General features: G+C 52.5%; 79 protein-coding genes and 3 tRNA genes. 38 read left to right on the top strand and 44 right to left on the bottom strand.

Annotated elements, in window-relative coordinates; genetic code table 11:
* The first annotated feature begins 53 nt into the window (after positions 1-53).
* The 15 genes from HN413_06010 (at position 54) to cdd (ending at position 17968) form a co-directional block, all read left to right on the top strand.
* Entirely contained in the window at positions 54-2423 is a 2370-nt protein-coding gene (locus HN413_06010) for a hypothetical protein (protein MBT3389946.1), read from the top strand.
* A 204-nt stretch (positions 2424-2627) separates the two neighbouring features.
* On the top strand, positions 2628-3539 hold the full coding sequence (rsgA, locus tag HN413_06005) for a ribosome small subunit-dependent GTPase A (GenBank protein MBT3389945.1): 912 nt from the start codon (positions 2628-2630) through the stop codon (positions 3537-3539).
* Positions 3540-3758: 219 nt separating this feature from the next.
* Positions 3759-4340 (top strand): RNA polymerase sigma factor, encoded by a 582-nt coding sequence (locus HN413_06000; GenBank protein MBT3389944.1) that lies wholly within the window; start codon positions 3759-3761, stop codon positions 4338-4340.
* Positions 4327-4590: a hypothetical protein gene (locus HN413_05995; GenBank protein ID MBT3389943.1), complete on the top strand. Its 264-nt coding sequence runs from the start codon at positions 4327-4329 to the stop codon at positions 4588-4590. The genes HN413_06000 and HN413_05995 overlap by 14 nt, the downstream gene beginning before the upstream one ends.
* A gap of 98 nt (positions 4591-4688) precedes the next feature.
* Entirely contained in the window at positions 4689-6629 is a 1941-nt protein-coding gene (locus HN413_05990) for a hypothetical protein (GenBank protein ID MBT3389942.1), read from the top strand.
* Between the two features lie 372 nt (positions 6630-7001).
* A complete protein-coding gene (locus HN413_05985; protein ID MBT3389941.1) occupies positions 7002-9086 on the top strand; it encodes an ABC transporter substrate-binding protein in 2085 nt (694 codons plus the stop codon).
* Positions 9087-9397: 311 nt separating this feature from the next.
* Positions 9398-10561 (top strand): ABC transporter permease, encoded by a 1164-nt coding sequence (locus HN413_05980; GenBank protein MBT3389940.1) that lies wholly within the window; start codon positions 9398-9400, stop codon positions 10559-10561.
* Between the two features lie 22 nt (positions 10562-10583).
* On the top strand, positions 10584-11534 hold the full coding sequence (locus HN413_05975; GenBank protein ID MBT3389939.1) for an ABC transporter permease: 951 nt from the start codon (positions 10584-10586) through the stop codon (positions 11532-11534).
* 32 nt (positions 11535-11566) lie between these two features.
* Entirely contained in the window at positions 11567-12538 is a 972-nt protein-coding gene (locus HN413_05970; GenBank protein MBT3389938.1) for an ABC transporter ATP-binding protein, read from the top strand.
* Positions 12538-13533 (top strand): ABC transporter ATP-binding protein, encoded by a 996-nt coding sequence (locus HN413_05965; protein ID MBT3389937.1) that lies wholly within the window; start codon positions 12538-12540, stop codon positions 13531-13533. The genes HN413_05970 and HN413_05965 overlap by 1 nt, the downstream gene beginning before the upstream one ends.
* Before the next feature lie 105 nt (positions 13534-13638).
* Positions 13639-14703, top strand: coding sequence for a response regulator (locus HN413_05960; GenBank protein ID MBT3389936.1), 1065 nt, complete (start codon positions 13639-13641; stop codon positions 14701-14703).
* A 64-nt stretch (positions 14704-14767) separates the two neighbouring features.
* Positions 14768-14838: transfer RNA gene (locus HN413_05955), tRNA-Gln, on the top strand.
* Between the two features lie 125 nt (positions 14839-14963).
* The gene (glmU, locus tag HN413_05950) at positions 14964-16307 is read left to right on the top strand and encodes a bifunctional UDP-N-acetylglucosamine diphosphorylase/glucosamine-1-phosphate N-acetyltransferase GlmU (GenBank protein ID MBT3389935.1); all 1344 of its coding nucleotides are present in this window, start codon (positions 14964-14966) and stop codon (positions 16305-16307) included.
* A 1-nt stretch (position 16308) separates the two neighbouring features.
* Positions 16309-17577, top strand: coding sequence for an HlyC/CorC family transporter (locus HN413_05945; protein ID MBT3389934.1), 1269 nt, complete (start codon positions 16309-16311; stop codon positions 17575-17577).
* Between the two features lies 1 nt (position 17578).
* Positions 17579-17968, top strand: coding sequence for a cytidine deaminase (cdd, locus tag HN413_05940; protein ID MBT3389933.1), 390 nt, complete (start codon positions 17579-17581; stop codon positions 17966-17968).
* A gap of 9 nt (positions 17969-17977) precedes the next feature.
* Here cdd and HN413_05935 read toward each other — a convergent pair whose 3' ends face one another.
* Positions 17978-19183 (bottom strand): DUF389 domain-containing protein, encoded by a 1206-nt coding sequence (locus HN413_05935; GenBank protein MBT3389932.1) that lies wholly within the window; start codon positions 19181-19183, stop codon positions 17978-17980.
* Positions 19184-19469: 286 nt separating this feature from the next.
* On the opposite strand from HN413_05935, the gene HN413_05930 reads away from it, so the two are divergent.
* The 4 genes from HN413_05930 (at position 19470) to HN413_05915 (ending at position 24794) form a co-directional block, all read left to right on the top strand.
* Positions 19470-20522 (top strand): hypothetical protein, encoded by a 1053-nt coding sequence (locus HN413_05930; protein MBT3389931.1) that lies wholly within the window; start codon positions 19470-19472, stop codon positions 20520-20522.
* Positions 20523-20660: 138 nt separating this feature from the next.
* Positions 20661-22184 carry an ABC transporter ATP-binding protein gene (locus HN413_05925; GenBank protein MBT3389930.1) on the top strand — a complete coding sequence of 508 codons (1524 nt, stop codon included), beginning with the start codon at positions 20661-20663 and terminating at the stop codon, positions 22182-22184.
* A gap of 103 nt (positions 22185-22287) precedes the next feature.
* A complete protein-coding gene (locus HN413_05920; GenBank protein MBT3389929.1) occupies positions 22288-23535 on the top strand; it encodes an ABC transporter permease in 1248 nt (415 codons plus the stop codon).
* 2 nt (positions 23536-23537) lie between these two features.
* Positions 23538-24794 (top strand): ABC transporter permease, encoded by a 1257-nt coding sequence (locus HN413_05915; GenBank protein ID MBT3389928.1) that lies wholly within the window; start codon positions 23538-23540, stop codon positions 24792-24794.
* Positions 24795-24925: 131 nt separating this feature from the next.
* On the opposite strand, the gene HN413_05910 is transcribed toward HN413_05915, so the two are convergent.
* From HN413_05910 to murJ, 3 genes are all read right to left on the bottom strand, one after another.
* A complete protein-coding gene (locus HN413_05910; GenBank protein MBT3389927.1) occupies positions 24926-26083 on the bottom strand; it encodes a hypothetical protein in 1158 nt (385 codons plus the stop codon).
* A 113-nt stretch (positions 26084-26196) separates the two neighbouring features.
* Entirely contained in the window at positions 26197-26439 is a 243-nt protein-coding gene (locus HN413_05905) for a hypothetical protein (protein ID MBT3389926.1), read from the bottom strand.
* 83 nt (positions 26440-26522) lie between these two features.
* On the bottom strand, positions 26523-28064 hold the full coding sequence (gene murJ, locus HN413_05900; protein ID MBT3389925.1) for a murein biosynthesis integral membrane protein MurJ: 1542 nt from the start codon (positions 28062-28064) through the stop codon (positions 26523-26525).
* Positions 28065-28252: 188 nt separating this feature from the next.
* Here murJ and HN413_05895 point away from each other — a divergent pair, with 188 nt between their 5' ends.
* The 6 genes from HN413_05895 (at position 28253) to HN413_05870 (ending at position 32921) form a co-directional block, all read left to right on the top strand.
* A complete protein-coding gene (locus HN413_05895) occupies positions 28253-29347 on the top strand; it encodes a zinc ribbon domain-containing protein (protein MBT3389924.1) in 1095 nt (364 codons plus the stop codon).
* Positions 29348-29390: 43 nt separating this feature from the next.
* Positions 29391-29463, top strand: a tRNA-Arg gene (locus HN413_05890).
* Positions 29464-29663: 200 nt separating this feature from the next.
* Positions 29664-30512, top strand: coding sequence for a DegV family protein (locus HN413_05885; GenBank protein ID MBT3389923.1), 849 nt, complete (start codon positions 29664-29666; stop codon positions 30510-30512).
* 103 nt (positions 30513-30615) lie between these two features.
* Positions 30616-31464 carry a DegV family protein gene (locus tag HN413_05880; GenBank protein ID MBT3389922.1) on the top strand — a complete coding sequence of 283 codons (849 nt, stop codon included), beginning with the start codon at positions 30616-30618 and terminating at the stop codon, positions 31462-31464.
* A 168-nt stretch (positions 31465-31632) separates the two neighbouring features.
* A complete protein-coding gene (locus tag HN413_05875) occupies positions 31633-32475 on the top strand; it encodes a ParB N-terminal domain-containing protein (GenBank protein ID MBT3389921.1) in 843 nt (280 codons plus the stop codon).
* Between the two features lie 56 nt (positions 32476-32531).
* Complete coding sequence (locus HN413_05870; GenBank protein ID MBT3389920.1) at positions 32532-32921, top strand: hypothetical protein; 390 nt, start codon at positions 32532-32534, stop codon at positions 32919-32921.
* Positions 32922-32941: 20 nt separating this feature from the next.
* Here the strand turns inward: HN413_05870 and HN413_05865 are convergent, their stop codons facing one another.
* The 22 genes from HN413_05865 to infA all read right to left on the bottom strand — a co-directional run bounded on the left by HN413_05865 (position 32942) and on the right by infA (position 56928).
* Entirely contained in the window at positions 32942-33856 is a 915-nt protein-coding gene (locus HN413_05865; protein ID MBT3389919.1) for a hypothetical protein, read from the bottom strand.
* On the bottom strand, positions 33849-34703 hold the full coding sequence (locus tag HN413_05860; GenBank protein MBT3389918.1) for a hypothetical protein: 855 nt from the start codon (positions 34701-34703) through the stop codon (positions 33849-33851). The genes HN413_05865 and HN413_05860 overlap by 8 nt, the downstream gene beginning before the upstream one ends.
* A gap of 86 nt (positions 34704-34789) precedes the next feature.
* Positions 34790-35269, bottom strand: coding sequence for a YbaK/EbsC family protein (locus HN413_05855; protein ID MBT3389917.1), 480 nt, complete (start codon positions 35267-35269; stop codon positions 34790-34792).
* An 18-nt stretch (positions 35270-35287) separates the two neighbouring features.
* Positions 35288-35839 carry a hypothetical protein gene (locus tag HN413_05850; GenBank protein MBT3389916.1) on the bottom strand — a complete coding sequence of 184 codons (552 nt, stop codon included), beginning with the start codon at positions 35837-35839 and terminating at the stop codon, positions 35288-35290.
* 1 nt (position 35840) lies between these two features.
* Entirely contained in the window at positions 35841-36890 is a 1050-nt protein-coding gene (recA, locus tag HN413_05845; protein ID MBT3389915.1) for a recombinase RecA, read from the bottom strand.
* A 142-nt stretch (positions 36891-37032) separates the two neighbouring features.
* On the bottom strand, positions 37033-37488 hold the full coding sequence (locus HN413_05840; GenBank protein MBT3389914.1) for an NUDIX domain-containing protein: 456 nt from the start codon (positions 37486-37488) through the stop codon (positions 37033-37035).
* 105 nt (positions 37489-37593) lie between these two features.
* Positions 37594-38751: a peptidoglycan DD-metalloendopeptidase family protein gene (locus HN413_05835; GenBank protein ID MBT3389913.1), complete on the bottom strand. Its 1158-nt coding sequence runs from the start codon at positions 38749-38751 to the stop codon at positions 37594-37596.
* Entirely contained in the window at positions 38748-40721 is a 1974-nt protein-coding gene (locus HN413_05830) for a hypothetical protein (GenBank protein MBT3389912.1), read from the bottom strand. Before HN413_05830 ends, HN413_05835 begins: the two co-directional genes overlap by 4 nt.
* Positions 40722-40823: 102 nt before the next feature.
* The gene (locus tag HN413_05825) at positions 40824-42200 is read right to left on the bottom strand and encodes a hypothetical protein (GenBank protein MBT3389911.1); all 1377 of its coding nucleotides are present in this window, start codon (positions 42198-42200) and stop codon (positions 40824-40826) included.
* 57 nt (positions 42201-42257) lie between these two features.
* Positions 42258-43571, bottom strand: coding sequence for a hypothetical protein (locus HN413_05820; protein ID MBT3389910.1), 1314 nt, complete (start codon positions 43569-43571; stop codon positions 42258-42260).
* 243 nt (positions 43572-43814) lie between these two features.
* Positions 43815-45755, bottom strand: a complete 1941-nt coding sequence (locus HN413_05815; protein ID MBT3389909.1) for an ABC transporter ATP-binding protein — start codon at positions 45753-45755, stop codon at positions 43815-43817.
* 213 nt (positions 45756-45968) lie between these two features.
* A complete protein-coding gene (locus tag HN413_05810; protein ID MBT3389908.1) occupies positions 45969-47387 on the bottom strand; it encodes an adenosylhomocysteinase in 1419 nt (472 codons plus the stop codon).
* A 9-nt stretch (positions 47388-47396) separates the two neighbouring features.
* A complete protein-coding gene (locus HN413_05805; protein ID MBT3389907.1) occupies positions 47397-48353 on the bottom strand; it encodes a carbohydrate kinase family protein in 957 nt (318 codons plus the stop codon).
* 66 nt (positions 48354-48419) lie between these two features.
* Entirely contained in the window at positions 48420-49523 is a 1104-nt protein-coding gene (mtnA, locus tag HN413_05800) for an S-methyl-5-thioribose-1-phosphate isomerase (GenBank protein MBT3389906.1), read from the bottom strand.
* Between the two features lie 49 nt (positions 49524-49572).
* A complete protein-coding gene (locus HN413_05795; GenBank protein MBT3389905.1) occupies positions 49573-50487 on the bottom strand; it encodes a CBS domain-containing protein in 915 nt (304 codons plus the stop codon).
* 88 nt (positions 50488-50575) lie between these two features.
* Positions 50576-51037, bottom strand: a complete 462-nt coding sequence (locus tag HN413_05790) for a universal stress protein (GenBank protein MBT3389904.1) — start codon at positions 51035-51037, stop codon at positions 50576-50578.
* Between the two features lie 126 nt (positions 51038-51163).
* Complete coding sequence (locus HN413_05785) at positions 51164-52876, bottom strand: TRAP transporter large permease subunit (protein MBT3389903.1); 1713 nt, start codon at positions 52874-52876, stop codon at positions 51164-51166.
* The gene (locus tag HN413_05780; protein ID MBT3389902.1) at positions 52876-53316 is read right to left on the bottom strand and encodes a universal stress protein; all 441 of its coding nucleotides are present in this window, start codon (positions 53314-53316) and stop codon (positions 52876-52878) included. The genes HN413_05785 and HN413_05780 overlap by 1 nt, the downstream gene beginning before the upstream one ends.
* 33 nt (positions 53317-53349) lie before the next feature.
* A complete protein-coding gene (locus HN413_05775) occupies positions 53350-54219 on the bottom strand; it encodes a hypothetical protein (GenBank protein ID MBT3389901.1) in 870 nt (289 codons plus the stop codon).
* A complete protein-coding gene (locus HN413_05770; GenBank protein MBT3389900.1) occupies positions 54216-55172 on the bottom strand; it encodes a 30S ribosomal protein S1 in 957 nt (318 codons plus the stop codon). Before HN413_05770 ends, HN413_05775 begins: the two co-directional genes overlap by 4 nt.
* A gap of 251 nt (positions 55173-55423) precedes the next feature.
* A complete protein-coding gene (locus HN413_05765; GenBank protein ID MBT3389899.1) occupies positions 55424-56665 on the bottom strand; it encodes a sigma-70 family RNA polymerase sigma factor in 1242 nt (413 codons plus the stop codon).
* Between the two features lie 26 nt (positions 56666-56691).
* Complete coding sequence (gene infA, locus HN413_05760) at positions 56692-56928, bottom strand: translation initiation factor IF-1 (GenBank protein ID MBT3389898.1); 237 nt, start codon at positions 56926-56928, stop codon at positions 56692-56694.
* 567 nt (positions 56929-57495) lie between these two features.
* Here infA and HN413_05755 point away from each other — a divergent pair.
* On the top strand, positions 57496-59889 hold the full coding sequence (locus tag HN413_05755; GenBank protein ID MBT3389897.1) for a tetratricopeptide repeat protein: 2394 nt from the start codon (positions 57496-57498) through the stop codon (positions 59887-59889).
* Between the two features lie 42 nt (positions 59890-59931).
* Here the strand turns inward: HN413_05755 and HN413_05750 are convergent, their stop codons facing one another.
* Positions 59932-61107 carry a PDZ domain-containing protein gene (locus tag HN413_05750; protein MBT3389896.1) on the bottom strand — a complete coding sequence of 392 codons (1176 nt, stop codon included), beginning with the start codon at positions 61105-61107 and terminating at the stop codon, positions 59932-59934.
* Between the two features lie 287 nt (positions 61108-61394).
* Here HN413_05750 and HN413_05745 point away from each other — a divergent pair, with 287 nt between their 5' ends.
* Positions 61395-62561, top strand: coding sequence for a response regulator (locus HN413_05745; GenBank protein MBT3389895.1), 1167 nt, complete (start codon positions 61395-61397; stop codon positions 62559-62561).
* Positions 62562-62575: 14 nt separating this feature from the next.
* Positions 62576-64489: a GAF domain-containing protein gene (locus HN413_05740; GenBank protein ID MBT3389894.1), complete on the top strand. Its 1914-nt coding sequence runs from the start codon at positions 62576-62578 to the stop codon at positions 64487-64489.
* 197 nt (positions 64490-64686) lie between these two features.
* On the opposite strand, the gene HN413_05735 is transcribed toward HN413_05740, so the two are convergent.
* The 7 genes from HN413_05735 to HN413_05705 form a co-directional block, all read right to left on the bottom strand.
* A complete protein-coding gene (locus HN413_05735) occupies positions 64687-65169 on the bottom strand; it encodes an 8-oxo-dGTP diphosphatase (GenBank protein ID MBT3389893.1) in 483 nt (160 codons plus the stop codon).
* Between the two features lie 78 nt (positions 65170-65247).
* Positions 65248-65334, bottom strand: a tRNA-Ser gene (locus tag HN413_05730).
* 24 nt (positions 65335-65358) lie between these two features.
* A complete protein-coding gene (locus tag HN413_05725) occupies positions 65359-66756 on the bottom strand; it encodes an MBL fold metallo-hydrolase (protein MBT3389892.1) in 1398 nt (465 codons plus the stop codon).
* Positions 66757-66826: 70 nt separating this feature from the next.
* Positions 66827-67966 carry a ribonuclease D gene (locus tag HN413_05720; GenBank protein ID MBT3389891.1) on the bottom strand — a complete coding sequence of 380 codons (1140 nt, stop codon included), beginning with the start codon at positions 67964-67966 and terminating at the stop codon, positions 66827-66829.
* Positions 67967-68033: 67 nt separating this feature from the next.
* A complete protein-coding gene (locus HN413_05715; protein MBT3389890.1) occupies positions 68034-68507 on the bottom strand; it encodes a GNAT family N-acetyltransferase in 474 nt (157 codons plus the stop codon).
* 63 nt (positions 68508-68570) lie between these two features.
* Positions 68571-69485: an SPFH/Band 7/PHB domain protein gene (locus tag HN413_05710; protein ID MBT3389889.1), complete on the bottom strand. Its 915-nt coding sequence runs from the start codon at positions 69483-69485 to the stop codon at positions 68571-68573.
* Between the two features lie 36 nt (positions 69486-69521).
* Positions 69522-70121 carry a hypothetical protein gene (locus HN413_05705; protein ID MBT3389888.1) on the bottom strand — a complete coding sequence of 200 codons (600 nt, stop codon included), beginning with the start codon at positions 70119-70121 and terminating at the stop codon, positions 69522-69524.
* Between the two features lie 98 nt (positions 70122-70219).
* On the opposite strand from HN413_05705, the gene HN413_05700 reads away from it, so the two are divergent.
* The 4 genes from HN413_05700 to HN413_05685 all read left to right on the top strand — a co-directional run bounded on the left by HN413_05700 (position 70220) and on the right by HN413_05685 (position 74096).
* Positions 70220-70951: a hypothetical protein gene (locus tag HN413_05700; protein ID MBT3389887.1), complete on the top strand. Its 732-nt coding sequence runs from the start codon at positions 70220-70222 to the stop codon at positions 70949-70951.
* Between the two features lie 58 nt (positions 70952-71009).
* Positions 71010-71864 carry a carbon-nitrogen hydrolase gene (locus HN413_05695; protein MBT3389886.1) on the top strand — a complete coding sequence of 285 codons (855 nt, stop codon included), beginning with the start codon at positions 71010-71012 and terminating at the stop codon, positions 71862-71864.
* A 133-nt stretch (positions 71865-71997) separates the two neighbouring features.
* Positions 71998-72822, top strand: coding sequence for an NAD+ synthase (locus tag HN413_05690; GenBank protein ID MBT3389885.1), 825 nt, complete (start codon positions 71998-72000; stop codon positions 72820-72822).
* Positions 72823-72866: 44 nt separating this feature from the next.
* Positions 72867-74096, top strand: a complete 1230-nt coding sequence (locus HN413_05685; protein ID MBT3389884.1) for an MFS transporter — start codon at positions 72867-72869, stop codon at positions 74094-74096.
* A gap of 226 nt (positions 74097-74322) precedes the next feature.
* On the opposite strand, the gene HN413_05680 is transcribed toward HN413_05685, so the two are convergent.
* Genes HN413_05680 through HN413_05670 form a run of 3 tightly spaced genes read right to left on the bottom strand, consistent with a single transcriptional unit; the run spans position 74323 to position 78355 of the window.
* Complete coding sequence (locus HN413_05680) at positions 74323-75942, bottom strand: alpha-glucosidase (protein ID MBT3389883.1); 1620 nt, start codon at positions 75940-75942, stop codon at positions 74323-74325.
* Positions 75935-77944 carry an ABC-F family ATP-binding cassette domain-containing protein gene (locus HN413_05675; GenBank protein MBT3389882.1) on the bottom strand — a complete coding sequence of 670 codons (2010 nt, stop codon included), beginning with the start codon at positions 77942-77944 and terminating at the stop codon, positions 75935-75937. Before HN413_05675 ends, HN413_05680 begins: the two co-directional genes overlap by 8 nt.
* Before the next feature lie 30 nt (positions 77945-77974).
* The gene (locus tag HN413_05670) at positions 77975-78355 is read right to left on the bottom strand and encodes an HIT domain-containing protein (GenBank protein MBT3389881.1); all 381 of its coding nucleotides are present in this window, start codon (positions 78353-78355) and stop codon (positions 77975-77977) included.
* Between the two features lie 146 nt (positions 78356-78501).
* Here HN413_05670 and HN413_05665 point away from each other — a divergent pair, with 146 nt between their 5' ends.
* The 4 genes from HN413_05665 (at position 78502) to HN413_05650 (ending at position 84694) form a co-directional block, all read left to right on the top strand.
* Entirely contained in the window at positions 78502-79944 is a 1443-nt protein-coding gene (locus tag HN413_05665; protein MBT3389880.1) for an LCP family protein, read from the top strand.
* Between the two features lie 264 nt (positions 79945-80208).
* Positions 80209-81510 carry a hypothetical protein gene (locus HN413_05660; protein ID MBT3389879.1) on the top strand — a complete coding sequence of 434 codons (1302 nt, stop codon included), beginning with the start codon at positions 80209-80211 and terminating at the stop codon, positions 81508-81510.
* A gap of 42 nt (positions 81511-81552) precedes the next feature.
* Positions 81553-83874 (top strand): ATP-dependent RecD-like DNA helicase, encoded by a 2322-nt coding sequence (locus tag HN413_05655; protein MBT3389878.1) that lies wholly within the window; start codon positions 81553-81555, stop codon positions 83872-83874.
* A 142-nt stretch (positions 83875-84016) separates the two neighbouring features.
* Positions 84017-84694 carry an FHA domain-containing protein gene (locus HN413_05650; protein MBT3389877.1) on the top strand — a complete coding sequence of 226 codons (678 nt, stop codon included), beginning with the start codon at positions 84017-84019 and terminating at the stop codon, positions 84692-84694.
* 73 nt (positions 84695-84767) lie between these two features.
* On the opposite strand, the gene HN413_05645 is transcribed toward HN413_05650, so the two are convergent.
* Positions 84768-86471 carry a hypothetical protein gene (locus HN413_05645; GenBank protein MBT3389876.1) on the bottom strand — a complete coding sequence of 568 codons (1704 nt, stop codon included), beginning with the start codon at positions 86469-86471 and terminating at the stop codon, positions 84768-84770.
* A 93-nt stretch (positions 86472-86564) separates the two neighbouring features.
* Between HN413_05645 and HN413_05640 the strand changes: the two genes are divergently transcribed.
* A complete protein-coding gene (locus HN413_05640; GenBank protein MBT3389875.1) occupies positions 86565-87632 on the top strand; it encodes an alanine--glyoxylate aminotransferase family protein in 1068 nt (355 codons plus the stop codon).
* A 58-nt stretch (positions 87633-87690) separates the two neighbouring features.
* On the opposite strand, the gene HN413_05635 is transcribed toward HN413_05640, so the two are convergent.
* The 3 genes from HN413_05635 to HN413_05625 all read right to left on the bottom strand — a co-directional run bounded on the left by HN413_05635 (position 87691) and on the right by HN413_05625 (position 90236).
* Positions 87691-88413 carry an HAD family hydrolase gene (locus HN413_05635; protein ID MBT3389874.1) on the bottom strand — a complete coding sequence of 241 codons (723 nt, stop codon included), beginning with the start codon at positions 88411-88413 and terminating at the stop codon, positions 87691-87693.
* Positions 88414-89427, bottom strand: coding sequence for a GTP 3',8-cyclase MoaA (gene moaA / locus HN413_05630; GenBank protein MBT3389873.1), 1014 nt, complete (start codon positions 89425-89427; stop codon positions 88414-88416).
* Positions 89428-89627: 200 nt separating this feature from the next.
* Positions 89628-90236: a hypothetical protein gene (locus HN413_05625; protein ID MBT3389872.1), complete on the bottom strand. Its 609-nt coding sequence runs from the start codon at positions 90234-90236 to the stop codon at positions 89628-89630.
* Positions 90237-90418: 182 nt separating this feature from the next.
* Here HN413_05625 and HN413_05620 point away from each other — a divergent pair, with 182 nt between their 5' ends.
* Positions 90419-90619, top strand: a complete 201-nt coding sequence (locus tag HN413_05620; protein ID MBT3389871.1) for a hypothetical protein — start codon at positions 90419-90421, stop codon at positions 90617-90619.
* Positions 90620-90746: 127 nt separating this feature from the next.
* On the opposite strand, the gene HN413_05615 is transcribed toward HN413_05620, so the two are convergent.
* From HN413_05615 to HN413_05605, 3 genes are all read right to left on the bottom strand, one after another.
* A complete protein-coding gene (locus tag HN413_05615) occupies positions 90747-91259 on the bottom strand; it encodes a hypothetical protein (GenBank protein MBT3389870.1) in 513 nt (170 codons plus the stop codon).
* A 13-nt stretch (positions 91260-91272) separates the two neighbouring features.
* Positions 91273-92967 carry a tetratricopeptide repeat protein gene (locus tag HN413_05610; GenBank protein ID MBT3389869.1) on the bottom strand — a complete coding sequence of 565 codons (1695 nt, stop codon included), beginning with the start codon at positions 92965-92967 and terminating at the stop codon, positions 91273-91275.
* Between the two features lie 147 nt (positions 92968-93114).
* A partial coding sequence (locus tag HN413_05605; protein ID MBT3389868.1) for a hypothetical protein occupies positions 93115-93523 on the bottom strand: 409 nt, incomplete at its 5' end.

The raw sequence follows: 93523 nt of genomic DNA, 5'->3' as shown, positions 1-93523 counted from the left end.
GCAACGCTTGGATATCACTGCCCGATGTATGATTCAATTCTGGATGATCCGTTATGAAACATCAAATAAAGAAAATTTACTACGATACCCTAACGGGTACAGGCGATACAAAAACTCCGAATTTTTCTTTGTGTCTGCGTGTCTTTGTGGTGAATTTGCGCGGCGTAAGCGTTTCGTTGATTCTGTTGGCGCTTCTTCTGGCAGGCTGCACCGCCTTCGGGCCAGAACCCACCGCTACCCCCAGCGTCACGCCCGAACCGACCGCAACCGTGCTGCCCACGGTTGGGCCGCAAATCACTCCGGCGCCCGATGTGGATGAAACCGTGCGCGCCTACCTGGATGCCTGGAAACTGGATGACTACGCGGGTATGTACAACTTGCTTACCAGCATCAGCCGCGATGCCATCAGCCTGGAAGATTTCACGGCGCGTTATACGAGCGTGAACGCCGAGATGGCGCTGAGTACCGTGGAATATGAAATTCTCTCTTCGTTGGTGCGTAACGCGCAGAGCGCTCAGGCCAGTTACCGCTTGACTCTAAATAGCGTTTTGGTGGGCGATATTCAGCGTGACACGTTGATGAGCCTCAGCCTGGAAGAAGGCGACTGGCGGGTGCAGTGGAGTGATGAGTTGATTCTGCCCGAATTGGCGGGAGGCAACAGCCTGTGGATGGATCGCCATGTCCCCTCGCGCGCTAATATTTACGATCGTGATGGCGAGCCGTTGGTTGCATATGGCGAAGCCGTTTCGGTGGGCATTATCCCGGGGCGTCTCGACCCTGAAAACTCGCTGGGCTTCTTGGAAGACCTGCAATGGCTTACGGGTTTGCATCCGGGAACGATCCAGGCTATGTATGCCGATTTTCCCTTTGGTGTAGATTGGTACTTGCCCCTGGGTGAGGCCCTGCGTGAGCGCGTCGAGCGTTTTTATGGTGTAGATCCGCTCTATGACGACGGCCTGCTATATATGTACCCTTACGAGGGGCGTTACTATTTCGATAACGGCATTGCTCCGCAGACTGTTGGCTATGTATCCTTAATCCAGGCCGAAGAAGTGGACGAGTATCTGCGCAAAGGTTTCCGCCGCGACGAGATGGTAGGCCGCCAGGGGGTTGAATATTGGGGCGAGCAATATCTCACTGGCAATCGGGGCGGTTCCTTGTATGTATTAGGCCCCGATAGCGAGGTTATTACACAATTAGCCGATGTGGAAGCCAAACCCTCGCTGCCGGTTTACACTACGCTGGATGCCGATTTGCAGCGCGCCGCCCAACTGATGTTGTCGAAATATGCTGGCGCTATTGTAGTTATGGAAGTCGATACCGGGCGTGTGCTGGCAATGGCCTCCTCGCCCTGGTTTGACCCGAATGCCTTCAATCCGAATAACTATAATTCTGGCTACCTGCTCGAGGATATTTACTCCCCCTATGGCGGCAACCCACTTCTTAATCGCGCCACACAGGGGCAGTATCCCCTCGGTTCGGTTTTCAAAATCATCACCATGGCAGCCGCGTTAGAGAGCGGCCTCTACACAACCGAATCCACCTATGACTGCCAGTACGCCTTTACCGAAATTACCGATATTGCCCCGCGCTACGATTGGACCTACGAACACTGTCAGGACGAACTGGCAACCGAGGGGGAGTGTAAAACTGAACCTAGCGGTCTGCTGACGCTGCCACAAGGGTTGATGCGTTCTTGTAATCCCTACTTCTGGCATATTGGTTTGGATTTGTACCGCCAGGGGTTGACAGATGCGATCTCTGAGATGGCGCGCGGTTTTGGGTTGGGCAGTCTCACTGGAATTCAAGGTGTGGAAGAAGAATCCGGGCAAATTCCTGATCCCAATGAAGAAATTGACGCTATCAATAATGCCATTGGTCAGGGCGATACCCTGGTCACGCCCTTGCAAGTGGCACAATTTATCGCTGCGCTCGGTAATGGCGGCACGATCTACCAGCCGCAGTTGATCGACCAGATTGGATTGCAGGGCGAAGAGCCAGTTTATCAATTTGAGCCGATCATCACTGGCGAATTGCCAATTAGTGAAGATACGCTCGAAACGCTGCAACGCGCGATGGTGAGCGTAGTGGAGAGCCGTCGGGGTACAGCCTATTCGGTACTGGGTGCATATAGTTCCAATATTACGCCCTTTGCCGGGAAAACAGGCACCGCCGAGACAGGCCTGGGCGAATCGCACGCCTGGTTTGCCGGATATACTCGCCGCAACCGCGCCGACAAACCCGATATTGCCATTGTTGTAGTTGGCGAATTTGCGGGTGAAGGTTCTGAAGTAGCCGCGCCCATTTTCCGGGCAGTGGCACAGCAATATTTCGAAGGACGGCGCAATTACCTGTTGCCCTGGGAGTCGTCGGTTGGCGTTATAGCTCTTCCAGAAGAAGAAACACCTACCCCGGAGCCTTAACGCAAGCAGCCAAAGCGGGAAGGCGCGATTTCGTGATATTTGTGTTGAAAAACAGCGCTTTCCTTCAAAGTGTACGGTAGAAAATAGGCTCTTTGGGAAGGGGTATCCGGGGAATGTCCCGCCAGTTCTTAATGAACCATAATTTGCGATCAATTCGAATGGTTTTGTAATGAGGAGCATCGCCTGACAGAGAAAGAAAAAACTTTGCGTGGATTAGTTATTCGCTCACAATCTGGGTTCTTAACTGTGCAAACGGATGATGGCTTGGTTGTGTGTCGCTTGCGTGGCCGGCTCAAGCGCGGCCGCCGCCGGGGGGATATTATTGCCGTTGGCGATTGGGTTCAAATCAGCGTGTTGGAGGACGGCAGCGGTATGATTGAAGAAATTGAATCGCGTCGCACGATGTTCTCGCGCCTGGCCCCCACCGCGCGCGGTGAATATCGCCAAATTCTCATTGCTAACCCCGATCAAGCCGTTTTTGTGTTTTCCTGCGCAGAACCTGAGCCTCGCCTGCGTATGCTCGACCGATTTTTGATTGTCGCAGAGAAGGCCGAAATTAACCCCCTGATTGTATTTAATAAAGTTGATCTGATCGGGATGCGCGCCGCGCGTAAATTATTTGGCCATTACAAAGATATTGGCTATTCAATCCTGTTTACCTCAGCAAGTTCTCGCCGGGGAATTTCTGCCCTGCAAAAACAACTGCTGGGGAAAATTTCGGTTTTAGCAGGTCCTTCTGGGGTGGGGAAATCGAGCCTGTTGAACGTGATTCAGCCTAATTTAGGTTTGGCGGTAAAAGAGGTCAGTCAATCCTCCAGCAAAGGACGGCATACAACTGTGGTGCGCGAATTATTTCCTTTGGAAGGTGGCGGTTACGTGGCGGATACCCCAGGGTTAAAAGCCCTGGCTTTGTGGGATATTGAACCCGAGGAAGTTGACGGATATTTCCCTGAGCTGCGCTATCTCGTCGCAGATTGTAAATTTAGCGATTGTATGCACTTACACGAACCCGATTGCGCTGTTAAAGCGGCTGTTGAAGAGGGTTCTGTCCATTTTGAGCGTTATGAATCATATATTCGTATGCGTTATGGTGAAGAAGACGATGATTTCTACTAAAAACAGGTCATTGCAAGAAGCACTAGCGAACGAGATCATCCTCCGGCTCGTAATGACAGTGGATATATTTGACAGATGCGTAAGGATAATGTTTAATTCTGTTTACAGAATAAGAAATAGGTTCTTGGTGTTTCCCTGATGGTGGTCCTTTGAGTGATTTTTTGAACCTTTATCGAGGTAGAGAGTATTAAGTGCGAATACCAATTAAGGAAATTCCTATTGAATAGCGACCGCGAATTGGTTTTACAGCTCCAGAGCGGAAACCTGGATGCACTAGGTACTTTATACGACCGGTATCAGCATATCGTTTATCGTACCGCGTTGGCAATTACTGGCGATGATGCTGCCGCCGCCGATTTGTTGCAGGATGTGTTTTTGCGCATTCATCGCTTTTCACACCATATTGATCCGGAGCGACCATTAGAACCCTGGTTATATCGGGTAACGACCAATTTAACCTATACCTGGATCAAGCGCCGCAAACGATGGCTTTTTCATTCCATTGATGAAATGGCCGAATGGCTTAAGGGAAGTAAAAAGCAATCACCTGCTTTCCAGGTAGAAAAAAACGAAGAGTGGCAGCATGTTGCCTCCGCAGTTGCTACATTACCGTTTCGACACCGGGTAGTAATTGTGTTGCATTACTTTAGTGATCTGTCATTAGATGAGATTTCAGCAGTGCTTGAAATCCCAGTTGGAACCGTCAAATCGCGTTTACATTATGGACGCAAAACGCTCAAAGCACAACTGGAAGTGGAAAACGACATCAGCATTAGGAAAGTTCAATATGAATTCACATAAAAAACAGAATCAAGAACTTTTCGATCACAGGCTGCGTCGTAGCATGAAGCAGTGGCTGAATCAAAAGTCGCCCCCCGTCGATATAAAAACGCGCATACTGCGAACGGTGCAGAAAAAATCATCCACCCAAATTTCCTGGTTTATTCCAATGGTAAATTTGGTATTCAACCGCGAATATAATGCTTCTTCATTTGACCGTTTTGCTCATGCAACAGCCTATTCGCTCCAGATGGGCGTATTGATTTTATAGGTATTGCCTTGCCAAAAATTGGGAGATTATCGAAAAGCGGCTGCGCATAAGGGCGCACCCCTTATGCGCAGCCGCTTTTCGTTTTTTATTTTGAAATTATGTTCAAAGCCATCCGTCCATTCTTCGTCCTGACCATCATTTTGGGAATATTAACAGCCTGTACTCCTGCACCAACACCCGAAGAACCCGGTGTGGATCTTACAGTACAAGCGTTGGTTGAAGCCATTACTTCAGCTACCCCGGAACCTAGCCCCACACCTGAACCACCCAGTGTGCTAACGGTGTGCATGGGGCAGGAGCCTTCATCGCTATTCATGTATGCCGATACAACCGCGGCAGCCCGCGGCATTTTACAGGCCATTTATGATGGCCCCTTTGATCGCAATCATGGTCAAGTTCAACCGGTTATTCTGGAGCGCATCCCCTCCCTGCAAAATGGGGATGCAGAACTGCGCCCGGTTGAAGTCGTAAAAGGCGATGTTATTGTAGATGCGGAGGGTCATTGGGTTACTCTTAATGAACAAACTCGCTATCGCCCTAGCGGATGCACCAGTGCAGATTGCGCTCAGGCATATGCCGGAGACCAATCCGTGCTGATGGACGCGTTAGCTGTGCGTTTTCGCCTTTTGCCGGGTTTGCTCTGGTCGGACGGCACTCCCCTTACGGCGCAAGATTCAGTTTATTCATTCAATATTGCGCAGGCTTTTTATGGCAACGTATCAGATGCTTTGCGGTATACGCAAAGTTACACCGCACTCGATGCCCAAACTGTCGAGTGGTTCGCCATTCCGGGGTATCAGGGGGCCTACGCTACCAATTTCTTCTCTCCGTTGCCAGAGCATATTCTGGGCGCAATCGATATGAATATCTTGCCGACTTCCGAGTTGGCTGCTCGCAATCCTTTGGGATGGGGAGCCTATGCGTTCGAAGAATGGATCTCCGGCGATCATATTACCTTGCATCGCAACGAAAATTATTTCCGCAGTGCGGAGGGTTTGCCGCGTTTCGAGTATCTCGTCTTCCGCTTTGTCGATGGCGGTTCGGCCGCAGTTGATACGTTACTGGTTGGCGAGTGTGATTATATCGACCAAACCGCCCTCACGCTGGATGATGCCCCGCGGCTGCTCGAAGCCCAGTCAGGCGGTCAGATTGGTCTGTATGTTGAAAATGACACTTCGTGGGAGCAAGCCGTGTTTGGTCTGGATACTTTCAGTGAAGAACGGGCGGATTTCTTTGCCAGCCGGGAAGTGCGCCAGGCGATTGCTATGTGCATAGATCGTCAGGGGATGGTGGACGGACTCCTTTCAGGGTTGGCAGCCGCATCCGATGGCTATCTACCCGCGGAGCATATACTGTTTCCCGCCGAATTACCCACCTATCCCTACGATCCCCAGGCGGCTTTGGAACTTCTCGCCAGCGTCGGCTGGGTAGATAGCGATCAGAATGCAGATACACCCCTCACTGCGCTGGGCCGCACCGATATTGCCGATGGTTCCCCCTTTGCGTTTGATTATTGGGTGCCCGAAGACCCCCCGAGACAGGCAGCCGCCAATTGGGTGCAGGCCTCACTGAGCGAGTGCGGCATCCACGTCAATATAAAAACTCAACCCTGGGAGCAATTCCTCAGCCCTGGCCCAGATGGTGCAGTCTTCGGACGGCGCTTCGATATGGCGCAATTTGCCTGGTCGATCGGGCAGATCGCGCCTTGTTTCCTGTTCACCAGTGACGAAATCCCCGGCCCGTTGCCCGATTTTGCAAAAGGTTGGGGCGGCGGGAATATTGCCGGTTATAGCAACCCTGAATTCGATCAGGCTTGTCGCACCGCGCAAACAACCTTGCCCGATACGCCGGAATATTTGCAAGCCCAACAGCGGGCACAGATGGTTTTCGCGCAAGATTTGCCTGCCGTGCCATTGTATTGGAACCCGGAAATTTCCGCATACCACACGGATATTTGTGCAAGACCCGGCACAATGGATATACAATTGAATTTAATGAATATTGAAAGTTTTGCCGGTAAGGATGATTGTAGACCGTGATGAAGATTTAGCGCCATTTTTTGGCGTTGCTTATGGCTATTAGGCAAGTTTTAGTTATGTTATAATCGCTTGGCTAGTAAGTGGGCGCTGTACCACAAAAACGACACAATCGCAGCATAGCGCCCGAGAAATTTTGGCTCTTTAGGAATTGAATAGTGGGTGTCCGTATTTAGGGGTATGCAGCGGGTTTTGTCTGCTGCGTACCCCTAAATATGAGATTTCTCACAGTAGATCCTGAAGTTCTAGAAATTTACTGCATAGTGTAACCCATAAGGAGGTGGTGCCTGCCAAGATTGAGACTGTAATCTGAACACACACCTGTACGAAAAAAATCAAACCCATTTACCTAATCCAAATGGAGGAGTAAGGAAAATGTCTAAAAAATTCTATTTAGTTCTCGGTATCCTAGTGATCGCCAGCCTCGCATTGGCGGCCTGCGCTCCCGAGACTGTCACAGTCATTGAAACTGTGATCGTTGAAAAAGAAGGCGAGACCATTGTTGAAACCGTGGTCGTCGAAGTTGAAGCCGAAGCCCCGGCAATGGAAGAAGTTCCCGCTGGCGGCGAATGCTGTGATGCTTATCGCATTGCTATCTTCGAAGAGCCTGTTTCGTTGAACTACTGGAACTACCTTGGACCAGGCAGTTCGGTTTGGACTCAGTACGTGCTTGCTGGTCAGGCTCCTGCTCTGTTCGGCCTCTCCGATGTTCGTTTCGATTTCATCCCCTCCCTGGCTAAGGCAGTTCCCGAAGCTGTGGACAATGGCGATGGCACCTGGACGATCACCGTTGAGATGGTTGCATCAACTTGGAGCGATGGCGAAGCCCTCACCGCTGATGACGTGGTCTTCACCCACAACGCTTGTAAAGACCTCAAATTGACCCAGAACTGGCCCAACCAGTGTTCACCCAATGGTGTTGACGTTACCGCCGAAGCGGCTGACGAATATACTGTTGTGTACACCTTTGCCGAAGCCCCCTCCCTGGGTACTTGGCAGGCTGGTATTGCTTTGGCTCCGATTCTGCCCGAACACTACTGGGCTGCTGGTGTTGCTGAAGCTTATGCCTTCATTGATGGCATAGTTGCTCCTGAAGTTGAGCGCCCCGAAGACTGCGAAGCCGAAGGCGCCGATGCTGATGCTTGTGCCGCCTATGCTACCTATGATGAAGCATATACCAATGCTCGCACCACCTTGTACGAAGCCGATGCGACTGACGCTCCCTCCGCTGGTGGTTATACCACCGACAAATGGGAAGCTGGCGCGTTCGTGCAGCGCACTGCCAATGAAGGCTACTACTTCAAGGGCGCCGAAATCGTTGAGTACGAAGATGGCACCTGGATGTTAGTCATGCCCGATGGCACCGAAATGATGCTCTACGGCGCCGCCGAAGGCGAAGAAACTTTGCGCTACACTTCTGGCCCTTACAGCCCCAACATTATCTTCTCCATCTACGGTTCTCAGGATGCTGCTTTCCTGGCTCTGGCCAATGGCGAAGTTGACTACGTAATCAACCCCCTCGGCCTCTCCCGCGGTTTGCGCGAACAGGCTGAACGCGGTGAAGGTATTAAAACCTACACCAACGCCGACTATGGCATGTACTACATTGCCTTCAACATGAACAAATTCCCCATGTCGGATTACGCGTTCCGCCAGGCTATGGATATCGTGATTGACAAAGAATTTGTTGTCAACAGCGTACTTGGTGGCGTTGTCTTCCCCATGTACTCGGCCATGCCTCCTGGAAATGGTTTCTGGTACAACCCCGATGTTGAGACTCCTTACGTTGGTATGACCCGCGAAGAACGCGTCAACTTGGCCGTTCAGGTTCTTACCGATGCTGGTTGGTCTTGGGAAACTGCCCCCGCCTACAATGCTGATACCGAAGATGTTGATCCTGGTGTTGGCGTCACAGGCCCCGATGGACAAGAAGTTCCCGAACTGACTATCCTCGGCCCTGGCCCCGCTTACGATCCCCTGCGCGCAACCTTCAACCAGTGGATCTCCGAGTGGGCTCGCGAGCTGGGTATGCCCGTTCAGTCTGAACTGACCGGTTTCAACACCATCCTCGGCCCCGTGTTCGTTGAAGCGAACTACGATATGTATATCCTCGGCTGGAGCCTCGGCAACGTGGCCTTCCCCAGCTACTTCTTCGATTTCTGGCACAGCAGCCAATGTACTGCCGACACCGGCAACTACAACACGCCGTGTCTTAAGAGCGATACGTATGATGCCTTGGTAGAAGAATTCATGAGCACTGGCGACCTCGCCCGCGCCCAGGAACTTGTTTACCAGATGCAGGTAGTTCTGGCTGACGAACGCCCTTACATCAACTTGTTCTACAAGCAGACCCACGATCTCGCCAACGAGCGCGTGGTGTTCCCCTACACCGAATCCCTTGGTGGCATTGAGTTCCAGACTGGTATGCAGACTGACGCTCAAGTTATGCTCTCCAAGTAGTTTTTGGATGTAAGAGATTACGGGAGCGGGCGGATTTCCGCCCGCTCCTAAATCAAAGCTTCTCCCAAAATAAAAAAACTGAAATCATTGCTCTCGCTGATAGTGGGAGAAACACAAAAAAGGGTGTGCATTGGGGTAGCACCCTCTATGCACACCCTTTTTTGTGAACTTCTTGCTGCGCAGGTTTGGATTTGCGCAAGCACAAATAATTCAGGAATTATCCTTTGGTTTGCGTGTTCCGCACTCCGCTTCGCATCGGTGAGGGGTGCGGAGTGCAGAGTACGCAAAAATTTGAAGGAGACAATAAAAATATGTGGAAATTTTTAGGTAAACGTCTTTTACAGATGTTCATAACCCTGCTGATGTTCCAGACTGTAACCTACTTCTTAATGGATGCACAGCCTGGCGACATCGCAGACTTGCTCACGATGAACCCGGATATTCCTCCGGCGGAACGTGATCGTATCCGCCAAGATTTGGGTTTAGACCGCCCCCCCGTGGAGCGCTTTTTCAAATATGTCGGCAATTTTTATCGCGGCGATATGGGGGTATCATTTTCCCAGTTCCCTCGCCCCGTTACTGAAATTATTTTCGAACGTCTTCCCCGAACGCTGGTGCTGTTTTTGACTGCATCGGTGATTTCGTTTTGGGCAGGTTACGTCTCAGGAAAAGTGCTGGCATGGAAGCGTGGCGGTGCGCTGGAGTACTCATCAACCCTGGTTGGCGTAATTTTGTATACCGTCTTCACGCCCTGGTTTGCTCTGATGATGATCTGGCTCTTTGCCGTTTATCTGGATTGGTTGCCACCGGGCAAATTCCTTGATCCAATTATCTGGTTGGATGCCCCTGAAGGCCTTCACGCCAACAATGTCTTTTTGCGAATGATCTGGTCGGCGTTGATTGCTTCGGGTGTCTTAGTGGCTGGGTTGGTATTTACCGCTCGCTTGTCGACTCAACTTCGCAGGTTGGGACGCTGGATCAGTTTTATTGTCCCCATGATTGGCCTGTTTGTATATTGGCGCTTCGTGGCTGTGGGCTTCAATTCTTATGCCTGGGATATTTTACAGCACCTGGTACTGCCGGTGCTAACTGTCACCCTGATTGCTTATGGCGGTACGATGTTGTTGATGCGCACCAGTATGCTGGAAACCCTGCGTGAAGATTATATTCTTACCGCACGCGCCAAAGGTCTGTCTGAAAAAGTTGTACGCGACAAACATGCCGCACGCAACGCCTTGCTACCTGTGTGGACTGGATTGGTCTTTAGCATCGGCGGTTCGGTGAGCGGCGGTATTATTACAGAAACCGTCTTTTCCTGGCCGGGACTTGGCCTGACTCTGCTTACAGCTGCGCAGGTTGAGGATATTCCCCTGGCGATGGGGGCGCTCACCATTACTGGTTTATTGACGCTGGTAAGCCACCTGGTGGCTGATGTTGGCTATGCCTTCCTCGATCCGCGTATTCGCTATAACTAGGATGAGACTTAGGAGATAAATCATGAGTACACTTTCATCCTCTGCCGAAATAATCTATGTCCCACTCTGGCGGGTTCGTCTGCGCCTGTTTTGGCGGTCTGTAAAAACAAACTGGGCTACATTTACCGAAAACCCAATCGGATTGCTCGGCCTGGGTCTGATCATTTTCTTTGGATTATTTGCTTTGGCACATCCAATTTTGATGAATACGGCCTGGGAACGAAAAGTTTACGATCCTGTCAATGGGTTTGATATCGAAATTCCTTTTCACCCATCACCTCCCTCCGCCAAACATCTTTTGGGTACGGATCCTATGGGGCGCGATGTGCTCAGCCAACTCATGTTTAGCACGCGCTTTGAGTTTGCCCTGGGCATGATATCGGCCCTCGTAACGGTTTTGATCGCGACTACCATTGGAGCAGTATCCGCCTATTATGGCGGTGTGATTGATGTAATCTTGATGCGTGTGGTCGATTTGGTGATTATGGTGCCGTTCTTGCCCATTCTAATTGTGATGAGCGCCTTGATGCATGTTGGTATGCTCGAGTTGGCGCTTGTGATTGGGATCCTATCTGGGTTTGGGGGAACGGCTATTGTGATCAAATCTCAGGCGCTTACCGTGAAGGTGAAACCCTATATCGAAGCCGCCCGCATCTCGGGTGGTGGCGATTTCCACATCATCTTTACCCACATGGTGCCGAACTTGCTGCCCATTGCTCTACTCTACATGATGTTTGTTGTCACCAGCGCCATTTTCTCTGAGGCTGTGCTTTCCTTCTTTGGTCTCACCGAGATCGATATGAGTTGGGGTCTGATGATCAACACCACGCAAGTTTTCGGGTATCTCATGCGTTTCGATACCTGGTATCTGTTAATCCCGGCCAGCTTGGCGATCACCCTTCTGTGTGCGGCTTTCTATCTGGTTGGACGCGCGCTTGACGAGGTAGTGAATCCCCGGTTGCGCGAACGGTAACCAGAACTGGCTAGAAAACAGGATTATTACAAATGACAGAAAAAGTTCTTGCAGTAAATGACCTGACGATGCATTATATGACCCGCAAAGGCCCCGTGTTTGCCGTGGATGGTGTTACCTTCCATGTTGACCGCGGTGAAGCTATTGGCCTGGTGGGCGAATCCGGCTGTGGGAAAACATCAATCGCGATTTCCTTGTTGAAATTATTGCCCAATAATGCAAAAATTCTCAATGGCGAGATCAGAATTAACGATACAGATGTTGTGCCCCTGACCGATAATGAAATGAATAAATATCGCTGGAAGGATATCTCAATGGTATTCCAGGCGGCGATGAATTCCATGAACCCGGTCTACACAGTTGAAGAGCAGATCCTTGAAGCGATGCGTGAGCATATGCCGCAACTCAGCGACAAGGAAATGGACGAAAAAATTGACCATCTTTTCACTCTTGTGGGTTTGGACCCAACTCTGAAAGATCAGTATCCTCACCAATACAGCGGCGGTATGCGCCAGCGTGCGGTGATTGCTATGGCGCTTTCGTGTGATCCCGATATTATTATTGCTGACGAACCGACGACCGCGCTGGATGTAATCGTTCAGGATGCCATTCTGAAGCGCGTGCGCGAAATTCAGGAAAAACTGAATATGGCAATGATCTATATCTCTCACGATATTGCCGTGATCGCCGAAGTCAGTAAACGTGTGGGTGTCATGTATGCCGGAAAACTGGTCGAAATGGCGAGTACCGAAGCTATCTTCCATCGCCCTGTTCACCCTTATACCATGGCGCTGATGTCTTCGTTTCCATCTATCGTAGGTGAGAAGGCTGATTTGGTAACACTAGCCGGGGAACCGCCAGACCTGCTAAACCCGCCCTCTGGCTGCCGTTTCCATCCGCGCTGCCCCTATGCTACAGAAATCTGCCATGAACAAGAACCGGAATTTAGAGATCACGGCGCAGACCATTTTGCCGCTTGCTGGCATCCGGGAGGCGAAAAATAATGACACAAGATAATAATATTCTCGTTGATGTGCAAAATCTGTCAAAACTCTTCCCTATTGGGCAGGGCGTTTTCAAACAGGCAGCTTCTTTTGTTCATGCAGTGAGCGAACTAAACTTGCAGATCAAACGTGGTGAAAGCGTAGGCTTGGTTGGCGAATCAGGTTGTGGCAAAACTACGACCGGGAAGCTGCTGACCCGTTTGCTCGATCCCACCGATGGAAATATCATTCTGGATACGGATGAAGGCCAAGTGGATATTGCTCACATGCGCGGTAAGAAAATGAAAATTTTCCGCCGCCGTGTGCAAATGATCTTCCAGGACCCTTACGAATCGATGAACCCCCGTTTGACGATTTATGATACTGTTGCTGAACCGCTCAATGTTCAGGGAGTGGGTTCTGTGGCCGAGCGTGAGGCCCGCGTAGCCGATCTACTCGAAACTGTCGGTCTGGCTCCGGCATCCAGCTTCTTATTCCGTTATCCTCACGAACTTTCGGGTGGTCAACGCCAGCGTGTTGCCATTGCGCGCGCTCTGGTGATTAACCCCGACTTTGTGGTTGCTGACGAACCTACCTCCATGCTGGATGTGTCGGTGCGAACAGGCGTGATGCACCTGATGCAGGATTTGGCCGATCGCTTTGGCGTAACGTATCTCTACATCACACACGACTTGGCCGTGGCTCGTTATATGTGTGATCGTATCGCAGTTATGTATCTGGGTAAAATTGTAGAGATTGGTGATACCGAAGATGTGTTGCAGAATCCACAGCACCCCTATACTAAAGCGCTGATTTCGGCTGTGCCGGTGCCTGATCCTACCTACACGCGTGAGCCCATCAAGATTAAGGGGGGCGTTTCACGCCCTGTCGATCCGGCTCCGCGCTGCCGTTTCTATGACCGCTGTCCGCTGGCCGACAAAGTTTGCGAAAGCAATGACCATCCACCGTTGGAAGATAAAGGTGGCGGGCATCAGGCAGCTTGCTATCACGTGTAGCCCCGATTGATTGCTTAGACGCCAGCGAATTTTGCTGGCGTCTTTTGCTATTCAGGATAATTTTTCGTTCTGCGTGGTTACTTCCATGTTACAATAATTTTCATTATGGCTGATTATCGAGTTTTAATCGTAGACGACACACGCGAAGTTCGCAGGGCGCTAGTCAGCGCCATCGAAACTTTGGACGCCAACATCGAAATCAGGGATGTGCCATCGGGTGAAGAAGGGTTGCTGGAATTATCCTCTGGCCCCTTTGATTTATTGGTATCTGATGTGCGCCTGCCGGGCATATCTGGCCTGGAATTGCTGACCAAAATTCGCATCCGTCAGCCGGAACTGCATGTTATTTTAGTCACTGGGATGGTAGATGCGCATGTGCGTCAGGCAGTTGCCGATGCGGGCGCAGCCGCTTTTTTCCTGAAACCAATTGAAACTGCCGATTTTCTGGACGCCGTTGAACGTGCATTGGGCTTGATCGATGCCGTGATCGTTGAACCGAATATCCCGGATGATGATCTGGAGAAACCTGCCGAAAGCGTGGCCGAGCGTTTGACCAGCCTGCGTAAAGATTTGAACGCCATCTCGGCAGTGATGCTGGATGAGCGCAGCCGTGTACTGGCCCGTGCGGGTGACCTGCCCGATGCTTCAATTGAAACCGCGCTGTTCCCTGCTCTAATGACCGCCTTCAGCGCCAGTAATCGGATTTCTAAGTTGCTGAATACCAAGCCGCCGCGCGATATTCTCTTTTTCGCGGGTGTTAAATATGATATTTTCTTGGCACATGTGGGCGAATCTTATGCGTTGCTGGTTGCAGCTAACCCTGGGACGAGCAGCGACCAGATGGCAGAAGCCATGCGCCTGGTTCATAGTGGCTTGCAAGATTTGTTAGCCATCCTCTCAAAGATGGGTGTCCGCCTCACCAGCAGCAAACAACCCACCCGTCAGGAAGTCGAGCCGGAGCCCCCGTTTGCAGAAGATGCTGAAGTCGCCCCCGAGATGGCGGCTCTATTCGAAGAAGTTGCCTCATCCGAAATTGAACAAGATGCGAACGTGTTCTGGGATACTGCCTCAACCGATGCCTCGCACGATGGCCTCACGAATGCCGATTCGTTGAGCTATGATGAAGCCCGCCGCCTGGGGCTGACCCCGGAAGAAGATGCTGAGCAATAATATTGCCACCCTCTTGGGCTTGTGATACAATCTCGCTCGCCTCGTGAGCGGCAAGCATACTCGTAGGGGAGTGGTGCAATGGCAGCACAGCAGTCTTTGGAACTGTTGATCATGGTTCGAATCCGTGCTCCCCTGCCTTTTTTTGTAATGAACGAACTATCTGACGACGACCCCCATTTAGATTGCCAATTGAAGAACAGCATACTGACAACTTCGTGTAGCGCAACCGCGGCACGATGTTTTTTCGTGTGGAGTAATATATGAAAACAAGCGTTGTGATTTTAGCGGCAGGCAAAGGCACTCGTATGCACTCAGACCTGCCGAAAGTTTTGCACCCCATCCTGGGTCAGCCGTTGATCCGGTATCCGGTTGCTGTAGCTCAGGCAATTACCCAATCGCCGTCTGTGTTGGTGGTGGGGCATGCAGCCGAACAGGTGCGCGCCGCTGTTGGCGAGGCTGCCGAATATGTGCTGCAGAAACCACAGTTGGGCACAGGTCACGCTGTGCAACAGGCCGAAACGCTCCTGCGGGGTAAGAGCGATTATGTACTCATACTGTATGGCGATATGCCCCTGGTGACCGCTGAAACCGTGCAGGAGCTCCTTGAAGTGCAGCAAAATCATACGGGGCCGATTAGTGTGCTGACTCTGATTGCCGATGATCCGCGTGGCTTTGGGCGGATTGTGCGCGGCGAAGATGGCTCAGTGAGGGCCATTGTGGAAGAAGCGCAAGCTACGCCCGAAGAACTTGCCATAAAAGAACTGAATACCGGTGTGTTCTGTTTCTCGGCAGATTGGTTATGGGATACGCTCAAACGGGTTGAACTTTCTCCCAAAGGCGAATACTACCTTACCGATCTGGTGGAAATTGCGGTAAAAGAAGGCCACTCCGTGCAGGCCATCCCCACAACCGATGAAACCGAAATGATCGGTATTAATACCCGCGTGCATCTTTCCGATGCCGCCGCAAGTATGCAGCAGCGCATCAACCGTGCCTGGATGCTGGCAGGTGTCACCCTTCAAGACCCTGCCACAACCTATATTGAGCCAACAGTTCAGATTGGCCGTGACACCGTCATTGCCTCGAACACCCATCTCATCGGTTCAACCGACATTGGCACAGCCTGCATCATCGGGCCAAACTCCTTCATCCGCGATTCGAAATTGGGCCACCGCTGCGAAGTCTTTGCTTCCGTAGTCGAGGCAGCCTTGCTCGAAGATGATGTGGATATTGGCCCCTTTGCCCATTTACGCAAAGGCGCTCATCTGGCTGCGGGTGTCCACATGGGGAATTTTGGGGAAGTAAAAAACTCTTACCTCGGGCCGGGCACCAAAATGGGGCATTTCTCCTATCTTGGCGATACCACCACTGGAGCCAAGGTCAACATTGGGGCTGGGACGATCACCTGTAATTATGACGGTGAACACAAACATCCTACAGAAATCGGCGATGATGTATTCATCGGCAGCGATACCATGCTGGTTGCGCCATTAAAAATTGGCGCAGGTGCGCGTACCGGAGCAGGCTCTGTGGTAACGAAAACAGTTGCAGAGAAAACCCTGGTTGTGGGCATGCCTGCCCGCACAATACGGAAATTGGATTAGTATGCATACTTCAGTAATTGTTTCAGGTTTATTATTTGTATTAGCTGTTGATCTCGTTGTTATCGCGGCGCGTGCCGCGTTGCGTCATGCCAGCCTGGCGCGATTGATTCACATGCGCGAGTTGAATGAGCCTAATGCAAAGCGCACTCTTGAATTGATCGAAAAAATGCCGCGCCCCTATGCAGGTTTGCATCTTTTGCAATCCTTATTACGTTTTTTCCAAATTGGCGGTATCTATCTGGTAGTTCAAGCCGATGCAGGTATCACTACACTCTGGGGTAAGTTCGGTGTGTTGCTGGCGGCTGGCTTGTTGGTAGCCTGGGTAGAGTGGATCGCAGAGCGTAACGTGTTACGCGATCCCGAAAGTTGGATATTGCGTTTATCGGGCTTTGTGCGTCTCGTGACGCTGCTTTTTTTCCCGTTAATCGGGGCCAGCTTATTCTTGTCGCGAGAAATTGCCAAATCAAATGAACACACTAGCATGGTTACAGAAGATGCGTTGAGAACGCTGGTGGATGTGGGGCAAAAAGATGGCATTCTTGAACAAGAAGAGCGAAAAATGATTCACTCAATCTTCCAGTTGGATGATACTCTGGCCCGCGAAATTATGGTGCCGCGCATCGATGTTCATGCCCTGGAAATTGGCGCTCCATTATCTGTTGCTGTAGATACCCTGCTCAATTCGGGTTATTCGCGCGTGCCCGTCTATGAGGAAAATATCGATCATATATTGGGCTTGCTCTATGCTAAAGATTTATTGCAAGTTTGGCGTGAAGGTAATGGGCAAACTGACCTGCGCCGCGATCTACTGCGTGAACCTTATTTTGTTCCCGAAGCGAAAAAATTGGATGAACTCCTGGCTGAAATGCAGCAAAAACGCGTCCATATGGCGATTGTCGTGGACGAGTATGGTGGCGTTGCCGGTGTGGTAACTTTGGAAGACATCATCGAAGAAATTTTCGGTGAAATTCAGGATGAATACGACGAAGAAGAACTGCCCTACCGCCGATTGGAGAATGGCGATTATGTTTTTCAGGGCCGCATTGATCTGGATGACTTCAATGAGATCATGGACTGCGATTTGCCCAACGATGAAGCCGACACGCTTGGTGGGTATATCTACACGCGCCTGGGACAAATTCCTGTTGCCGGTGAAAGCCTCACCCAAGCTAATTTAACCCTGACCGTGGAACTGGTGAGCAAACGGCGCATCCGCAAAGTGCGTGCGCAGCGGGTTTGGTCAACAGGGCAAATCAATGAAAATGAATAAAATGCAAAAAACTGAATTGATTCAAAAAGCTGTGAAGGCGCGCAAGAATGCTTATGCCCCTTATTCAAATTACCCGGTTGGGGCGGCGCTCTATACGGCCACTGGCAAAACTTATCTTGGGGCGAATGTGGAAAACGCTGCCTATCCGGTGACGATGTGCGCCGAGCGGGTGGCGATCTTCAAGGCAGTTTCGGAAGGTGAGCGAGAATTTGAAATGATCGCGGTGGTCACCGAGAATGGCGGCTCCCCCTGCGGATCATGCCGTCAGGTGATGGCGGAATTCGGTCTGGACACCCTGGTGTTGATCGCCGACGAACAAGGTAATCTTGTCGAAGAGCTGCGCGTGGGCGAGTTACTCCCCAAAGCCTTCACCCCTAAAGATTTAATCTAACCCAAATTATTACCAATTGGGCACGGGGGTAGCGACAGAAATCACCGATTGCAGCATCCAGCCTTCCGGCCCGCCAGGGAGGCGCACATTCAGCCATTGCCGGTTATCGGCCTCCGCGGGGACATCCGATAAAAGCTCGATCAAAGTACCATTCAGGAAAGATGTAAGTGCGCGGCCGTCAAAGCCGGGTTCGCTTCGCAGAATGGCCCCGCCATACTCTTCGGGAGCGTTGACCCGCGCATAAACCGGTGTAGGGCTGGGTGGCAGCGTATTTGTGGGCGATGGCGTAATCGAAGCCGTCAACGTAACAGGTAGTGTAGCCGTGACAGGGAGAGGGGTTTCGGTAATGGTAGGTGAAAGTGTTGGCGTAAAAGTTTGTGAAGGAGTGGGTGTTTTGCTGGGTCGTGCGGTTGGGATTGCAACCTGCCCCCCCACGGCTGCGCCTGCGCCGCCCAGCCCAATGATTAGAATCAACCCAATCAGGCTGAGCATCCCCCCTGCCGTGTAGCCAAAGAGAGTCAGCGGGCGAAAACCGAGTACAACCAGCGTAAAAGTACTCAAAATGATTGCCCAGGCCATATGAATGATAAATACCACCAGCCCATCGGGCCATAAATGGAGTGTGCCGCTGCCCAGCCCATAACCGGCTGCACACAGTGGCACATAGATTTCGTAGGCCAGCGCCACACTGGCAACCGCCGTGCGTTTACCCCCGCGGGCGATCGCAATCGTGGTCAGCACGCTACCGATAGTCAGCACAACAAAATGATGCCAGGCAATGCGCGTGTGTAAATAAGCCTGGGTGATCTCAAATACACCACCGTTGCGGGCAACCAACCCCAGGCTCAGGCTGGCAATAAAGACCAACCCGCTGCCCATAACCAGCCCCAGTAAATTGCGCCCAAAAAACTGAGCGGAGCCGCTAATTGCGCCCAGCGCTATCCCCACCAGCGGTGCCATTGTCGGAGCCAGAACGGCTCCGAGTACAAGTAATGCCGGTAAATCAAGCAGCAGGCCAATACCGACCGTCAGCCCCGCCAGCACAGAAAAGAGAAAGAAATCAAATGATGGCGATGTACGCTGTGCAATTTCGTCGAGAAAAGCCTCGCGCTCATCCGGAGCCAGCGGGAGCAACTTGCGCTGGGCGCGTCGTCTGCGCGCGGCTGGCAGGCGCTGGGGATCATCGGGGGTTTGCTCGGTTTTGGGGAGAGTCATTTTTTTGCTAAAATAGTGTGTACTAAATTGCTTTGTGATGCCGCCATGGAATCGTATAGCTCGAGTCTGTGCTTATTATACAATACGCGCCACGGCTCAGGGTTACAAGATTACAGGCGCGCTGAATGCCCGAATGAAGTAAAATACAGGTTCATTAGGAACTGGCGGGACATTCCCCAGATATAGGGGTGTACGGGGTGCGAAGCACCCCGTACACCCCTATATCTGGGGGCAACCCCGACGATTCCCAAATAGCCAATAATTTTCTTACGGGAGTAGTGAACGAATGAAGTCTACCCGAATATTTGTTGGAATATTCTTCATAATCTTGCTGATTGGCCTGGCCGGATGCAGTGGCGCAGACGCGGAGCGCACTGCGGCGACTCAACCTCCGGCGGAGGCAGAACCAACTTCTTTGCCCACAGAGCCTCCTCCACCTGCAGCCACGCCGCTCCCACCCGTGGGGGTGCTGTTTGCTCCCGATGGCGCGGATCCAGCCCTGGTGGATGCGCTTCAAACTCACCTGACACAGGCCATTCCCGCAGCCGGATTGCGCTATCAAATGCGCCCCTCACTGTCTATCGAGAGCATCCAGGCCGATGATATTCAGTGGGTGATCGCATTGCCCCCTGCCCCCGATTTGGCGATCTGGGCCGCGGCTGCACCGGAAACGCGTTTTCTGGCTGTTGGCGTAAATGGCATTGAGGCTGCCTCAAATATCAGCGTGATCGGCGCCGATGGCGGGCGTTTCGATCAGCAGGGCTTTTTGGCCGGATATATCGCCGCCATGCTTACCCCCGATTGGCGTGTGGGGGTGATTAGCGTGGCGGATACCGAAGCCGGACAATTGGCGCGGCGTAGTTTTCTGACTGGCGCAAAATTTTACTGTGGCGCGTGTTCGCCTACGTACCCGCCTTTTTTGGAGTACCCTTTATATTATCAAGCGAATGCGGGCGCGGATGCAGCCGAATGGCAGGCCGCGGTCGATTTTTTGTTGCAGCGCAATGTGGAGATGATCTATCTTGGCCCGGGGGCTGGGGATGAGAACCTGATGCGCTATATCGCTCAGGCAGGCGCGCAGATGATTGGCACGAGCCTGCCCCCCGAAAATGTGCGCGCCTCCTGGGTGGCTTCACTCATATTTTCTCCCCTCGAAGCCTATTATAATTTTTGGCCTGAGTTCGCAGCCGGAGTAAATGGGCAAGTTGTGGATGTTTCGCTGGCCTTCAGCGAGATTAACCCGGATTGGCTGAGCATGGGGCGCTTGCACAGCGTCGAAGAAATGTACACCGAGGTGCAAAGCGGGACGATTGAATTGGTGGCAGAGAATATTCCGTAGTATTTTTGGTGTTTTTTTTCGCGTCCGTTTCCGAGCTTGTGCAGCCCAAATAGGCGAGACACGCATCTTTTTTCAGAATCCCCATGATATAATCACCCGATAATCAGTCAAAATTTATTGAGACATGATGAGGTATCTATGGCGCCGATTCTTGAATTACGTGGAATTACCAAACGGTTTCCTGGCGTACTGGCAAACGATCATATTGATCTCACGCTAGAAAAGGGAGAGATCCACGCCTTGCTGGGGGAAAACGGAGCAGGAAAATCCACCCTGATGAATATTTTATATGGCCTGTATGCGCCCGATGAGGGCGAAATTTTTGTTAACGGGCAAAAAATTGTTGTCACATCGCCGCGTGATGCCATCGCAGCCGGTGTGGGGATGGTTCATCAGCACTTTATGCTCATTCCGGTGTTTACTGTAACCGAGAACGTGATGCTGGGCGACGAGAGCCTGCGCATGGGTGGATTGCTGGATCGCCGTTCGGCGGCCAAGCGCATTCGCGAGATTTCGGAACAGTACCGGCTCGAGGTGAATCCGAACGCATATGTGAAAGATCTGCCCGTGGGTGTGCAGCAGCGCGTCGAAATTATCAAGCTGCTCTACCGCGAAGCGGATATTTTGATCTTGGATGAACCGACTGCCGTACTTACCCCTCAGGAAGTAGACGAATTATTCACGATCATGCGCTCATTAGTTGAGAGCGGCAAATCGATTATTTTTATTACTCACAAATTACGCGAAGTACTCGAATTTGCTGACCGGATTACCGTGATTCGCGGGGGCAAAGTGGTGGGTTCGGCTCTGCCCGAAGAAGCCGATCAAAATTCACTGGCTGCCATGATGGTCGGGCGAGCGGTTGATCTGCATGTCGAAAAGCAGCCCGCAGACCCGCAAGAAGTGGTACTCGAAGTTGAAGATATTGTTGTTCTCGACGAGACAGATCAGGTCATGGTCAAGAAAATCTCCTTTGATGTGCGTGCCGGTGAAATTTTGGGTGTGGCCGGCGTGCAAGGCAACGGACAGACCGAATTGGTCAAAGCGCTGACCGGATTGACACACCCCGTCAGCGGCGAAATTACTCTGTTGGGCGAATCAATTGCCAAGGCTTCGCCACGTACCATCACCGAGTTGGGGTCGGCGCACATCCCTGAAGACCGCCAGAAAGACGGCTTGGTGCTGACTGCGCCAATTGCAGATAATCTGGTGCTGAACACCTATTATCTGGAGCCATTTGCGAAAGGCGTTATGCTGCAACAGGATACTGTATTGGAATCAGCGGATAAAATTGTCTCGAATTTTGATGTGCGTACACCAAGCTCTTTGATTCCGGTGGGTTCGTTATCGGGTGGCAATCAGCAAAAAGTGATTGTCGGACGCGAATTTTCCCGTCCGATCAAATTCCTGGTAGCCGCACAACCAACGCGCGGCCTGGATGTTGGTTCGATTGAATATATTCACAGTCGGCTGATTGAAAAACGCGATTCGGGTTGTGCTGTGTTGCTGGTTTCAACGGAACTTGACGAGATTATGGAACTCTCAGATCGCATCGCGGTGATGTATCGTGGTGAGATCATTGCCATTGTAGACGCGCAGGATGTTACCAAAGAACAAGTCGGCCTGCTGATGGCGGGGGTGGTTGAGAACGCTGTCGCATAAATGATATTCACCACAAAGACACGAAGACACAAAGAGATAAAAATCTCTTCCTTTTATCTTCGTGACTTTGTGTCTTCGTGGTAAGTACTTTGAGGAATAATCTATGACCAATAAAGAAAGCGAACAACCCAACAAGAAAGATGGCGGCAAAATCTTTCTGGAAGAGTTGTCCAAAAGCCCCCTAACCGTCACTGTTTTGGCAATTCTCACTGGATTGCTGCTGGGCGGGTTGCTGGTTGCCATTACCACCGAAGAAGCGTATGCTGCGTTCTCTGCCTCGCCCTGGGAAGCGATCAAAATTGGCGCCAATGCTGCCTGGAAAACTTATCAGGCTTTATTTACTGGCTCGGTAGGCAACCCAGCCAAGATCGTGGCAGCCTTTCAGGGCGGCGATGCCGAAGAAATTCGCCGGGCGATCAATCCGTTTTTTGAGAGTCTGGTGGCTTCCACGCCTTATATTTTCGCCGGGTTAGCCGTTGCGCTGGGTTTCCGGGTAGGTTTGTTCAACATCGGTGCGGAAGGCCAGCTTTTCATTGGTGCGACAACCACCGTGATCGCGGCGATCTTTCTCAAAGGATTACCTGCCATCATCCACGTGCCGATTTCGCTGCTGGCGGGTTTTATCGGCGGCGGCTTGTGGGGGTTTATCCCCGGCTGGCTCAAAGCGCAGACCGGTGGGCACGAGGTCATCAACACGATTATGATGAACTATATTGCCTTCCGTTTGAGCGAATTTTTGCTGCGCGGCCCGTTGAAAGACCCCGATGGCTACACCCCCGTCAGCGCCGATATTCAGGATTCAGCCAAACTTTTCCGCTTTTTTGAGAATCCCATTCGTTTCCACATTGGCTTTTTCGTTGCCTTGTTTTTTGCTTTTTTGGTGTACTGGCTGCTGTTTAAAACCACCTGGGGCTTCACGCTGCGCACGGTGGGTTCAAACCCGCGGGCTGCCAAATATGCCGGGATGAGCATCATGAAAAGTACAGTCATTGCCATGTTCCTGTCGGGTGGTCTGGCAGGGTTGGCAGGCGCCAACGAGGTTTTGGGCGTCAACCACAACCTCGCAGTGGCCTTTTCCTCTGGCTATGGTTTCGACGCGATTGCGCTAGCCTTGCTCGGTAAGAGCAATCCGTTGGGGGTGGTGCTGGCAGCCATCATGTTTGGCTTCCTGCGCAATGGCGCTATTCAAATGCAACTCACGGCGGGCATCCCGATTGACATTATCTCGGTTTTGCAAGCCGCAATTCTGGCTTTCATTGCTGCACCGGCGATTATCCGCACTATGTACCGATTGAAAGAACCCGATATGGATTTGGATGCTGTTACACTCCGCGGTTGGGGAGGCAACTAATCATGGCAACTGCAACGAATAACTTTGAATATATTTCTCCGACTCGGCGTCGGGTGATGGGAATCCTTTTTCTGTCCCTGGGCATTTTACTGTGGATTATGTTTGGCCGCGGTATCGGTGGGGACGCGCTGACTACCTTCAGGTTGACTCCGGGAGGCTCAGCGCAGGAACTTCCCGATTGGGTATTCAACAGCCAAAATATGCTCAATATGCTTTCTGTATTGAGTATTGCACTGGGTGGCTATCAGCTTGCCCGCGGTTTTGGCAAGCGCACCACGCTCATGCTGGGCCTGGCAGCCGCCATGTTTATCTTTGGTTTCCTGAGTTGGGCCACATCGGGTGGGACGCTCAATTTGGCAGGACTGTTCCGCAGCGCCCTGGTCAAGGCGGTTCCCCTGACAATTGGCGCCCTCTCCGGAGTTCTGTGTGAGCGCTCCGGTGTGGTCAACATCGCCATCGAAGGTATGATGCTCACTGGTGCCTTTGTTGGCGCGTTTGTTGGCAGTGTCACCAATATCTGGATTGGCCTCTTCGCCGCGGTGCTTTCGGGCGGTCTGCTGGCCTGGATACTGGCAGTACTCTCGATCAAATACAAAACCGATCAGATCATCGCCGGGACGGTGATTAACATCTTCGCTACGGGGATTACATCATTCCTTTCTGCCAAGTTTTTGCAGCGTTACCAGCATCTCAACGATCCGGGGCGTTTCCCAACGATTGAAGTTCCTGTGCTTTCAAAAATCCCCTTTATTGGGCCGATCATGTTCCAGCACAATATGTTTGTGTATGCGCTGTATATCTTCCTGATTGTGCTGACGGTTGGCCTGTATTACACGCGCTGGGGTTTGCGCACGCGCTCCGTGGGCGAACATCCTAAAGCTGCCGACACGTTGGGGATTAATGTCTTCCGCACACGCTACATTTCGGTCATCCTGGGCGGAATGATGGCCGGATTTGGCGGGGCTTACTTCACGCTGGGTTCGGTGGGCCGCTTCGACGAAGTGATGACAGCCGGGCGCGGTTTTATTGGTTTGGCCGCTATGATCTTCGGCAACTGGAATCCCATCGGATCGTTTGGCGCGGGCTTGTTGTTTGGTTTCTTTGATGCGCTTGCCGCCAAAATCGCTATTTTGAGGGTGCCGATTCCATCGGAAATCATGCTGATGTTCCCCTATATTGCCACAATGGTGGCGCTGGCCGGGGTGGTTGGCCGCGGCCAGATGCCCGCCGCTGATGGGCAACCTTACGAGAAAGAATAGAAAACCCCCTCCCCCGCCGGGGGAGGGAGATTGACGCAAAAAAGATGAGTCGCTGTATTTTACAGCGACTCATCTTTTTTGCGTTCTTTGTTCCCTTCTCCCATTGGGGGAAGGGTTAGGGATGGGGGCTTTTATTCGTAATACCCAAACTCTTCTACAGCATCGACCATTGCCAGCACATTTTCCGGGGGAACATCGTTCATCACAGTATGCACGGAGGCCAACATATAACCGCTGCCGGGGCCAAGGTGTTCGATCACGCGTTTGACTTCCTGGCGCACTTCTTCGGGTGTGCCGTAGGGCAAAACTTTGTGGGTGTCCATTGCGCCGCATAATACCAGGTTCTTGCCAGCCCGTTGCTTCACTTGCGCTAAATCTGACATTTTTCCCGCTGAGGTTTGAATCGGATTGAGAATATCGATTCCAATTTCGATAAAATCATCCACCAGGGGCAGGACATCACCATCCGTGTGGAAGAAAATTTTGGCGTCGGTGCGCGCCTTGATGAAACTAATCAGATCGGCGTGCAATGGCTTGAGAAGATCGCGATACATCTTCGGAGAGATGAGCAGGCTCTCTTGCGTCCCCAGATCATCTCCGATTTTGATGATATCCACGTTGTTGCCCAGTTCGGCCAGGAAAGGGCCCATGAGTTCTTTACAAACTTCCGTGATTTTGGTCAACAAGGCTTTGGCAAAATCTGGATACATTGCCATATTGAGCAGAAAAACATCCATGCCCTGCATCGCGTGTGCCCGCTCAAAGGGGAAGAGCAGCCACGGGGTCGCCAGGATGGCATATTGGTTTTGTTCGGCCAGTTTGCGCGCCTGCTCTTTGACATGCGCGACGCGAGATGGGTCGCTCATGTCTGGCCAGCCAGTGTAGTTTTCAATATCTTCGATGGCTTTTGCCTCGGGGATAGGATGTACGCCGGGATACCAGTAACCCTCTTCAACTTCGCGCTGCCCGCTACCCCACGAATCGATGCAATCGCTGTGGGGTGGACGGTTGCGGTTGCGCTGGCGCACCGCTTCTGGCTCCAGATCGCGCACGCCGCGCACATCGCTGTGCAGCCGTTGCATGGTTTCCTCATCAATCCTGGCGGTGCCAAGCTCCGGCCAGCCATAAATATACTCGTCGGGGGCGTTCACGCCGATCATTTTTTTGATGCCTTTGTAGGTGTGCATTTTGATGCCGGTGGCATTGCTCTCGCCGATGACAATTGGCACACGATCGGGCACTTCATGATTTATGCAGGCTAAAACACGTTCCCGTGAAGTCATGCTCATAAATTTTGCTCCTAGAGTTCGCCACGAAGGCACAAAGACTCAAAGGATGGCATTTTTTCGTGCCGCCTGTACCCTTCGGGGTATTGTGTCTTTGTGGTGAATGTCTGTTGGTTTTATTCTAAATCTTCTGGGGATAGTCCCAGAGCTTTCAATATCAGCCAAAGCGGTCGGTCGTTCATTTCAGCGAATATGCGTTGGGCGCGCACATAAGCAGTTTTCTTTTCTTGCGAGGAAAAAATACCTGGCTTTTTGAGTTGATTGAGGTAGCGCACAGCCCCATCTGGCGTGCCATCACTGCCATCGAGGGCGCGCCTGGTATATTCGATAAGAAATTGTTTATAGTGTTCTTGATTCATAATTGCGTGAAGACCTCCGATATTTTTTATCGCATTGTGTAAGTCCTAAAGCGTTTAAAATCTTGGAGGTCTGGTGATGTTGTTTATATCTTGCCCAGCAATTTTATCTCCGGCCAGATAAAGGGCAAGGTAAGTATTGCGCCGAAGCCCATTATAGCCAATCCGCTCAGGGCGTGCATACTGGTGGAGAGATTGTCGAGTGGAAGCTGGGTTTGTAATATATAAGCCAGCCCGCCACTGACCAAGGATACCACAACCACGCGTAGCAACGGTTTTGCCAAACGCAGCCAATAGGCCAGTGATTTTTCCTGAAGCCACAATAGCGCTAACGCCTCAAGGGTGAAGACCAGTGTATTCGCCAGCCCGATCCCAGGCGCTCCCATTTGGCGGGAAAATATCAGCCCGGTAAGAACAAAAGCCAATGCCGTGATGGAAGATGTCAGCAGAGGGGTAAGGGCATTTTGACGGGCATAAAAGGCGCGCGCCGCCACTTCGAGCAGTGAATGCCCCACCAGGCCCGCCATATAGGCGCGTACCGTCCAGACGACGAGTTCGCTTCCGGCAGGGTCAAAGCCGAGAATCGCGATCAGCGGGCGGATGCCAATGGCGAGCAATATCGCGCTGGGGATGGTCAGCGCCAGAATAGTGCGCACGGTGGCTTCCAGCGCGCTGCGGAATGCATCTCTTTCGCCGCGGGCGCTGTGTTCGGAGAGTGTGGGCAGTAAAGCGGTGCCAATGGCTGTGCCGATCAGGGACTCAGGTACTTGCATGAATAACCAGCCATAAACCAGCGCGGTGACGGCTCCGGCAGGCAGAGCGGAGGCAAAATTGTCTTGCGCCAGGAAAATCACCTGGATGAAGAAAACCGTGCCGATGCGCGGCAGCATCAGGCGGATGACTTGCTGGACGTGGGGATTGCCAAACTCTATACGCGGCGTCCAGCGGAATTGGAAGTGAATCAGCCCCGGAATTTGTGCCAGGAAAAACAGCAGCGCACCGAGCACAGTCCCATACACCAGGCCATGAACTCCCAACCCCAGAGCCGGGAGCGTGATTCCCCCCAGGGTGAAGCCCTCCGTGGGGGCGAGAATCAGCACCCCAACCAGCATGCCCACATCATACATACTGGGCGCGAGCGCGGGGAGCAAAAAATGCTGATTGGCTTGCAATCCGGCAATCATCAATCCGCTCATCGAAAAGAGCAATGTGGCAAATAGATTAATGCGCATCAACTCAATGACCAGATTCTGTTGCTCAACGCTGAAATGCGGTGCAACGCCCCACCAGGAGGTCACAATGGCAGGCGCGAACAGACCGATCAGCAGCGACAGCCCGGCAGTTGCCAGAAAGAGCAAATTGCCAATGCGCGAGAAAAGGCCCCAGGCCGCGGTTTTCCCACTTTTTTCGAGTTGTTGGCTGAGTACAGGGATCAAGGCCATCGCCAATGCCCCGCCAGAGATCAGCGCAAAGAGCAGATCGGGGTAATTGTTGGCGGCGTTGAAGGCATCAATTTCGGCAGAGAGGCCGAATGTGCGGGCGATGACGACCTGGCGTATAAAGCCAAGCGCTTTTTCGAGGGCGAAGAAAACGCCTACAATGATGGTTGAGCGGGCAACATGTTTCATAATTGCCAAGTATAGCATGTTGAGGCTTGGCCGGGTGGTATAATCAGCGGCATCTTTTCTGGTCAGGAGATTATTTTTTTGCTCAGAAAAGCACACAGGCAGCCCAAAGGCTTTGCTCGGTAATTGGCACATATGTTGGTTCTGGGATGGCTGCGTTGGCGGATAGGCTCGCAGAATAGGAGTGAGGTATGGCTCGTAAGGAATTAGGTCATATTGAATTGCAGTGGCGTTGCCCGAATTGCGATAATCGCAACCTCGGACGGGAGAAAACCTGTACGATGTGTGGCGCGCCTCAGCCCGAAGATGTCCAGTTTGAGCAGGTTGCACAACAGGAAATCATCGCAGACAAAGCCTTGATTGAGCAAGCCAAGGCAGGCCCCGATATTCACTGTGCCTATTGTGGCACGCGCAACACCAGCGACGCCGAAACCTGCGTCCACTGTGGTGCGGATATTTCGGAGGGTACAAAACGTCAAACGGGCCGCGTGATTGGCGCGTATCAGAGTGGCCCCGCGCAGGCGGTGGCTTGTGATGCTTGTGGCGCTGAGAATCCTGCCACGGTTGGTCAGTGCGGTGAGTGTGGCGCTCCGCTGAAAGCTGCTGTTCTGCCCGGAATGCCTCAGCAAGCTGCTGGAGCATCCGCAGTTGCAGGACAACCGAAAAGCAAAAAGAAACCAGTCGCCCTGATTGTCGTGGCTGTACTGATTTGTTTGGGTATGGCCGTCGTGGCGCTGTTATCCATGCGCTCCAATAGCGTTAGCGGGGTCGTTCAGCAGGTACAGTGGGAGCGTTCGGTCAATATTGAAGCTTTTGGCCCGGTGGAGCGCAGCGCCTGGCACGATGAACTGCCGGCAGGTGCTGAGGATATTTCTTGCGTTCAAGAATATCGCTATACAAGTTCTACACCAGCTGAGAACTCTAAAGAAGTTTGTGGCACACCCTACTCCGTCGATTCGGGAAGTGGCTTTGCTGAAGTCGTGCAAGATTGTGAATACCAGGTCTATGATGATTTTTGTTCCTATACGGTGTTGGATTGGTCGTTTGCCGACAAGATTGTTGCCAATGGCTCAAATCTCAACGCTGAATGGCCATCCCCCAACCTGAGCAATGACCAACGTTTGGGCGATCAGCGCAGCGAAACGTATAGTGTTGTATTCCAAACCGATGATGGTGTGTATACCTATAGCCCCGAAGATTTTGCTGAATACCAGCGCTATCAACCCGGCAGCGCCTGGACGCTGGATATAAACACGTTTGGTGTTGTGCTATCCGTACAGCCATAGTGTTGCCATTTTTTGTATCTTGGTGTAGAATTCTGGCGCACATGCTCTCGTAGCTCAGTGGATAGAGCACTTGGTTGCGGACTAAGGGGTCGCGCGTTCGAGTCGCGCCGAGAGCGCAGAAAGGACGGATTTCTCCGTCCTTTTTTGTTGGAAAGTTTGCGCTCGCGTGAAGCCAGCCAAGCCAAAATAATCTCCCCGCAACTTATCGATCATCATTGGGTTATATCCTGAGGTATGTTTACCCTTATTTTTATTAAAGGGCTTTTGCGACGCAGCGAAAGCCCAAGTTAGTAATTATCTACTGGAGAGAAAAAATATGTCGAAAGTCGCTATTGTTACCGATAGTACCGCTTATCTTCCGAAAGACTTGGTTGAAAAATATAATATGACGGTTGTCCCCCTGACGGTGATTTGGGGAGAAGAAACTTACCGTGATGATATTGATATTACCCCTACGCAGTTTTATACCCGCCTCGAAACTGCTAATGTGATGCCAACTACATCCCAGGCTACGATCCAGGATTTCAAAGACGCTTACGAGCGTTTACACAGTGCAGGATATGAAATTCTGTCGGTTTTGATTTCGTCTAAGTTATCAGGGACGATTTCTTCCGCCGAGCAGGCTTATAAAATGGTGCCCGATGCTACGATTGAAATCTTCGATTCGGAAACAACGGCGATGGCGCTGGGCTTCCAGGCTTTGGCTGCGGCCCGTGCGGCAGCAGAAGGCGCCGATTTGGCGGCATGCAAAGCGGCTGCAGCAGATGTCCGTAGCCGATCTGGCGTTATTTTTGCAGTGGACACGCTTGAATTTCTCCATCGCGGTGGACGGATTGGTGGAGCTTCGCGCTTTTTAGGCACGGCACTCAAGCTTAAACCGTTGCTGGAAGTTACAAATGGTGTGATTGAACCCGTAGACAAAGTTCGTACCAAGCGTAAAGCGCATGAGCGCCTGATTGAAGTTATCAGCGAGCGGGTTGCTGGGAAGAAGAATATTCGTTTGGCAACGTTACATGCCAATTCCAGCGAAGATGCCAATCGGGTCTTGGATGATGCCAGCGCAAGGATGAGTGCGATTGAAGCCATTCGTTCAGAAGTCAGCCCGGTAATTGGTACCCACGTTGGCCCTGGCACCGTAGGTTTGGCGTATACATACGAAGATTGAAGAATGTTGAGCGTCTTCTCCAATACGCATCACTGAAATATCTTCGAGTATCTGAAATGCGTATTGGATATATTATTTTCTGAGTCTTTGAAAGTGAGGTGGTATGTCAAACGTAGCCATCATTACCGATAGTACGGCCTATTTACCCGACGAGATGGTAGAAAAATATGGCATCTCAGTTGCGCCCCAGGTTCTGATTTGGGGCGAAGAAACCCTGCGCGATGGGGTAGATATTCAACCTGCTGAATTCTACAACCGCCTGAGTACCGCTGATGTTATGCCGACGACTTCTCAGGTTGCGGTAAAAGATTTCAAAGAACTTTATGAAAAATTGCTGGGGCAGGGCAAAGATATTTTGGCGATTTTAGTATCGGATAAGCTTTCAGGCACGATTAGTTCCGCGACGCAGGCTCTGGAATTTTTTCCCGATGCGAATATTGAAATTATCAACTCGCAGGGCGTTGCCATGATGTTGGGATTTGTTGTCCTTGAAGTGGCGCGCGCTGCTGAGAAGGGCGCTTCGCTGGCTGAGTGTAAAGCTCTGGCTGAAGACCTCAAACAGCGCACAGGGGTGGTTTTTGCCGTGGACACGCTGGAATTTCTGCACCGCGGTGGACGCATTGGTGGGGCCTCGCGCTTTTTAGGGACGGCTTTGCAACTGAAGCCAATTCTGGAAGTGCGCGATGGCCGCGTGGAAGCTATCGAGCGCGTACGCACCAAAACCAAGGCGCATAACCGCCTGATCGAAATTTTGGCAGAACGCACCCAGGGCGGGAAAACAATTAAATTGGCGACGTTGCACGCCTCAGCGCATGAAGATGCCAAAGCCTTGTTAGAAGCTGCTCAGGCACAATTGGGCAATGTGGATGAAACTATATTTTCGGAAGTTAGCCCGGTGGTCGGAACCCATGCTGGTCCGGGTACAGTAGGATTGGCTTATTTGATCAACTAGATAGAATCGGATTGCGTATCAACACAGACATGGCCGCAGGCGACGCTTGCGGCCATGTCTGTGTTTTGAAAGTTTTGACGCTTCATATAAACCGTGGTACGCTAATGCCCGATTAGTTTTGCCTGAATTTCCCATCAAAGTTGAGTAATTTTGCTTGAGAGTATTATCATGACGAAAATCCGTGATTTGCCATTATTGGCAATTCTTCCCGTTGATAAATTAATTCTCCACGAATACCACGACCCACAGCGAACCCCACCGATTGCACGCGCGATCAGCGAAAGCGGCAGGCTGCGCAATCCCCCCATCGTTGTGCCATTGCGCGATGAAACTAATTCGTATATGGTGCTGGATGGGGCTAATCGTGTCACAGCGATTCAAAGCCTCGGAATTGAGCATATTGTTGTGCAAGTTGTCCCGGCGGATGACCCTGGCCTTGGGATGACGCCCTGGCATCATGTAGTATGGGGGCCTTCTTCTTCCGATTTTATTGACTGGATGTTGGCATTGCCGGAGGTGATTGTGAAACCCGGGGATAGCGACATGATGACACATTATCCCCAAAGCCTGCACACATTGGCCGTTATCAGTTGTCCAAATGGCGAGTATTATCAGCTACTCACCTCGCATCATAAATTGCTCCAGCGGATGCAGACTCTCAACCGGGTGGTGGATGCTTATAAAGACCGCGCCACCCTTGACCGTACACTTATCACCGATATGGAATCACTCGAAAAAATTTATCCGGAGCTGAGCGGACTGGTCATGCTGCCTCAATTCCGTATTGATGAAATTCTTTATATTGTCAGTGAAGGCTACTTAATGCCCCCGGGAAGCACGCGGTTCACGATCTCGCCGCGCGTATTGCATCTAAATTTTCCGCTCGAAGAACTCGCTGCGGAAAAATCGCTGGAAGACAAGAATATTGCCTTGCAAGCCTGGATGAAGGCGCGTTTGGCCGCCAAACGGGTGCGCTACTACGCCGAATCAACTTATCTTTTCGACGAGTAATAAAAAAAGGCCGAAACTCTTGCGGCTTTGCGCTTCGTTTTTAAGGATTTGAAATAATGGATATTTTCTTTACAGACCCTTCTGATGTGCCTTTGCCCCCGGATGAAGTGCGTATCCGCGAGTTTAGCGCCAATCCCTGGCCAGATGGCCGTCGGGTGAAGATATACCTCGAAGTGACACCCTTTCAGCAGCGCCCCAGCGGGGAAGTCATCATTCGTGACGCTTTTGGCAATATGGTTGCCAATGCCAATATTATCGAGACGATTGACCCTAAAATGGAAATCACCATGCACCTGCGTGGTGAAACGCCTTATGGTATCTACAACGCCACAGTGCAACTTTTTTATATTCAGGAATTTGAAGACGAAGTTCAGGAAGAAGGCACGCTGGTGCGCCCGGAACGCATTGATGTTGATTTCGCCGAAACCAGTTTTGAAATTGACTGAAGAAATAATTCCCGGGAATTTTATTCCCGCCAGATAATCGCCAGATTTCCCAATACCCCCCACGATTCCAGAAAACGCTCAATCGAGCGTGTATATACATCTTTGCCGTCGGCAATCCATACCTGATGTTCGTCAAACCCTGTCACCACAACGGTATGCTCGTAGCGGGCTACCGTAATTTCTGAGCCATCACTAGCCGTATACGCCACCGGAGTGCCGCGGACCACATGCCCCACCACCCAAACGATCACAGGATGTCCGGCGTAAATTTCATTTTTCAAACTTTCCCAACTCATATTGTGCATCGGCCAGGCCGAAGCGCCATAAACCCGTAACAGATGCGCCACAGGTTCTGGGTGGACACCATACGGTTCAGGCGGAACCCGCCCCCAATTGCCTTCGACATCGCCCACAAAACCGCTCTGCGGATTGTCTGAGACCGGCAACTGAGATTGAAAGGCCAGTTCATCAATCTGGATGCCGAAAAAAGCCGCCCAATCTGTGGCAGCGCTGGCCTCACAACTTAGCGGGAGCGCCTGTTTGTCGCCCACAAAGCCTTCAATTTTCGAGTTGGGTGGCGGGGTGGATGAGACATGGCGCGTGGGGACGGGAACGGGCGTGTGAGATACTGTCGGAGAAAGAGATGGCGGAATGCGGCGCGTAGCCGTGGGTGGGGGCAGCGGAGTGAGGGTAGGTTGTGCCTCCGCGGGGGTGGCTGTGCCCGTGGCGCTGGGAGACGGGCTGAGCGTGGGCGTGCTGGTATGGGCGAAAGCCTGCACCGTGGAATATCCATCCATAAAGACAAATAATGCCCATCCCAGAAATCCCCCCAGAGCCAGGGCTAGTGTTCCGACGAACAACCATCCCAATGCAGTACTCGCCCTAGATTTGGGTTTCCTCACCGGGGCCGCGCGTCGTCGTGCCTGCTTAGTCATTCCAGATCACCGCCATATTCCCCAAGACACTCCATGAATCCAGAAAATCATTCACCGAGCGTTGATAGACCCAGTCGCCATCCAAAACGGTTACGCGGGTTTCATCATAGCCAATTACGATCACAGTATGCTCGAAGCGCGCCACAGTGGTTTTGGCGCCATCGGTAGATGTATACGCCACCGGTGTGCCGAGTGCAACCCTGCCGATGACCCACACAATGACTGGCTGTCCGGCAGCAATTTCGCTGCGTAGTGCGTCCCAACTCAGGCCAGTTACCGCATCGGCCTTGAGGCCATAGGCCCGCAAGAGTTGCGCCACAGGGCTGGCATGCACGCCATAATCCGCTGGCGGAACCTGTCCCCAGGGCGCGTAAACATTGCCCACAAAGCCCTTGTTGGGGTTGTCGGAAAGTGGCAGGCTGTTGAAGAAGGCCAACTCATCAATGGGAGTACCAAAATAAGCTGCCCAATCTACCGCAGAACGGGCTTCGCAATCTAGCGAGAGTGCAGGCCAGCGGCCAGAAATTCCAGTGATGGCAGCGGCATTCGGAATGCTTGGCGTGAGTGTGGGGAGCGGAGTTTCGGTGAAGGTGGCGGTTGGTGTGCTGCTGGGGGTTATGGATGCGGTCGGGGTAAACGTGTTCGGCTGAAAGGGTGTTACTGTGGGTGGAGCAGGAGTTGCAGACAGGGTGGGAGATTGGGTATTTGTAGGGGATTGTGCAATTGTGGTTGTTGAAACCTGCGCCAGTGTACGCGCCATAAGTCCACTGCGCCCTAGGGCAACAAACAGCAGCCAAAATATCAAACCAGCGGCAACGCCTAGAATACTGAAATACACACGTTTCATATTTGGTCTAGTATACCTAAAAAGATGGTTGTGCGGAGCGCTTTGCGCTCCGCACAACCATCTTTTTAGGATTTTCTGACCGCTGCTTATTTTACAGCAATCACTTGTCCCTGTGTGGCGCGCAATAAATTGTCGGGCGTCAGGCGAAAAACGGCGTTTGGGGTTCCGGCCGCTGCCCAAATGTCATCAAACTGGAACAGGTCTTCGTCAATGAAAGTGTGAATTTTAGTGCTGTGGCCTACCGGCGGTACGCCGCCGATTACAAAACCGGTTTGTGCGCGCACAAAATCGGCATCGGCTTTGCCGATTTTTTCTCCTATATGCTTGGCGAGAAGTTTTTCGTCTACGCGGTTGCCCCCGCTGGCAATTACCAGCAACGCCTGGTCTGATGATTTCAGCCGGAAAATTAGCGACTTGGCAATTTGTGCCACCGTGCAACCAATCGATGCGGCGGCATCAGCCGCGGTGCGCGTGCTGCCGGGTAATTCGACCACGTGCAAATTGAGGCCGATTATATTGAGCGCGTCTTGTACGCGTTGGGCGCTGGCGCTAAGGGGTGAAGTCATATCGTTTTTGTAAAAATCTTATTCTTCTGTTGCGGTTTCGCCTTCGACGACAATATCAATAAAAAACGAAACGCCAAAGGGGGTGCCATCAGGGGCGAAGGCCTGCCAGGCGCTGCGATAAGCTCCCGGTTCATCTGGGGCGGCGAATACCATTCGAATTTCGGTCTCGGTGCCGCTCAGGGCCGGGTAAAGCGCCTGGGGGGAAGGCGCGCCCATGATAGGGCCAGCAACCAGCCGAACTTCATATTCCGTATTCCAATTGCAGGTTCCAGTATTGCGCACTTTCCAGCGTTTGTCGAGACCATCCCCCGGAGCAACGACAGTTCCATCTTCGATACTGAGGTCTTCAAGAAATTGCAGATTGTTGCTGCAAACGGGCGTGGGCGTGGGTAAGCTGACTGCCGTGAGTTTAGCAGCCTCGGTGGCCTGAAAATCAAGCATGGCCGGGTCAACCGTCGGGGGTTTGTATACATCGAGTGTTGGAGTTCCGCGCGTATCTTCCGCGCGGCAGCCTGTTATCATCAGCCCGATCAGCAAACTTAGCACTATCCAACGCCAATGGATGCGCATACTAATCTTCCATCATCTCTTCTTCATCATCCACAATACGCGCCGGGGCGCTGTTTTCCATCGAAGATTGGCGGATCAGGGTTTCGATCTCCATAAGCAGATCGGGGTTATCGCGCAAGAATTCTTTGGCATTTTCGCGGCCCTGCGCCAGGCGCAAGTCGCCATACGAATAATACGAACCACGTTTGGAGATGATATCCATATCGGTGCCCAGGTCAACGATGTCGCCGACTTTTGAGATGCCTTCGTTGTACATGATGTCAAATTCGACGGTTTGGAAGGGGGGTGCAACTTTATTCTTGACCACGCGCACACGCGTGCGATTACCGATAATCTCTGAACCAACTTTGATCGATTGAATGCGGCGCACATCCAGGCGCACCGAGGCGTAGAATTTGAGCGCCTGCCCGCCGGTGGTGGTTTCGGGATTACCAAACATCACGCCGATTTTCTGACGAAGCTGGTTGGTGAAAATTACGGCGGTGTTGGTTTGCTTGATCGCTCCAGAGAGCTTGCGCAATGCTTGAGACATCAGGCGGGCCATCAGGCCCATGTGGGCATCGCCCATATCGCCTTCAATTTCGGCGCGCGGCACCAGCGCCGCCACAGAGTCGATTACGACCATATCGACTGCGCCGGAACGAACCAGAGCTTCAACAATTTCCAGGGCTTGTTCGCCCGTATCGGGTTGCGAAATCAGTAGATTTTCAACATCTACACCACACGCGGCAGCATAGCGCGGATCAAGAGCGTGCTCCATATCAATAAATGCAGCCGTACCCCCCATATTTTGTAGCTCGGCCACAATATGCTGGCAGATAGTTGTTTTGCCGGAAGATTCCGGCCCGTAAATTTCAGTCACCCGGCCGCGGGGAATCCCGCCTACGCCCAGTGCAATATCCAGCGATAGCGAACCGGTTGGGATGACATCTACCGACATGTGGGTTGCATCACCCAGACGCATAATCGTGCCTTCGCCGTAACGCTTTGCCAAATCGCCCATGGCTTTGTCGAGTGCAGCCTGACGGGCATCTGATGAATCTTTCGCCATTTTTTACTCCTTTATTCAATCTCACGTCAAGTAAACCAAAAAATAAATCAGTTTTGCGGCTTTAAGTGAGAAACTACTTTGATATTTTACTCGTTCTTTTACATCTGGTCAGCGAAACCTCGCAACCTTTCATAAATTTCTATCAAATCATCTCGTACTGGGGACTATCTCCATTTAGATAATGTTCGATTTGCTGCTTGCTTCCGGGAGAAATATCGGCGGGTAGCTGCTGCAAATTGAAGAAGGTGCATTGCTCAATTTCGTCATCGGAAACGCCATTTAACGAAAAATCACGCGATAGAAAAACAACCACGTGATCGATCTTGCGATATTCCCGATGTGAATAAATGCCAAACAAGGTAACATCACGCAAATCAGCTCCGACTTCTTCCGAAGTTTCACGCCGGGCAGCAGCTTGCAGCGATTCGCCTTGTTCGACCAATCCCCCCGGTAAAAACCATTCATCTTGATAGACATGTTTTACGAGCAATATCTGATCTTCTTTTACCATCAAGACACGAACACCAATGGATAGCGGCTTCAGCAATAACCAAAGTCCGCGTAACACCATGTAAAAGTACTTGTTTATGAAATCCATTCAGAATTTAGCTCAATTTTAGCACGAATGTTCTAGTTGTCAAGGTTTGACAAGTTTGCCCTCACCCTGATTCGAGCGCAGCGAGAATCAGGGTGAGGGCAAGCATTAATTCTCAAGCGTTGGCGTCGCCGTTGGGTCTAAATCCGATGGATCAAACCTGGCTCCCGGCAGCGGCGGCGGGTTGGTGCCAAAGCCGTTTTTGCCCTGAAACGATAAAAAACTCACCCGGCCCGGATTGATGTCAAATTCAAGTGTGTAGAGTTTGCCTGAATATGAAGTCTGAATTTCGTAGCGTCCGGCAGGCAAGTCGCCGACAACCAGATTTTCCTGATAATATAAATCCAGGTTTACCGCGCCATCCGCATAAGAATAAGCGCGCCACTCTTGCCCGGTATTGATCGAGATAATCTTCATCGGATGGTAGTAGGCGGTTTTGCCATTGGTGCGTTTGACTTGCATCACCAGTATCCCCCAGCCTTGGGGAGGCACCAGCCATAATTCGGGGTTGAGTGTGTAGAAGAAATTCATCTCGCCCCAACGAACTTCGAGATGCAGGTGCGGTCCGGTCACTTTGCCGGTGGAACCGACCAGCCCCAATTCATCGCCAGTTTTTACAGTTGTCCCGCGGCGCACAAAAATTTCATGCAAATGCCCATAGACGGTAAACAATTGCTTGCCGCGGTAGCCAAAGTCGTGCTGAATCACCACGGCCTGTCCGTAGGGATCGCTGGTATCGCCATACACGCCGCGGTACAGGCCATAGCCCGACCAGACTACTTTACCATCGCCCGCGGCCAGCACTGGCGTGCCCGGCGGGGCGGGGATATCTACCCCGGTATGCACCACATTTTCAAAGAAAACCCCCCCATAACGATACTCGTCTAACGGCCAGTTGACTTCGTTTGCGGCGATGGGCCGCGAAAAATAGAAATGATCCATCGCGGTGGGTTCCCAGGGGATCGGATACAATGCCGGTCGCCAGATCGAAACCGGGGGTGGTTCTGCCGCGGGGAAAACCAGGCGCAGCGGATCATCAACTGGGGTGGGGAGGGGAGTCTCCGCCACGGGGTTGGGATTGGCGGCGAGTGTGGCAACCACCTGCGTGGCTGTGGCGACAGCCTGCTCGGGGGTGAGGCTTGCCAGCGGGCCAGATTCTGCCTCTTGGGCTGATTCAGCCTGAAAGGGGATTCCATCCCCAAGCGTACACGCGGGGAGGAACAGCAGCACGGCGACAGCCGTTATCAGGATAATATGTTTTTTCATGGTGTGGATGTGCTGGTTATGAGGGGCAGAGTCGGTGAGGGTGTCACGGTGGGGCTTAGCGTGCGGGTGGGACTTAGCGTTATGCTGGGTGTGAGTGTGCGCGTGGGGGTGAGGGTTGGCGTGAAGGTGAAGGTAGGCGTTGGCGTGGGGGTATTGGTGGGAATTTCGGTGGGCGTGATGAGAATTTCGCGTGGATACAGTTCGAGCATTGCCGATTGCCAGTCGAGGCCGTCGGTGCGCACAAATTCGTTAAAGCGTGTGGCGCTGTAGGCTGACCGCCAGTTCGAGAAAGAAGGCAGGCGCTGCCAGCCGTAGTTGCCTGCCAGCTCAGTGATGTCGATCCAGTAGCCTGCGGGGATATTGGACATAAGCGCGCCGCCCTGTTCGTAGGGCCGCGGTTCGGCGCGATAGCGGGCATCGAAGTCCCAGGGCAGGGCGTGCAGCGGCTCTCCCAGTGTGCCATCCTGATAGCGGGCGCGTAGGTAAACGCGCCAATAGGTTTCCTGACCGAAATCTTGGCGCACAACTGCCATCCAACCCGCATGAATCGGTAGCGGGCTGAGGGCAAAGGCGCGCCCGGTGTAGAGCCAATCTTGTTGATAGCCGGGCTGCAATGGAATGGTGAGCGGGACGTAGGCGTTTTCGAGACTGGCGAGGGCATCCCAGCCGGTTTGCACGGCCACTTGGGCACGCAGGCCATTGAAAGCTTCGTCAACGCGGTCGTGTAGTTTGGGGTAGGGCGCGCTGACATCGCCAAGCTCAACGATATTCCAGCGCTCGCCGGGGATTTCAGGATTCGGCTCAATGGCCGGATTCCACAATAGGGTAGGTGTGGCCGACTGTTGGTTGGGGAGCAGGCTCTCGACGCTCAGGTCGGCCCAGGTGAGGCTCACGATGCTCCCTGGAAGCGCCACAGGGGGCAACCAGACCAAATCGGGCTGGGCGATGTCGTAGCCGGTGAGATAGGTTTGGTGGGGCGTTTCGAGGGTGGCGTAGATGATGCTGCCGGTGCGGCTCCAGGCGGGCTGGTCACCACTGACCAGCGCCAACGGCGGGCGTTGGGGCGTTTCGCTATCCCAGGAGAAAATCTTGTGGAAGCCATCTTCGAGAATTGCCCCCCAACTGAGATAGCGTCCATCTGCCGACCATAAAGGATGCGCGGCACGGGATTCATTCAGGTTTTCGATGGACTTAAAACGTTCTTCGCCGCTTTTATCCAGATCGGCGAGCCAGATTTGCTCGCGTCCGCTACGGGTTGAGACAAAGGCAATCAGGCGGCCACGCGGCGACCACGCCGGAGCGAAATCGCCCCCCAGATGGTTGGTGACAGCCAACGGGTCGCCACTGCCATCGGCGGCCTGAATAAAAATATCCAGGTTGTTTTCGGCATAGCCCTCATAGGCCAGCCACAGGCCATCGGGCGACCATGAAGGCGAGGCTTTGTAACCGGGCTGTTGGGTCAGCGGGGCAATTTGTCCGTTTTCGAGATTCCAGATATAAATTTGCCAGCCCCCACTGCGGTTGGATGCGAAGGCCAGGCGAGTTCCATCGGGGCTGAGCGCCGGAGTGATGTCGTTCCAATCGCCGTTGGTGAGGCGCGTCAGGGGTAAAGTTGCGCCGCCGTACTCCACAGGCCGATAGGCGAAGAGATGGGTATCCAGCCCTTCGCGGATGGCGAGCAGCAGCAGGCCGATTTCGTCGGCCGGCAGGGGGGCGCGGTCCGGGATGGCTTCGGCGGCGGCTACCGCGGGGGATGCGCTGGGGGTGGGAGGTTCACTGAAGTTAACTTCCGGCGCCTGGGTTATGGCAAGGGACGGGTAGTTGAACTGCGCCCGCAACGCCACCCAGCCTAGCGCGCCAATGGCGATCAGGACAATCATCAAAAACAGAAAGACGCTCAGGCGCGAAAATGAAACCCGGCGCGAGCGGTGTTTTTTTGTTTTTCTCGGTGATTCAGCGGGGGGTTGCATGGGGTGATTTTAACACGTTTTTTAACGCAAAGGCACAAGGGTGCAAGGGCGCAAAACTCTTCATATATTTTTCTTTGTGTCTTTGCTTCTCTGCGCCTTGCGTTAAAACTGTCTTAGCCAGTTGGGCAAATGTGGCTTGATACGATTGTTCACACGTTTTCCCCACCCCAGCGGGAAGCCATCCACGGTGAGCATCACCCAGCCATTCTCGCCGGGTGATGACAGCACTTCGCCGCGCAGGTACGCGGCCAGGGCTGCATCGCCAACGACCAGATTGTGAGTGTTTTTTATCTGAGTGGGTTGTAAACCCATTGCCAGAGCGTGTGAGGGTTCAAAGCGGTTTTTCTTGGCTATCCCCAACCACCAGCCCCAGTGAACCACGCGTAGCCCGCGTAGATCGGGGCAGCCTGCGGGCAGGGTGTAAATATATGCGCCTTGCTGGGAAAGGTGTGTTTCATCGGGCTGCCGGTGCAGGGTTTGCGTGCAGAATTGCTGGAAATCGTGCCGCGCGGCGTTCTCCGGCGGGGTGGCCTGAGCCTCCCGAAGCGGATTCTCCTCCCCGCTTGTTTTGCGCAGGACGGCGATGAAATGACCTTCACCCGGCGCATTGTGCGGCCACAGGCGTATTAATTGCTTCAAAGCTGGATTCTGTAAATGCTCATCGTCCAGCCAATCGGGGCGGCCCGGGGAAAAGCCGGGGTAACGCGGCGGGGATTCAATTTCGAACTCGGGATGCTTGGTCAGAAAACGGGCGATGCTGCCCTCATCTTCGGTAGGGGTGAAGGTGCAGGTGGAATAGACTAATATTCCCCCAGGGCGCACCAATAGAGCCGCCTCGGCGAGGATAGTATCCTGACGCAGGGCGCAACTCTCGACGAGTTTGGGCATCCAGTCGCTGCGGGTGGCGGGTTCCTTGCGGAACATACCTTCGCCCGAGCAGGGCGCATCGACGAGAACGCGGTCGAAAAAAGCGCCAAAATGGGCTGCCAGCCGTGCGGGGGTCTCATTGAGTACGACGGTGTTTGTTGCCCCCCAGCGTTCGATATTTTTTGCCAGCACTTGGGCGCGATGCGCCATCAGATCGTTGGCGATCAGCAAACCGCGGTTTTGCATCCGGGCAGCAATATGGGTAGTTTTGCCCCCAGGCGCGGCAGCCAGATCGAGGATGCGTTCGCCGGGCTGCGGATTGAGCAATTCGGTCACAGCCATTGCGGCAGGGTCTTGCAGGTAATATAGCCCGGCGGTATGGTAAGGGTGTTTGCCGGGGCGTTCACTGGAATCGACTAAAAATCCGGCTGGCGCCCAGGGAACAGGTGCCAACTTGAAAGGAGTTCGTTCAGCGAAAGCCGCGGGGATGAGTTTTAGTGTGTTGACGCGTAAACCAATCTCGGCAGGTTCATCGTAATGAGCCAGAAAGGCTTCAAATTCATCCCCCAATTGATTTTTTATGCGTGCCAGAAACTCGGCTGGAATTTCCACAGAAAGAGTGTGACAGGTGACAATCACCTATGAAGTGACTGTCACCTGTGGTTGCGCTTATTCGGATTCTTGAATTTCGAGTAGTTCGACTTCAAAGACCAGGGTAGCATCGGGTGGAATCAGACCGCCCGCGCCATTTTCGCCATAGGCCAGATCAGACGGGATAATCAGTTGGCGCGTGCTGCCGACTTGCATCGTGGCTACACCTTCATCCCAACCTGCAATGACATAACCATCGCCCAGCACAAAGGAGAAGGGTTCGCCGCGGGTAAGGGAGCTATCGAACATGGTGCCATCGGCGAGCCAGCCGGTGTAGTGGACGACCACAGTTTGCCCGGCTTCGGGGGTGGCACCGTCACCGGCGATAATATCGTAGTATTGCAAGCCGCTCTCGGTAGTGGTGAATTCTTCGGGGTCAATCTCGGTGATTGTTGGCGGGTTGAAGACATCAAGGAGTTCGATTTCCATGATAAGCGTGGCATTGGCAGGAATTTCGCCTGAACCCGTTTCGCCGAGTGCTAGATCGGGGGGAATGACCAACAGGCGCTTGCCATTGCTCTTCATGCCGGTAACGCCTTCATCCCAGCCGGGGAAGACGACATCGCCGCGGCCAATCACAAACGAGACGGGCTGGCTGCCATCGGAGGAAACAATGAAGGTATTTTCTTCTTCGCCTTGCACCCAGAGGGTGTAGTTGGTGGTAACGTTGCTGTTGGCTTCGGCAACTTCGCCGTCGCCTTCAACCAGATCGTAGTATTGCAAACCGCTTTCGGTAGCCACCATTTCATCGGCTGCGACTTCGCTGGGGACAGGAGGCGCTTCAACAGAAATTAGCGTGACTTCCATGATAAGTTCCGTGTTGGGCGGGATCATGCCGTAGCCTTCTTCGCCAAAGGCCAACTCAGGCGGCAGCACAAGCTGCGCGCTGCCGCCAACCTGCATCAGCATAATGCCTTCTTCCCAACCGGGCAGCAGTTGCTCGCGCCCCAGAATAGCAATTGCAGGCGTGCCTTGCGCGTATGTGTTGACGAGTTCGGTGCCATCTGCCAGGTTGCCAACGACTTCCATCGTGACAATATCCCCGGCTTGTGGGGTATCTCCCTCGCCAGCGCTAATTTCAAGGTATTGCAGGCCGCTTTCGGTGACCAGGGCGCCTTCGAGCACAATTGGTTCGGGGACAGGCGTGGCATCGCCGGTGAAGAAGGTTACGGCGCTTTCGATGGTGGGTACTACATCTTCTTCAGCGGGGATGGATTCGATCTCGGCGCTTTCGGTTGCTGCGGGAGCTTCTTCGGCCTGACAGGCTGTCAGTGCGGTAAGGAGCAAAGCTGCGATGAGCAGCCAACTAAACTTTTGAGAATGTTGTTTCACTTGTATCTCCTAATTTTATAAGCAGGACTTGCGCAGGCAAAACCCGAAAATAGGGGTGTGTTGGGCGCTTCGCGCCCAACACACCCCTATTTTCGGCACATATTTTAGCGAACTGCGTAAGTTCTAATCAGAATTTCCACCGGATTGTATCATGCGTTGTTGGTATTTCTGTAGCTATTAATAAATGCTCATATTTGCAGGTTTTTTGCGATCGCAAGCGAGAACTCCTGCCCAGTATAAGCGCTATTGTGCAGGATCTACTTTAAACTGTGTCTCGTACAGGGTTTTATACAAACCGCCTTGTATGAGCAATTCTTCGTGATTGCCTTGTTGCACCAATCGTCCGCCATCGAGCACTAGAATTTTGTCGGCAGCCAGAATGGTGGAAAGCCGGTGAGCAATCACCAGGCTGCTGCGGCCTCGCATAACCTTTTGCAACGCGTGCTGAATTAACTCCTCCGAGAGTGAATCCAGGCTGGAGGTGGCTTCATCGAGCACCAGAATACGCGGATCGCGCAAAATGACGCGCGCAATTGCCATACGCTGGCGTTCTCCCCCGCTCAGGCGGTAGCCGCGCTCGCCAACTACCGTATCGTAGCCATCGGGCAGCCCGGCGATGAGTTCGTGAATATTGGCGGCCTGGGCGGCAGCGACCATTTCGGCTTCGCTGGCATCAGGCCGCGCATACAATAAGTTGGCGCGGAGGGTTTCGTAGAACAGGTATGTTTCCTGCGTGACCATGCCGATATTCTCGGCTAACGAATTCAGGGTTAGGCCTCGGATGTCTTGCCCGTCGATGCGTACGCGCCCGTGGGTGGGATCATAGAGCCGCGGAATCATATAGGTGATGGTAGATTTTCCCGCTCCGCTGGGACCGACCAGGGCAACCAACTCCCCGGGCTGGATGCTGAAATTGATGTCTTGCAACGCCCATTGGGTGGGCGACTCGCCTGCCTCGGGGCTGGTACCTGACCCCTCGCCTGCCTTCTCTTTGCCGCGCTTGAGATGCGATTCATCGGCGCGGAACCAGGTGAAGCGGGCGATCTCGTCCAGGCCGATCTTCTCGGTGCCGAGTCCCTCATAGGCGAAGGAAATATCTTCAAATTGAATCTGCCCTTTGACCTGAGTCAAGCGCCGGGCGTTCGTCCGTTCGGCGATCTCCACAGGAATATCCAACACTTCAAAAACGCGTTCAAAGCTGACCATACTCTGGGAGAATTCGATCTGGGCGTTGGTGAGGGCCATGAGCGGGTTGTAAAGCTGGGTGAGATAGGTGCCGAAAGCCACAATTGTCCCGATAGTGAACTCGCCGCGTAATACCAGATGCCCACCCACCCAGAATACCACCGCAGACCCCACCGCACTGACTACGCTCAGTAACATGAAGAACCAGTGCATGGTTACCGCCGAGCGCACGCCGATATCGCGCACGGAATCACTGTCACGGCTGAAGCGGTCATATTCGCGCTGCTCGCGCCCAAAGAGCTTGACCAGCAGCGCTCCGCTGATATTGAGGGTCTCGTTCATGGATGCGTTCATCTCGGCATTGAGCTCCATTGAGCGACGACTGAGGCGGCGCAAGATGCGCCCAATGCGCCGTGCGGGGATGATGAAGAGCGGCAGAATCGCCAGCCCGAGCAGCGTCAGCCGCCATTCCAGGGCCAGCATAATGCCCAGGGTGACGATCGCGGATACCAGATTTGAGACGAGCGAAACGAGAATATTGCTGATGGCACGCTGTGCCCCGACGACATCGTTGTTGAGGCGCGACATCAACTCGCCGGTGCGCGTTTGGGTAAAGAAACGCAGCGACATGCGCTGTAAATGGGCGTAGAGGGCGCGGCGCAAATCGTAGATGACGCCCTCGCCAATCGCCGAATTCAAACGCCGCTGCCACACGCCGACCACGCCATTTATAAGCGGCACACCGATCATGCCCAAAGCCAACCAGTTGAGGCGCGTTAGATCGCCGTTGGGGATGGCGTTATCAATCAGATCGCGGTATAGCAACGGGGAAACCAGCGTGATACTGGAAATTAAGAGAATAGTAATCAGCAAGCCGATTACAGCTTGGCGATAGGGTTGTGCAAAATCCCAAACCCGCAGCAATAACTCGCGAGTGATTTTAGTATGATCTTGTTTCTCATCGTGGCGGATGTAAGCCCACCAGCCAGCTCCGTGCATGCCCATAAGACCTCCGTAGAAAAGTAAACCACACAGTCACGAAGACACAAAGGTTTTCTATCAAGTTTTCTTCGTGACTTTGAGTCTTTGTGGTTCTTCAGCATTGTATAAAAATGTATCCAGGATGTGAATTGTACCAACGAAAACCATTAAAAAAGCCCGCCGAAATCGACGGGCTTAACTTTCAACTTGCAACCTTCAACCTGTAACGGTTTAATAGCGATAGTGATCGGGTTTGTAAGGCCCTTCAATGTGAACGCCAATATAGTCGGCTTGCTCTTTTGAGAGTTCGGTCAGATTGACGCCAATCTTTGCAAGGTGCAACCGGGCAACTTCTTCATCCAATTTCTTGGGAAGCGTGTAAACATGATTTTCATATTTCTCGTTGTTCTGCCAGAGTTCCATCTGCGCCAAAACCTGGTTGGTGAAACTGTTGGACATCACAAAGCTGGGATGACCCGTGGCACAACCAAGGTTAACCAGGCGTCCCTTTGCTAGCAAGATGATTTTCTTGCCATCAGGGAAGATAATATGGTCAACTTGCGGTTTGATTTCGTCCCATTCGTACTGTTCAAGGCTGGCAACGTCAATTTCGTTGTCGAAATGACCGATATTGCAGACGATGGCTTCGTCTTTCATCTGGGCCATGTGATCGTGGGTAATGACGTGGAAGTTGCCAGTAGCGGTGACGAAAATATCAGCCTGCGAACATACTTCATCCATACGCACAACGCGATACCCTTCCATCGCTGCCTGCAAGGCGTTAATGGGATCAATTTCTGTAATCCAGACAGTGGCACCCAAACCGCGCAAAGACTGGGCGCTGCCTTTACCAACATCACCATAACCAAGCACAACGGCGATCTTGCCAGCGATCATGACGTCGGTGGCGCGTTTGATGCCATCCACGAGCGATTCGCGGCAGCCATAAAGATTGTCAAATTTAGATTTAGTGACAGAATCGTTGACATTGAAAGCGGGGAAGGGGAGTTTGTCCTCTTCAAAGAGTTGATAGAGGCGATGTACACCAGTGGTAGTCTCTTCAGAGACACCCTGAATGGCTTCGAGACGTTCGCCGTACCAGCCGGGTTTCTCGCTCAGGCGTTTGCGGATGGCAGTGAAGAGGGCAACTTCTTCTTCGCTGCCGGGATTATCCAGCACGGAGGGGTCTTTTTCGGCATTGGAGCCAAGAATTACAAGAAGGGTAGCATCGCCGCCATCGTCCAAAATGAGATTGGGGGTGCCGCCGTCTGCCCATTCCATGATGCGGTGGGTGAACTCCCAGTATTCGTCCAGATTTTCGCCTTTATAAGCAAAAACGGGGATACCCAGATCAGCAACCGCGGCGGCTGCGTGATCCTGCGTGGAGAAGATATTGCAGGAAGCCCAGCGCACATCTGCGCCCAATTTGACGAGTGTTTTTATCAGCACAGCGGTCTGGATGGTCATATGCAGTGAGCCTGCAATCCGCGCGCCAGCTAAGGGTTTTGCCTGGCCATATTTTTTCTGCAAGGTCATCAAACCGGGCATTTCTTTTTCGGCAATGGCGATCTCTTTATGACCCCATTCGGCAAGTGACATATCTGCCACATAATAATCAGTCGTTGTTTCTTTCAATACAGTGTCTAACATTTTTTCTCCTTAACGAATTAATACATCCAACGCGCCATCATCATCAAAATGTTCACGGAAGCGCGTTATGAATTCTTTGGGGGTGAAACTGTGTTCTTGGGTGCCTTTAGATTCCAGGCAATATGTGGCCGCCAAAGCGCCAATTTTACCGCAGATTTCCCAATCGAGGCTGTGAGAATAACCCGTCAGGAAACCGCCGCGGAAGGCGTCGCCCACGCCGGTGGGGTCGGCGATTTGAGCAGGAGTCACCACGGGGGTGCGAATCTCTTCGTCGCCCACGTAAATAGAAGCCCCATCTTTGCCACGCGTCACTACTGTGAAGGCGCGGCCACCCAAAATTTCAGCTTCGCTCATCCCGGTGCTTTTCTTGACCAATTCAAATTCGTAGTCGTTAACCATCAGGGCGCAGCAGCCCTCCACACCGGCGCGCAAATCTTCACCGCTCATGCGCGGAATTTGCTGGCTGGGATCGTAAAGATAGGGAATGCCGAGGGCCTGACACTCGACGGGATATTGCACCATCGCATCGGGGGCATTGGGCGAGACAACCACCAAATCGGGTTGGTTCGCGAGGTCGTGAAAAGACAACTCCCCGGCGTGATCCATGGCCCCGGGGTAAAAACTGGCAATCTGGGCGTTGGATTCATCCGTGTTGGCGAAAAACGAAGCCGTGAATTTGCCTTCGACAACTTTCATCAGTTTGGTGTCTACGCCCGCAGTTTCAAGAAAAGAGCGGTAATCGGAAAAATCTTCGCCAACGGTGGCCATGACGCGCGGCTTGCCGCCGAGCAGCGCCAGGGTGTAGGCAATATTGGGCGCAATTCCGCCGCGGTGACGCACCATTGAAGTAACGAGAAACGATAGGCTGATCGAATCCAGCTTTTCGGGCAGAAAGTGATCTTTGAAGAGACCGGGGAAGGTCATCAGGTAGTCGTAGGCGACGGAGCCAGTTAATACAATATCCATATGTTCCTCTTCAGGGTTGAAAGTTGAAGGTTACAGGTTTAACGTTCAACTTTCAACCTTCAATTTTTAACGTTTTACCAAAGGTGCGAGATTTGTTATGAATGGGGGATACGCCACCCCGTTTTCAGTCACGATGCCCGTAACAAGCCTGTGCGGTGTGACATCGAAAGCTGGATTGCGTGCCGAGGCGCCTTCGGGGAATGCAGCCTGCCCCTGGAAGGTTAGCGACAGAACTTCGGCTTGAGTGCGTTCTTCGATGGGGATTTCTGCCCCGGTGGCGAGTGTCATGTCAATCGTCGAGGTGGGTACCACGGGGTAGAAAGGTACGCCGTTATCGTAGGCAGCCAGTGCCAGCATATAAGTGCCAATTTTGTTGCACACATCGCCGTTGGCGGCGGTGCGGTCGGAGCCGACGAAGACTTTATCCACTTGCCCGCTGCTGAGGAAATGCCCGGCGGCGTTATCGCTGATGATGTCGTAGGGGATGCCGTATTGGGTGAGTTCCCAGGCCGTCAGACGTGAGCCTTGCAGGCGCGGGCGAGTCTCATCGACGAGAACGTGGATGCGCTTGCCCTGTTCATGTGCCAAACGGATCACGCCCAAGGCGGTGCCCCAATCAACAGTCGCTAGCGCGCCTGTGTTGCAGTGATGAATGATCGTATCGCCGTCTTCAATGAGTTCTGCGCCATGACGTGCCATGCGCTGGTTGATTTCAACATCTTCATCGGCGATGCGTTGGGCTTCGGTGAGAACGGCGGCGCGTAAATCCGCAAGAATTCCCCCAGCCTCCGCCCTCCCCCACCGGGGGAGGGGACTTAGTTGCCCCCTCTCCCCCTGGGAGAGGGTTTGGGTGAGGGAATTCAAGATACGATCCAACGCCCAGGCCAGGTTGACAGCGGTAGGGCGAGCTTTTTTGAGCAGGTCGGCGGCAGATTTTAGATCGGTGAGTAAGCCCTCGGGAGTGGTTGCGCCCGATTGAATGGCAGCCAACGCCAAGCCGAATCCCGCTGCTGCGCCAATCGCCGGTGCGCCGCGCACAACCATATCTGTAATCGCCTGCGCAACAGCGCGATAATCATCAAAAACGGCTACTTCAAATGTTCCGGGGAGCAGCCGTTGGTCGATCATCTGGAGTTTGTGGGTGGTGAAATCCCATTCGACGGTTTTCATATGCAATCCTGTCAAAACCGGGGAAGTGTATCATGCCTGTCAGGGGCTGTCAAAGCCTTGCCAAAATTTCGAGCAGGGTGATGTGGCCCATGACATGATAAAACGGATCAACCACGGGCAACTCACTAAGATTGTGTTCTTTCATGCGCTGATAGGTTTCAGCCAGATCGGCAGTGGTGTGAGCGTAAACCGGCTCGTCCATAATGTCGGCGGCGAGCAAATTGATATTGGGGGCGGAGTATTGCAACGCTTTGTTATAACCGTCGGATTCATCCACAAAGGCTTCGGGGACAATTGGGGCGAGCAATACTTCGGCAAGGGTGGCGATGGGGATAATGCCCATAAGCCGTTGCTCGGTGTTGACCACGCAGGCCATAGAAACCGTAGAATTTTCAAGCATTCGGGGCAGGATTTCACCGATGGGCGTATCCACACGCACGATGATAGGGTCCAGATCGAGGGTGTGAATGATTTCGCCGACCTGCAATTGACGTTGGCTGCTCCTATCAGAGAGGGCATCACGCCCGTAGGTTTCCTTGACATCTTCGTAGAACCATTTCAACAAATTGGAGGGTTCTTTTTGTTCAGGTTCTTCAATCTCTTGGGTGGGGGGCGTATGCCGCCATTTTTGCAGGCCCATGACGTTATCAATGGGCATAGTGAAGAGAACGCCGCTGCGCGGGCTATCAAAGCCCTTGACCACGCGGTCGGCTTCGGAGATGGCGCGTTCCAAAGTTTCAGGATCATCAATCAGGCTGAGCAGGGTGCGCTGACCGGGTTCGTCCGGGGTGAACATATTCAGCAGGCTGCCCAATCCGCCGCGGCGCACTTGTTTCTGAGCCTGGAATCCACCCATGCTGGGTAAAATCGTCACACCGGGGACATTGGCACGGTTCCAGGCGCGTAAGAGTTTCGAGAGTAATTTGGGTTCGTGTAAAATAACGATGAGTGCTGTGGTAGTCATAGTTTCTATTCGTAAATGGAACCGCAGATAAGTACGGATGAACGCTGATTTTTATTTTTTTCTGCGTTTATCTGCGTGTATCCGCGGTTCATTCGGGTTCGACGATTTCGACTTGAATATGCAGAGCGTCTTGTAGCTGTTGGATAAATTCTTTCAGGCTTTGGCTTTTGAAAGCCGCTTCGCCCAAAGCCGTGGTGGGTTCGCCGATGACCAGCAAATCTGGACGCAGTTCCAAAACAGCTTTGTGGAGTTGTGCTTGCACATCACCTTCGCGCACCAGGTAGGCAGCTTGCGAAACACCGCGGCGTTCGGCGCGGTCAATCAGCATCAGCATGGCAAAATTGCCCATATCGTGTAGCTGTTTGTAAACGGTTTTCAGGGGCATCATTGACGGGCCGGATGATTTTAAAAATTCGGCGTTGATGGCGTGTACAAAGGTCAGTTTGGCGTTGTGCTCCAGCGCCAGATTAATAGCACGGGTGACGGTGGCGCGGCTGCTGGGTTTGCCGTACACGGCACAGATGATAGATCGAATGTTTTTTTCGGACATGAGATTTCCTATACGCTATAACGCCAGGGCGCAAAGGGACAAAGTCGCAAAGTTCTTTGATAAAACAGCAACATACTTACAGCGTTTTCTTTGCACCTTTGCATCCTGGCGGCCTTAGTTTTAATTTTAGAACTTAATCAACAACCACAACATCGCCAGGCCGACGGTGATCAGCAAGGCGGGAAGTCCTTTTTTAAGGAAATACATATAACTGATCGAGTATCCGGCGCGCTCGGCGATGCCTGATGCAATCATATTGGCTGAAGCACCAATTAACGAGCCGTTGCCACCCATTGCCGAACCCACCGAGAGACAGAAAAACAGTACTTTGCTCTCTGCGCCAGGAACGGTTGTGGTGAGAAACCCAACCACGGGCAGCATGGCTGCCGTAAAGGGGATATTGGCGATCACCATCGAAAGGATGGCGCTCAACCAGGTGACTGCAATCATCGCCAATACAAGATTTTCGCCCACCAGCTGCCCAATGAATACGGCAATATAGCTAATCAGGCCGACTTCTTGAATGGCGCCCACAACCATGAACAGGGCCATGAAGAATACCAGCGTCGTCCAGTCTACGGCTTCGATCATTTCTTCGATATCGGGTTTGATCCATACCATGAGCGTTGTCGCGCCAACAAGCGCCGTCACCGCGGGGAGCAGGTGAATTTTCTCGCCAAAGATGAATAGCAGCAACATCCCCAAACCGACCCACCCCGCTTTTTTCAGGTGTTCCGGCTGGGTGATGCGTCCCCGCTCGGCAAGATGCTCTAAGAGCATAGGCGAAGCTTCGCTGGCAGCGACCAACTCTTTTTTGTAGATCAGCAGGCTGTATATAATCAGCCCGATGAAAGCCATCAATACGCCGGGGGTGAGATTGGTTAAAAATTCACTAAAAGAAATATCGGCATACGAGCCAATGAGAATATTGGTAGGCGTGCCGATGAGCGTACTGATGCCAACGACGTTGGAAGCCATGACTTCGGGGAGCAAAAAGGCCAGCGGATTGATGCCCATCGAAATGGCGATCTGAATGGTGATGGGGGTCATCAGCAGCATGGTGGTGACGTTATCGAGGAAGGCCGAAGCCACCCCGGCGATGAGCATGAGAATGGCGAGCAAAATATACACATTGCCCCGCGAAGCACGGTAGGCAAAAAAGGCCAGCCATTGGAAAATACCCGTGTTTTCCACTACAGCGACCACGATCATCATACCCATGATCAGGAAGATCACATTCCAGTCGATATATTTGAGCGAGTCGGTGAAATCGAAAATATACAGATTTTCCGAGATCGGATGCCCCAAATAGCTGATGATGAGCACCAGCGACGCGCCGACCAGCGCGGCCAGCGTGTTGTGCAATTTGTCGGTGGCGATGAGTAGCAGCATGCTGATGAAGATCACCGTAGCGAGCCAAAACGCCAGACTGATTTTGCGTGCCAGCGTTATATCTGGAATTTCGACTGCCGCCCCGGCGTTCAATTGTTGCAAGTCTGCGGATTCAAGAGCGATTTCTGCCGGGCTAAAGTGAGGGCGCTCAATATGCAAATAGATAGCTTCGTCAAATTCCGTGGGGTCATTGGGCGCGCTCAAGTGCAACGCAAAACTGCCATCGCTTTGTGTGGTTGTATGCAACACAGCGATTTTTCTGTCGGCCAGCAGAGAAACTTCTGCGCCTTCTACCGCAACCCCTTGTTCGTCCAGTACGCGGCCAAAAATAGTGCCCAAACCCGCGTCCTGAGCTTTCCCGATGCGATTCGGCGCGTAAAATATCAATGCCCCGGCCAGTAGCAGCGCAGCAACTAGATAACGCTGCAAGTTTGTTTTCCGCTTCATTACTGGGCTTCCTCGGCCAGGACCACTTTTGCACCACTTTCTTGCTCAATCTCTTGCCGAAATTGCTCCATATGTTCGTGGGTGAATGTATCCACTTCATTTTGCCCGCGCGGTTGGCCTAGAATCACGTACTCTGCACCAACTTCATGGCATAGCCCGATGATCTCATCGCGCACCTGTCCTTTCCGGACTACTGGCTCCGCCGTCACGCTGTTTTTTGCCGCCTGTGTTTGCGCCGTGAGTAAAATAAATTCTCCCATCTGGTGAAGTTCTTTCTCAACCACATGCACCCGGCTGGTCGAAGTCAGGGTCAAAAAATCCAAATTAACTACGTACAAAAAATAAACCGTCTGATGAGTTTTTTCGGCGAGTTGAATAGCTTTTTGAATAGTCGGCTGACTGGCGGGGCCGCCGCGGATGGCGCAGACAATACCGGGCATGGGTTTACTCCTTGGGTGGGGATTCTGGCGAAATTAACTCTCAGGCGTAGCCGTCGGACTGGGGGCCGGGTTGGCTTCTGCTTCCGGTGTAGATTCTGCCTCGGGCGTGGGACTTGGTTTAGCAGGCAATCCGCTCTGGATGATTTGCCAGGCTCCGTCAAGCTGGTCAGCCGCCAGAAGGGGTGAAACCGCCAATTGTTCCAGTGCGTTTTGCAGCAACTCACTTACCTGAGTTAGCGCCGTGCGCTGATAATCTGGCGCAGAGGCACTGATCGAATCGATCGCCGCCAAACCGGCCCAGATGCTGGCCTCCGCCTGAGTGTAATTCCCCTGCGAGATGAACAGCCGCCCGCGTGTCAATGCTTCCAGCAAGCGCAATATATTGAGTTCGCTCTGTATCTCAGTAAGCAATGCGCGATTGCCAATACCGTCTGTTTCCATGCTTTCAAGTTTGGTGGCCAGTGCATCCAGCCCAGAAGATAAATCTTCAAGAGCATTCAGCGCATCGGTCAGCCTGGCTTGTGTGTCGGTGAGCGCGGCAGCTTGTGTAGCCTGAGTGCTTTCTGCGGCAGCGAGCGCGCTTTCGAGTTGGGCAAGCTGCGTTTTTGAATCATCGTGCTGAATTTCAAGTTCGGTCAGCCGTGTGTGCAGGCTTTCGATTTGTTGAGTGAGCGCTTCCAGGGTTTGGCGTTGTTGAGCTTCAAGGTCGTTGAGCCGTTGGGTGTTTTCTTCTACGGGTTGAATATAGCGCATACGCAGCGCGGGAACGCCATACGCCGCGGCATAATAGACTGCGAGTCCCAGTCCAATGGCGAGTATCAGCGTAAAGAGCAGGCGCACAATAAAGCGAATCAAGTTAATCATCCGCTGGCTGAAAGTAGGTGCTGAATGATCTGAAGTCATGCCTTTTCTCCGAGTGATTCTTTATTCTGCCTGTGCATCAACCATGAAATTTGTTCTTCGATCGTAACCAATTGCAAACTCAGGCTAATGCGTTGTTGTTGGGCTTCAATATTGGTAATGCGCAGCAGAATTTTTTCGCCGGGGATGACGTTTTCGTGGCCTAGTATACTGCCTCCGAAGGGAATCTCGCTGCGGTGCAGCAAGCCTTCAACCCCTGCGCCCAATTCAATAAAAAAGCCAAAGCGTTGCTCTGTTGTGACCACACCCTCCACCAGATCGCCAATGCGATAGCGTTTCTTAATATCAATCCAGGGGTTGGGGCGCACGGCCTTGCGGCTCAGACTGATGCGCCGGTGTTTAAAGTCGATTTCCTGTATGCGAACCTGCACTGTTTCGTCGACTTTGACAACCTCGGCCGGGGCAGTGACGCGCCGCCACGCCAATTCAGAAATGTGGATCAGGCCATTAATGCCGTTGCCAATATCGGCAAAGGCGCCAAATTCTACCAGATTGATAATTCTTCCGGTGAGTATCTGCCCAACTTCGAGACCCTGCGCCCATTGGTTGCGGCTGTATTCTTGCGCATCCAGTTTGGCCGTGAAGATCAACCGATTGCGCTTTTTGTCGGCTTCGATAACAGCTACCGGCATAAGTGAACCGACTTTGCGGCTTTTGAGCGTATCGTGATTTCCGGAAGCCAGATTCGGGATTTGGGAATTCGGGATGAACCCTTGAAGCTGACCAAATTTTACAACCAGACCGCCGCGGTTTTGTTCAATGATCTTGAGTTCAAGGATTTCCCCATTTTGGAGATAGCTCTGCGCGGCCACCCAGTCATCATCCTTTTGACTGTAAGTCATTCTGGAAGAAAGATCAATATGATAATCGGATGGCTGGGAGGATGGGTAGGAAGTACGCCGACTGGTGTTTTCGTTGTGGAAGTTGCTCGACATATTAGCACCAATTTGTGAGATCTTGTTCCGAACTCTGACTATAAACGTGTGCCTGCCCCTGTGGTGGATGTGGTGTATTTGTATGGGGATAAAATTGCAGCGGCGTTTGCTTTAGCCCGAAAACAGGGCGATATGAATCTTTCCATGTTCATCTATTTTCGGGATATTTTCAATACGCTGTGCAAACCCTATGAGGGAAAATAAAACCGGATGAGCGCGTTTTTATAGGCTGCTCACCCGGTCTTGAAAAATTATGTATTTGTACTACTCTGTACTGCCCCTAGAAAATCCTGCAACTTCCGCCGCACGCCCGGACGTCGCAGGCGGCGCAGCGCCTGAGCCTCAATTTGGCGCACGCGTTCGCGGGAAACTCCAACCTTGTTGCCTACTTCTTGCAAAGTATGACTCTTTCCATCGGGGATACCGTAACGCAGGCGCAAAATTCGGGCCTCGCGTGCGGGAAGCTCTTCCATAACTTCTTCGAGTTGCTCGCGCAAAATCTGGTGTGTGGTCGTTTCATCGGGCGAGGGCGTTTCCTCATCTTCGATGAAATCGCCGAGAACCGCGTCCCCCTCGATGGTGGTGGGCATTTCCAGTGAGAGTGGACGCCGCGCCACCTGGAACATATAGCGCACCTTATCAGGCGGGATGGCGAGTTCATTAGCCAATTCTTCGATAGTGGGATCGCGCTCGAGGTCTTGTTTGAGTTTATGTTGTGTGCGGAACAGCCTTGAAATCTGATCACCCATGTGAACTGGAATGCGGATGGTGCGTCCCTGGTCGGCGATGGCGCGCGTCACAGCCTGGCGAATCCACCAGGTTGCATACGTACTGAACTTATAGCCGCGTTTGTAATCAAATTTTTTGGCAGCTCGCATTAGGCCGATATTACCTTCTTGAATCAGATCAATGAAGGGAACCCCGCGCCCCATGTGTTTTTTCGCAACACTGATGACCAGACGAGTATTGGCCGTAATCAGATGTTCAACGGCTTCCCACTCGCCGCTAATATAAGTGTATAACTTGACGCGTTCTTCGGGAGTAATATCTCCTTTGGCAAGTTTCCGTCGTGCTTTTCGGCCACGTTCAATTTGCTTGGCGAGTCTTAATTCTTGTTCTCCGGTTAGCAGGGGAACGTGCGCCGCGTCTTTGAAATAAAGCCCCAACAAATCTTTGGTATCGATATTTGCCAGACGGTCTTCCTGATTTACCTTAGGAATACGCTCATCTTTGATGTCGCTATCCAATTCTTCATCGTCAGGTAGTTCCAGATCGTCATTATCAATATATGGAATTTGCGCGTTTAACAGTGATGCGAATACTTCCTCAAGTTGGCTGACATCCTGCTCGACATCGGGGAAATGACGCAAAATTTCGTCATAGGTAACAAAACCCTGTGTGCGGCCTAATTCAATCAGCTTTCCCAGGGCAGAGTATTTGCTGTCGCTGTTATCCAGCGATTCTAAAATCTGATCGTCAATTGTAGTTCTCATAAATTTTAAAATACCAACAAACAGATTTATCGATGTGAAGATTTTTTATGTCGATAGACTATGCGTCCGCGTGTCATATCGTAGGGTGACATTTCAATAGTTACTCTGTCGCCGAGCAGCACACGAATATAATACTTGCGCATTTTACCGGCAAGGTAGGCAAGAATTTCATGCCCGTTATCCAATTCAACCTTAAACTGAGTGCCCGGCAACGCTTCCACGATTGTGCCATCTACTCTGATCTTATCTTCTGCTTTTGCCATAAAAACTTTTTCTCTCCTGATACAATCTTTATCTACATAATAGCACAGGCGCGAGTAATAACAAAATTCAATTTCGCGCGATCTCTATAATTACGTTAGAAAAAGCCGGAAAATAGGGGTGTAAGGTATGCGCCGCACACCCTACACCCCTATTTTTACCGATTTCCTAATGAACTGCGTATTTCCTTGCAGTTCGTTGTCTTCAAGTTGCGTTGTTGTACGCTCTGGGATACAATCCTTACTCTGAATGGTTTCCCGATATGCTATTTTTGTGGCTCTTTGGGAACTACCACGGTGATTCCCGGAGACCCGTTTTAGTATCTTTATTAAAAAAATGAAAACCCGGTTAACGTTTACGAACGTGAACCGAGTGGATTCGGGTAGGCGGGGTGTTTCTAGTAGAATGGTTCGTCAAAAACCTCCATGCCTGAATGAAAATCGCACTCCTGTTGATATTTGTTCGTAAGTGGCTTCTCAACGCACAAAAATCCGTTTCATTATAACATAGATCATCATTGTATTGGTGGAAATTTGCACAAAATAAATATATACAGAAGTATATTGCTTTTGGGGTTATTCTGGTTGGCAGGTTGCAATCGCCCGGCGAGCGAATCGGCCACGGATGCGTTGCCTGAATCAGCGGTGCCAGTTGCCGTAGAGTCGCCTGTTCAGCCCGAGCCGCCGCCAACTCCCACATCCACACCCGCGACGCTTTCTTTGCCAGCAGTCAGCATTGAAGATGGTGATCGGGCGCGCTTCTATGGGGATTGGGAAAGTGCTTTACTGGCTTATTCAAATGCCTATCAGAACAACGCTGCTGCCGAATTGCGTTCAGCGGCCTTATTGGGGATGGCAAGAACCTACTATCATCAGGCAGAATATCAGGCCGCGTTAGATACACTTCAGCTTTTGTTCAATGACTATCCCAATGCCGCCGAAATCCCCGCCGGGCGCATTACCAGCGCGTTAGTCTATGAAGCCATCGAAGAGTATTTTCTGGCGGCAGAAGCCTATCGCGCCTATCTGGATATTCGTCCGGGATTGATTGATTCTTATATCAACGATTGGCGCGGCGATGCATTGGTTGCCGCGGGCGATTTGGTTGGGGCAATTAGCGCCTATCAGGCTGCGTTGTCTGCGCCGCGTCTTGGTGATACCCTGCCTATTGAGCAGAAAATTGCAAATGTTTACTACTTCCAGGGTGATTATAATACGGCCGTTGTCGCTTATCAGGATATTTACAATCGCACCAATAACGATTTCACAAAAGCCACGCTCGATTTTCTGATGGGGCAGGCACATACTGCGTTGGGTCAAACGGATCAGGCGAATGCAGCGTATCTCGATGCGGTTGAAAACTACCCACTCTCATACGATACGTATCAGGCGCTGATCTTATTGGTGGATGCGGGCTACCCGGTTAGCGAGTTTGACCGCGGCCTGGTGGATTATTTCGCCGGGCAATACACTCTTTCTATCGCGGCTTTTGATCGTTATCTTCAAAGCACCGCCGAAAATGCCGCCACGGCGCATTATTACCGCGGCATGGCTTACCGCGCGTTGGGCGATTCGCAAACTGCGATTGCCATTTGGGATGAAATCATTCAACAGTATCCTGAAGCCGATCGTTGGGATGATGCCTGGGAAGAGAAAGCCTACACCCAGTGGGGGTATCTCGAAGATTTTGACGCGGCTCTGGAAACATTATTGGGATTTGTGGATGAAGCCCCCTGGCACGCGCGCGCCGCTGAGTTTTTATTTGATGCTGGGCGCGTGGCTGAACGGGGCCGCGACCTGGGGTTGGCTGCCCGCATCTGGCAGCGGATTCCCCCCGAATATCCCTCCAGCGAATACGTGCCTCGGGCAGTTTTCATCACCGGGATTACCTATTACCGTATGGAAGATTATGCCTCGGCGCTGACAAGTTTTGAGCAATTCCTGGGCACCTCTGCCGATTTGGGCGATCGCTCTGCGGCTCATTTCTGGATGGGGAAAGCCTACCAGGCTGCCGGAAATGCGGGCGTTGCCGAGGCCGCATTCACACGGGCAGCCAATACCGACCCCACCGGCTATTATAGTGAGCGCGCCCGTGATTTTCTGATTGGGCGCGCGCCTTTCGCCCCCCCCTTGGTTTATGATATTGGCTACGATCTGGCTGGCGAGCGCACCGAGGCCGAAGCCTGGATGCGTGAAATTTTTGCCATCCCCGCCGAGTTGGATATTTCTGACCCCTCGCCCTTGATGGCCGATGTCCGCATGATCCGCGGTACCGAGCTATGGTATTTGGGACTTTATGATACCGCCCGCCTGGAATTTGAGTCCTTATGGCAGGGTGTGCGCTCTAACCCGATGGATAATTACCGCTTGGTCAACTATCTATTGGATTTGGGATTCTATCGCACGGCCATATTCGCGGCTCGTGATATTCTTGACCTCAACCAAATGAATGATGCGGCCACAATGAATGCCCCGATCTTTTTTAATCATGTGCGTTTTGGCAGTTATTACCGCGAATTGCTTATTCCTGCGGCACAACAGAATAATTTGCACCCCCTGTTTTTATTTAGCGTAGTACGACAAGAAAGCCTATTTGCGGGTTGGGTACAATCTTCTGCTGGCGCGCGCGGTCTGATGCAAATAATCTCCAGCACCGGAGCTTCGATTGCCGCACAAATGGGCTGGCCCCCCGATTATACTGATGAAGACCTCTACCGCCCGCTGGTGAGTATTACCTTTGGGGCCGATTACCTTAATACCCAGCATGAATATTTTGATGATCTATACGTTGCTTTGGCGGCTTATAATGGGGGGCCGGGCAATGCGGCAATCTGGCAATCGCTGGCTGGGGATGATCCGGATTTATTTGTGGAAGTGATACGTTTTGAAGAAACGCGGCGTTATATTAAAGGGGTTTACGAAATCTTCTCGATTTATCGTCGTCTTTATGATCGTACCCCGTAAAAAACAGAACGGGAGCTGTAGGCTCCCGTTCTGTTTTTTACGCTATGGGCGTTCACCCAGCGTCAGTTCGATTTGTGCTTCCTCCCCATCGCGCAAAACCGTCAAAATAATAGCATCTCCGGGGCTTTTGTGCATCGAGAGATAAGTGATTAGATCATTGAAATTGCGCACTTCGGTGTCATCAATGGCAATGATGAGATCGCCACCCAGCGGGAGACCATTATTATCGGCTCTGGCAGCGCCGCGCAGCCCGGCAGCTTCCGCGGGGCTATCGCTGGATACATCGAGAATATACACGCCGGTAGATTGTGGCAGCCCTAATTCTTCTTGCTGGATGAGCGTCAGTTCGCCGCCGGGCAGGCTGCCGATACCGATATACGGATAATTATAATAGCCATCCGCGATGAGATGAGGCACCACGCGCTTGACAATATTGATCGGAATTGTAAAGCCAATTCCGGAGTTTACGGGCTGGCCGCTGCTGTCAAATGTTGAGCTTTGGATCGCCACATTGACGCCAATAATCTCCCCATCCAGGTTGAGCAACGGGCCGCCAGAGTTGCCAGGGTTGATGGCGGCGTCGGTTTGGATGATGCCGCCCGCGGTGAAGTAGGCTCCCCCTGGGGCTTCATGCAGGGATTGCATGGTGCGCCCCAGCGACGAGATGATGCCGACCGTCATGGTGCCATACAACCCATGGGGGTTGCCAATTGCCACAACCGTTTGACCCACCCTGAGCTGGTCTGAATCGCCCAGGGAGATCGGGGCCAGTTCTTCGGCGGGAACATCCACTTTGAGTACAGCAATATCCGAATCCGGGTCCGTTCCCAAGATTTCTGCGCGGGTTTTATATCCGGATGGGAAATCCACTTCTAGCTCTGAGGCCCCGTGGACGACATGATAATTGGTGACGATATGGCCTTCTTCATCGATAATGAAGCCAGAACCCAGCGATGAACTGCCCATGCTGTCAGAACTCAATACGTGAATTGCCACAACACCAGGATTGACTTGCTGATAGAGTGAAGTCAGCAGTTCTTCTTGTGTGCGCAAATCCAGCGTAGGGGGTGGTGACGTTGCTTCGATTGTTGGCGCAGGCATTTCATCTGTACTCACCGGGGTTGTTTCAGTTGTTACCTGACCGGATACCGCACAGGCTGCCGAGACGATCAAAAGCATGGCGGCAATGGCGATCAATATGTGGGTTGTTTTTTTCATAGCTGCACTTCCTGTTGGGTTTCTGAAAATGCTGTGGGAACCTCACGGCATTTCCTCGCACTGCGTAGATCCATATCATTGATTCTATGTGCTGCATGCCGCTTACGTCAAGCTCAGACAGGCAGCACTTAGTAAACTCTAATCGTTGAAAAATATGCCGGTTTTGGGTTTCTCGCGTGCAGTAGCGGAAGCCTGATTATTAAAAATTTGGGTGTCTGAATATGTAGTGCTAAAGTGCTAAAACAAGACTCCCCGATTCTTTATGAACCATGCTATTATAGTGGCGTATGACTACTGTGGCTGAACGTATTCTGATTGTTGAGAGTGATCCTGAAGTTAGCGATTTAATTGCCCGGCAGGCGCTGGGGCCATTGGGTTTCCGCGTTAAAGTAGTTGTTGGGGCACCACAGGCCATTCAGGAAGCCGCCCGTTTTTCGCCAGATGTTATTCTTGTCAACATCAGTTTGCCAGGGTTGAGCGGTAAAGATTTATTGGTGGCCCTATCCTCCCAGGGGGTTTCTGTGCCGGTGATTGTGTTGGCCGAAGATGGGCAGGAAGCAGATGTTATCCAGGCATTCCGGCTGGGCGCTACAGATTATTTGCAGTGGCCGTTGCGTGAAGCCGAAGTGGTTTCAGCCGTGGAGCGTGCGTTGCAACAAGTGAGGGCGCGGCGCGAGCGCGAGCGCCTGGCCGAGAAGCTGGAACGCACAAATCGTGAACTCCAGCGCCGGGTGCGCGATCTCACTACGATTTTCAGCGTCGGAAAATCGGTGACTTCAATTGCAGACCAGCGAGCATTATTTGAGCGTATTGTCGAAGGAGCGATTTTTGTTACCGAAGCCGATCGCGGCTGGTTGCATTTACGGAAGGGAAATAGCAAGAAATTTGTCTTGCGAGCGTTTCGTAATTTGCCCGAATCCAAAGGGGTTCAGATCGGCCAACCCTGGGATGACGGCATCAGTTCATTAGTGGCGCTTTCAGGGGAATCGCTTTCTATTCATGGCCCCGCTTTAGAGAAATTTAAGGTCGCACGTTTAGGGAAATCAGCCCTGGTTGTGCCGGTTAAGGCACAGGAAGAAGTTGTTGGATTGCTGGTGGCGATACGCCAAAAAGCATTGCCGTTCGATGCGGGTAATCAAGCCATGCTGGAAGCTCTGGCAGATTATGCATCAATTTCGTTGGTCAACGCGCGATTATTCCAGGCCGTAGAACAGCGCGCCCGTTCCTTGCAAGCTGTCTTGGAGGCTTCACAGTCGGGAGCAGATTCGTTTAGCAGTGATGGAAAGACATTATTTCAATCCATTGAAGAAATCGAATCAAATTTGGCAATTCTTATGGCAACGGATGCGAATCTGATTGCTCAACAGCGAAAAGCTGTTCAGAATATTCGCATGAATCTGGAAAGCCTTAAAAACGCGTTTATTCATTCCACACAAGCTCGGGATGACGAATAACAGAAGCACCTTGTATGGATACTACAATTCTTCTCATTGTCGCGAATAGTCAAACAGGAGAATTGCTGGATCGAGGGGTATTAGCTCCGGCAGGTTTTCGGGTAACTCAGGTTGGCGATGCCGCGGCAGCCGCGGTGATGATGCGTTCATCATCCATAGATGTTGCCATTTTGGAAAGCGCGGTTGGGGGCGTTCAACTCGCTATCGATCTGGCTGAAACATACCCTGCGTTGCCCCTCATATTAATTGCCTCAACCGAAGAACAGGCCCACATGCTGGATGCGTTGCGTGCCGGAGTATTCGATTTTCTCACGCCGCCGCTGAAACCCGATGCCATTCTGGCTGCTGTGCAGCGTGCCCTGAAAAAGCGCCAGCGCATCATCACCTGGGCAAAAGAAAGCAACCGGCGTAATACCGATATTTTGCGCCAACGAGTTAGTTTGCTGGAAACACTGGGCAAGGTTGGACGTTCGGTAACCGCGCTATTAGACCTCGACGAAGTTCTAAAGGTGGTTGTGGATGCTGCTGTTGAGCTTACTGGCGCGGAAGAAAGCAGTTTGCTTATGCTGGATGAAACCACGGGCGAACTCTATATGCGTGCGGCACGCAATGTGCATGATGATTTGGTAAACACTTTTCGCGTACCGGTTAGCGATACGTTGGCCGGAGAAGTCATGCGTACGGGGAAACCGATCTTGCTGGATCAAGAATCGCCCCAAAAAATAAAAACATCCTATCTTGTAAAAACGCTGATCTACGCACCTTTAGAAGTACAAGAACGCATAATTGGCGTTTTGGGGGTAGCAAATCGTGAGCAGCAAAAATCGTTCCATCAACGGCACGTTGCACTGGTTTCAGCCCTGGCTGACTATGCTTCCATCGCAATTGAGAATGCGCGCCTTTTTGAGAATACCGAAATTGAGCGTAAAAAACTTGAATCGATATTAACGCGCATTGAAGATGGTGTGATTGTTATCGATGCCAATGAGCAAGTCATTTTGGCAAACCCAATGGCACGCGCCATGTTCAAACACTCGAAACCGGCAGCCTTGCCCTGCGCGTTGGAAGAGTGCTTCACTCACGACCAACTCCTGGCCCTCATTCGAGATGGTCATGATACCTTTCCGTACCGGGTTGAATTGGAACTCGATGATGAGCGCGTGGTCAATGCACAATTGAATCTTATCCCTGAGATTGGCATGACCATTACGCTACACGATATAACCTACTTCAAAGAACTGGATCGTATCAAGAGCGATTTTGTCAGCACAGTTTCGCACGACTTGCGCTCGCCGCTCACAGCCATTCTGGGCTATGTTGAGTTGTTAGAACGCGTTGGCCCGATCAATGAACGGCAGCGCAACTTCATTCAGCGCGTGCAAACCAGTGTGCGCAATATTACAGAACTCATCAACGATTTGCTCGATTTGGGTCGTATTGAAGCAGGTTTCAATGAGCGTAAAGTTTCGCTTTCGATCAAGAATCTCCTACAGTATTCGGTTGAGAACCTGCGCAGCCCGCTCGAGGAGAAAAACCTGACCTTGCGCCAGGAAGTTGCCTCACATTTACCCAATATTTTTGGCGATTCTGTGCGCTTGCGCCAGGTCATTGATAATCTGTTGGGAAATGCAATCCGCTACTCGTCCGAAGATGGTGAGATTATTGTGGTAGCCAAAGAAGAAAATGACCAAATCATTTTCCGTGTAGAAGATAGCGGTTGCGGCATTCCAGCGGCAGACCGTCCGCATATTTTTGAGAAATTCTATCGCGCCAGCAATGTTGTAGAAAATGTATCTGGCAGCGGCCTGGGATTAGCAATCGTGAAATCCATCGTTGAGAATCATCAGGGCCGCGTTTGGGTGGATTCAGTTGAAGGGGAAGGTTCTGCCTTTACGGTGGTGCTGCCGATCGAGAAAGGAACAAACTAGCCTGGGGTGGGTAGCCGCTTAAAGAGTAAGTCTCCATTGGATGGTGAGGGACCCAATGGAGACTTCGCCAAAGGAGGAAACAGCGATGAATGAAAGAAGTATCCCTCATTCTATGTGAATCGTATCAAAAAAAAGATCGATTTCCGATGGTCAAAGATCACGGCGGATATGTGATAAAACTCCCAATTGTAAGACAACTACACAAATTGAATACTCCCCGGCGGGTAGAAGGTCACTTGATGTTCCATAAATTTACCCTCACGATAAATGAATTTAGCCGAGAAAAATTCCGCCTGGTCGAGCCAGGGCAGAAAGATATAATCCCCATCCCATAGGTTAAGTTCTGTGAGTTGCTGATCCGGCACCCAGGCGAGATTCCCCTCGGGGGAATCGATCAACTCCCCTTCCAGTTCCGTCGCCATAAACACAAAGGCATACCAATCTTCATCGTGGGCAAACAGCGGAAACGTCAGCAAGCCTTTTAATTCCAACTTCTTCGCGATCAGCCCCGATTCTTCAAATATCTCGCGGCGGGCGCACTCTTCGGGGGTTTCACCCGGTTCAAATTTTCCCCCCAGACCGTTCCACTTGCCTTCATGAATATCGTTTTCTTTTTTTGTGCGATGGAGCATGAGGGTCTGCCCATCTTGGCGCACATAACACAGTGTGGCGAGTTTCATGCAAAGCCCTTTCTGATGGTTTATTGAAAAAGGAGCGAGGGTAGCATAGCCACCTCGCTCCTTTTTAAGTTCTTTCTGCGGAGAGGGAGGGATTCGAACCCTCGGTAGCCTTGCGGCTACAGCGGTTTTCGAGACCGCCCCAATCGTCCACTCTGGCACCTCTCCAACATAGCGGGCAAAATTATACCATTACACTTCGAAAAATGTATGCGGCTCCGGGAAATAAACTTCGGAAAGCCCGCTTTCTTTGAGCTTTTCCATCAGGGGTTGCGCGCCGCGCGCCTCCCCATGTACAAGGAAAACTTTTTTCACCTGATCTTTCACCGCTGTGGCGTACTCAATCAGCATGGATTGTCCGGCGTGCGCCGAGAGACCGCCGATGGTTTCGATCCTGGCTCGGCGGTGGTATACCTCCCCGAAGATTTTCACTTGCTCCTGGCGTTCAGCCAGTCGCCGCCCGAGGGTGTGCGGTGCTTGCCAGGAAACAATCAGAATAGTGTTGAGCGGGTTTTCGATGTTATTGCGCAGGTGGTGCAAGATGCGGCCAGTTTCGGCCATGCCCGAGGCCGAGATGATGATTGCCGGGCCTTCGATCAAGTTGATGGCTTTCGATTCTTCGACAGAGCGCGTATACGTGAGCATTTCAAAGCCAAGCGCGGCATTGTGCTTGTCATTGCGCATAAATTCGCGGGTTTCTTCATCAAAAACTTCGGGGTGAGCGCGGAATATATCCGAAGCATTGACTGCCAGGGGGCTATCCACAAATACTGGCACGCGCGGCGTGTCGCCGCTATCTACCATTTGGTGGAGATAATACACCAGTTCTTGTGTGCGTCCGACAGCAAAGGCAGGGATGATGACTTTGCCCCCGCGGGCTGTAGTTTCAGTAACCACTTTTCGAAATTCATCAAATGCCAGTTGGGGGTCGCGGTGGGCTTTGTCGCCGTAGGTGCATTCCATCAGCAAGTAGTCGGCATTGCTGGGTAGCACAGGGTCGCGCAGTAGCGGCATATCCCGGCGTCCAATATCCCCTGAGAACCATAAACGATATGAACGACTGCCTTCCTGGATGTCGAGCGCCACCGCAGCCGAGCCTAGAATATGCCCGGCGTCGACAAAATGCGCCGTCACGCCAGGGATGACTTCAAATTGCTCGTCATAAGGAACCCCAACAGTATATTGGGCAACATGCGCGGCGTCTACCTGAGTGTACAACGGCTCAATGGGGGGCTGTCCGCGCCGGGCGCGTTTTTTATTTAGATAGGCTGCATCCGATTCGTGAATGTGGCCTGAATCCATCAGCATCAAGTTGACCAGATGCGCGGTGGCTTTGGTGGCGTAAATGGGGCCTTCGTAGCCATCTTTGACGATATGTGGCAGGTTACCGCTGTGATCGATATGGGCGTGTGAAAGAATGACGGCATCTAAATCTTTGGGATCAAAATGGAAATGCCGGTTGCGTTCGTAGGTTTCACTGCGGCGCCCCTGGAACAGACCACATTCCAGCAGTAATTTACGACCATTGATTTCAAGTAAATGTTGCGATCCGGTTACGGTTTGGGCTGCCCCGTGGAAATGAATATTCATTGCACACCTCCGTTTTGACAACGTCAAATGACCAGGATTTTCTACATGCAGGAAATATAAAAAAACTCTTCTAGAGTTGTATCGCGGCCAGAAGATTGAAAATTTCTTCACCAAATTCCTGCCGCCGCCAGGGAATTGAATTCAAAATCATATCAAACGCTGCTTTCGATGTGGGGTTCTTCTCTGCCAGATCATAAAGAATATCTTTTGGCAAAATTACATCGGAATTTACCCCCCACTGTTTTGCTTTGCGGATGCGCCAGCGGCGCAAGCGGTCCACGCGTTCGAGATAGTCATTGCTGGGGCGTGGTTTATGGGGAGGGGTAATCGGATCAGCTTTCAAACCTCGCAGCACCGAGGCAATGATCCCTTCTCCCAGCCAGCTTATTTGCCGGTCTGAAATATTGTTGATATGTGTTAACTGACCTCGTGATCTGGGGGCTGCCTCGGCAATAGACAAGAGCGCTTTATCACTAATCACCTTAAATAATGGGCGATTGAGAGCGCGGGCTTTTTTGTCGCGATAGCGGCACAATTCATTCAATACAGCGGCTTTCTTGGAATCAAGATCATGCGCGCCGCGGATGCGCCAGACATCGGGTTTACCATTGCGATGATTGAGCGAGTCTGTTTTGCTGTAGCGTAGAAAATCTTCTTGGGCTAGTTCCCAGCGGCCGCGGGCCTGTAAATCGCCAGTCAATTTCTGGCGTAGTTGCAGCAAGAAGTGAGTATCAACCTGGGCATAACGCAGCATCTCTGATGTCAGTGGACGCTGACCCCAGTTGGCGCGCTGATATTTTTTATCCACATGGATGCCAAATTGTTTCTTTAGAATTGAACCTAATCCGACATGCTCCCACCCCAAAATCCGGGCCGCCAACATGGTATCGAATAGATTGTGGATGCTAAAATCATAATCCTGATGCAAAATAATCAAATCATATTCAGCGGCATGGAATATTTTCTCTATTTCTGGATTTGCGAATATGGCCCCCAAAGGCGAAAGATCGTCCAGTGCAAGGGTGTCTACGAGATAGTCATTTTCCGATGTTGAAAATTGGATCAGGCATACCTGTTCGCGATAGGCGTATAGGCCATTGGCTTCTGTATCTACTGCGATTGCTGTTTCTTGCGATAATTCATCAACCAGGCGAGATAAAGCGTGTTGCCGAGTAATAAAAATAGGCTGGGGTAAATCGTCAATATGCATGAGGGTATTATAGCAGGGCTTATGAAGTTCGTCGAAAAGTGAGTTGTATTGAGTAGGACGAAATAGCCTATTCGAGGTAAATTTTCTCGAAAACTACAGCATCTTCCCCGCTGCGATAATAACTGGGCCAAAGCCCTACAGTTTGATAGCCATATTTTTTATATAATTGGATAGCCGCTGTGTTTCCGGTTCGCACAGTCAGACGGATGCGCTTTGCTTCTAAAGCGGTTTCGCATGTATCCAGCAATGCGCTTCCTATGCCCTGACGGCGATATTCGGGTAATACTGCAAAAGTAGCGATCCAGCCCAGGCCAGCTTCCCGGCCCTGCTCACCAGCCACAAACCCGATCATTTTTTCGCCGAGAACGGCCTTATAGCGCACAATATTGCCAAACGATAAAACCCCTACCAAATCAATCAGCGGCCAGGCATCTTGCTGGAAACAAATTGTCTCCAGATTGCGCAGTTCGTTTAAATCGCGCCAGGTAGCCGAAAGAATTTGAATCTGGCTACCTGGCAGGGTGTTTACTTCAGTTTGCATAAAAAGCGCAAAAAATAGGCGTGTCGGAGCAAAAAACTGCTCTCTATTTTGCGGTAAGAATTCTTATTTTTGCCCTTTGACGAAATCACTTAGCAAGCTGGTGAATTCCATCGGGAAGATATATTTGGTCGCTGCGGAGCCACCCAGGTCTTTGAGCATCTCAAAGTATTGCAGCGTCATGGTTTTTTGGTCAATATTCTGGGCTGACGAGAAAATCATATTCAGCGCGGATGCGTAGCCTTCGGCGTGCAGCAGTTGGGCTTCTTTGGCGCCCTCGGCTTCCAAAATAGCCGATTGTTTTTGACCCTCAGCTTTGAGAATCTCGGCTTGCTTTTGCCCTTCGGCCACATTGATCGCCGCGTCACGTTCACCAGACGATTCCGTTACCAATGCACGGCGCACGCGTTCTGCCGTCATCTGGCGGTTCATCGCATCCTGAATCTCGCGCGGTGGGATAATCTCGCGGATTTCCACATTGGTCACTTTTACGCCCCAACGTTCCGTAACTTCATCGAGACGCGTACGCAGCATATTATTGATGTGTTCGCGTTCTACCAGCACTTCATCCAATTGGATGCCGCCGATGACGGCGCGCAGGGTGGTGGTTGCCATGCCCTGGGCTGCTGATTCAAAGTTGCCAACCTGCAGCACACTTTCCACCGCATCCAGAATGCGATAGTACCAGATGAAGTCAATCGAGATGCCGGCGTTATCGGCGGTGATAGCGGTTTGGTGTGGAATTTCGCGCACCTGCTCGCGCAGATCGGCGCGCACCCCGCGGTCAATCATCGGGATCAGGAAGATAATCCCCGGCCCCTTGGCGCCCACACAACGTCCCAGGCGGAAGACCACCAGGCGTTGATATTCTGGAATGATCTTGATGGCGCTGGCGATAAACACTAACGCTAGAACGACCACGCCGCCAATCAAGCAGGTCAGGAAACCGCCTGCGGCGACCAGGTCTTGTTGGGCTAAAATTGAATTGAGCATTTTTTTTTACCTCCGATAGGTTAATTACTTCACTTCTTCGACTTCCAATACAAAACCATCCCGACGCAGTACGAGCACTGCCGCACCGGCAGGAATCGGCTCATTACTCCTTGCTGACCATAACTCACGATTGACTTGCACCGACCCTTGATGGTGAATCGCGCTTTTCGCTTCGCCAATCTTGTCAATCAGGGGCGTCAAATCGTGCGCCGCGGGCACGGCTCTGGCTGCCAGGGTTTTTGTGATCGCAATCCAGAAAAATCCGCCCAAGAGTAGCGAAACCACAATCGCCAGCACCGGATTGACAGCGGGTTGCCACCAAATATCGCTACGAAAAAGGAATACCGAGCCGATCACAAAAGTAAGAATGGCGCTGCCTAAATACGACCAGTGGCTACCCTTACGCAAGGCCAACACAAACAGTACCAGGCACAGCAATAAAATCGCCAGCGCCCAGTAATTGATCGGCAATGTATAGACACCCCAACCGGCCAGGAGCAGCATGATAATCCCTGCTGCCTCCAGCACGCCCGTACCCGGGGTGATCACCGCCAACAAAGTCAGTGAAAAGCCACCCACTAATAGCAAATAAGCAATATTCGTATTCAATAAAAAATCAATCATCGGCCACCTTCGCTTTCTGTATGGCAAGGTACAAATGGATACCACAATTTATTATACAATACATTGGGTCTTTAGAATCGCCGTGGTATGATTTTGCCATGCAGAGTTCATTTGCTTTGTTGTTTGCTGCGGGAGCGGCCATTGGCTTGTTGTGGAGTCTCATTCAGGCCGAACCCAAACAGCGCCCCAAGCATCTCAACGCCGGGATGTGGGTAGTACTCGGTGCTGTGTTGGGGGGGCGTAGTCTGCATGTCATCATCGATTGGTCGTACTATCAGGCGCACTTTATCGAAATTCCCCAAACCTGGCTGGGTGGATTTTCGGTCAGCGGAGCGCTGGCTGGGCTTGGTTTTTCGCTTTTACTGATTGCGTTGCTGGGCGATATCAATCCCGATGCGCTGCTGCCCATTTTAACCACCCTCAGCGTCAGTCTGTGGTTGGGATGCTGGAGCAGCGCCTATCTCTATGGGGCGCAGACCGCCGCAGTGTGGAGTTTGCCGTTGCGAGATGAATGGGGTGAGATCGCCCTTCGCTGGCCGTTGCAGCCCGCCGGGGCTTTGTTGACGATAATGACAGCCTGGGGGGTGGATGCGGCGCGCACCCGGGGCTGGATTCAGACTCCGAGGTTGGCTGCCAGCCTCGAGCTGGCCTGCTTTGCCATCCTCCTCGGCACCGCGGACTCGCTCCGGGCTGATCCCGTTCCCCTGTGGAGAAATATCAGCCCTGATGGTTGGATCGCTTTCTCACTGGCAATCCTCGCCATCCTCAGTGCGCTGCTGATTTTTATTCAGTTTTCAACGCAAAGTCGCAAAGGCACAAAGGAGCAATGAATAAAATCTCCCCCTTTGCGTCTCTGCATCTTTGCGACCTTGCGTTAAGGATTTCGTTATGAAACAAACCATCGCTCTCGCCCAAATTGACACCCGCCTCGGCGACGTGCAGGCCAACCTTGAAAAACATCTAGCCTACGCCGAACGCGCCCGTGCTGCCGGAGCCAGCCTGCTGGTTTTTCCCGAACTCTCGCTGACCGGTTACGCCCTGCAAGATATTGCCTCCACCGTCTCGCACCGCCCTATCCCCGAAGACGAGATTTTTGCCCCCTTGCTGGAGGCCAGCCGCGACCTCGATATGGTTGTCGGCTTTGTGGATGAAGACCAACGCCACCGCTTTTATATCGCCGGGGCCTACCTTTCGGGTGGCAACGTGCTGCATGTGCATCACAAAGTGTATCTGCCTACCTATGGCTTGTTCGACGAGGGGCGTTTCTTTGCCTGGGGCGATTCGATTGAAGCCTTTGAGACCCCGTTGGGTGGCGCGGGCATCGCCATTTGTGAAGATTTCTGGCACGCCTCGCCGCCCTACCTGCTCTGGCTGGATGGCGCTGACATCCTGATTTTCACCTCCGCCTCGCCGGGGCGCGGTCTGAGCGACGAACCCAAGCTCGAATCGGCGCGCTGGGTAGAACACATCAACGAGGCCTATGCCAGCCTGTTCACCAGTTTCACAGTACACGCCAACCGCGTGGGCTATGAAGACGGCCTCAATTTTTGGGGCGGCTCGACGGTTTTTGACCCCAACGGAAATCTGCTGGTGCGCGGCCCCTATCACGAAGAAGCCCTGGTGATCGCCGAAATTGACCTCAACCAACTGCATCGCACGCGCGCCCGCCTGCCGATTTTGCGCGACGAGCGCACTGGCCTGGTGCAGCGTGAGTTGACGCGCATTATCAGCCAAAAATGTTGATGTTTTGCGAAGGAAAAGACTCTCATCACAAAGACGCAAGGGCTCAAAGGTTTATTTCTCTTTGTGACTTCGTGCCTTTGTGGTTAAGCTTTCCGGGCCTGGTTTGCCCGGATGCTACAAATGGAGAAACGCCATGAGCGCAAATTTGCTAATTAACACCGATTTAGCGAAAACCATCCTGACAGGCTTTATTCACAGCGAAATTACGCGCAGCGGATTCAGCCGGGCGGTGATCGGTCTCTCCGGGGGGATTGATTCAGCCCTGAGCTGTGTGCTGGCCGCCGAAGCCCTCGGCCCGGAGAATGTCCTGGCGGTGAGGATGCCCTACAAATCTTCCTCGCTGGATTCGCTCGAAGACGCCCAGCGCGTCATCGAAAAAATGGGTGTACAATCGCTGACCGTGCCGATTACCGAGATGGTCGAGCCGCTTTTTGAGCGTTTCCCGGATGCCAATGCCATGCGCCGCGGCAATATCATGGCGCGTGCCCGCATGATCGTACTCTACGACCAGTCGGAGGCCTTCGGCGGGCTGGTGGTCGGCACGGGTAATAAAACCGAAATTCTGCTGGGGTACAGTACCCTCTATGGTGATTCGGCCTGTGCCCTCAACCCGATTGGCGATCTGTACAAAACGCAGGTACGCCAGCTCTCGGTTGCGTTGGGCGTCCCTGATTCCATCATCAACAAACCCCCCTCCGCCGACCTGTGGGCTGGTCAAACTGATGAGGACGAACTCGGTTTCACCTACGAAGAAGTGGACAAGCTGCTTCACCTGATCGTGGATGAACGCTACAGCCCCTCCGAATGTGTGGAAGCCGGTTTTCCGCAGGAATTTGTCCACAAGGTGATTGAGCGCATCCGGCGCAATCAGTTTAAACGTCTCCTGCCGCCGATTGCCAAACTCAGCAATCGCACCATTGGCTACGATTTCCTCTATCTGCGTGATTGGGGAACGTAAAAACGAAACGCAAGAACGCAAAGAGACAAAGGCGCAAATCCTGCATGAAATTACAAATCCCGCCCGCTCTCCGTCATCGCAAATTCGCCGCCTATTGGGCAGGTCTGCTCTTCGCCTGGATCGGCAACCAGATGCTCATCTGGACGATTCCCTGGCAAATTCGCGATTACACCGACAACCCCCTGGCGCTCGGTGTAATTGGCCTGATTCGCCTCGCACCGACGATTTTATTCTCACTGTTCGCCGGAATTGCCTCTGATCGCTTCAATCGTCGCAAAGTGCTTTTGGTTACGCAGAGCGTAATGGGCGCAACCGCCCTGATGTTGGCGTTGCTCACATTGAGCGGCAGGCTGCAACTGTGGCATATTTATGTGTTGTTAGTGATTCACGCCACAACCTTCATTTTCGATCTTCCGGCGCGCTATTCCCTGACTCCTAATCTGGTGCCTGCCGATGTGCTGCCCAACGCCCTCAGCGTGGAAATTATTGGTATTCAAATTGGGGGTATTTTCGGCCCAATTTTTAGCGGTTTGCTGATCCAGGGCTTTGGTGAACAAGCCGCCTACCTCACTTCGGCGGTGTTCTTCGGCGTTTTCGCAGTTATGTTGTTGCGCATGGGCGATGTATCGCAACAGCGACTGGTATCTCAGCGCAAAGGCATCGATTGGGCTGCGATCCGCGAGGGTGTGCGTTTTACCTTCCAGCAACCGTTGATTTTAGCGGGCATGATTCTCGACTTTCTGGCAACATTGTTGACACGCGCCGATTCGCTGATGCCTTACTTCGCCCGCGATATACTCGGCGTAGATGGTGCCGCCTACGGACTGCTTTCTGCCGCCTCGATGATTGGCGCGGTTACCGCCGGATTGCTGATTTCGCAAATCGCCGTGCTGCACAAGCAGGGCAAGTTGTTGCTGACTTCTATCACCATGATTGGCGCGGGGGCGGTGGTCTTTGGTTTCTCGCGCAATTTCTATCTCTCCGTGGCCGCTTTGATGCTGGTCGGGGCGGCTGATTCGGTCAGTTCGATCATCCGCAGCGCCATTCGCCAACTCCATACTCCCGACCGACTGCGCGGGCGCATGACCAGCGTCAACCAAATTTTCTTCATGGGCGGACCATATCTCGGGGATGTGAAATCGGGCTTTTTGGGGGGCGTGATCGGTGTGCCTTTGGCGGTCGCGCTGGGCGGTTTTGCTTGCATCCTTTCGGCGGGCTGGGCGGCGCGGCAGTGGCCGCAGATGCGTCAGTATGATGGGGGAGTCGGGAATTAATCACAATATATCTCACCACAGAGACACGATGGGCACGAAATTTTCTTAAATCTGTATGGGTCAATAGTAGCTTGAATAGCGAAACCATCGTTGTCATTCCGAGCGCAGCGAGGAATCCCTTTGAAACGGGTTGATTCATCACTTGCATAGGCACTTTTCAACATTCCGGCTAAGGGATTCTTCACTCCGCTGCGCTCCGTTCAGAATGACGCGTGCTCAAGCTTTTTCAGATTTTTAGCGCCACGCCAGAAAGCGGCGGCAGCATCCTTGTTTCAATCTGAATATTGCCTACCGTCAAGAGAACTTTTTCGCAATTCTTCAACAAGGGGAATTTGGCGGCTTTGCGTCCCCAATTGATGGCTACCACCACACGTTCATCCCCCAGAATGCGCTCGTAGGCCAGTACATCTTTGCCGATTTCTTCGCCCCACAAGCGTAGGCTGCCTTGTTGCAAAATTTTATTATCACGGCGCAGACGCAGCAAATTGCGGTAGGTTTCCAGCAATGCATCGGGGTTTCCCTGTTGCGCGCTCACATTGGTGGTTTCATAGTTCTCATGCACGGGCAGCCAGGGTTGCGCGCTCTCGGGGGTGAATCCGGCATTGGGCGAAGAATCCCATTGCATGGGGGTGCGGCAGCCATCACGGTTGACGTATAACCCCAGGGCGTCGGCCAGCCAAGAGGGTACCCAGGCATATTGATGCGCCAGCGGGTCTTTGGCCTGCTTCGCAGGAATCGCCACCTCTTGCATGCCAATCTCTTCGCCGTAGTACACCACCGGGACGCCGCGCGCGGTGAACTGGATCAGCGCCAAAAGTTGTGCTATCCGCGGGTCGGCTCCCACCTTCGAGCGAATCCGTTTTTGGTCGTGATTTCCATACACATACACCGGCGTATAGGGTTCGGGATATTCGCGCTCGTGATGCGCGATCACCTCCCGAAAAAACTGCGCCCGCGGCTTCGTTTTCAATAACTGCCATAAGAAAACCAGATTTAGCCCATCAACCTGCGCGCCGAGATATTTTTTGAGTGCATTATCTTCGCCAAAAACTTCGCCGATCAACATGCGCTCGTCGGGGTAGCCCGCGGCCATGTTGCGCAGATCGCGCGCCAGGGCGAAGGTCTCTGGCTGGTGCTGGTGATGCAGCCAGCGTTGAAAAAATCCGGCCTGGTCGCGGTGGGGAATGTAATGCAGCGAAAAGGGATTGTCCCGAAATTGGGCATCCTTGTAGACGGTATGGAAAATATCCAGCCGAAAGCCGTCCACGCCCTTGTCGAGCCAGTGGCGCGCAATTTCGAGCATGGTTTGGCGCACGGCGGGATTGCGGTAGTTGAGATCGGGCTGGAAAGGCAAAAAGCTGGCGTAGTACCATTCTTGAGTGGCCTGGTCATAATGCCAGCCAGAGCCGCCGACCATAGCCTGCCAGTTATTGGGGGGACGCTGGCCGCGCCCGCGTTGCCAGATATACCAATCTCGGTGTGGATTTTCGCAACTTTGGCGTGATTGCTGAAACCAGGGGTGCTGCGCCGAGGTGTGGTTCATTACCAAGTCGAAAATCACACGCATCCCGCGGGCGTGGATTTCGGCGATCAATTCTTCGGCATCTTCCAGCGTGCCATATTCCGGGGCGATACCGCGGTAATCGCGGATGTCGTAGCCGAAATCTTCTTGCGGGCTGTCAAAGAAGGGCGAGAGCCAGATCGTTTCGAAGCCCAATTCGCGGATGTAATCTATTTTCGAGATGATGCCGCGCAAATCTCCAATGCCGTCGCCATTGGAGTCTTTATACGAGCGGGGGTAAATCTGATAGATAGTGGTGGTTTTCCACCAGGGAATATCACCCATGCAAGCTCTCCCATTCGGCGATCAGGGCGTGGAGTTCGTTCTGGATTTCAACGTAGTCATCGCCCAAACGCTGGACGAGTTGGGGATCGTCGGGCGGGGCAGCGAGTTGATCGCCAATATGGCCGAGTTGGATTTCCAACTCGGCGACACGCGTCTCAACGACTTTCAGACGTGACTGGCGGCGGCGCAGGTCGGCCTGGGCGCGGTTTTTGGCGCTGCGCGCTTCTCGGCGGGATCCGTTCTGGGGGACAGAATCCACTTCGAGCGAGTCCGCTGGAGCGGGTTTGCTTTGCTCAGTGCGATACTCTGTATATGTCCCCTTGAAAAGGTGTAGACTGCCGTCGTTTTTATCAATTTCCCACACCTGTGAGGCCAGGGCGTCAATCAGATAGCGGTCGTGCGAAACCAGGATGATGGTGCCCTGGTAGTCGTTGAGCACAGATTGCAAAATTTCCTGAGCAGGAATATCGAGATGGTTGGTCGGCTCGTCGAGTAAGAGCAGGTTGTTTTTACTCAAGGCTAGCTTTGCGAGCGCCAGCCGCCCGCGCTCGCCGCCAGAGAGTACGGCAATTTTTTTAAAAACATCATCGCGCGTGAACAGGTAACGCGCCAAATATTTGCGGATTTCGGCCACGAACATATTTGGCGCGACGTGCTCTATTTCCTGAATGAGGGTATTTTCGGGATTGAGTTCTTCGTGCGCCTGGGCGAAGTAGCCAATATCGAGGCTGGCGCCCAAACGGACGCGCCCGGCGAGGGGCGGCAACTGCTCGAGGATGGTCTTGAGAAAGGTGGTTTTTCCGGCGCCGTTGGGGCCAATCAGTGCGGCGCACTCCAGACGGTTGAGGATCAGATCGGGAACTTCGAAAAGTTCGTTGCCAGGGTAGCCGATGAGCAGGTCGTAGGTGCGCAGCACCAATTCGCCGCTACGCTGTGAGGCGCGCAAATTAAACTTGAGTGCTTCAGGCCGTTGTAAGGGGTTTTGCAGTGCTTTGATGCTGCGATGGGCTTCATCTACGCTCATGATGCTGGTGGTGGTATTCACGCTTTCAGCGATCTGGCTCCAGTTTTTGCCCTGCATGGCATCCAGCCCGATTTGCTCAATGGCTTGCAATTGCCTGCTCAGGCGGCGCAAACGCCCTTTGGCCTGGATCACGTTTTGCCCGGCCATGTTGCGCTTGATATAGTCGAAGTCTTTTTCCAGGCGCGCCTTTTCGGCCTCAAAGGTTTTTGCGCGGCGCTCCCATCGTTCCTGACGCTGTTGCAGGTAATGGCTGTAATTGCCGCGGTAGGCTTCAAAACCGGTGCGGCTCATTTCCCAGATGTGGTTGCAGACTTTATCGAGAAAATAGCGGTCGTGCGAGACGATCAGCGCGGCGCCGTCCCAGTCGCGCAGGTAGCTTTCGAGCCATTCTACGGCCTGAATATCGAGGTGGTTGGTCGGCTCGTCGAGTACGAGCAGGGTTGGGGCTTCGAGCAGCAGGCGCGCCAATAATGCCCGCGTGCGCTGTCCGCCAGAGAGATGCTCCAGCGGCATGTGATGTTCGTCGTCGCGGAAGCCCAGCCCGGTGAGCACCATGCGCAGGCGCGTTTCGTAGGTGTAGCCCCCGGCGTGGTCAAACTTTTCTTGCAGCGTGCCGTAACGCTCGAAAATATCGTCGGGCGGGTTGGGCTGACTCATTTGGGCTTCGAGCTGCGCCAGTTCTTTGGCCTGTTCTTTAAGCTGGGTGAATGGCTGGGCACACTCTTCCCATAGGGTGCTGTCGGATTCGAGAACCGACTCCTGGGGCAGATAACCGATCGTCAGGCCGCGGGCGCGGTGCACATCTCCGCTGGAGGGCGGGTCTTCCCCGGCGATGATTCGGAGCAAGGTGGTTTTGCCAATCCCGTTGGGGCCGACCAGTGCGATGCGCGCGCCGTGCGGGATGCTCAACGACAGGCCAGAGAAAATGTCGATGGGGTCGAATGATTTAGTGATGTTGTGAGTGGTGATGAGAGCCATAATGGGAAAGGTAATAGGGTGATTTTGGAATTAGGTAATCCGGCGTGGTATCGATTCCTGATCGCCTGACTTCTGTATCATGTGAAAATGCAAGTGTGGAACTTCCTGGTAAGCTCCGGCGTTAACGATGAGACGCCAGTTTTCGAGTTTCATATTTTCGGCGATGTGCTGCGTGGTTTTGAGTATCTCCAGCAGCAAGCTTGCGTCGGATGGCTGAACAGCGGCCAGATTGCGCAGGGCTTTTTTAGGCACGATGATGATATGCAGCGGATAACTCGGCTGGGGATGATGAAAGGCCAGCAGGCGTTGGCTGGTGTAGACGCGTTTGAGCGGCAGGAGAAAACTCACATGGGCAAAAATCCAACCCAGTGAAACAGCAGCCAATCGCGAGCGCGCCAGTTTCATCCACATACCGGGGCTATTTTACCCTAATTACCGAATCATCCCGTCGTGATATAATCGCTCGGTGTTAAATCAGGCCTAAAGCTTGCAACATAAATGATCGTAGTGGTAAATTGGTATGTGTAACCACTACCCAATATTTGAGTGAAAAAATTATGACGAATCAAAGTCAAACTTCAAACGAAAAGACCAAGCGACCCGTCAAGAAAATCATTGGCTGGGTTGTTTTAGCTATCGCTGGCGTGATTTTTGCCATCGGAATCTATAACTTGGTCAGTAATCTGGTAGCGACGTGGAATATTACCTCGCTGCCCGGAGCGGCAATTACAGCCCCTACGTCTACCCCAGATGCATCTGGCGAGGCAGTTACGGAGGATACCGTTGTTGAAGCAGTTCCCGCGCCAGTTGCCTCTACCGGGCCGCAGCCTGAACCCTGGGATGGCGCCAGCCGTGTCAATATTCTGTTGATTGGGTTGGACTATAATAGTTGGCGCGGCGATAACGGCCCGCCGCTGTCGGATTCGATGATCCTGTTTACGATAGACCCGCTCTCGAAAACAGCCGGGATGCTTTCCATCCCGCGCGATATGTGGGTGAATATTCCGGGTTTTGAACATGGCAAAATCAACACGGCTTATCAGGCTGGCGAAGCCTACAAACTTCCCGGTGGCGGGCCTGGCCTGGCGATGGAAACGGTGGAAGCACTACTTGGTGTGCCGATTCAGTATTACGCGCAGATTGATTTTGCAGCTTTTGTGTACTTTATCCAGCAAATGGGTGGTTTGAAACTGGATGTGCCCTATGAAATGTATGTGGATATTTATGACGATCCCAAGGGCAAGATTAAACTTCAACCGGGTGTGCAAACGATGCCTGGTGAATATGTGCTGGCTTATGCGCGTGCTCGTCACACGGAAGGTGGTGATTTCGACCGCGCCGCTCGGCAGCAGCAGGTTGTGATGGCAATTCGTCAACGCATTCTCGATTTGAGCTTGCTGCCGGTGCTTGTGCAGAAAGCCCCGGAGATGTATCAGCAACTTTCCAGCGGGATCAATACCAATCTGACGCTTGATCAGGTTATTCAACTGGCCTGGTTGGCGCAAGAGATACCCACCGAGAATATCTACAACCGCGTTATAGGGCCGGATCAGGTTCAATTTGGCAAATCTCCCACCGGGTTGGATATTCTGAAGCCAATCCCTGATCAGATCCGTGTGCTGCGTAATGAAGTCTTCGCTCAAGAAAAAATGAGCGGTCCGCTGGATTATGGCGGTAAGTCAACGCTGGATTTGATAATTGCTGAAGGCGCCACGGTAAAAGTACTGAATGGCACTACGGTGGCTGGTTTGGCAACCCGCACAGCCGATTATTTGCAAAGCCTGGGCGTTAATGTTGTCGCCACCGGCGACGCCTCCGCGGTGGATTATTCCAGCAGTCACGTATATGACTATAAAGGCAAGCCCCACGCGCTGGTCTATTTCTCGGAGCTTTTAGGGCTTTCAACTTATACTATTCACGGACGCTACGACCAGGAAAGTGACACCGATATTACGGTCATCCTGGGATTTGATTGGGCCAACAACAACCCCATGCCGTAATGATACTGGAATAAGAGTGTTATGGGGTTGCTACGTAACCCCATAACACTCTTATTCCAGTTTATTCTTGATATGTATCTCCCCCCTGAGCCGCCCAAACCTAGAATTCAACTTCCACGACACTGGCCTTTTTGGGCTTTGGTTGGCACGTTGCTCATCATGATCATTATTACGTTGAATATGATCGTGTCTGCGATTCGCGCTTCAACACGCGCACCAGAACAGCAGGAAACTTTTGTCGCTGAGGCGGCTGAGGAAAAGCAAGTGATCAATCCGAATGAATATACGGATATCAACTTGCAGATGCAGCACCGCAACGGGCCAAAATCGCAGCCCTGGGATGGTAAAAGCCCGATTAATATTCTGCTGCTCGGCGTGGATGACCGCACCCAAATTACTGAGGATGGCCCGCCGCGCACCGACACCATGATTTTGGTGACGTTCAACCCGGAGAATAAAACCGCCGGGATGCTTTCTCTGCCGCGCGATCTATGGGTGACTGTACCCGGGTATGGTGAATACAAAATTAACCAGGCCTACTTTTTGGGGGAAGCTGAAGGGATCGCTGGGGGTGGCGCCGGACTGGCATTGGCTACGGTTGAAGATTTCTTGGGCATTCATGTTCCTTACTACGCAGAGATAAATTTTGATGCCTTTATCCAACTGATTGATGAAATTGATGGGGTCAAAATTAATGTGCCCGAAGCAATTGAACTTAGCCTGGGGGCGGGCCGGATTGTAAAATTGCAACCGGGCATTCAGGTATTGCCCGGTGATATCGCTCTGGCTTACGCTCGAATGCGCGATACTGCCGGGGGCGATTTCGACCGTGCCGCGCGCCAACAACTGATCTTGCACGGCGTACTCAATCGCATGACCGATTTCGATTTGCTGCCCGGCCTGATTGCCAAAACCTCCACGTTGTACAAAGAAATTGCCAGCGGAGTCACCACCAACCTGACGATGTATCAACTCGCCCGGCTGGCAAAATTAGCTTATGAACTCCCGGATGAAAATATTCAGCATATTGTCATCACTGAAGAACATGCCACGGCGATGATTGCCTATAATGGGGCCTATATTTTGATGCCCATCCCCGAGAAAATTACCGCCTTGAGCGGGCAGTTCTTTAATGCCCAACCCGCACCGACGGCAATTGCATCCCTGGCGCCCACCGCTGTGCAAGCTGTAGCGGCTAATCCAACCGAAACCCTGCCGCCTGCTGACACCGTCACCCCTGAGAATACCGCCGAACCAGCCCCTATCCCGGAAGATGCCCCCGGGATCGCCATCCACAATGGCACCACGATCGCAGGGCTGGCAGGAGATACATCAGATTACTTGCAACGTTTTGGCCTCAACGTTATTCGGATTGGCAACGCCGATAAAATCTACGCCGAGACCACCATTATCGACTACACCGGTAATACAGCCACCATTGCCCAAATTTCTCAGGCCATGAATTTCCCGCAGATCAAAATATACAACAGCTACGACCCCAATAGCGAAGTGGCCCTGGTACTGATCTTGGGCGAAGATTGGGCTGCTGAAAACCCCTTGCCCTAGCCAGGTGGGGCGCACTTTCAAAGTGCGCCCCACCTTTTCATTATGGATACCCTCTCTGGCTCAATCGAGCGCATCACCTATTACAACTCTGAAAACGGCTATAGCGTCATTCGCCTGACGCCAAACTCGCGGCACACGCCCGGCATCGGGCGCGATGGGTTGGTGACGATTGTCGGCGTGTTGCCCGAACTTACCCCCGGGGAGCATGTCAAACTCGGCGGACGCTGGACCAAACACCCCAAGCATGGCACACAATTTGATGTTGAAACTTGCTCGCAGGTGCTGCCCGCCACAGTATCCGGGATTCGCCGCTACCTCGGCTCGGGCCTGATTAAAGGCATTGGGCCGCGCCTGGCTGGGCGCATCGTCGATCACTTTGGGGCAGAAACCATCACCGTTATCGAGAACCAACCCCAACGTCTGAGTGAAGTGCCCGACATCGGTGGCAAGCGCACCCGCCTCATCGCCGCCGCCTGGCAGGCGCAGAAACAAGTCAAAGAAATTATGCTCTTTTTGCACAGCCACGGAGTCAGCACCAACCTGGGGGTCAAAATCTATAAAACCTACGGTGATAACGCCCTTGAAATCGTGCAGCAGAATCCCTATCAACTGGCCACCGATATTTACGGCGTGGGCTTTAAAACCGCCGACAAACTGGCGCGCGATTTGGGGCTGCCCGCCGACCACCCGGAGCGCATTCAGGCCGGGGTGATTTTTGCGCTCAATGAGATGAGCAACGACGGGCACGTCTACGCGCCGCGGCAGGCGCTGATGGATAAAACGGCAGAATTGCTCAACGCGTCTGCGGAATTGATTGCCCCTGCGCTGGAAAGGCTGGCCGCCGCGGATCGGATTCGTCTCGATGAAATTCCCTTCCCACCTCGCCCAGTGGGTGAGGGGCCGGGGGTGAGGACGGCTAACGGGACTCCCCCTGTGGGGGTTGCCGAAAATCGGGCCGAATACAGCTCCCCGGCCATTTACCTGACCCCGTTCTATTTCAGCGAAATTGGCGTCGCCGAACGCCTGGGGGCGCTGGCCGATCATGCGCCGCGGGGCGCGGGGCAGCAAGTTGCCCCCCTGCACGATCTGCAACTCTCGGACGAACAGCAACGCGCCATTGATAACGCCCTGCGTTACCCGGTCAGTGTGCTCACCGGCGGGCCAGGGACGGGGAAGACCACCTGCCTGAAAGCGCTCATCTTCCACCTGGAGAGTCTTTCACTGCGCTATGCTCTGGCCTCCCCTACCGGTCGCGCTGCCAAGCGCCTTTCAGAGGCCACCGATCGCCCGGCCAGCACCATTCACCGCTTGCTGGGATTTTCCCCGGCGGAAGGATTTAAATTTCACGCGCAAAATCCGCTGCCGGTGGAATTTTTGGTCGTGGATGAAGTTTCCATGCTCGATCTGATTTTGGCGAATAACCTGCTCAAAGCGCTCCACGCGGGCACGCACGTGCTGCTGGTGGGCGATATTGACCAGTTGCCCTCCGTGGGCGCGGGTGACGTGTTGCGTGATGTGATTGCCAGCCAGCGCGTTCCGGTGACGCGCCTGACTGAAATATTCCGTCAGGCAGCGGGTTCGCAGATTATTGCCAACGCACATCTCATTAACCGCGGTAAGATGCCCGAATTTTCACGTCCCCTCACCCCTGGCCCCTCTCCCCACGGGAAAGGGGAGTCAGGGGTTGGGGCAGGTGATTTTTATCTCTTCCCCGCCGAAGATGCCCAATCTGCTGCCGATTGGGTCGAAGCGGTAGTTTGCCAGCGTATCCCGCAGAAATTTGGCTTTGATCCGGTGAGTGAAATTCAAGTGCTCTCCCCCATGTACCGCGGCCCCGCCGGGGTCAGCGCGCTGAACGAGCGTTTGCAGGCTGTGCTCAATCCATCGGTTGCTGGCAAACCCGAAAAAGCGCTTTTCGGGAAAATTTTCCGCCCTGGCGATAAAGTCATGCAAACTCAAAATGACTACGATAAAAATGTGTATAACGGAGATATTGGTTTTGTGCAGGGGCTTGATCTGGTGGATCAAACCCTCGAGATTAATTTTGATAACCGCAGGGTAATCTACGATTGGAGCGAGACTGATCAACTCATGCTCGCCTATGCGGTTTCAGTGCATAAAGCGCAGGGGTCCGAATTCCCTGTTGTGGTGATCCCGATGGTGACGCAGCATTATGTCATGTTGCAGCGTAATTTGCTATACACGGCGATTACCAGAGCCAGAAAATTGTGCGTACTGGTCGGCAGCCGTAAAGCTATCGGCATTGCCGTGAATAATAATCAGGTTGCCCAACGCTTCACGGCCCTCGATTGGCGTTTGCAGAAAACGGCAAGTAGCCCAAAAGAATTAGATACAAGTATTTGACTCTCTGCTAAAATCTGAGTAAACTCTTTGTGTGTCTGTTTAACGTACGCCTCTTTTATTTGCAGAATTTTTCCTGCGAAAGCGAAGTCTGAGCAGTCACTTTTTTTGAAAGTAAAGGCCAAGAAACCGTTAGGAGCAAAATATGGCAACGCAATCATTCCAACTGGTTATGAGTTCCGGGCCAACGCCCAATGAAGTGTATCCGCTTTCAAAGCAAGAAATTATCATCGGGCGCGACACCAACGCTGATATTACAATTAATATCGCGGAAATTTCCCGACGTCATACTCGTTTTCGTTTCGAAGGCGGCGGATTTATGGTTGAGGATTTAGGCTCCACCAACGGGACTTTTGTCAATGGGCAACGACTGACCGGGCCGCATATGCTGCGCCCTGGCGACCGCGTAAAATTAGGCGAGGCGGTTACACTGGCTTATCAGGTTGCTCAGTACGATATGAATGCCACCGTGGTAACGCCCTCCAGCCAAAAAGACACGCTGACCCCTGGTCAACCGATGTCTCCGGTGCAGCGACAAGCCGCGCCCGCGGCTGTGCCACCCCCGGTGCAGCGCGCCGCTCCCCCGCCGCGTCCGCCTCAACAGGGATATGCCGGGCAAATTCCTCAAGGCCCTCCGATGGCGCCCCCGATGGTACCCTCCGTACCGGAAAAAGAAGGCCGTCCCTGGCTATGGGCTGGTTTGGGATGTGTTGGGGTTTCAATCTGTCTCTTTGTGGTCGGCGCAGTGGCCTTTGATATGCTGAATTTATATTGCTCGCCGCCCTTCAATACATTATTCAGTTTTCTTTATACGTGTCAGTAAAGATTTTACCGTCTCATATGGCGAATCAGTGTCGATGACAGTCACCTACAAAGTGACTATCATCGACACTTTTTTATTGGCTTTGCTGAAAATAGACGTTTTCCCCATCCCATCCCAGTCCCAAAATCATTAAATAGTTTCCCACCGCGCTGACTTCTGCGCGAATGCCGTTTTCTTCAATGTAGATGCGCTGTACCTGATATTCCATCTCGGTGAGCCAGTGTACGGCTGCATAATAGGCTTCTGCCACCGGGTGGGCATCGAAGGGCTGTGCCGCGCCCATTTCCAGCGCGGTGAGTGCTGCGTTGACGGCTTGTACAATTTCCGCGGCCTGGGAATACTGACCGGCCTGTAGCTGCTCATCGGCTGTCGCCAGCAGGGTTTCCAGGGTGATATTTCCGATGCTATTGGGGCGGCGGGCCAGATCGGCAGTGATGCCGTATTGACGCATCTGTGGCCCATCGGGGAGCCACGCCGAGAGAAAATAGGCCGAAGGGTCGAGCATTTGTTGATAACGGCGCACGGTGTCGTAGAAGCTCACTGTCAGGCGCACATCGTCGCGCAAATCCGGGGTTGGCGAAAGCGTTTTTAGTGCGGTGATAAATTGCGTTTCTAATATATCCAGGGTGATCCCAAAATGGGCTTGTAGCGCACGGTCGATGGCCGCAGCGTGACCGCCGTGCCCGGGTTCAATCTGGCGGTAAAAATCGTTAAAAGCATCCCAACCCCAGGTGTTGACCATAAATTCAACCAGCGCACCGGCTTCGAGATAGCCTATTTCATGTTGCGATGCATAGAAATCATCGGCCAGGGGCGTGAGGGGCAGATACCAACTTTCCCCGCGTTCACCATCAGCCAGATCGAGCAGCGCCGCGGCGCGCGGCATTAACGGCTCCGGTTTAAAATGACCGCCGCTAAGATATACTGCCACCCCTTCTACCAGAATGGATGGACGCAAATTGCCCCCCAGATGTGCATCAAGAATATGCACCATTTCGTGATGCAGCACAATATCGAAATCGTTACCCGCATAATTGCGATCGAGATAGGAGATGTAGATTTCATTCCCGGCAAAGCCGCCGTGACCAATGACACGCGACATCAAGGTGACGATGATCGGCTCATCGAATTCGATGCCGAATTGGTTGATCACATCGGCAGCCTGATGATCGGCGCTGGTGAGCAAAGCGGCGATGTCGCGCTGCGCCGCTGTATCGGTAATATAGTAGAGCAGGCAGCAATCGCTTTCTTCGTAGGCCCAGAGCGCGAATCGGTCTGTGCGGGCGAGTTCTTCTTCGGGCAGCAGGGTGATCGCTTTTGTCCAGGTGGGGCCGTTGGGGAGTAGAGTCAGACTTAGTTCGTGCGCGCCCGCCTCCAGCCCCGCGGTGTCCCACACCCAAAAGAGAGTGGCCTGTTGACGCCCGCCAATCCCGAAGGAAGTAAAATCTGCCTCGCCGAGAATTTCCCCACCTTCATCTGCCACCTGCAACGAGTATTGCCCGCCAATTACGGCGCTGTCAGGAACGATTATTTCCAAACTGATATGATCCCCTGCATATAAATCCCCGTCGGGATGCGCGCGCACGCTGAACGCGTCAATATCAGGCAATTGTGGTGTGGGCGTTGGCGGCGGAGTGGTGGTCGGCGACGGCAGGGGGGTAATAGTGAAGGTGGGCGTGGGGGGTAGTGGTGTGGGCGTAGGCGGCGCGAAGAAACGACTGCCACAGGCTGCCAGCAGCCAACTCAACCCAATCATGAGCCAAAAATGCTTTCGCATGGTGGTTATTATACCTTTGCCGCAGATAATCGGGCTGGTACAATGGCGCCATTTCATCCGATATTTATCATTATCCCGTTGGAGGTAATTACGATGTCACCGATGTTTGTTCCTGGCCCCGTGGATGTGGATCCCGAGGTGCTTATTGCTCAAACCAAACCCATGCTGCCCCATCGCAGCAAAGAATACGAGGCTGTTTTCCATAGCGCCGAAAACAAGGCCCGCAAACTCTTTGGCACTCAAAATCGCGTGCTGATTAGCGCGTCTTCTGGCACCGGCTTGCAAGAAGCCGCGGTGCGTAACTTTGCCAACCATTCTGTACTGGGCTGCACCAATGGCGCATTTGGCGACCGCTGGTGTCAGGTGGGGGAAGATAATGGCAAGCAAGTGGATCGTTTGTCTGCCGAGTGGGGCCAGCCGGTAACGCCGGAAGCAGTTGCCGCGGCTTTGCAGCAAAAAGAGTACGAAATATTGACCGTGGTGCATAATGAAACTTCCACCGGATTGCAAAACCCGGTGGCCGAAATCGCCGCCGCGGCGCGGGAGATCAGTCCGGAGACGTTGGTCTGCGTGGATGCGGTCTCGTCCCTGGGGGGTGCACCGATCGAGATGGATGCCTGGGGTCTAGATTTTGTGCTGGCCTCCTCGCAAAAAGCGTTGGCCTTGCCCCCGGGGTTGGCTCTGGGTGCAGTTTCTGACCGGGCATTGGAACGCGCCGCCAGCGTGAAAAACCGCGGCTGGTATTTTGATCTGGTTCGTCTGGAAAAATCGCGCCTGAAGAATTCCACCCCGGCGACTTCGGCGGTTTCGCTGGTTTACGCGCTGGATTATCAGCTAGACCGCATTCTTGCCGAAGGGCTGGAAAATCGCTTTGCCCGCTATCAGGCCATGGCCGAGCGGATTTACGCCTGGGCGCTGGAACGCGGCTTTGGCTTGTTTACGGCTGAAGGATATCGCTCGCGCACGGTCACTACGATAGAGAATTTGCTCGAGATTGATGTTGCCGCGCTAAACGCCTTTTTGCTGGAGCGCGGTATGCGCATTGCCAACGGCTACGGCACGCTGAAGAATAAAACCTTCCGCATTGCGCACATGGGCGAGTTGACGATGGCCGATGTGAACGCGCTATTGAGCGCGATTGATGAATTTATGGGAGTATGAGGAGTGTTGATCAAGTATCAGGCGATCAGGAATTTCCCTGATTGCCTGATACCGCAGATTACCTGCTCAACATGGCCGGCAGATCGCTGACGGCGTTGATGGTGGTGCAGTCGGCTTCGGGGAAAATATTGTGTGGGTCTATAAGAATGGGGTATAGGCCCGCGCGCCGCGCGGCGATAATATCGGCGTAATAATTGTCGCCAATGTAGAGGCTGTTTTCGGGCTGGCTTTGGGTGATTTCGAAGGCGCGCTCAAAGATGGCCGGGTCGGGTTTCCAGGTGTTGACTTCGGCGGCTACATAGGCAAAATCCAGGTAGGGGAGCAGGCCGAGTTCTTCACATTCTTGTTGGCAGGGATTTGAACGGTTTGAGACCAGGCCAATTGTGTAACCTTCGGCGCGTAATTGCTTCAGGGTTTCCAGGTCTGCGGGGCGGACGATGCTCTGGGGGGTGAATTCAGTCTCCATGCGGTGGGCCAACTTCGGGCCGAGTTCCGCTGCATCCTGTTTATTTGTGCCGAGCGCTTCGAGATAGCGTGCGGCATAATTTTTCCAGAAGCCCCGATCCAAATGGCGATCAAATTTCTTAACATCTTCTACCAGCTCCGGAGATTGTGCCCAATAGTAGTGCGCCCATTGTGCGCCCTTGCGACGGCATTCGGAGGTAGTGGGGAGGCCGAGTTCGATGGCGAAGTTGAACATGGTTTCGTCGGCATTGGGGACGTTGTGGCGCAAGGTTCCATCGAGGTCGAAGATGATGGTTTCGATATTTTGGGGGAGCATTCAGCCTCCGATATAGGACATTTCGACTTTGGGCAGGGTGGATGTTTCGGTTGAGCGCGCTTCGGAGTAGTTGTCGGCGCGGGTTTGCCAGACGGCGGTGATACGTTGATGCAGTTCGTTGTCGGATGCGTCATCGCGCAGCAGGGCGCGCAGATCGTGGCCGCGGGTGCCGAACAAGCAGGTGAAGAGTTCGCCTTTGGCTGAGAGGCGCAGGCGGGTGCAGTTGCCGCAGAAGGGCTGCGTGACGGAGGCTATGATACCAATTTCACCGTTGCCATCGGTGTAGCGCCAGCGGTTGGCAACTTCGCCGCGGTAGTTGGCTTCGAGCAGCTCGATGGGCATTTGGTTGTTGATCGTTTCGGCGATTTCTTTGGCAGAGACAACCTGATCCATGCGCCAGCCGTTGGTTGAACCAACATCCATGAATTCGATAAAACGCAAAATATGCCCGCTGCCGTGGAAGTAGCGCGCCATGGGAAGGATGTCTTTGTCGTTGACACCGCGCTTGACGACCATGTTGATTTTCAGCGGAGCCAGCCCGGCTTCTTCGGCAGCGGTGATGCCATCGAGTACGGTTTGAACCGGGACGTTGACATCGTTCATTTGTTTGAAGGTGGCATCGTCGAGCGCATCGAGGCTGATAGTGACGCGGTTTAGACCGGCGTCTTTGAGTATTTGGGCTTTGCGCGCCAACAGCGTGCCGTTAGTGGTCATGGCGATTTCTATCCCAGGAATGGCAGCTAGCATCTGGATGAGGGCTTCGACTTCGCGGCGCAGCAGGGGTTCGCCGCCCGTCAGCCGGATTTTGCGCACGCCAAGATTTGCCAGTATTCGCGCCAGGCGGGCAATCTCTTCAAAAGTAAGTAAGTCGTCTTTAGGGAGAAAGGTATGGTCGCGTCCGAAGATTTCTTTGGGCATGCAGTATGCACAACGGAAATTACAGCGGTCTGTGACAGAGATGCGCAGATCGTGCAGCGGGCGTTGATAGGTATCGGTAATTGGCACGGATAAAATCCTATATTTTTTGTTTGGTATAAAAATTGTGGCGATATGTATCGCTACACAGCCGCTACAGAGTACACAGAGATTTTTGAGAGAAAATCTTATAATCTCTTGGATCTCTGGGAATCCTCGCGGTAGTTGCCTACACCCCTAAATGTGGGGTTTCTCATGGCAATCTCTATGTAGCGCGTTGTCGTGAGTCAATGGCAGGTTTAGTGGAAAATATTAATTAACACAATCGTTTCGTTGCCCAGCGGGTTGGTGCTGATGGTCACTGTGGCTTTCTCGGAGCCGCCTTCATAAGCCAAAACGGCATAGCTCGGCGATGATGTTGAGTCGTTTTCATTTGCCGACCAGCCATAAGCAGGCATTTGGGCTGTGTAGAAATCAACGACGTTTTGGAAGCCCATCGGTGTGGTATAGGAAACCAGATTGGCATTGCCGAAAAAGTTATTGAGCTCATCATTGACCAGCGGAATATTATCCGGGGCTTCACCGTAGGCTCCCTGCGTGATGACGACACTTAAAGTTGCCACGGCATCAGCGCTGTCTCCAGGTATCTCGGTGACAGCCGCTTGCACGGTGGAAAGCAAACCACTCTCTTCGGCCAGTGTTGCCAGCGCTTCGGCGGTTTGTATCATGCCGCTGCCTTCGACTTGGGTCATAAATTCTTGTCCGGCGGTTGCCAGGGCTGCTGCGGTCTTTGCGGCGCTTTCAACCTGACCCGCTTTTTCAGCAATATCGCCAATTGCATTGCACGAAAGTGCCAGCAACGCGGCGAAAACAAGCAATAAAAGCCATCCATAACGGTATTTGTTCATCGTAAATTCTCCTGATGAAATGATTTAGTCCAGTTTTACCACAATTTTGCGGCTTGGCTGCAACTTACCGATAGATCGTGCGTATATTATTCCAGAAAAAAGACGCAGTTTATGAAACTATACTGAGAATTAGATATGAAACTTGGTGCCGCACCTAATTCTTGGGCGAAGGAGGCAATACTATGGGTTTGATCGAGTTCATTGTGGGGATCGTTACTGGAATATTGGGCCTGGTTTTTGGCCTGATTGGCGCAATTCTGGGTATTGTGGGTGGGATCATTGGCCTGGTGTTGGCGATCGTTATTGGCGTGGTGCTGCTGGTCGTCGGGTTGGTGCTGATCCCCCTGCTCTTGCCGATACTGATTTTGATCTGGATTTTCTGACACCATTTGTTTTAGCGCATCTCATTTTGATAAGGCACAAAACGACGCATGGTTTACAAGCGTCGTTTTGTGGGTTTAAGTAGGTAAATGATTATTCGTAGCAAAGAGATGCAAGATTGATGCTGTTTTATGAGATCATCTCGTGTTCAATGGTTTTAATCAGGCTTTCTAGCCCTTCCAACCCTCGAAACTGCGCTTTGACGCCATCATCGCGTGTTAGCGTACAATCCCAATTGATTGGTTTCCGGCTTCGGCCATAGATCGGCATGACCTGAAAGTCATCTGTGTTATACCAGGGAAAAGCAGTGCTGTTCCGCCAGGTAGTGATGACAATGCCACTTTCATACAAGTCGACGCGATGTTTTTTGTGAGCGTAGTAGAGCGCGCCGAGAAGGATAGCCAGCAAGAAAAATATCAGCGCCAGGATCGCTGCGATCAGGATAGCATCTTGACGATAGCGATCGCTCAATACCTTGTTGGGCGGGCCGAGATATTTGCTAAGCGCCGTGATAAATTCCAGCACACTTATCGCTGCACAGAAAATAGCGCTGCCAAGCATCACTTTGCCGGGGACCGGGCGCGGGAAATATGATTTGCGGAGCGTTCCCAGAGGATGAGGTTCGTTCGGTAAGGTTGTCATGTTGCTCGCTGCCTCATTGGTCCATCGGTCCCCAGGTTGGCATACCATCAAACACATCGTTTTGCGTCAGGCGCATCACATCGCCGCTTTCGTTGAGAATTTCAATTTCGGATGCGTCGTTCAGCCCTACGCTGTAGATTATATAATTGCTATCAGGCGACCAGCGCGGTTTGTATTCAGCCACGTCATTATTCGTCACCTGACCCAGGTCACTCCCATCCGGACGGATGATGAAGAGATCATAGCTCTCGAATGGATTCGCAGCGAAGACGATGAAGCGGCCATTTGGCGACCAATCTGGCGTCAGTACATCGCCCAGGTCTTGTGTTAGTTTGCCACTCTCATTTGTAGCGCCATGGATAACATAAAGATCATATGCGCCCTGAGCATCCGTAACCATAGCCAGGCTTTGGGCATCCACCTCAGGCGACCAGGTTGGGGCATAGATGGTGAAACTCTCATTTACGAGTGTTGCAGTTTGCTCAGACCCATCTGCGTTCATAATATAAATACCCAGTTTTCCGCTGCGGTCAGATACAAAGGCAATCAGATTGCCGTCGGCTGACCAGGCTGGCATGGAATCGTTACCTGGATCATCGGTTAACTGGACAACATCTGTTCCATCCGTGTTCATGCTGTAAATATCGAAATTACCATTCCGATCAGAAGCAAAGAGTATGCGCATCCCATCGGGGGAATACATTGGCCCTACATCGTAAGCCGGATCATCCGTCAACCGGGTGAGTTCGCTGCCGTCGGTATTCATGCTGTAAATTTCCATATTGCCATCACGATCAGAGACAAAAGCAATTTTTGCCCGTACAAACACGCTCGGAACCGGGCCTCCCATTTCTGCCAGCATGGCCTCAATCTCTGCTCGATTTGGATCTTCGGGAGCCAGTTGAAGGTAGCGGAATAAAGCTGCGATGGCTTGCTCAGTCTGGCCCAATTCCTGGTAGATGATGCCTAAATCGAAATATGCCCCGGTTTTATTCGGATTGAGCTGTATCGCTTGTTCATAATAGGGGATGGCGGCTTGATAGTCGCTCTGACGAGCATAAGCCAACCCCAAGTTGTAATAAGCCAGATCATTTTCGGGGTTAATTTTAATGGCCGTACTCAGTTCGCTGATGGCTTGCTCGTAATCACCCAAATCTAAGTAAGTACGTCCCAGGTTGTTGTGCGCCCATTTATGCTGTGGGGCGAGTTCAATTGCCGTCTGAAACGCAATGATGGCATCCTCAGTTTTATTTTGTAATACCAGGGCAATGCCCAGGCTGTTGATAGCATCCGAATTTTGCGGGTTTGCCTTTATGACTTCCCGACACTGAACTTCACCCTGCAAAGGTTGGATGAATGCCAGCGCGGCACACTTGCCACCATTGGCGATAAGATCATCGGGGTTGTTGGTTAGTACAGTCTCAAACAGTTTATTAGCCTGCTCATACAGGCCCAAATCAATATATACCAGGCCAAGATTATTGAGCGCATCTGTATTCTCGGGGGCTAATTCCAATGCGGCCTGGAATTCCGCCGCGGCCAGTTGCAATTCGCCTTGCTCAATAAAATCCAGCCCGCGCTCGATATATTCGTCTGGCGTGAGTTGAGGCTCATCTGTTTGGGCGGCTACTATCGATACGCCCAAAAACGCCCCCATCAACAAAGCCAGAACGGTCAAGGTCATCAATTTACGAATAGAACGCGTCATAGTTAGGGTCTCCTGTAGTTTGTGGTTTGGATATATATATTATTAAGCAAGACACAAATATCACAATAACGCTAAAGTCACCCTTGAGTACTTTGTTTATAATGTATTGAATGTTGAGTGATTTTTATTTTGTGATTTGGCTGGTATCTATTTTTCGATTTCAACCCACATGTGTTCCCCATTCGTAGATATATGAATCCAGCCGTGCTGGTCGGTGCGTAGGAGAGAATAGCCACCGAGGACGTCAAGCGTTCCGGCATCGGGACGCCCTGAGGAGTCATCCGCGGCGACAGAGAGCAAGGTCAGTTGTGGGTTGAGAGTGTTGATCCAGTCTGGGGGATTGAGGGGTGCGTAGCCGTTGTCAGCCAGAAGCAGGGCTGTCACGGGGCCAATATCTGCCCCCATGCGCAGGCTCTCGTAGTCATCTTCATGAGCGCCCAGGGGCAGCAGGGCGCGGAAGTTTTCCCATTCCAGCAGTAGAATTGCGCCGCGCGGCCCGGCGGTGAGTACGCGCAAACTGACCCCGTCGCCGAGATTTAGGCTGTGGCCGGGTGCG

This window comes from Chloroflexota bacterium, assembly GCA_018648225.1.
Taxonomy (GTDB): Bacteria; Chloroflexota; Anaerolineae; order Anaerolineales; family UBA11858; genus NIOZ-UU35.
This window is presented reverse-complemented; position numbering and strand designations above follow the sequence as displayed.

Excerpts from the sequence above, each read along its gene's own strand:
- HN413_05720 (MBT3389891.1), bottom strand. The coding sequence starts at position 67,966 with ATGCATATTGACGATTTACCCCAGCCTATTTTTATTACTCGGCAACAC.
- HN413_05675 (MBT3389882.1), bottom strand. The coding sequence starts at position 77,944 with ATGGCTCTCATCACCACTCACAACATCACTAAATCATTCGACCCCATC.
- HN413_05695 (MBT3389886.1), top strand. The coding sequence starts at position 71,010 with ATGAAACAAACCATCGCTCTCGCCCAAATTGACACCCGCCTCGGCGAC.
- glmU (MBT3389935.1), top strand. The coding sequence starts at position 14,964 with ATGAAAACAAGCGTTGTGATTTTAGCGGCAGGCAAAGGCACTCGTATG.
- HN413_05960 (MBT3389936.1), top strand. The coding sequence starts at position 13,639 with ATGGCTGATTATCGAGTTTTAATCGTAGACGACACACGCGAAGTTCGC.
- HN413_05680 (MBT3389883.1), bottom strand. The coding sequence starts at position 75,942 with ATGGGTGATATTCCCTGGTGGAAAACCACCACTATCTATCAGATTTAC.
- HN413_05655 (MBT3389878.1), top strand. The coding sequence starts at position 81,553 with ATGGATACCCTCTCTGGCTCAATCGAGCGCATCACCTATTACAACTCT.
- HN413_05910 (MBT3389927.1), bottom strand. The coding sequence starts at position 26,083 with ATGAGCATGACTTCACGGGAACGTGTTTTAGCCTGCATAAATCATGAA.
- HN413_05735 (MBT3389893.1), bottom strand. The coding sequence starts at position 65,169 with ATGAAACTCGCCACACTGTGTTATGTGCGCCAAGATGGGCAGACCCTC.
- HN413_05700 (MBT3389887.1), top strand. The coding sequence starts at position 70,220 with ATGCAGAGTTCATTTGCTTTGTTGTTTGCTGCGGGAGCGGCCATTGGC.
- HN413_05640 (MBT3389875.1), top strand. The coding sequence starts at position 86,565 with ATGTCACCGATGTTTGTTCCTGGCCCCGTGGATGTGGATCCCGAGGTG.
- HN413_05745 (MBT3389895.1), top strand. The coding sequence starts at position 61,395 with ATGACTACTGTGGCTGAACGTATTCTGATTGTTGAGAGTGATCCTGAA.
- HN413_05725 (MBT3389892.1), bottom strand. The coding sequence starts at position 66,756 with ATGAATATTCATTTCCACGGGGCAGCCCAAACCGTAACCGGATCGCAA.
- HN413_05615 (MBT3389870.1), bottom strand. The coding sequence starts at position 91,259 with ATGACAACCTTACCGAACGAACCTCATCCTCTGGGAACGCTCCGCAAA.
- HN413_05670 (MBT3389881.1), bottom strand. The coding sequence starts at position 78,355 with ATGTGGATGAAACTGGCGCGCTCGCGATTGGCTGCTGTTTCACTGGGT.
- HN413_05930 (MBT3389931.1), top strand. The coding sequence starts at position 19,470 with ATGAAGTCTACCCGAATATTTGTTGGAATATTCTTCATAATCTTGCTG.
- HN413_05705 (MBT3389888.1), bottom strand. The coding sequence starts at position 70,121 with ATGATTGATTTTTTATTGAATACGAATATTGCTTATTTGCTATTAGTG.
- HN413_05880 (MBT3389922.1), top strand. The coding sequence starts at position 30,616 with ATGTCAAACGTAGCCATCATTACCGATAGTACGGCCTATTTACCCGAC.
- HN413_05985 (MBT3389941.1), top strand. The coding sequence starts at position 7,002 with ATGTCTAAAAAATTCTATTTAGTTCTCGGTATCCTAGTGATCGCCAGC.
- HN413_05635 (MBT3389874.1), bottom strand. The coding sequence starts at position 88,413 with ATGCTCCCCCAAAATATCGAAACCATCATCTTCGACCTCGATGGAACC.
- HN413_05860 (MBT3389918.1), bottom strand. The coding sequence starts at position 34,703 with ATGAAACGTGTGTATTTCAGTATTCTAGGCGTTGCCGCTGGTTTGATA.
- HN413_05810 (MBT3389908.1), bottom strand. The coding sequence starts at position 47,387 with ATGTTAGACACTGTATTGAAAGAAACAACGACTGATTATTATGTGGCA.
- HN413_05895 (MBT3389924.1), top strand. The coding sequence starts at position 28,253 with ATGGCTCGTAAGGAATTAGGTCATATTGAATTGCAGTGGCGTTGCCCG.
- HN413_05750 (MBT3389896.1), bottom strand. The coding sequence starts at position 61,107 with ATGAAAAAAACAACCCACATATTGATCGCCATTGCCGCCATGCTTTTG.
- HN413_05815 (MBT3389909.1), bottom strand. The coding sequence starts at position 45,755 with ATGCACGGAGCTGGCTGGTGGGCTTACATCCGCCACGATGAGAAACAA.
- HN413_05875 (MBT3389921.1), top strand. The coding sequence starts at position 31,633 with ATGACGAAAATCCGTGATTTGCCATTATTGGCAATTCTTCCCGTTGAT.
- HN413_05770 (MBT3389900.1), bottom strand. The coding sequence starts at position 55,172 with ATGTCGAGCAACTTCCACAACGAAAACACCAGTCGGCGTACTTCCTAC.
- HN413_05995 (MBT3389943.1), top strand. The coding sequence starts at position 4,327 with ATGAATTCACATAAAAAACAGAATCAAGAACTTTTCGATCACAGGCTG.
- HN413_05915 (MBT3389928.1), top strand. The coding sequence starts at position 23,538 with ATGGCAACTGCAACGAATAACTTTGAATATATTTCTCCGACTCGGCGT.
- HN413_05945 (MBT3389934.1), top strand. The coding sequence starts at position 16,309 with ATGCATACTTCAGTAATTGTTTCAGGTTTATTATTTGTATTAGCTGTT.
- HN413_05785 (MBT3389903.1), bottom strand. The coding sequence starts at position 52,876 with ATGAAGCGGAAAACAAACTTGCAGCGTTATCTAGTTGCTGCGCTGCTA.
- HN413_05610 (MBT3389869.1), bottom strand. The coding sequence starts at position 92,967 with ATGACGCGTTCTATTCGTAAATTGATGACCTTGACCGTTCTGGCTTTG.
- HN413_05775 (MBT3389901.1), bottom strand. The coding sequence starts at position 54,219 with ATGACTTCAGATCATTCAGCACCTACTTTCAGCCAGCGGATGATTAAC.
- HN413_05965 (MBT3389937.1), top strand. The coding sequence starts at position 12,538 with ATGACACAAGATAATAATATTCTCGTTGATGTGCAAAATCTGTCAAAA.
- HN413_05920 (MBT3389929.1), top strand. The coding sequence starts at position 22,288 with ATGACCAATAAAGAAAGCGAACAACCCAACAAGAAAGATGGCGGCAAA.
- HN413_05935 (MBT3389932.1), bottom strand. The coding sequence starts at position 19,183 with ATGACTCTCCCCAAAACCGAGCAAACCCCCGATGATCCCCAGCGCCTG.
- mtnA (MBT3389906.1), bottom strand. The coding sequence starts at position 49,523 with ATGAAAACCGTCGAATGGGATTTCACCACCCACAAACTCCAGATGATC.
- infA (MBT3389898.1), bottom strand. The coding sequence starts at position 56,928 with ATGGCAAAAGCAGAAGATAAGATCAGAGTAGATGGCACAATCGTGGAA.
- HN413_05665 (MBT3389880.1), top strand. The coding sequence starts at position 78,502 with ATGACGAATCAAAGTCAAACTTCAAACGAAAAGACCAAGCGACCCGTC.
- HN413_05840 (MBT3389914.1), bottom strand. The coding sequence starts at position 37,488 with ATGGATTTCATAAACAAGTACTTTTACATGGTGTTACGCGGACTTTGG.
- HN413_05765 (MBT3389899.1), bottom strand. The coding sequence starts at position 56,665 with ATGAGAACTACAATTGACGATCAGATTTTAGAATCGCTGGATAACAGC.
- HN413_06010 (MBT3389946.1), top strand. The coding sequence starts at position 54 with ATGAAACATCAAATAAAGAAAATTTACTACGATACCCTAACGGGTACA.
- HN413_05835 (MBT3389913.1), bottom strand. The coding sequence starts at position 38,751 with ATGAAAAAACATATTATCCTGATAACGGCTGTCGCCGTGCTGCTGTTC.
- HN413_05925 (MBT3389930.1), top strand. The coding sequence starts at position 20,661 with ATGGCGCCGATTCTTGAATTACGTGGAATTACCAAACGGTTTCCTGGC.
- HN413_05980 (MBT3389940.1), top strand. The coding sequence starts at position 9,398 with ATGTGGAAATTTTTAGGTAAACGTCTTTTACAGATGTTCATAACCCTG.
- HN413_05795 (MBT3389905.1), bottom strand. The coding sequence starts at position 50,487 with ATGACTACCACAGCACTCATCGTTATTTTACACGAACCCAAATTACTC.
- HN413_05625 (MBT3389872.1), bottom strand. The coding sequence starts at position 90,236 with ATGAACAAATACCGTTATGGATGGCTTTTATTGCTTGTTTTCGCCGCG.
- HN413_05870 (MBT3389920.1), top strand. The coding sequence starts at position 32,532 with ATGGATATTTTCTTTACAGACCCTTCTGATGTGCCTTTGCCCCCGGAT.
- HN413_05905 (MBT3389926.1), bottom strand. The coding sequence starts at position 26,439 with ATGAATCAAGAACACTATAAACAATTTCTTATCGAATATACCAGGCGC.
- HN413_05690 (MBT3389885.1), top strand. The coding sequence starts at position 71,998 with ATGAGCGCAAATTTGCTAATTAACACCGATTTAGCGAAAACCATCCTG.
- HN413_05970 (MBT3389938.1), top strand. The coding sequence starts at position 11,567 with ATGACAGAAAAAGTTCTTGCAGTAAATGACCTGACGATGCATTATATG.
- HN413_05885 (MBT3389923.1), top strand. The coding sequence starts at position 29,664 with ATGTCGAAAGTCGCTATTGTTACCGATAGTACCGCTTATCTTCCGAAA.
- HN413_05645 (MBT3389876.1), bottom strand. The coding sequence starts at position 86,471 with ATGCGAAAGCATTTTTGGCTCATGATTGGGTTGAGTTGGCTGCTGGCA.
- HN413_05780 (MBT3389902.1), bottom strand. The coding sequence starts at position 53,316 with ATGCCCGGTATTGTCTGCGCCATCCGCGGCGGCCCCGCCAGTCAGCCG.
- HN413_05715 (MBT3389890.1), bottom strand. The coding sequence starts at position 68,507 with ATGCAAACTGAAGTAAACACCCTGCCAGGTAGCCAGATTCAAATTCTT.
- recA (MBT3389915.1), bottom strand. The coding sequence starts at position 36,890 with ATGGCGAAAGATTCATCAGATGCCCGTCAGGCTGCACTCGACAAAGCC.
- HN413_05975 (MBT3389939.1), top strand. The coding sequence starts at position 10,584 with ATGAGTACACTTTCATCCTCTGCCGAAATAATCTATGTCCCACTCTGG.
- HN413_05650 (MBT3389877.1), top strand. The coding sequence starts at position 84,017 with ATGGCAACGCAATCATTCCAACTGGTTATGAGTTCCGGGCCAACGCCC.
- HN413_05830 (MBT3389912.1), bottom strand. The coding sequence starts at position 40,721 with ATGCAACCCCCCGCTGAATCACCGAGAAAAACAAAAAAACACCGCTCG.
- HN413_05740 (MBT3389894.1), top strand. The coding sequence starts at position 62,576 with ATGGATACTACAATTCTTCTCATTGTCGCGAATAGTCAAACAGGAGAA.
- HN413_05790 (MBT3389904.1), bottom strand. The coding sequence starts at position 51,037 with ATGTCCGAAAAAAACATTCGATCTATCATCTGTGCCGTGTACGGCAAA.
- cdd (MBT3389933.1), top strand. The coding sequence starts at position 17,579 with ATGCAAAAAACTGAATTGATTCAAAAAGCTGTGAAGGCGCGCAAGAAT.
- HN413_05620 (MBT3389871.1), top strand. The coding sequence starts at position 90,419 with ATGGGTTTGATCGAGTTCATTGTGGGGATCGTTACTGGAATATTGGGC.
- HN413_05850 (MBT3389916.1), bottom strand. The coding sequence starts at position 35,839 with ATGCGCATCCATTGGCGTTGGATAGTGCTAAGTTTGCTGATCGGGCTG.
- murJ (MBT3389925.1), bottom strand. The coding sequence starts at position 28,064 with ATGAAACATGTTGCCCGCTCAACCATCATTGTAGGCGTTTTCTTCGCC.
- HN413_05865 (MBT3389919.1), bottom strand. The coding sequence starts at position 33,856 with ATGACTAAGCAGGCACGACGACGCGCGGCCCCGGTGAGGAAACCCAAA.
- HN413_05685 (MBT3389884.1), top strand. The coding sequence starts at position 72,867 with ATGAAATTACAAATCCCGCCCGCTCTCCGTCATCGCAAATTCGCCGCC.
- HN413_05855 (MBT3389917.1), bottom strand. The coding sequence starts at position 35,269 with ATGACTTCACCCCTTAGCGCCAGCGCCCAACGCGTACAAGACGCGCTC.
- HN413_05805 (MBT3389907.1), bottom strand. The coding sequence starts at position 48,353 with ATGGATATTGTATTAACTGGCTCCGTCGCCTACGACTACCTGATGACC.
- HN413_05990 (MBT3389942.1), top strand. The coding sequence starts at position 4,689 with ATGTTCAAAGCCATCCGTCCATTCTTCGTCCTGACCATCATTTTGGGA.